Genomic DNA, 114,600 nt, shown 5'->3' on the forward strand with positions numbered 1-114,600 from the left:
GCACCGTCGTCGTGCTCGCGACCAATACGCTGCTGCGCGAAGTGAGCCGCGCGATCAACGCGACGCCTGTATCGAACGCGGATCTCGTGCGCGAATATGTGCTGACGGTCGTGTGCCGCGAACAGGATGAGATTCACATTCGCACGCTGCTGTCGAACTCGATGTACTCGCAGCCTTTGTCGTTTCAGAGCCTGACGAGCCAGGACTTCGAGGACGACCCGATGCGTATCGAAGTGACGGCGACGTTGCGCATGCACCCGAAGGACCAGGGGAAGCTCGAGCTGATGGCAAGCCGCATCAGCATGGAGAAGGGCGTGTCGAGCATCAGTTGGTCCGCGAAAGAAGCCGAGCCGACGCCCGAGTGACACAGCGCATTGCAAGCCGTTGCGCGAAGCGCGGCAATGCGCTGTTCGCAAACGGGACCCTCGCGAGACATGCGATGCGCGTCCGGGTATCGTGAGCGGCACGGCAAGGTGACATGCCTGCTTATCAACGCGAAGCGCGATGGCTTCGCTTTTCTACTCAGGAGATCGCAATGGCCAAGGTTCTCGTTCTTTACTACTCGTCATACGGGCACATCGAAAAGATGGCCGAAGCAGTGGCAGAAGGCGCGCGCGGCGCGGGCGCGCAGGTCGACATCAAGCGCGTGCCGGAGACCGTCCCCGAAGAAGTCGCGAAGAATGCGCACTTCAAGCTCGATCAGCAGGCGCCCGTCGCGACGGTGGCCGACCTCGAGCACTACGATGCGATCGTCGTCGGCACGCCGACGCGTTATGGACGCATCTCGTCGCAAATGGCTGCGTTTCTCGACCAGACGGGCGGACTGTGGATGCGCGGCGCGCTGAACGGCAAAGTCGGCGCGGCGTTCGCATCGACGGCGACGCAGCACGGCGGGCAGGAGACGACGCTCTTCTCGGTCATCACGAACCTGATGCACCTCGGGCTGATCATCGTGGGCTTGCCGTACAGCCACCAGGGGATGATGAACATGACGGAGATCGTCGGCGGCGCGCCGTATGGCGCAACGACGATTGCATCGGGAGACGGCTCGCGCCAACCCAGCGCAATCGATCTCGAAGGCGCGCGGCATCAGGGCGCGATTGTCGCGAAGACGGCCGCGAAGCTGTTTGGCTGAGCGTCGTTCTTATTGCAGCCGATTGCAGCCGATTGCAGCCGATCGCAGCCGATTTGCAGCCGATTTGCAGCCGATCGTGAGTCGTTCGATTGCAAATGGATGGACGGACTGAACGCGCAGCGCACTGAATGCAGTTTGCCGTCAGTGCGCGAAAGCGCTCGCGTCTGCCTGCCGGAATAACGTTGCAGATTCGACCGGTTGAATTGCGCGTCACGCAGTCTCGCCAGGCGGCAACGTCAATTGCGCAATCTCAACCGCGTCGAGTCGCTCGAGCACGGCGGGCGCGAGCAACAGTTTCGCCTTGCGAACGCCTGCGCCCATCACGACCTGCTGACGTTCCATCACGTCGGCATCGACGAGAATGCGCCAGCTCGCGGGCAAACCGAATGCGGTAATGCCGCCGAACTCCATCGCGCTCTGTTCCGTCGCGACCTCGCGCTGCGCGAACGAAATGCGCTTCGCGCCGAGTGCCGCTTTCACTGCGCCGTTCACATCGAGGCGCAGCGAGCCGAGCGTCACAAGCGCGGCCAGATGCTCGCCGCCATCTTTCTTGTAGCGAACGACGATCGTGTTCGCGCAGTCTTCCATCGGAAAGCCGTAGCGGACGCTGAAGTCGGCGGTATCCGAGGCATCGTCGGTGACGGAGAACACGACGATGTCGCGGCTTGCGATCGATGCGGCGACGTGCGCGGGAAGATGCGCGCCGATCTGATCCGGCGCAATGACGTCGAGCTTCTGAAGCGGTTCGTGCGAAAGCATGATGGCGTGAGAACGATCGAGGACGAGGACAGGGCGCGCACATTGTACGATTCGCTGCCGCGTGCCGCCGATCCGCAATCACTGTGCCGCATCGTTGCTCATGCGGATTGAAAGCGATTACGGACCGCTGCGCGCGCAACGTTCCGAAGGGCAGGCCTCTTTCTTCGACCAAGAGAGAAGCCGTCGCATCACTCGAGGTCGTCGAGCAGTGTGGCGAGAATCATCTGCGACATGTTGCGCGGACGGCTCGAAGGACGGCTGAACGGTCCATACACAGCATCGCCGCGCACGATCTCCGCACCTGTCAACGCGCACACGCCGCGCGAGCGCGCAATGCGGCGCACCCACAACTGTTCGGTGTAGCGCCCGGCCGTCGAATCGCGCCACGTGATCGAAACCGACTTCGCGCCGAAACGTTCGACGAATGTGATGACGGCAGCGCTGTGCTCGTCCGATGCCGCCTGCGATCGCGCGCGCTCGGCATTCGCCGTGCGTCGTGCCGCGCGCGCCGCGCAGGCGCCGTTGTCGCATTTGTCGGACGATGCGGCCCTGGTGTCCTGCGAAGGCGACTTGCCTAGCCGCGAGATGGTCGCCGTCCACGGGTCGCACAGAGCGGGCTTCGCGGGCGCCGAGCCGCCGCTTGCCGCCTCGCGTCCTACGTCGGCATAAAGCGCCTGTGTGCGGCCCAGTTCGACTTCGGTACTGTTGTGCCGGTTTGCGTGGGCGGGGCGCCTGGGTTCGGCCGTAGTACCAGTTGCAGTTCCAATCCTGCTCACGTCGACTCCTCTTCAAAGCACGGCCCTTCGAAGCGGCCATATTGCAAAGACAGAACCCTTACGTTCTATTCCTGGCGGCCGCTTGCGCGCGGGCGAAAACGCATGCGCCGCGCGTCGTTGCGCCCTGGCGGCGAACGAACGGAGCGGCTGCACGCTGCAAGACAGCGTAGCGATAAGCTTGTCACGGCCGGCAAAAATGGCCGGTCATATGGCGAGGATGCTAACGGCTCGGCATCGTGGGATAAATGCCGCGAAAATGAACACTCAATTTATCTAATTCAAACAATGAGAGCGCTTTGACGTGCGGCAGCGTGCAATCGCTTGCCCGTCGTGCGATTCCGTCGATGCATATGCACACGGATCGTGCGTGAATCGGGCAGATGCGCGCCATAGCAGCTACGTCCAGCAGGGTCTTGCCTTGACTTCGAAATGCGGGCGTCCATACTCGATTCACGCCTTGGCGCTTCGCCACGAGCTCATCTCATCGCAAGGACACGACCGTTATGGACAAGACAGTGAAGGTTCCCGGCCCCGATCATCCCATCACGATTGCAAAGAGCGGATCGCGCGTCGTCGTGTCCGTGGCGGGGCGCAAGATCGCCGACAGCAACGATGCGCTTTCCTTTCACGAAGCGTCCTATCCCGAGGTGCTCTACATTCCGCGCAAGGATGTGGACATGTCGCTCCTCGAACGCAGCGATCATTCAACTTACTGTCCGTACAAGGGCGAGTGCAGCTACTACAGCATTCCCATCGGCGGCGAGCGTTCGGTGAATGCCGTGTGGACTTACGAGAGCCCCTACGATGCCGTTGCATCGATCAAGGAACATGTCGCGTTCTATCGCGATCGCGTGGACTCTTTCGAAGTCGGCGCGCAATAAAAGAAGTCGCGAATGGACCGCTATCGCCGCGGTTCATTCGCTTGCGGATCGAAAGGCGTCAGCGTTTGAACTGTGTTCGACAGCCCGGGCAAACGTGACATGGATGACAAGAATAAAGCGCGCCTGATCGACGCAGAGCGCGCCGATTCCATCGACTGCGATATCCGCGACATGCGCGATGCGTTTCAGGACGGTGTGCAGCGACGGCAAATCGCCGTCGAGCGTTTGCGTCGGCCGGGTCCTGCTGCGCGGGAAGGGGGCGTGGCTGCCGTCGCTGCGGGCGACGGCTAGCGAAAGCGGGAAAGCGAAAGGAGCGGCGAGGGCGTCAGCGGGCGCCCTCGCCGGATTGATGCAAGCGTTACTCGACGATCGAGTAGCGCGAGGGCTGCGCCGGCTTCACCTCGACGGGCTGTTGGATACGCGCGCTCGCGCCACGGATGAAGAAGACCGCGCACAACGCCACCAGGGTCCAGACGGAAAAAATAACGGTCAAAGCGCTCATTTCAGATCATTCCAGTAAAACAGGACTGCGGTTACGTACTGCCCGTCGGGCTGCGATAGCTGCCGGTCAATGCATGGTGTGACGCGCCTGGCCGTCGAACAGAAGCTCGTCGATCAGACGAGTGGTCAGTTCGAGCTGCTTTTCCAGCGACATGCGCGCCAGTTCCGCGCTCGCCTCGTCGCCGCGCGACACGGCGGCGTGCGTCTGGGTGGCAAGGCGCAGCACGGTGTCCGAGGCGAGTTGCAGGCCACGCATCAGGTCTTCCGGCGCGAACGCCGACCCGCTGTTGCATTCCGGCCCCGAGGCTTCCGGCGAGCCGGTCTCGAACTCAAGATTTCTGTTGTATCGGTAAGACATCTCAGGCTCCTCGGTGCACCAGCACGATTGAAGTGTGCGCCGTGGGACTCCTTTTCAATTCGTCGAACAGAGGCCGGTTTTCGACTCATTCCGGCATCACCGCGCCGACCTCGCATTCCGCTGACCAATCGGGCCGCGAGCAGGCAGATGATCGCGCTGCGATTATCCAGCTACGCGCACTCAACACTCTCTTTGCGCTTCGGACGAATAGTAAGCAACTGTTATCGCGCGGTCTGCAAGGGCTGGCCCTGGGTTGCGGCGCCGCCCGTTATTGCGCGGGTCATAGTGCATGGCTCGCGGGCCCGCTCCGTGGGCGTGCCGTAATGTGCGGTCACAACTGCTTGCGAACAGTTTGTGCAGCGTCTGCTCCAATGCCAGAAAGGAGAAGGAGAACGATGATGAAAAAATTACTGACGCTGGCAGCCGTCGTCACCGCGACGATCGGGCTGGGGGGCTGCGTCGTCGCGCCGCCCTATGGCTATGCGTATGCGCCGGACTACGGCTATGGCTACGCGCCGGGATATTACGCGGCACCGTCGGTTAGCGTCGGCGTCGGCTATAGCTGCTGCTGGGGCCACGGCGGATGGGGCCATGGCGGCGGCTGGCACCGGTAAGCGGCGTGCCGCATACGCCAATTGCGCCGATGCGCCGCGTGCGATCGCACTGGAGGAATGTGAAACGAATCGCGCATAAGTGAACGGTCCGCATCGGGCGTTCGGCGCCACTGTTGCATGCGCGCACATGACGGCGGCGCGGCTGCGTCTGAGGTACGATCACGGAGGCCGGGAACGCCCGACATACCCGGTTCTCCCCACGCAACGACTTCGCAACGCCACCAACGTTTTCACACTGAGCATGGACTACCGCGTTACCTACGAGCACAGCCTCGCCACCGCCCCCGACGACTTCATCGTGAATGTGCCGGCGCAACTGGTGTCGGATGTGCCGTCGAATGTTCCACGGGCGCTGCTGCCCGAAGTCATCGAGAAGCTGATTCTCGAACGCTCGCCGCGCATCGGCCGCATTCGCAATCTGAAGCTCATCTGACACCCCGCACTGACGCCGCGAACTGACGCCGCATCGGCCTCCAATTCGCCATTCCCACGCTCGCGGCCGGTTCCGACGTCGGCCGCGTCCGCTTGAAAACGGCTTGCTCGCCCTGCATGTCTGGCTCTCGCCAATCCGGAGCCTTTTCATGGGAAGCCGTCCCCGTTTTATCGACGATATGTCGGGCGCCGCGTTGAACGCCGCCGCCCCCGGATCGTCCGACGACGACGCACTCCTCGACGCCTATTCGCGCACCGTCATCGATGCGCTCGAACGGGTGCGGGCAGCCGTCGTCTTCATCACCGTCGAGCGCCGCGTGCCGGGCGCGCCCGAGCGCCACGCGCGCGCGGGCACCGGCTCCGGTTTCATCTTCACGCCCGACGGCTATCTGCTCACCAACAGCCACGTGGTGCACGGCGCGACGCATATCCGCGTGCAGCTCGCCGACGGCACCAGGTTCGACGCCGATCTCGTCGGCGACGATCCGCACAGCGATCTGGCCGTGCTGCGCATCGGCTCGCCGGAGCCGCTGCCGCATGTCACGCTCGGCGAATCGGGGAAATTGCGCGTCGGGCAGATTGCGATTGCCGTCGGCAATCCGCTCGGGCTCGAACAGACGGTCACGGCAGGCGTCGTGTCGGCGCTCGGCCGCTCGCTGCGTTCGAATTCAGGCCGCATGATTTACGACGTGATCCAGACGGACGCTGCGCTGAATCCCGGCAACTCGGGCGGTCCGCTGATCAATTCGGCGGGGCAGGTCATCGGCGTGAACACGGCGATCATTCCGGGCGCTCAGTCGATCAGCTTCGCGACGGCCATCGACACGGCCAAGTGGGTCATCATGCAGATCTTCGCGCATGGCCGCGTGCGACGCGCGTACATTGGCGTGGCCGGGACGACGATGGCATTGCCGCGCCGCGTGCAGCGCTATTTCGATCTGACCTCGGACAGCGGCGTGCGCGTGATGGAGATCGTCAAGGGCAGTCCCGCCGCGTCGGGCGGCCTGCGCACCGACGATACGATTGTCGCGATCGACGGGCAGATCGTCGATGGCGTCGATACGTTGCAGCGCGCGCTCGACGGCACGAAGATCGGCCGCGCGGTGAACGTGAGCGTGCTGCGCGGCACGCAGCGCGTCGAACTGACCGTGACGCCCGTCGAGCAGACGGCCTGAAAGCGGCCTGAAAAGCGGCCTGAAAAGCGGCCTAAAAGAGCTGTCGCTGGCCTGACGCGAGCGTTGTGAAATCGTCGCGCAGCAACGGCAGGATCGCATCGGCGACGGGCTGGAGCTGACGCGTCAGGTAGTGCTCGTAATCGATGTCCGAGCGCAGCGTTTCGAGCGGCTCGGGGCCGCCGCTCGTCATCACGTAGCTGATCCAGCCGCCGTTCTGATACTGCAACGGGCGGCCGCGCTGCCGGTTGAATTCGTCGGCGGTGCGCGCGGCGCGCACGTGCGGCGGCACGTTGCGTTCGTAATCGGAGAGCGGCCGGCGCAGCCGCTTGCGATAGACGAGCAGATCGTCGAACTCGCCCGCGAGCGTGCGCCGCACGTAATCGCGCACATAGTCGCGATACGGCTGCTGCTTGAAGATGCGCAGATACAGTTCCTGCTGGAAGCGCTGCGCGAGCGGCGTCCAGTCGGTGCGCACGGTTTCGAGCCCCTTGTAGACGACTTCCTCGCTGCCGTCGACGGCCACCGTCAGGCCCGCGTAGCGCTTCTTGCTGCCTTCTTCCGCGCCGCGCACGGTCGGCATGAAAAAGCGCTGGTAGTGCCGCTCGAATTGAAGTTCGAGTGCGCTTTCCAGTCCGAAGCGCTCGCGCACGTGATCGCGCCACCACGCGTTGATTTTGCCGACCAGCTCGCGCCCGATGCGCGCCGCGTCTTCTTCGTCATGCGCGTGCCTGAGCCAAACGAAGGTCGAATCGGTATCGCCGTAGATGACTTCGTAGCCGCTCGCTTCGATCAGCTCGCGCGTGCGATGCATGATCTCGTGGCCGCGCATCGTGATCGACGACGCGAGCCGCGGGTCGAAAAACCGGCAGCCCGTCGAGCCGAGCACGCCGTAGAACGCATTCATGATGATCTTTAGCGCTTGCGACAGCGGCTTGTTTTTCTCGCGCTTTGCGGCTTCGCGTCCTTCCCACACTTGCGCGACGATCGACGGCAGGCAGTGGCGCGTGCGCGAAAAGCGCGCGCCGAGAAAGCCGGGCACCGAATGCTCATCGTCGGGATGGCGCGCGCCGTCGACGAGGCCGACGGGATCGATCAGAAACGTGCGGATGATCGACGGATACAGGCTCTTGTAGTCGAGCACGAGCACCGAATCGTAGAGGCCGGGCTTCGAATCCATCACGAAGCCGCCGGGGCTCGCCGCGCCCGCGACGTCGCCGAGGTTCGGCGCGACGTAGCCGAGCCGGTGCATGCGCGGCATGTACAGATGCGTGAACGCGGCGACCGATCCGCCGCTGCGATCGGCGGGCAGTCCCGTGACGGTCGCGCGTTCGAGCAGGAAGGGCAGCAGTTCCGTCTTCTCGAAGATGCGCGTGACGAGCTCGCAGTCCTTCAGGTTGTAGCGGGCTAGCGCGGGCTTGTCTTCGTCGAAGCGGCGCTGGATTTCGTCCATCCGCTGGTACGGGTTGTCGATCGACTTGCCCTCGCCGAGCACTGCCTGCGCGACGTATTCGAGGCTGAACGACGGAAAGCTCCACGTCGCGGAGCGCAGCGCCTCGATGCCGTCGATGATCAGCCGCCCCGCCGCGCCCGCGAAGAAATGATTCTGCTTGAGGCCGTGCTCGCGCCATTCCATCACGGCGCCGCCGCGTCCGATACGCAGCGGCACGCCATGTTCTTCCGCTGTATCGCGCAGCACCTTCAGATCGAACCGCACGAGATTCCAGCCGATGATCGCATCGGGATCATGCCGCTCGAACCATTCGACGAGCCGCTCGATCAGTTGCGCGCGCGTGTCGCAATACTCGAGCGCGAAGTCGAGGTCCGACGCATCGGCATTCTTTGGCCCGAGCATGTACACCTGTCGCTGCCCGCAGCCTTCGAGCGCAATCGAATACAGCTCGGCGCGCGCGCTGGTTTCGATGTCGAGCGACACGAGCTTGAGCTTCGGACGATAGCCGCTCGCGGCCTTCATGTCGGCGTTCAGCAGCGGGCCGCCAGCGAGATTCGGCTCGCCGCCGAACAGCACGGGCGCGGTGATGAACCGCTCCATCATGTAGCGCTCGTGCGGAAACACGTCGGCTTCGTACACGTCGACGCCGCCTTGCTTCAGCCGCTTTTCGAGCGCGATGAGCTGCCGGTACTGCGGGCAATACAGCCCCAGCACCGGCCGATGGTTGAAATCGCACAGATCGAGTTCGCGCAATTCGACGTTCTTCTCACGATGCAAGACGGCTTGCGCGCGCTCGCGCTGCGCGGCGGGAATGAATGCAACGCACGGCTGCGGGCGCAGGCGGACGTGGCGCGGACCGTCGTCGGTGGCGAGCCAGAACTCGATTTCCGTCCCGGCGGCCGTATCGCGCCAATGACGGGTGAGGAGAAACCCCTGCTGAAGCTCGGACAAGCTGAAAACCCCTGCGCGGACACTTTTTGCCGTCATTCTACCCGCGACAGAAGGCGTGCGCCCCGGGCGCTTCCCTTGTGCGACGGGCGTTCAGGGTGAATTCGGACGGGCAATAGAAAATCTAAATTGATTTAATCGTAACAATCAAATTTATTAAATTCGGCGTCTTCTTCATACTTCAATCCAACGCAGCACCCAACTCAACTCAACCGAAGAGGACGCATCAGATGCCGATCATCAACACCCAGGTCAAACCGTTCAAGGCCACCGCATACCACAACGGCGATTTCGTGACCGTCACCGACGAGAGCTTCAAGGGCAAGTGGTCGGTCGTCGTGTTCTATCCGGCCGACTTCACGTTCGTGTGCCCGACCGAACTGGGCGATCTGGCCGATCGCTACGAAGAGTTCAAGAAAATTGGCGTTGAAATCTACAGCGTGTCGACGGATACGCATTTCACGCACAAGGCATGGCACGACACGTCGGACACGATCGAGAAGATCAAGTACCCGATGATCGCCGACCCGACGCTCGCGATCTCGCGCAACTTCGACGTGCTGATCGAAGAAGAAGGCCTTGCGCTGCGCGGCACGTTCGTGATCAACCCGGAAGGCGAGATCAAGCTGTGCGAAATCCACGACAACGGCATCGGCCGTGACGCAGGCGAGCTGCTGCGCAAGGTGCAGGCTGCGCAATACATCGCGGCGCATCCGGGCGAAGTCTGCCCCGCCAAGTGGACGCCGGGCGCCGAGACGCTGACGCCGTCGCTGGACCTCGTCGGCAAGATCTAAGCCGCCGATCCGCTAAAAGCCACACGCTCTTCGCTGTACCTCTGCTTTCAGCGGCGCCATTCATGAAGTGGCGCCGCGTGAAGCAGTCCGCAAGGTCACGCCTTGCGAACTGCTTTACTGCCGCGCGTCCGCTTCGTCGAAAAAGCGCGCAGCACACTCAAACACCTGTTCCATCTCGCCACGGACCCGAAAAACCATGCTCGACGCGAATCTGAAGACCCAACTCAAAGCCTACCTCGAGAAAGTCAGCCGTCCCATCGAGATCGTCGCTTCGGTCGACGACAGCGCGAAGTCGCAGGAACTGCTCGCGCTGCTGAACGACATCGCAACGCTGTCGGCGCGCGTGAACGTGATCGAGCGGCGCGGCGACGACGCGCGCAAGCCGTCGTTTTCGATCGGCGAGCCGGGTAAGGCCGCTGGCATCCGCTTCGCCGGCATTCCGATGGGCCATGAGTTCACGTCGCTCGTGCTCGCGCTGCTGCAAACGGGCGGCCATCCGATCAAGCTCGACGATGCCGTGATTCAGCAGATCCGCGAGCTCGACGGCGACTATGCGTTCGAGACGTATTTTTCGCTGTCGTGCCAGAACTGTCCGGAAGTCGTGCAGGCGCTCAACATCATGGCGCTGATCAACCCGCGCATCCGCCACACGGCGATCGACGGCGCGCTGTTCCAGAACGAAGTCGAGTCCCGTCAGATCATGGCCGTGCCGACGATGTTCCTGAACGGCGAAGTGTTCGGCCAGGGCCGCAGCGGCGTGAAGGAAATTCTCGCGAAGCTCGACACCAACGCCGGCGCGCGCACGGCGAAGGAACTGGAGAAGAAGCCGGTGTTCGACGTGCTGATCGTCGGTGGCGGTCCTGCGGGTGCGGCGGCTGCGATCTATTCGGCGCGCAAGGGCATCAAGACGGGTGTGGTGGCAGAACGCTTCGGCGGCCAGGTGCTCGATACGCTCGCGATCGAAAACTTCGTCTCGGTGCAGGAAACGGAAGGACCGAAGTTCGCCACCGCGCTCGAACAGCACGTGAAGAGCTATGACGTCGACGTCATGGACGTGCAGCGCGCCGAAGCGCTGATCCCTGGCCGCATCAACGAAGTGCGTCTTGCGAGCGGCGCCGTGCTGAAGGCGAAGACGATCGTGCTGGCGACGGGCGCGCGCTGGCGCGAGATCAACGTGCCGGGCGAGCGCGAGTATCGCAATCACGGTGTCGCGTATTGTCCGCACTGCGACGGCCCGCTCTTCAAGGGCAAGCGCGTCGCGGTGATCGGCGGCGGCAACTCGGGCGTCGAAGCGGCGATCGATCTGGCGGGCATCGTGAGCCAGGTGACGCTGATCGAATTCGGCGCAACGCTGCGCGCGGACGAAGTGCTGCAACGCAAGCTGCGCAGCCTCGCGAACGTGACGGTCGTCACGCAGGCGCAAACGACGCAGATCACGGGCGACGGCAAGAAGGTCAACGGCTTGACCTACACGGACCGCGCGTCGGGCGAATCAAAGCAAGTCGAGCTCGAAGGCGTGTTCGTGCAGATCGGTCTCGTGCCGAACACCGAATGGCTGAAAGGCACGCTCGAACTGTCGAAGCAAGGCGAGATCGTCGTCGATGCGAAGGGCGCCACTTCGGTGCCGGGCATATTTGCCGCAGGCGACGTGACGACGGTGCCGTTCAAGCAGATCGTGATCGCCGTGGGCGAAGGCGCGAAGGCATCGCTGGCGGCGTTCGATCACCTGATCCGTACGAGCGTCGACGATGCGGAAGACGCGCAGGCGGCGGAACTGGCCGAGGCTTGATCGACGGTCCCCGAATCGATGCAGGTGGACGGGCTAGCTTCGGCTAGCCCGTTTTTGTTTGCGCGTGCCCGACGCGCCAACGCGCTCGTTGGAAAGACTGGCGTCGACAGCTGCGAAATCATGTCGCACGGTCGTTGCGGGGGTGGACACTATCATCATTGATGTTCCCGACCTGCACACATCGAGTCGACCATGGCCAAGAAATTTCCACTGCATCCGATGCATCCTGAACGGATCTGCTGGGGATGCGATCATTACTGCCCCAACGATTCGATGCAGTGCGGCAATGGGTCCGGCAGAACACAACACCCGATCGAACTGCTCGGCGACGACTGGTACACAGTGGGCGACTGGGGAATCGATGTTCCTGAAAAGGCGAACGAATCGCATAGCGTGCCGCAGTAGATTCTTGGTCGTCGAAGCGGTTGCAAAACCGATCTCCTCCTGCATGAGCCAGCGCGCTCAGTACCCAAGCGGAGCAACCTCACGCTTCGTGAATGCACGCCATCACCTATTCGTCTTTTCCCTTGAGCGCCGTTGACATAAAGGCGCTTCGCCATTCGATCGATTGACCAATCTTGACAGTAACAGCCAATCCTCTGTGCTACCGTTTTTGATTATCTGTTCGGAATGCGAATCGAACAGTGCATACATCAAGATTGCAATTTCACCGGAAATTCATGGAGGAGAAAGCTGTTGAAGAATCTCGCAAAACTGACGTTGATCGGCCTCTCGCTGACCACTTTGACGCTGACAGGCTGCGGCAAGAAAGAGCCGCAGTCTCAGGCTGCCGCTCAAGGCGCCGGAACCGGAGCGGCTGACGAAGATGTGGTGAAGATCGGCCATGTCGGGCCGCTGACAGGCGGCAGCAGTCATCTCGGCAAGGACAACGAGAACGGCGCGCGTCTTGCCGTGGAAGAGATCAACCAGACGGGGCTCGTGATCGGCGGGCGCAAGGTACGTCTGGAACTCGACGGCGAGGACGACGCAGCCGATCCGAAGACGGGAACGCAGATCGCGCAGAAGTTCGTCGACGAGCATGTCGTCGCGGTGATCGGCCACCTGAACTCCGGCGTCTCGATTCCCGCCTCGCGCATCTACAACGATGCGAATATCGTCGAGATTTCACCGTCGTCGACCAACCCGGACTATACGAAACAGGGCTACAAGAGCGCGTATCGCGTGGTCGCGACGGATGCGCAACAGGGGCCCGCGCTCGGCGACTATGCGCTCAAGGCGCTGAATGCGAAGTCGATAGCCATCGTCGACGATGCGACGGCGTACGGCAAGGGTCTCGCCGACGAGTTTGCGAAAGCGGCGCAGGCGGGCGGCGGCCGCATCGTCGCGCGCGAGGCCACGACCGACAAGGCCACCGATTTCCGCGCCATTCTCACCACGATCAAAAGCGCTCATCCCGACGTCATCATGTTCGGCGGCATGGATTCGACCGTCGGCCCGTTCATCCGCCAGGCGGCCGCGCTTGGCTTGACCGCCAAGGTGCTGAGCGGCGATGGCGCGTGCACGGAGAAAGTGGCGGAACTCGCGGGCGACGCGGTGAACAATCTCGTTTGTTCCGAAGCGAGTCTCGCTGTGTCGCGCATGCCGAAGGGCGCTGAGTTCGAAAAGCGCTTCGAGGCGCGCTTCAATGGGCCGATTCTCTTCAATGCGCCGTTCGCCTACGACGCCGTGTACGTTGTCGCAGACGCGATGAAGCGTGCCAATACGACGGATGCCGCGAAAGTGCTGAACGCGATCCCTGCCACCGACTACAACGGCGTCATCGGCCACATCGCATTCGATGCGCATGGTGACATGAAGGAAGGCGCGATTACGCTGTATCACTATCAGAATCGGAAGAAGACACTTCTCGATGTCGTGAAGTTCGGCGGCGCGTCGGCCTGAGTCGGCTCAAGAAGATCGGTGCAACGGGCGCGGCTTCTGTCTGGCACGAGCCGCGCTGTCCGTTGCCGGCCTTTGGCTCGCGCCGGCCGCTTCCGTGCCGATTCCGGATGGATTGACGCCACCCAGCATCAGTTGTTCGGTGGACCAGCGATAGTACATTTCCGGGCGACGACGCGCGCCCGTTTTGTGGCCCGCTCGGCGTTTGTGCCGCGCCGTGCGCGCAGGCATCGGTTTCGGCGCATAAACCTGGGTGGCGTGCTTCGCTGATACGCCAGTGAGACTTTCCAACGGCAGCACGACGATCGTCGACTCGGGACGGGATTGAACCGCTGACACGTCGGCGGCATACAGTGCGAGCACGCATGCCATCAGCGCGAGCCGGCGGACTAGCGTGACGAGGTGGACGCGTGCGCGCCATTCGTGACGCCTTTCGATATGCCGCCTCGCGCGAGCGTGGTCGCAAGACTTCTGGCAGATCAAGATTCCGATCCGTCGGCAGACGTCAATTTGTCTCCTGTCTTCCCGATCCTTTCGATCTGCACGCGCCGCGATCGCGCGTGTGTCAGTCCTAGTGCCTTCGCCGCGGCGTAAGAGAGATCGATGACGCGGCCATTCACGAACGGACCGCGATCGTTGATGCGCACGACGACCGACTTTTCCGTTGCCAGCAGGGTGACGCGCACGTACGAACCGAACGGTAGCGTGCGATGAGCGGCCGTCATCGACAGATGGTCGTAGCGTTCTCCGTTTGCGGTGCGGCGTCCGTGAAACTTCGATGCATACCACGACGCATCGCCCGATTGCAGCGCACCGGCCGTAGATTTGAACGCGATGTCCATGGGCGGCGCGAGCGGCTCGCTTGCTGAAATATCGACGGAAGCGGCGGTAGACATGCGCTGCGCCGAATCGGAGACGGTTACGCTCGCATTGGATGAAGGGTGCTCAGATGGGTCTTGCGCGCAAGCGGCACACATACCCGATATAAATAGCATTCCGAAGTAGCGGATAAACGGCACGATCAACCCTGAATCGTCACGAGGAACGGAATCTAACGGTCTCGAAAAGTTCGCGTTGACGAAGTGCCGGCGTCGCGCTGAATTCTTGACAGATGTTTACCGTCATCGCGACGGGAACGAATGAGTGATGGAGAGCAGGCGTCAGGAAACGCCTGCCGGAACCGCTGTCGGTCACTTGCCCATCACGGCTTCGAGCGATTCGCCCGTCACGACGATCTCCGTGCGCCGATTGCGTGCGCGGCCTTCGGGCGTGTCGTTGTCCGAGACGGGACGGTCGAACGCGTAGCCCTTCAATGAAACGCGCGAAGCGCCTATGCCGCGGCGCTCAAGTTCATCCGCAACCGTCTTTGCGCGCGCTTCCGACAATTGCTGGTTGTATTCGCGCGTGCCGACGTTATCCGTATGGCCTTCGACGATCATCGGCTTTTTCGTGCGGTTCAGCACGATGACGACGCGTGCGATGGCGGGTTCGGAATCGCGGCGCAAGCTCGACTCGTTGAAGTTGAACAGGACTTTCTCGGGCAGACGCACCTGCACGCCGTCCTTGACCTGCGTCACTTCGATGCCGGCTTTCCGGTTGAGCGCTTCTTCATTTTGACGATCGAGTCCCGAGCAGGCGGCCAGCAGCGAAGGGACAAGGCGCAGGTGACGAGAGGCAACAGTTTTCTCATGATCGTGGTGTCTTTGCGGAGGTTGGGAACGGACAGGCGCTTTTGCGAGCGACAGTCGGGTCATCGCGCGACCACTGCGATGCGAAGGCAAGCGCTTCGAACCTCGATTCTTTATCCGAAAAGACAAAATTGTGATCAGTTATCCATAGTTTTTTCGAAATTTGACAAGAAGGTGTCGCATGCATGAGCCGGATTGCAAACAAGCGTGAAGCTTGCGACTAACGAGGCGATCACGAGACTGAGACGAGTCAAGAAATATCTCTACGTCGCTGAGCAAACGGCCCGCCGCGACGGGAGAAGGCGCGCGCGGCGCATCGGCCGTGTGGCATCAGGTCGCACGCCTAACACCACATTCCCGGTCGTGTCCTTGATGGAGATCACGATTTAAAAAACGGCGCGTCTCTAGAATCGCCGAGCACATAAGACCTTGTGCACTTTGCCTTGCAAACCCCACACGTGCATAGCGTGGTTCAACGATCATTGGGCAAATATGTTAGCCAAAAGAACCTTCAGAGGTTGCCTCATACCGGTCAGCATCGGTCTGACTGCGTTTCTCACGGGATGTCAACTTGAAGTGCTTGACCCGAAAGGCAGCGTCGGGGTCGCCGAAAAGTCGCTGATAGCGACGGCGACCTGGACGATGCTGATCGTCGTCATTCCCGTCATTCTGTTGACGTTATTGTTCGCGTGGCGCTATCGGGCGTCGAACCGGAACGCGGCCTACGCGCCGAAGTGGTCGCATTCCACGGCGATCGAAGTGGTCGTGTGGACGATACCCGCGCTGATCATTCTGTTCCTCGGCATCCTCACGTGGAGAACCACGCACGAGCTCGATCCGTACAAGCCGCTCGAATCGAACGTCAAGCCGATCGACGTCGAAGTGGTCGCGCTCGACTGGAAGTGGCTCTTCATCTATCCCGACCTCGGCATTGCGTCGGTGAACCAGCTGGCGATGCCCGTCGGCACGCCCGTCAACTTCCACATCACGTCCGACTCGGTGATGAACTCGTTCTTCATCCCGCAACTCGGCACGCAGGTGTACGCGATGGCGGGCATGCAGACGCGCGTGCATCTGATCGCGGACGCGCCGGGTGACTACGCGGGCGTGTCGGCGAATTTCAGCGGCAAGGGCTTCTCGGACATGAAGTTCCGCACGCTCGCCGTGAGCCAGGCCGATTTCAACGGTTGGGTGCAGAAGGTCAAGGCGTCGCCGGACCGGCTCGACATGGACCACTACGGCGTCGTCGCGAAGCCGAGCGAGAAGGAGCCGGTGCGCTATTTCTCGTCGGTGGACCCGAAGCTGTTCCACAACGTCATTGCGAAATACAACAGTGGCCATGTCGTCGATTTCCGTGACGCCAACTGCGGCACGAACGCTTCGAAGGAGTAACGCATGTTCGGCAATCTGACTTTAGAGGCGATTCCGTTCGATCAGCCGATCATCATGGGCGCGGGCGCGCTCATGGGGTTGATCGTTCTGGCCGTTGCCGTGTTTCTGACGCGCGCGCACAAGTGGCGCTGGCTGTGGACCGAATGGCTCACGAGCGTCGATCACAAGAGAATCGGCGTGATGTACATCGTCGTGGCCGTGCTGATGCTGCTGCGCGGCTTCGCTGACGCCGTGATGATGCGTCTGCAGCTTGCGCTCGCGAGCGGCGGCGCGGCGGGCTATCTGCCGCCGCATCACTACGACCAGATCTTCACCGCGCACGGCGTCATCATGATCTTCTTCATGGCGATGGCGTTGATGGTGGGCCTGTTCAACATCGTCGTGCCGTTGCAGATCGGCGCGCGCGACGTCGCGTTCCCGTTCCTGAACTCGCTGAGCTTCTGGATGACGGCGATCAGCGCGATCCTGATGAACATTTCGCTCGTGATCGGCGAGTTCGCGCAGGTCGGCTGGCTCGCGTATCCGCCGCTCTCGGAATTGCAGTTCAGTCCGGGCGCGGGCGTCGACTATTACATCTGGGCGCTGGAACTGTCCGGTGTCGGCACGCTGATCACGGCGATCAACTTCTTCGTGACGATCGTCAAGATGCGCGCGCCCGGCATGACGCTGATGAAGATGCCGGTGTTCACATGGACGGCGCTGTGCTCGAACGTGCTGATCATGGCGACGTTCCCGATCCTGACGGTTGCGCTGGCGCTGCTTGGCCTCGACCGCTACATGGACATGCACTTCTTCACGAACGAAGCCGGCGGCAACGCAATGCTGTATCTGAACCTGATCTGGGCCTGGGGACACCCGGAGGTCTACATCCTGGTTCTGCCCGCGTTCGGCATCTATTCGGAAGTGATCTCGACGTTCGCGAAGAAGCCGCTGTTCGGCTACAAGACGATGGTATACGCGTCGTGCGCGATCATGGTGCTGGCGTTCCTCGTGTGGGCGCACCACTTCTTCACGATGGGCTCGGGCGCTGACGTCAACGCGTTCTTCGGCATCGCGACGATGATCATCGCCATTCCGACGGGCGTGAAGATCTTCAACTGGCTGTTCACGATGTATCGCGGTCGCCTTCAGTTCACGGCACCCGTGCTGTGGACGATCGGCTTCATGGTGACGTTCACGATCGGCGGCATGACGGGCGTGATGCTGGCGATTCCGGGCGCGGACTTCGTGCTGCACAACAGCCTGTTCCTCGTCGCGCACTTCCACAACACGATTATCGGCGGCGTGGTGTTCGGTTATCTGGCCGGCTTCAGCTACTGGTTCCCGAAGGTATTCGGTTTCAAGCTGAACGACCGGCTCGGCAAGTGCGCGTTCTGGTGCTGGTTCGTCGGTTTCTTCGTGGCCTTCATGCCGCTTTACGTGCTCGGCTTCATGGGCGCGACGCGCCGTCTGAACCACTACGACAATCCCGCATGGCAGCCGTACATGATCGTCGCGGCATGCGGCGTCGCGCTGATTGCCACGGGCGTCGTGTTCCAGGTCACGCAGGTGGTGGTCAGCATCATCAACCGCAACAAGCCGGAATATCGCGACGTCACTGGCGATCCGTGGGGTGCGCGCACGCTCGAATGGTCGATCTCGTCGCCGCCGCCCGTCTATAACTTCGCGACGATTCCCGTCGTCGAGGAACTGGATGCGTTCGCGCACATGAAGGAAACGGGCCGGGGCCTCGGCGTGCAGGCGGACTATCAGGACATCCATATGCCGTCCAACACGGGCGCTGGCTTCTTCATCGGCATGTTCAGCCTCGCGCTCGGTTTTGCCGCCGTGTGGCATATCTGGTGGCTCGCAATCGTGTCGCTGGTGGCGATCGCGGCGACCGTGATCGGCCGCAGCTTCAGCCGCGACGAGGGCTACTACATTCCGGCCGACGTGGTGCGGTCAATCGAAAACAAAGGCCGCGCGCCGCTTCCGAAGCATGCTGAAGCGCCGCTGGCACTCGCGGAGGTCGAGTGATGCTGCAAAAAGTCTCTGCCGCAACCTTGAACGAAGTCGACGGCCACGGCCATCACGGCGAATCGCATTCGGTGTTCGGCTTCTGGCTGTACCTGATGACCGACTGCGTGCTGTTCGCGTCGCTGTTTGCGGTGTTCGCCGTCATGGCGCACCAGTTCAACGCCGGGCCGACGGGCAAGGATCTGTTCGACCTTCCCGGCGTCGCTCTCGAAACGGCTGCGCTGCTGTTGAGCAGCATCACCTACGGCTTCGCGATGGTCGCTGCTCGCCGCGACAAACCGCGTGCCGTGCTGATGTGGCTCGCCGTCACGTTCGTGCTCGGCCTCGTGTTCCTGAAGCTGGAACTGACCGAGTTCTCGCATCTGATCGCGGAAGGCGCCGGTCCGTCGCGCAGCGCGTTCCTGTCGTCGTTCTTCGCGCTGGTCGGCACGCATGGCCTGCACGTCGCGACGGGGCTGATCTGGATGGCCGTGCTCGCCATTCAGGTGGCGCGCGCGCCGCAACTGACGCAGCGCGAGATCACGCGTTTGACGTGCCTGAGCCTCTTCTGGCACTTCCTCGACGTCGTGTGGATCGGCGTGTTTACCTTTGTCTATCTCGGGAGCGTGGTCTAAATGGCTCACTCGAATTCACACGCGCTTCATGCGGAAGCGGGCCACGGCGGTATCGGCAGCTATGTGATCGGTTTCGTTCTGGCCGTGGCGTTGACGGCTGCCGCGTTCGGCGTCGTGATGCAAGGCTGGTTGCCTGCCAGTTCGGCGCCGCTCGCGCTGGCCGCGCTTGCCGTCGTGCAGATCGTCGTGCATCTGGTGTTTTTCCTGCACATGAGCGTATCGACGTCGGGGCAGCGCTGGAATACGCTCGCGCTCGCTTACACGGTGCTTGCCGCAATGTTCCTGGTGTTCGGGACGGTGTGGGTGATGAACAACGTCAGCATGAACATGATGTCGCGCTAATGGCGCTGACGATGTATCAGCGCATCGCGTCGTGAGGCGCGATGAAGACGGAACCAAAGCCGAAGGACAGCGATGTTCTTCGGCTTTTTCGTTGGCCCGGGCCGATGTGTGCCGCTATCGCGCGTCACGCAAGCGAAGCGGAAGCGACTGCGCCGTAATGCCGTATCAGGCTACGCAAGTCGACGTGCGAGTCGTGAAAATGAAAGCGGGCAGGGCGCGCAAAACGGAAAGCTCACACAGAGCCAGAACGAAAAAAAGCGGCAAGCATCCGATGCTTGCCGCTTCCTTGTACTTCATATATTCGTTGGTAGGCTCGATTGGACTCGAACCAACGACCCCCACCATGTCAAGGTGGTGCTCTAACCAGCTGAGCTACGAGCCTAGCGAAGGCGCGAATTATAGAGACACGCTTTCGATCGCGCAAGCCCTCGGCATAATTTTGTGCCGAGGGCCGTGTTCGCGCGGGTAAAGCGCCGATGAACGCGGCGCAGTCCGAATACCGGGTGCTCCCCAGAACGGCGCGAGACGGCTACGATTGACGATGACGCACATCGGAGGCGAGCCGGTTCATGAAAGGATTTCGTCCGCATTTTCGGCACTTCATTCGCGACCACACGCATACCGTATGGCGCGATCTGGCATGGACGTCGTTGCCATTCGTGCTGCTGTTCGCGGTAGCCGTGTGGCTCGTCGTGTGGCTCGTCGATCCGGCGCCGCCGCGCACGATCACGATCAGCGCCGGCCCGCACGACAGCTCGTTCATGCAGATCGCGCAGGAGTATCGAAAGATCCTCGCGCGCAACGGCGTGACGCTCAATGTGCTGGCATCGGACGGCTCGGTGCAGAACCTCAACCGGTTGCTCGACCCGAAACAGAAGGTGGACATCGCGCTCGTGCAGGGCGGCGTGTCTGGCGGACGGGATACGACGTCGCTGATGTCGCTCGGAAGCGTCACGTATGTGCCGATCATCGTGTTCTATCGGGGCCGGGGTTTGACGCAACTGTCGGATCTGGAGGGCAAGCGCATCGCGATCGGCCGCGAGGGCAGCGGGACGCGGATGCTGTCGCTGAATCTGCTCGAAGCGAACGGCGTCTATGCGGGTGGCGATACGACGCTGCTGCCGCTCGACGGGCTCGATGCCGCGAAGGCGCTCGTCTCGAATCAGGTCGACGCCGCGCTGCTGAGCGGCGACTCGGCCACGCGCGTGCTGATGTTGCGGCTACTCGGCATCCCCGGCATCTCGGTGATGGACTTCGGCGAGGCGAATGCCTACACGCGGATCTTCCCCTATCTCGACGAACTCGACTTGCCGCCCGGCGTGCTCGATCTGCGCCGGCGGATTCCGCCCGAGACCGTGCATCTGATCAGCCCGACCGTCGAGCTCGTCGCGCGCGACAACCTTCATCCGGCGATCTCCGATCTGCTGATCGAAGCGGCGCAGGAAGTGCACGGGATGGCGGGCCTGTTGCAGAAGGCGGGGCAGTTTCCGAATCCGACGGTGCGTGAGTTCCGCATCAGCGAGGACGCGACGCGCTACTACAAGTCGGGCAAGAGCTTCCTGTACCGGACGCTGCCGTTTTGGCTCGCGACCGTGGTCGACCGCCTGCTGGTGCTGCTGCTGCCGATCGCCGTGCTGCTGTTCCCCGCGTTGCGGCTGATTCCGGCGCTGTTCACCTGGCGCGTGCGCTCGCGCATCTATCGCTACTACGGCTCGCTGATCGCGATCGAGCGCGAGGCGATGCGCGACTCGTCCGCCGAGGAGCGCAGCAAGCTGCTGATGGAGCTGGATCAGATCGACGCTTCGTTGAACACGTTGCGGCTGCCGCTCGCCTACGCTGACGGCTTCTACGTGCTGCGCGAGCATGTGCGGTTCGTGCGGCAGCGGTTGGAGGGCGTTCCGGAGCGGGTGCGCGCGCATCAATAGCGGCGGGTGCCGAGTGCTTGCTCCGACGTGAAAAGTCGTGGCGCGTCAAGCAGATGCGTGCGGAGTCCGGGTGTTGTCCACAGGGTTGTCAACGAAATCTGTGGGTAAGTGAGAGGCGGACAAAAGACTTGCTGATCCGCTTCGAATGAGCCTGTAGTGCAGACGCGCATCCCGGAGGAGTTCGGTTGACCGAGCCAGATGCAACGGAATCCGAAGTACATCCGATGCGACCTTGCGCAACCTGATCCCACTGCACCATTCGCTTTTCTCGCGCAAAAAACCTGTCCCGATGCGATCTCGACAGGCTTTTTTGCGCATCGGGCGCGGGTCCGTTCACGAACTCAAACGTTCACGCAACGCGACGCGATGCATAACGACGACTCAATAGGCACGGCCGACGCGGCGCAGCGCAACCGCCCATCGTTTCGTCCATTCAAGCCGTGCGACGACTTACGGACGGCCGTACATCGCGTTCCAGTCCGCAGCCGGAACACCGGGGCGACCCGATTGCGACACGCCGTTCGCGATGCCGCCGTAACCGCTGGCCGCGCCGTTTTGCGCGTTCACGCGCGCCTGTGCGGCGAGCAGTTCATCCGGGTAGTGCGCTTCCGAACCCGAGCCCGGACGATAGCCGGCCTTCTCCAGTTGAACCAGTTCCGCGCGGACCTGGGCGCGGGTGACAGGCTGGTTCGCCTGAGCGAACGACATGGCGGGAACAGCGAGAACAACGGCGACGGCAACAGCCTTGGCCAGCGACTTCATGACAACCTCCAACCTTGCTATGACTTTGCGAACAGCCCTGTTCGCAATCAGTGTGGAAGGAAGTTTATGTAAGAGGACGCTTAAGATTAAGGCCGTCTGGTGAAAGTGATTCTTCCAAAAATCAGGGTTAACACCTACCAGCCCGCTGCAATATGGTTCAGCGCTGTTCCAGCTTCAACTTGTTCCCGTAGCCGGTCAGTTCCAGATAGCCGCGCCCGGCCGGCTGACCATCACGACTAACGGTGACGGCGCCTTCCCAATACAGCGCGCCCGTCGATTCACGCGAATCGAGCTCCTGATCGTCGAGCAGCGGCGTCAGTTGCCAACGCGTGTTACCTGTCCGTACGACGGTCGCGACGGGATACAGCGTATTCGTGCGCGGCGAGCGCCACTGGCGGACGGGCGTGAAATCGACGGCGCCGGGACCGTATTGCGTGATGCGTCCGTCGGCGGTACGCAGCGCGGCATGCGCCCAGACCGCGTGTCCGTCGACGCCGCGCACCTTGAACGCCATCAGCGCAGCGCCGTCCGACAGATTCGCGCCGAGCCAGTCCCAGCCCGCTGCGTCGGCGGCGAGCAGCGCGCTCGACCATTCGTGATCGAGCCACGCGTTGCCCGTCACGGGCGTGGACGTCGATGCCGACGCCCCGTTGGCGCCACTGGCGGCGGGGCGAGTGACGCTGCCCGCCACTCGCAGTTGCGGCTCGCTGTAGTAGTAGCTCGCCTGCTCCCGCTGCGGCCCTTTGCGCGAGTAGCCGTTTGCGCCCTGAACGAGCGGCGCCTGCGTCGGCGTGAACGTGAGATGCAGCGCGAAGCCGGCGGCGTCGGCCGTGACGTCGTAGTGACCGTCCGGCGCGCGCACCATGCGCCACGTATCGAGCCGCACGTCGGTGTTATCCGGCTTCGCATACGCAAGGCCGAAACCTTGCCGCGCGATCTTCTGATCATGCACGAGGCGGCCGAGCGATGGGTCGCTGAGCGCGGCATGCGCGATGATCAGCTGCGTCGGCGCGAAGGCGCTCGGATCGCTTGCGGGATGGCCCGTCGCCGAGCGGAAAAACGTGATCTGAAAGCCGAGCGGCTGATGGTCGGGTGTCTCGAGCCAGCCCGTCGCGTACCACCATTCGGTGCGAAACGCGGGATGCGCGCCCGTGTCCTGCGGCAACACGACGGGCCTGTCGGGTGTCACCTTCGCGAACGGGGAATCGGCGGGCGGTTCGCCCGCAAGCGCAGCCGACGACGCGCACAACGCGCAAGCGAACACAAACGACAGAAGACGCACGCCACGCATCACCAGTCCTCCCTGACGGCGCGCACGGCATCGACTGACACGGCTCGCCGGCCCGCCGCCACCGCCGTCGTACACGACGACGCGAGCATCACGACGGCCAGCGCCGACAGCAACGTCCACGGCACATGCAGCGACATGCTCCAGTGAAACGACTGCGGATTGACGACGAACACGAGTATCAGACTGATCGCGAAACCGAGCGCGCAGCCCATCGCGATGCCGAGCGCCGTGAGCAATCCGCCTTCCGTCGCGAGCAGCGCGAGAATCTGTCCGCGCGTTACGCCGACGTGGCGCAGCATGCCGAACTCACGCGAGCGCGAGAGCGTCTGTGCGGAAAAGGTCGCCGCGACGCCGAACAGCCCGATCACGATGGCGACGGCTTCCAGCAGATACGTGACGGCGAAGCTGCGATCGAAGATCGTCAACGTGCGCGCGCGGATCTCGCCGGGCTGTGCGAAGTCGAGCGCGCTTGCGAACGGCAGCGCGCGCAACGCGGCGATCGCTTGCGCGGCGCTTACGCCGTCAGCGAGCGTGAGGGCGGCGTCGGTGGCGCTGGTGTCGCCCGTCAGCCGCCGATAGTCGGCGAGACGGATTTCGAGTGCACCCGTTTGCCGCACGTAATCACGCCAGATGCCCGCGACGACGAACACCGGGCCATGCATGCCAGGTGCGCTTGATGTTCCGAATGTGCCGATCGGAAGCGTCAGCCGTTGACCTACGTGATAGCCATACAGATCGACCATCGCTTCCGACGCCCAGACGGGGGTTTCCCCCTCTCTCAACGCGGACGGCGGAAGTATGTCGCCTGTGATCTGCAGGTTCGCGCCCGGATCGGCGGCGTCGATTTCGCGCGCGAGCAATGCAACGGCGGGCCGCGACGGATCGAGCGTCAATTGCGACGTGCGCGCGAACGCCGCGTGTCGGACGCCGCGCGTCGCGGCGAGCATCGCCTGCTGCTGCGGATTCAATCCGCCCGTATCGCCGTTCGGCGCGACGCGCACGTAGACATCGGCGGAAAGCAGATGCGCGAGCCATTCCTCAACCGACACGCGAAAGCTCGACACCATGATCGCCATCGCGACGATCAGCGTGAAGCTCGACAGCACGCCGCCCATCGCAATCGACGCCTGCCCCGGCGCGTTCGCGAGCCGCGCGAGCGCGAGTGCCGTGACGGGCGCGCGCTGACGCCCATCGCGCGCGCGGCTCAACGCGCGGAACAGCAGCGACGTGACGCGCGGCATCAGAGCAATGCCGCCGATCAGCAGGAACGCGACGGCGAGATAGCCCGCGATGGGCATATCGAAGACGGGCGGCGCTTGCGTCAGTGTCACGCCGAGCGCGAGGCAGCCGAGCGCCGGCCACGGCGTCGAGAGCTTGCCGAGCGCGGCTTCTTCGCCGCCCGCCTTCAGCGCCGGCGCGGGATGCGCGCGCGCCGCTTCGAGCGCGGGCACGAGACTGCCGAGCAGCGCGACGCCGATGCCGAGCGCAAGAAAGATCGCGCTGGCGATGGGCTCGAAACCGACGCTTGGCTGCACGCCCGGAAAATAGCCGCCGCCCAGATCGCTGCCGAAAAAGCGCAGCACGGCATAAGCGAGCGCGAAGCCGAGCGCGATGCCGCCGGTCGCGCCCAACGTACCGAGCAATGCGCCTTCCAGCAGAATCTGCCGCAATAGCTGCGCGCGCGTGATGCCGAGCACACGCAGCATCGCGAATTGCGCGCGCCGGCGCACGACGCCGAGCGCCTGCGTCGAGAACACGAGAAACGCGCCCGTGAAAAGCGCGACGAGCGCGAGCACGTTCATGTTGATCCGGTAGGCGCGCGAGAGCCGGTCGGTGCGGCTTTCGACATCGCGCGTCGCCGTTACCACGAAGCGGCTGCCGAGCCGTTCCTGCAACGCATGCCGGAAACGTTCGCGATCGACGCCGCGCTCCAGTTGCAGATCGACGCGCGACAGCTTGCCGAGCCGCCCGAAGCGCCACTGCGCGGCGGCGATATCCATCACGCCGATGCGCTGCCCGGCCCGCGCGCGGACGATGCCGCCCGCGACGCGCAGGCGCACATTCGATGTGCCGCTGCGCAGCGTCACGGTATCGCCGATGCGCACGCCGAGCCACTGCTGCGCGGCGGGCGAGAGGAAGATTGCGTCGTCGGCGAGCGAGTCGAACGGATGATCGCCGTCCGTCACGCCTATTAGATCGGGCGCGATGCGGCTTGCGCGGAATACGTCGATGCCGAGCACTTTCAGCGGCGCGGTGCGGCTCGGCACTGTCACGTCGAGTTCGAGCACAGGACTCGCGAGCGCGACACCTGCCTGTGTCGCAAGCTGCGGATACGCGCGTTCGTCGAACGTGGGCTGCGCGCCGCGCACTTGCAGGTCCGCTTCGCCTGACAGGCTGCGCGCCGCCGCCGAAAACTCGTTGAACGCGGCACTGTTGATCAGCTGGACCGCGTAGCCGAGCGCGACGCCCAGCGCGATCGTCGCAATCGCAATCAGCGCGCGGCCTTTGTGGCTATGCCATTCGGCGGCGAGCAGCCAGCGCGAGAGCGTGCGCAGACCGTGGATCGTGCGTCGCGTGTTGCCTTCGGATGCAGTGTCACTCATCGGACGGACGCAGCGCGTGTGACGAGCGGACGTGCGTTGCGTGCAGCTTGCCGTCGCTCAAAACGAGGACGCGGTCCGCGAAGGCCGCGGCCGCCTCCGAATGCGTGACCATCATCGTCGCCGCGCCGTTTGCTTTCGTTTCCTCGCGCAAGAGCGCCAGGACTTCGTGCGCGGTGTCGGGGTCGAGATTGCCCGTCGGCTCGTCGGCGAGAATCAGCGTGGGCCGATGCACCAGCGCACGCGCGATCGCGACGCGCTGCAATTCGCCACCCGAAAGCTGGCGCGGCAGGTCGTCGCCGCGTCCTTCGAGTCCGACGGCCGCGAGCATTTCGTTCGCGCGCGCCGGCGCGATGCCGTTGAGCAGCAGCGGCAGCGCGACGTTTTGCGCGAGCGTCAGATGCGGTAGCACATGAAACGCCTGAAACACGAAGCCGAGCTTCTGACGGCGTAGGCGCGTGGCCGCGTCGTCGTCGAGCGTGGAGATGGGCGTGCCGTCGATCAGCACGTCGCCGCTATCCGCGCGGTCGAGGCCCGCGATCAGATTCAGCAATGTCGACTTGCCGACGCCCGAGTCGCCCATGATCGCGACGAACTCGCTTGCGCCGAGCGCGAAGTCGAGGCGATCGAGCACGACGCGCTTCACGTCGTATGCCTTGCTCAGTGCGCGGCATTCGAGCGCGGGCAGGACGGCGCTGTCGGCAGGCTGCATGAAACTCCTTGCTTGCGGGGCGGCGGCTTTGACTTCGGCTTTGGATGTGGCCTTTTTAGCATGCCGCTGCGATCCGCGCATGCTGTTAGCCGCGCGGGGCACGCAAGCAACCGACGAGCGCGGCCGACGAGCGCGGCCGACGACACCGCCCCGCAACGCAAGACGCTCATCGCGACCTTGGCGCAAAGATATCGGCGCCCAGCGAAGAGCAACGCTCGATCAATCGCGCCAGCATGCCGCGCGATGTCACGAGATGGGTGGTCAGCGAAAGGCGTGCAGCCGCATCGCCATCCGTGCTGACCCAGACACGCTCGCCGCGCTGCAAGCGGAACGTATCGCCGATCTGCAACCAGTGGTCATACGGCGACGCCGCGCGCGTCAGCCACACGCGCGCCCCTTGCACCAAAAGTTCGGTGTTCGCCTCGACGCGCCATGACATCGTTGCGCCGGGTTGTACTTCGAAGTGGACGACGACTCTCGGTAATCGCTCTTCCTGCAAGCGTGAAAAGCAGCGCGAATCGTCATCGGTGAACTGCTGGCAAACCTTGTCCATCACGCACTCCGTCAAATGAGCCGGAGGACGGAAGGCGCCGCTAAAACAAAAGGCCCCTTCCGTTTACCGGCGGGGCCTTGGGATCGTTCAACTGATTGCTGCTGCGGAAATCTAACGCACGCACGCTCCCATAGGCCCGCCGCGATGGCGTTCCATTGGGTTATTAATAATCGCGTAGGCGATGGTGGTGAGCGTCAGCATGCATTCGAGTTTGTCGTGACGTCGATGCATTGTCAACCGGTTTTCTCGCGCGCGTCGCATCATCATGGAATGGCTCTCGAACTCGAAACGAAAACACGGCGCACGCGCAGGTAGAGCAATGCACAGCCTGTGATGACGAGCGGCCACAACAGATACCAGCCCGTCGCACAACACAGTCCCGCCACCGCAACCAGCGCGACGCGCGCGCAGCGATGCGCCCAGCTGCCGCGCGGCAAGAGCCGCAACGCGGCCGCCGTGCCGAGCGCATACACGGTGACGAACGAGCCTGTCGTGAGCAGCACGAGCGGCTTCGGACCGACACCTGCGGCGACCACAACCGCGAGCGCGAACGTGGCAAGCGCTGCGATCACGAACAGGCTGCGGCGCGGCACATCGCCGGCGCGGCTGCCTTGCGCGAGCCATTCCGGCAGCGCGCCGTCGCGCCCGAGCGCAGCGCCGAGTTTTGCGGCACCCGCGAAATAGGCGTTCATCGTGCCGAGCGTGAGCAGCAGCGCGGCGACTGCGGCGAGTATCTGCACCTTGCCGCCGAGCCCTCGCGCGAGCAGTTCGGCAAGCGGCGCGCTCGATGTGCCCGCGTTCGGCCCGAGCACCATCACGCTCGCCGTCGCGACGCCCATGTACAGCACGCCGACCACGACGACGGCAATGCCCGCCGCCATCGGCAGATCGTGCGCGGGACGGCGAAACTCGGCGGCGAGATGTGTGATGGCCTCCCAGCCCGCGAAGCTCCAGACCAGCAGCGCCGCCGCAGGAAAAACCGCGAGCCAGCCGCGCGGCGCAAATGGATGCAGATTGGTCATTTGCGCATGCGGCGCCGATGCGATCACGGCCGCAAGCAGCAGCGCGACGAGCAACGCGGCGAGCACGAGTTGCAGTCTTCCCGACACCGTAAGCCCGAGCGCGTTGGCGAGCGTCACGGTCAACATCAACGCGGCGGCCGTGCCGATTACCGTCCATTCGCCGCCACCGAACGCAGCCGCCACATACGCGCCGCCGAACATCGCCGCGGCCGGTGCGCCCGCAGGCACCGCAAAGTAAAAGCACCAGCCGACGATGGCCGCGATGCGCGGCCCGAACGCGTTGCGCACGTACGTCGATACGCCGCCCGCGTCCGGATAGCGCGCGCCGAGCGCGGCAAACGTGGCCGCGAGCGGCACCGACAGCACGACGAGCGCGAGCCAGGCAACGAGCGACGCGGGGCCCGCGGCCTCGGCGGCGAGTGCGGGCAGCGCGATCACGCCCGTGCCGAGCACGGCGCCCACATAGAGCGCGGCGCCCTGCATCACGCTCAGACTTCCGGCGCGCGGCGAGCCACTCATGCGTGAACCTCGGCTGGCTCGTTTGCGCCGCGCGATTGCAGCGTTGGCGCGCTGCGACGGTCGTGAAGATCGGCGCGTTCGGCGCGATCCCTGCGCATCGTGCGCCATTCCGTGACTTCACGAGGACGCACGAGCAGATCGGCGAGCGCCTCGTGATACGCACGCCGATACGGCCGGTGAATCTGCTCATCGCCCGCGTCTTCGCGGCTTTCCCATGTCTCGTAGAGCATCAGACGGCAGGGCGAATCGGGGTCGCGATGCAGCACGGCTTCATGAAAATCCGGCTCGTCGCGCATCGCGTCGAGCACGCCGTTCAGCAGCGTCAGAAAGTGTTCGAGCTTGTCGGGCCGCACCTGAAAACGGACCACATACGTCATGCGCATACCACGTATCCTCGTTGAATCACCGGTGATGAATACCTTTATACTCTCCAATAGCTGACAACCGATGTCATGAATTAGGAAGGGTTACAAAATTGGCGACCAGCCGTCTCGTATCGATGCTGTTGATGCTGCAGGTCAAGGGTCGTGTGACCGCGCAGGCGCTTGCCGACGAGTTCGACGTGTCGATCCGCACCGTCTATCGCGACATCGACCAGTTGAGCGCGGCGGGCGTGCCCGTGTATGCGGATCGCGGGCCGGGCGGCGGCTTCGCGCTGCTCGACGGCTATCGCGCGAAGCTGACGGGCATTACGAAGGCCGAAGCCGAAACGCTGTCGATCGCCGGCCTGACGGGCGCGGCATCCGATCTCGGTCTGTCCGGGCAGTTACGTGCCGCGCAGCTCAAGCTCGTCACCGCGTTGCCCGATGCCGCGCCCGACACCTCGCGCATCGGCTCGCGTCTGCATATCGATCCCGTCGGCTGGTATCAGCGGCCATCGCCGACGCCGTGGCTCACGATGCTCGCCGGCGCCGTGTGGGAGCAGAAGCGCATCTCGATGCAGTACCGCACGTGGAGCGGCCGCGACGAAAACGAAGGCGTGCGCGTGCGCGATCCGCTCGGGCTCGTGCTGAAGGGCGGCGAATGGTATCTGGTCGCGCGCGTGCGTACGCAGTTGCGCACCTATCGCGTGTCGAGCATCACGCAGTTGACGGTGCATGACGAAACGTTCGAACGTCCTGACGGTTTCGACTTGCGCGACGAATGGACGTCCACTGTCGCGGCGTTCGAGAAGGGCTTGCTCAAGCACACGGCGCGCTTGCGGTTGTCGCCGGAAGGCATCACGCGTCTGCACCGGCTCGGCGCGGCGGCTGTCGAACAGGCGCAGATCATGCCGCCTTCGGAACAGAACGGCTGGCAGGAAGTGACGCTGCCCGTCGAACAGTTCGGCTATGCGGCCGAGCAATTGCTCGGTTTTGCAGGCCATGTGGAAGTGCTCGATCCGCCGGAATTGCGCGAGCGTTTGCGCAAGCTCGGCGAGCGGATCGCAACGCTCAACGCGGGATGATTGCGCGAACGCGAAGGCACGTCGACGGCACCTCAAGGGCACAATGTACGCGGGCACACGCACACAGGCACACGCACACAGGCACACGCACGCCCCCACTCACACGCCGCCACGCACGCACACAACGCGCAAGCCCAGGCAAGCATCAAACCCGATGCGGCCCGACGATCCCCAGTTTCGCAATCCGCCGATACAGCGTCGCGCGCGACATGCCCAGCGCTTCGGCTGCCGCATTCGGCCGCCAATGATGCCGCGTGAGCGCATCGATAATCCTTGCGCGCTCGTCGTCGATAGACGCGAGCGCGGGGCGTGCCGCTGCTTCATCGGGCGCGAGCAGCGCCGCCACATCCGGCGACACATGCCGCAGTTCGACGCGCGTCGCATCGCACACCGCGCACGCATAGCGCAGCACGTTGCGCAACTGGCGGATATTGCCCGGCCACGCGAAACGCGCGAGGCGCCCCGCGAGGCGCGCATCCAGCGTGAGCACATGTCCCGCGCTTTGCGCTTCCTCGTCGAAGACGGCACGCACGACATCGAGAATATCTGCGCGCTCGCGCAGCGGCGGCATATGCAGCGTTGCGCCGCTCAAACGGTAGTACAGGTCTTCGCGGAATGTGCCTTCGTCGACCATGCGCGCCAGATCGCGGTGCGTCGCGCAGATCACGTCGATATCGACGCGCACGGGCGCGTCGCCGCCTAGCGGCAGCACTTCGCCTTCGGCGAGCACGCGCAGCAGACGTGTCTGCAGATTGAGCGGCATGTCGCCGATTTCATCGAGGAACAGCGTGCCGCCATTCGCCTGCGCGATCTTGCCTCGCGCGCCTCTGCTGCGCGCGCCCGTGAACGCGCCGGGCGCGTAGCCGAACAGTTCGCTCTCGATCAGCGAATCGGGAATTGCGCCGCAATTCACGGCGACGAACGGCTTCGCGCGCCGCGCGCCCGACGCATGCAGCGCCTGCGCGAACACTTCCTTGCCGACGCCCGTTTCGCCGAGAATCAGAACCGGCAGATGCTTGCCGGCGATCCGCAGCGCGACTTCCGCGTTGCGCGCGATGCGCGAATCGCTGCTGTGCAGGAAGCGGCTGATCGCGTCGAGGCTCGTATCCGTGAGCGCATCGGATGATGCGCCGATAGCGGTCGTGGCGGCAGAAGCCACAGGCGCGATACGCGAAGACCGCTTCAACGGCGCGCGAATGCGCGCGTAGAGCAGCGCGCCCGTCGCGCGCAGACGCAGCGGCACGATGGTATCCGTGCGCGCCACGTCGTGCAGATGCACGGCCGACGTATCGAAGATCTCGTCGACATGACGCGGCCCGGCGAGCCCCGCGATGCACTCCTGCGCCTTGCGGTTCGATGCGGCGATGTTGCCGCATTCGTCGAACGCGATCAGCACTTCGGGTTGCGCCTCGACGAAGTTGCGGCTCTGGTGTCCGAAGATCACCCAATGCTGCGCCGTCTGATTGAGGAAGTAGCCGTCTTCGATCAGCGCCGCGCTTTGCCGCACGAGCTGAAACACGAGGCGCTGGCTGTCGCGGTTGTCGGGCGACTGCACGGCCGACGCATCGAGCACGCCGATCAGTTCGCCCGACGGCGAGAAGATCGGCGACGCGCTGCACGTGAGCGTCGTGAAGGCCGCGCGGAAATGATCGGTCTTGTGCACGGTGATGGGCGCGAGATCCGTCAGCACGTTGGCGACGCCGCACGTGCCTTCTTCGCGCTCCGACCAGCACGAGCCGATATAGAGGCCCGCATGCTTGAAATCGCCGCGCCGGTCGCGGTCGATCCGGTACTCGATCGTGACGCCGTGCGCATCGGTCAGCATCACGCAGTAGTCGGCCACGCGGATCATGTCGTGCAGGCGCGTGAGGCACTGGCCCGATGCGCGCAAGAACGCTTCTTCCTTGCCCTGGACTTCGCGCAGCTCGGCGGACGTCAGCACGCGCGGGCCGATCACCGAGCCCGGATCGAGCCGGTATTGCTCATACGAACGCTGCCACGACGAGACGAGGCGCGATGAATTGGCAGGCGCGGGCAGGCGTCCTTCGATCGCGCCGCGCACGCGGTCGATGTGCTGCGTTTGAGAGACATAAGGCATGGTTGGCTCCCGGCGAGCGGCAGGCGCTCTGGACAGTCCCCACGGTTTCTGTCGAATGATGTCGATCGTGCTGACCGGAGTTTCTTGTAGCACATCCCGCCCGCGCGATCACATTGCATCGCAACACACGAGACGGCTGAGACAAACGTCTCAACCGTGCGTGAGACAGTCGTGAGACGCGCATCGTTCGATGGCGCAACGCATGCGCGGCCCATCGCGACGACATGCGCATCGCGAGAGGCGCGATGTGCGTCATGTGCGCTGCGTCATGCGACGGCTGTCGCGTCTGCGCCTGCATCGTGTCGATTGCCTGAAACCCTCGCCGCACAAGGCTTTCAGCGCTTCGCGCGAACGCATCGAGACGTTGGCATGCGTGTTGCAGTAATGCCCGTCACACGAAGCGGTCTTTGCGCACCTTCGCGCACGACACGCAAGCCGCTATCGACAAGCACATCAGGAGACAAGCCCGTGGCATCGCCCACCACTGTCGGCGTGATTGCGAACCCCGCGTCGGGTCGCGACATTCGCCGCCTCACGACCCATGCGTCCGTATTCCCGACGGCCGAGAAGGCCAACATGGTCGTGCGTCTGCTCGCGGGACTCGGCGCGCTGGGCGTCGATCGCGTGCTCACGTTGCGCGATCGCACGGGTGTCGCGTCGCTGCTGCTGCGCGCGCTCGACACGCACGCGGCGACAGGTTCAGCCGAGCGCTGGCCCGAAGTCGAGTTCGTCGATCTGCCCATCACCGAGTCCGTCGCCGATACGCATGCGGGCACGGCTTACATGGTGCGCGCAGGGGTCGAGCTGATCGCCGTGCTGGGCGGCGATGGAACGCATCGCGCAGTGGCCGCGCATAGCGGCGGCGTGCCGCTGCTGACGCTTTCGACGGGCACCAACAACGCGTTTCCCGACATGCGCGAAGCGACGGTAGCGGGTCTTGCGGGCGCGCTCGTCGCGTCGGGCGTCGTGCCGCCCGATGTCGCGTTGACGCGTAACAAGCGGCTCGTCGTGCGCTGCGTCGCGGGTCCGAATCGTGGCCGCGAAGAGATCGCGCTCGTCGACGTGTGCGTGAGCCGTCAGCGTTTCGTCGGTGCGCGCGCCGTGTCCGAGCCATCGGATATCGAGTCGCTCTTTCTCACGTTTGCTTCGCCCGACGGCATCGGTTTGTCATCGATCGGCGGCGCGTGGGCGCCTGTCGAGCGCACCGCGCCGCACGGCTTGCACCTGACGTTCGCGCGGCCCGACGAGCATGGCGCGTTCAACGGCGATGGCGTGCCCATCTTCGCGCCGATCGCGCCGGGCCGCATCGATCAGGTGACGATGCGCAGCTGCGAGCGCTTCGAGGTCGGCGACTGGCTGCCCGTCGATGCGTGCCGCGGCACGCTTGCGTTCGACGGCGAGCGCGAAATCGAAATAGAACGCGACGACCGCTATGAAATCTCGCTCGACTGGAGCGGCCCGTTGACCGTCGACGTGAGCCGCACGCTGCGCTTCGCGGCGTCGCGCCAGTTGATGCGCGAGATGGCGGGCGCATCGATGCATGCCATCGCGCGAGCGCATGCATACATGCAGTCGTAAGCACAGTCACAAGCGCACGCGAAACAAAGGGAGTTCATTCAATCAAGCGGAGCCCACTCCGCGACCGCTGCAGTCACGATCGACATCATCAAGGAGACACACCATGTCTGTTTCGAGTCAGTTGAGCAGGGAGAAACTGCTGGAAGCGTATCGGTCGATGCGCACCATTCGCGAGTTCGAAGAGCGCCTGCACGTCGAGTTCGCGACGGGCGAGATACCCGGCTTCGTGCACCTGTACGCCGGCGAAGAGGCGTCGGCCGTGGGCACGATGCTGCATCTGAACGACCGCGACTATGTGGCGACGACGCACCGCGGCCACGGTCACTGCATCGCGAAGGGCGTCGACGTGCACGGGATGATGGCCGAGATCTACGGCCGGCAGACGGGCGTGTGCAAAGGCAAGGGCGGCTCGATGCACATCGCCGATCTGTCGAAGGGGATGCTCGGCGCGAACGGCATCGTCGGCGCGGGCGGCCCGCTCGTCTGCGGCGCGGCGCTCGCGGCGAAGCTGAAGAAGACGGGCGGCGTGGGCGTGTGCTTCTTCGGCGATGGCGCATCGAACCAGGGCGTGATCTTCGAATCGATGAACCTCGCGAGCGTGTGGCGTCTGCCGGCGATCTTCGTCGCGGAGAACAACGGCTATGCGGAGGCGACGTCGTCGACATGGTCGGTGTCGTCGGACAACATCGCGGACCGCGCGAGCGGCTTCGGCATGCCGGGCGTGATCGTCGACGGATTCGATTTCTTCGCGGTGCATGAAGCGCTGGGCGAAGCGATCGAACGCGCGCGCGGAGGCGGCGGACCGACGCTCATCGAAGTGAAGCTGTCGCGCTACTTCGGCCACTTCGAAGGCGATGCGCAGACCTATCGCGCGCCGGGCGAAGTGCAGAAGTTGCGTGACGAAAAGGATTGCCTGAAGCGTTTCGAAGAGCGCGTCGTGCGCGCGGAGATGTTGACGTCCGACGATCTGCGCAAGATCGACGCGGACGTGAAAGCGCTGATCGACGATTCCGTCGTGAAGGCGAAGTCAGCGCCGCTGCCGACGGAAGCCGACCTGCTGACCGACGTGTACGTGTCGTATCCGTAACTCATCGCGATCACCCTCTTCAAACGAATCTGGAGACAGACATGGCACGCAAGATCACATTTTCTCAGGCGATCAACGAAGCACTGAGTCAGGAGATGGCGCGCGACGAAAGCGTCATCGTGATGGGCGAAGACAACGCAGGCGGCGCGGGTGCGCCCGGCGAGCAGGACGCATGGGGCGGCGTGCTCGGCGTCACGAAAGGGCTCTTCCACAAGTATCCGGGCCGCGTGCTCGACACGCCGATCTCCGAAGGCGGCTTCATCGGCGCGGCTGTGGGCGCGGCGGCGGCGGGCATGCGTCCCGTCGCCGAATTGATGTTCATCGACTTCATGGGCGTGTGCTTCGATCAGATCTTCAATCAGGCCGCGAAATTCCGCTATATGTTCGGCGGCAATGCCGTGACGCCCGTCGTGATCCGCACGATGCAGGGCGCGGGCCTGCGCGCGGCCGCGCAGCACTCGCAGATGCTGACGTCGCTGTTCACGCACGTGCCGGGGCTCAAGGTCGTGTGCCCGTCGACGCCTTATGACGCGAAGGGCCTGATGATCCAGGCGATCCGCGACAACGATCCCGTCATTTTCTGCGAGCACAAGCTGCTGTACAGCCGCGAAGGCGATGTGCCCGAAGAGCTGTATTCGATTCCGTTCGGCGAAGCGAATGTCGTGCGTGAAGGCGACGACGCGACCATCGTCACGTATGGCCGCATGGTGCACTACGCAACGGACGCCGCCGACAGGCTCGCGAAAGACGGCATCAAGGCCGAGGTGATCGATCTGCGCACGACGTCCCCGCTCGACGAGGACACGATTCTGGAGAGCGCGGAACGCACGGGCCGCGTCGTCGTGGTGGACGAAGCGAATCCGCGTTGCTCGGTGGCGACCGACATCGCAGCGCTCGTTGCGCAGAAAGCGTTCCATTCGCTGAAGGCGCCCATCGGGATCGTGACGGCACCGCATACGCCCGCGCCATTCTCGGGCGTGCTCGAGGATCTCTACATTCCGTCGGCGGACAAGATCGCCGCCGCCGTCAAAGAGACGCAGCATTGACGCGGCATCAACATGCACCAAGCGAGGAACTGAGCAATGTCGATTCACATGATCACGATGCCCAAGTGGGGCCTGTCGATGGAGCAGGGGCAGGTCAACGGCTGGCTGAAATCGCAAGGCGACAAGGTGGCGAAGGGCGATGAAGTACTCGACGTGGAGAGCGACAAGATCGCGTCGGGTGTCGAATGCGCGTTCGACGGCACGTTGCGCCGGCAGATCGCGCAGGAGGGCGACACGCTGCCCGTCGGGGCGCTGCTGGGCGTGGTATCCGATGCCGACGATTCGGACGCCGACATCGATGCAGCCGTCGAAGCATTTCAGCGCGACTTCGTGCCGCTTGCCGCCGATTCTGCGGATGCAGGCCCGCAGCCCGAGAAAGCGCAAATCGGCGGACGCACGGTCCGTTACCTGAAGATCGGCGAAGGCGGCACGCCCGCCGTGCTGATCCACGGCTTCGGCGGCGATCTGAACAACTGGCTCTTCAATCACGCCGACCTTGCCGCGCATCGCACGGTGTATGCGCTCGATCTGCCGGGACATGGCGAATCGACGAAAGCCGTCGAGTCGGGCAGCGCGGACGAACTCGCCGACAGCGTGATCGCGTTTCTCGACGATCGCGGCATCGAGCGCGCGCATCTCGTCGGGCACTCAATGGGCAGTCTCGTCGCGATGACGGTGGCCGACAGGGCGCCGCAGCGTGTGGCGTCGCTTGCGCTGATCTCGGGCGCTGGGCTGGGCAGCGAGATCAATCGCGAGTACATCGACGGATTCGTCGCGGGCAACAGCCGCAATACGCTGAAGCCGCATCTGACGAAGCTTTTCGCCGATGGCTCGCTCGTCACGCGACAACTCGTCGAGGACATCGTGAAGTACAAGCGGCTCGAAGGCGTGAGCGAGACGTTGCAGAAGATCGCGTCGTCGTCGTTCAGCGAAGGCGTGCAGCAGCGCAGCTATCGCGAGCGTATCGACAGTCTCGCGCCGCGCACGCTCGTGATCTGGGGCGAGCTGGACCAGATCATTCCGGCGAGCTACGCGCAGGGATTGCCCGGCGATATCCGCGTGCATGTGCTGCAAGGCAAGGGGCACATGGTGCAGATGGAGTCGGCTTCCGAAGTGAACCGCCTGCTCAACGACTTCTTCGGAGCGTGACGATGGATGGCGCGCCGCAGACGTCCGCGCACGACAGCGTGACTGCGCTTGGGCAGCACGGCAAGCGTGCGCGCGAGAAGCTCGCGCGCATTCCCGTGAAGGTCGTGCCGCCCGAGCGCCGTGACGCGTTGCCGAAGCCGTCATGGCTGCGCGCGCGGCCGATGATGAGCGAGACGGTGGCGGGCATGGCGTCGATACTGCGCGAGCATCGTCTGCATTCGGTGTGCGAGGAGGCGATGTGCCCGAATATCGGCGAATGCTTCGGACAGCGCACGGCGACGTTCATGATCATGGGCGGTATCTGCACGCGCCGTTGCGCGTTCTGCGACGTCGCGCACGGCCGTCCGTTGCCGCTCGACGACGAAGAACCGGCGCGGCTCGCCGATGCCGTGGCCGCATTGGGGCTGCGCTATGTGGTGATCACGTCGGTGGATCGCGACGATCTGCGCGACGGCGGCGCGGCGCATTTCGCGCGCTGTGTCGCGCTGTTGCGAGAGCGCGTGCCGGGCATACGCGTCGAAGTGTTGACGCCGGACTTCCGGGGACGTGTCGATCGCGCGCTCGATGCGTTATCCGCTGCGTGGCCGGATGTGTTCAATCACAACGTCGAGACGGTGCCTTCGCTGTATCGGGCGGCGCGGGCGGGCGCGGATTATCGCGGCTCGCTGGCGTTGCTGAGGCGCGTGAAGAAGGCGAATGCATCCGTCGTCACGAAGTCGGGCTTGATGGCGGGCCTCGGCGAACGCGACGATGAGTTGCTGGACACGATGCGCGACATCCGGGAGCACGAAGTCGATGTGCTGACGATCGGGCAATATCTCGCGCCATCGAAATTCCATATGCCCGTCAGGCGGTATGTTTCGCCGCATACGTTCGATGCATTCAGAGCGGAGGGGCTGAGGATGGGGTTCAGGGAAGTGGTGTCCGGACCGCTCGTGCGCTCTTCGTATCATGCGGGTGAGACGGCGGGGGTGGGGTGATGAGGTTGTGATGAAACGAAACAGGCCGGTTGCATGACAGGCAACCGGCCTGTTCGTTTACGCGTGCTACTCAGGGAATCACACGCCCCCCATGCACATATACTTGATCACGACATACTCGTCGATCCCATAGTGCGAGCCTTCGCGGCCCAGGCCCGACTGCTTGACGCCGCCGAACGGCGCGACTTCATTCGAGATTGCGCCCGTATTGATCCCGACCATCCCGAACTCCAGCGCTTCCGCGACGCGCCAGATGCGGCCGATATCGCGGCTATAGAAGTACGACGCGAGGCCGAATTCGGTGCTGTTCGCCATCTCGATCACTTCGGCGTCCGACGTGAAGCGGAACAGCGGCGCGAGCGGCCCGAACGTTTCGTCGCGGGCCACTTTCATGTCCGGCGTCACATCGGCGAGCACGGTCGGCTCAAAGAAGCCGTGACCGAGCGCATGACGCTTGCCGCCCGTCACGACGCGCGCGCCTTTCCCGAGCGCATCTTCGATATGCGATTCGACCTTGAGCACCGCTGCTTCGTTGATGAGCGGCCCTTGCTGCACACCTTGCTCGGTGCCGTATCCGACCTTGAGTTTCGCGACGGCTGCGCTCAGCTTCTCCGCGAACGCATCGTAGACGCTGTCGTGCACATAGAAGCGGTTCGTGCACACACAGGTCTGGCCGCTGTTGCGGTACTTCGATGCGATTGCGCCGTCGACGGCCGCATCGAGATCGGCATCGTCGAACACGATGAACGGCGCGTTGCCGCCGAGTTCGAGCGATACCTTCTTGACGGTCGGCGCGCACTGCGCCATCAGCAGACGCCCGACGCCCGTCGATCCCGTGAACGACAGCTTGCGCACGATGGCGTTGCTGGTCATCTCGCCGCCGATCGGTTTCGGATCGCCGGTGACGACGCTGAAGATGCCGGCCGGCACGCCCGCGCGCTCGGCGAGCACGGCAAGCGCGAGCGCCGACAGCGGCGTGGCTTCGGCAGGCTTGACGATGATCGGGCAGCCGGCCGCGAGCGCCGGGCCGACCTTGCGCGTAATCATCGCCGCCGGGAAATTCCACGGCGTAATCGCAGCGCACACGCCGACGGGCTCTTTCGTCACGACGATGCGCTTGTCGCTGGCTACCGTCGGGATCGTGTCGCCGTAAACCCGCTTCGCTTCTTCGCCGAACCATTCGAGGAATGAGGCCGCGTAGCCGATTTCGCCCCTTGCTTCGGCGAGCGGCTTGCCTTGCTCCGTCGTCAAAATCAACGCGAGATCGTCGGCGTTCGCGAGCATCAGGTCGTTCCACTTGCGCAGGATTTCCGCACGCTGCTTGCCTGTCTTCGCCTTCCATGCGGGCCACGCCTTGTTCGCCGCTTCGATCGCGCGGCGCGTCTCCTGCGCGCCCATGCGCGGGACGTGCGCGATGAGCTCGCCCGTCGCCGGGTTCAGTACTTCGAACGTTTCGCCGTTGTCGGCGCCTTGCCATTCGCCGTCGATATACGCGTTGCCTTGCAGCAGAGACGGGTCTTTCAGTTTGCTACGCAGATCGGTCATCTCGGTTTGTCCTTTGCTTGTCGGCGACTTCAGGCAGCGACGCCCACGGTCTCTTTCAGCGCATCTTCGAGAATGGCGAGCGCCTCGTCGAAGAGGGCATCCTGAATCGTCAGCGGGAACAGGAAGCGGATGACGTTCGAATAGACGCCGCACACCAGCAGCAGAAGCCCGCGTTCGAGCGCGCGCGTCTGCACGCGCTTCGTGAAATCGGCATCGGGCTCCGACGTGCCTGGCTTGCAGAACTCGACGGCCACCATCCCGCCGGGCCCGCGCACGTCGGCCATCTGCGGCACTTCTGCCTGCAGCGCTGTGAGGCGGCCCTTGAGCCGGTCGCCGAGTTCGACGGCGCGCTCGCAAAGTTTTTCTTCATCGATGATCGACAGCACGGCATGCGCCGCAGCCACCGCCAAAGGATTGCCCGCATACGTGCCGCCCAGTCCGCCGGGCGCGGCTGCATCCATCACATCCGCGCGGCCGACCACGCCCGACAACGGCATGCCGCCCGCGAGACTCTTGGCCATCGTCATCAGATCGGGCACGACGTCGTAGTGATGCATCGCGAACAGCTTGCCCGTGCGCGCAAAACCCGTTTGCACTTCATCGGCGATCAGCAGAATGCCGTGCTCGTTGCACAGCTTGCGCAGCGCGCGCACGAACTCGGCGGGCGCCGGATAGAAGCCGCCTTCGCCTTGCACCGGCTCGAAGATGATCGCCGCGACGCGCTTCGGATCGATATCGGCCTTGAACAGATGCTCGATCGCCTTCAGCGAGTCGGCCGTGGTCACGCCATGCAGCGGATTCGGGAACGGCGCATGGAAAACATCGGCGGGGAACGGGCCGAAGCTCAGCTTGTACGGCGCGACCTTGCCCGTCAGCGCCATGCCCATCATCGTGCGGCCATGAAAGGCACCCGTGAACGCGATCACGCCCGAACGGCCCGTCGCCGCGCGCGCGATCTTGATCGCGTTTTCGACGGCCTCGGCGCCCGTCGTGAAGAACGCCGTCTTCTTCGGATAGTCGCCCGGCGCGCGCTCGTTGATCTTCTCGGCCAGCTCGACATACGACGCATACGGCACGATCTGATACGCCGTGTGCGTGAACTGGTCCAGTTGCGCGCGCACGGCCTCGACGATCTTCGGATGGCGATGGCCCGTGTTGCACACGGCAATGCCCGCCGCGAAGTCGATCACGCGACGGCCCTCGATGTCCCACAACTCCGCGTTCTCCGCGCGCGCAGCGTAGAAATCGCACATCACGCCCACGCCGCGCGGCGTGGCGGCGTCCTTGCGGCTCTTCAGTTCGGCATTCTTCACGGAGATCTCCTGGTTGGGTTCGTTCGCGCGCTCGCGTTCGTCGCGGCACATGCAGCGACTATACTTATATTTGGCTCTAGGTTTCAGAGCCATTTCAATAAAAAACCAGGAGCCAATTCATGCGCGCGAGCGTACTGTCCGACTGGCTGGCCCAGCGTCTCGACCGTGGCAACGGTCAGCCCGTGTACCGGCAGCTGCATCGGCTGCTGCAACAGGCGATCCTCACGCGCGAGTTGCCGGCGGGTAGCAAGGTGCCGTCGTCGCGGCTGCTCGCGAGCGAACTGGGCATCGCGCGCAACACGGTCACGCAGGTCTACGAGCAACTGGCGCTGGAAGGTTATGTGTCGTCCGCGACGGGGCGCGGCACGTTCGTCGCCGATACGTCGCCGGATGAAATCGTCGGATCGCCCGATGCGCAGGCCATGCCGATGCGTTCGAGCGCATTGGAGCAGTTGCAGCAGGCGCTGCCGCCTGCCCGGTCGAAAGCGCTGCTGCCCGCCCAGCCCGTCACGCGGGCGCTGTCGCAGCGCGGCTCGCGGCTGATCGCGGGCGCGGGCGTGTCGAAGCGTCAATGGGGCGCGTTCATGCCCGGCGTGCCTGATGTCACGCGCTTTCCCGCGCGCGTGTGGAGCCGCCTGCACAACAAGTACTGGCGGCGTCTGCGGCCCGATCTGCTCACTTACGCGCCGGGCGGCGGCCTGTCCCTGCTGCGCCACGCGCTCGCGGACTATCTGCGCACGTCGCGCTCGGTGCGCTGCACGCCCGAGCAGATCGTCATCACGACGGGCATTCACCAGTCCGTCGATCTGGCCGTGCGTCTGCTGACCGATCCCGGCGACGTGATCTGGACGGAAGATCCGTGCTATTGGGGCGTGCGCAGCGTGATGCACGTGTCGGGATTGAAATCGCGGCCGATTGCCGTCGACGAGGAAGGCATCAACCCGTCGCCCGACGATCTCGCGCATCCACCGAAGCTGATGCTCGTGACGCCGTCGCACCAGTACCCGCTCGGCATGGTGATGAGTCTCGCGCGTCGGCGGATGCTGCTCGAATACGCGCGGCAGCACCAGTGCTGGATCATCGAAGACGACTACGACAGCGAATTCCGCTACGGCAACCGGCCGCTTGCTTCGTTGCAGGGACTCGACACGACGGGGCAGGTGATCTATGTCGGCAGCTTCGGCAAGACGCTGTTTCCGGGGCTTCGGATCGGCTATCTCGTCGCGCCCGAAGCGCTGGCCGAGAGCTTCGCGACGGCGAGCGCCGAGCTCTATCGCGAAGGGCAGTTGCTGCAGCAGGCGATGCTCGCGGAGTTCATCAGCGAAGGGCATTTCACGTCGCACATCCGCAAGATGCGCACGCTCTATGGCCAGCGGCGTTCCGCGTTGCTGGACGCCGCCGCGAGTCGCTATGGCGACGCGTTGCCCGCCGTCGGCGGAGATGCGGGCCTGCATCTGGTGATGCAGCTTCCCGAAGGCACCGACGATCGCGCCGTCGCCGCGGCCGCGCTCGAACGCAATATCGTCGTGCGTCCGCTGTCGGGGTATTACGCGCAGGCGTCGCGCGCGCAGTCGGGGCTGTTGATCGGCTATGCGTGCGTGCCCGACGACGAGATCGCGCCCGCATTCGACACGCTCGCGCAAGCCATCGACGCGACCTTGCCGCTCTTCGCGTGAGTGCGCGTGCGTGTGCGCGAGTGCGCGTGAAAGTCGCGTCAGTAAAGCCGCTATAACCGGATCAGCACCGCGCCGAGCGTGACGAGCGTGCACGCGAAGATACGGCGTGCCGTCAGCCGCTCGTGCATGAACGAAAAGCCGATCAGCACCGCGAAAATCGAACTGAGCTCGCGCAACGCGGACACCATCGCGATGGGCAGATAGCGGTATGCCTCGATGATCAGGCAATACGCGCTCAGCGCGATCACGCCCGAGAGCATCCCTTTGACCATCGTCTCACGCGACGTGAAGAGTCCCTTCGCGCCGCCGCGCCAATACCAGACGAGCAGGAACTGCGGCACGTTCCACAGCAGATAGACCCACATGATGTAGCTCATGCCGTTGCCCGCGACGCGCGCGCCGATGCCATCGACGACCGAGTACGACGCAATGAAGAGGCCCGTCAGCAGCGCGTAGGGCACGCTCTCGCCGGAAAAGCGCATGTCGCGGCGAAACGCGAGCGACACGATGCCGAGCGACACCAGCGCGATGCCCGTCGCCGCCAGCGGCTTCAGCGACTCGTGCGCGAACACGAGCGCGCCGGCGAACACGAGCAGCGGCGAGAGCCCGCGCGCAATCGGATAGATCTGTCCGAAATCGCCGCTGCGATACGCGCGGATCAGCGCGAGGCAATAGCCGAATTCGAGCACGACAGACGCCGCGATGTACGGCCACGCGCCCCGTGCGGGCAACGGCAGCACGGCCACGCAGATCGCGCTGACGATGAGATACGGAATCGACATCATGCCGAGCAGCCAGATGCGGTCTTCGGCGAGGCGCAGGAACGCGTTCCAGCTCGCGTGGAGCATCGCGGACAACAGGACGAGCAGAACGATGAGGGTGTCCATCGAAGGAAAGAGGGGACAGCAAAAGAGTGATTATTCCGCAGACCGGCGATTTGCTGTGGCTTTTTGTGCGAACAGGAGGGGATTTGTGGAAATCGCGCGGGCGGCGTGCTAGTGAGCCAAAGCCGACGCCCAGACCCGCGCCGAACGGCGAGAACCAAAGAAAACGCGGCGCTTGCGCGGGCCCCGATCGAGGCCTGCGCAAGCGCCGCTTCCAATCGACGCGCCTCGAACGCTCAGATCACGCGCTCGCGGAGCTTCGCCGACAGCAGGTCGATCACCGTCACGACGACGATCACCATCAGCATCACGGCTGCCGTCTGCGAGTAGTTGAACGAGCGGATCGACTCATACAGCACGACGCCGATGCCGCCCGCGCCGACCATGCCGACCACCATCGCCGAGCGCACGTTCGATTCGAAGCGGTACAGCGCATACGAAATCCACAGCGGCAGCACCTGCGGCAGCACGCCATAGATGATCTCGTCGAGGCTCGTTGCGCCCGTCGCGCGCACGCCTTCGGCGGGACGCGGATCGATTGCTTCGACGGCCTCGGCGAAGAGCTTCGCGAGCACGCCCGTCGTGTGCACCCACAACGCCAGCACGCCGGCGAATGGCCCGAGTCCGACCGCCACGATGAACAGCATCGCGAACACCATTTCGTTGATCGCGCGGCACGCGTCCATGATGCGGCGCACGGGCTGCACGACCCACGCGGGCGCCATGTTGTGCGCGGACAGCAGGCCGAACGGCACCGCGCACACGAGCGACAGCGCGGTGCCCCACACCGCGACGGCGAGCGTCACCATCATTTCGTGCAGATACGTGCGCCAGTCGCTGAAGTCAGGCGGAAAGAAGTCCCGCGCGAACTGGCCCATGTTGCCCGAATCGGACAGCAGATCGAGCGGGCGCATATCGGCGGGATGCCACGACAGGCCCAGCACGGCGATCACGGCAATCCAGCCGACGAGCGATGTCCAGCTGCGCTTGCCCGCCGCCGCAGCCGTCGCCTTCGACGGCTGCGAGGACGAAGTGGTCGAGCGGTCGGCGCTCAGGTCGGCTGCGTTCATTGCTTTTGTGCTGCGCTGAGTGCGGACAGCCTGGCGTCGATCGCGGCCATCTGCGTCTTGCGGTCTGCGTCGGACAGCGACGTGTCGGCTTCGATCTTCTGCTTCTGCTGAAACAGCGCGACCTGGCGAACGGGCGCGAGCTGCGCGTCCGTCGACGGCGCAAAGCCGCTATAGCCGAAGATGTTCGCCAGCACGGCCTTTTCATGCGCGTCGGTCTTGCCGTAGCCGTAGAAGAACTTGCGCACCTTTTCCTTCGTCGCCTCCGGCAGATCCTTGCGATACACGAGCGGGTCCGACGGAATCAGCGGCGATTTCCACAGCACGCGCACTTGCGCGAACTGCTCGGGGTGGTGCTTTTTCAGCGAGTCGATCTGCTCGGTGTTGTTCGTCGCGATGTCGACCTTGTTGTTCACGACGGCGAGCAGATTCGCTTCGTGGCTCGCGGGCATCACCGTCTTGAACCCCGTGCGCACGTTCACGTTGTTCTTCGCGAACAGGTAGTAGCCGGGGATCAGCGTGCCCGACGTCGAGTTCGGATCGCCGAAGCCGAGCGTCACGTCCTTCGTGTTCTTGAACACGTCGTCGAGCGTCTTGAAGCGGCTGTTCACGTTCGTGATCAGCAGCGAGTAGTAGCCGGCTTCGCCGTTCGCGTAAGTCGTCTTCGCGAACACTTCGCCATTCGAGCGATCGACGGCTTCCATCGCCGATGCATTGCCGAGATACGCGACCTGCACCTTGTTGAAACGCATGCCTTCGATGATGCCCGCGTAGTCGGTCGCGAAGAACGCCTTGACGTTCAGCCCCGTCTGCTTGTTCATGTCGTCGATGAGCGGCTGCCAGCGTTGCTTGAGCACCGACGACGAATCGGTCGAGATGATGCCGAGGTTCAGATCTTCGGCTTGAGCGGCGAAGCTGGCGAAAGCCGACACGGCCGCGACGCCGACGAGCAGAGAGCGCAAAAATTTCATGAGTTTCTGATCCAGGTGAGTGAGTCGGATACTGCGTTGCTGTTGAAAAGAAAGCGGTCAGGCGGAACGCGCCGCATCGAACGGTATGACGCGCGCGCGTGACGACGTGCCTGGCGTGCTGTCGGCGGCAGGGTTGTCTTCGAGCAACTCGCGCGCGTCGTCGCCATAGAGCTTTTGCAGGAGCGCGGGCGTGAGCGCGGACGAAAGCCCGTCATAGACGACCTTGCCGCGCCGCATCGCGATCGTGCGCTTACAGTACTGCATCGCGATATCGACCTGATGCAGCGACACCAGCACCGTCAGCTGATGTTCGACGTTCAGCGTGCGCAGCATGTCCATCACGCGGCGCGACGACTCGGGGTCGAGCGATGCGATCGGCTCGTCGGCGAGGATGATGCGTGCCTGCTGCACGAGCGTGCGCGCCAGCGCAGCGCGTTGCTGCTGGCCGCCCGACAGATTCGACGCGCGTTCGCGCGCATGCTCGCCGATGCCGACCTCATTGAGCGCCGACATCGACAGCTCGCGTTCGCCGCGCGGAAACGCGCCCGTGAGCCTGCGCCACAACGGCAGCCGCGCGAGCGCGCCGATCAGCACGTTCGCTTCGACGCTCAGCCTGTTCACAAGATTGAACTGCTGAAACACGAAGCCGATGTCGCGGCGAATGCTGCGCACTTCGCGCACGATGCGGCCGTTCTGCTGGATCGGGCGGCCGAGTATCGAGACTTGCGAAGGCTGCGCATCCGATGCCGTGAAGCCGGCGATGTGACGCAGCAACGTCGACTTGCCCGAGCCGGACGCGCCGATCAGCGCAACCATTTCGCCTTGTTCGACCCGCAGGTCGATTTCGTCGAGCGCCTTGCGACCATTGCTGAAAGTCTTGCTCAGACGTTCGATGCGGATTGCGTCCATGTGTGTCCTGTCGATGACTCCGGTGCATTGCCGGAATGTGGGACATTCTAGAAAGCGTGTATGACGGTTGAGTGAAGGCGTCGCAACATCTAGACGACTATATCTTTCCGACGAAACCCCAGGACGGCGCGAAAGCGCTGCAATGTGTCACTCATATGACATGCGCGTCGCGATCGGTCGCCTGTCATCCATTGGCAAGCTCTAACCGCTATAGTTGGGGCATCAGCGCGTGAGCCGTCTCCAATAACCTTCGGGGTCTATGAACAGGCCCTAACCACAACGGGCGCCGCCCATGCCACACGCTCTCAGCTTTCTGCCCGACACGTTCACGGAGTACGAAGATCTGAAGGCGATACTCGACGTCGGCAGCGGCAGCTTCGAGATTCATACCGTTTGCGAAACGCACGCGCACGGCAGGACCTTTTCCGTGCACACCGCGAGCATCGGCTCGCGCGATCCGCGGGCGCCCGCGATCGGCTTTTTCGGCGGCATCCACGGGCTCGAACGGATCGGCACGCAACTCGTGCTCGACTACATGCGCGCGCTGCTCGGGCGGCTCGAATGGGACGAACTGCTCGTGCGCCAGCTTCAATCGATCCGCCTTATCTTCATGCCGATCGTCAATCCGGGCGGCATGTGGGCCGCGACGCGCGCGAATCCGAACGGCGTCGATCTGATGCGCAACGCGCCGCAGGACGCCGAGGAGCGCGTGCCGTGGCTCGCGGGCGGGCAGCGGGTCGGTTCGTGGCTGCCGTGGTATCGCGGGCGGCGCGGGTCGCCGATGGAGGTGGAGGCGGCGGCGCTGCTGCGCGTCGTCGAAGAAGACCTGACGGCGCGGCCGCTGTCGTTCGCGCTCGATTGCCATTCGGGCTACGGCTGGACCGACAGCATCTGGTTTCCGTACGCGAAGACGCGCCGCGCGATGGCGCATCTGCCGGAGATGTACGCGCTCAAGACGATGTTCGAGCGCGCGCATCCGCATCACGGCTACATCTTCGAGCCGCAAAGCCATCAATATCTGCTGCACGGCGACCTGTGGGATTGGGCCTACGACCGCACGCCGCCGCCCAACATCTTTCTGCCGATGACGCTCGAACTCGGCTCGTGGCTGTGGATCAAGAAGAATCCGCGGCAGATCTTTTCGCGGCAGGGGATGTTCAATCCCGTGAAGGCGCATCGCACCGCGCGTGTGTTGCGGCGTCACGCGAATCTGCTCGATTTCCTGACGCGCGCCGCGTATGCGCCGCAGCGCTGGCTGCCGCAAGGCCACCGCCGCGACGAGCTGCTCGATCACGCGATCGATCACTGGTACAGGTTCGAGCGCAAATGAACACGTGGATTCTGCTGCGTGGCCTGACACGCGAAGCGAGACACTGGGGCGCGCTGCCCGATGCGTTGCGCGAGGGGTTGGACGGCATCGCGGGCGATGCGTGGGCGGAGGGAAGCCCGCGCGAGCGCGTGCTCACGATCGACCTGCCCGGCAACGGCGAATACGCGAGTCTGCACGCGCCGCTGCGCGTGGCGGAAATGGTCGATTTCGTGCGCGGCGCCGCGCGCGAACGCGGCGCGCCGGGGCCGTACTGCGTGCTCGCGATGTCGTTGGGCGGCATGGTCGCGACCTGCTGGGCGCAGCGGCATCCCGGCGAAATCGCGCGGCTCGTGTTGATCAACACCAGCATGCGGCCGTTCAGCCGCTTCGACGAAAGGTTGCGTCCACGTGCATGGCCGGGGCTCCTACGCGCCGCTCAGCATTGGGAAGCGCCGTCCATTGCCGAGGCAGTGATCCATCGTCTGACGTGCAACAACGGCAAGACGCGCGCCGCCGACCTGAAGACGTGGATCGACATCCGCGCGAGCGCGCCCGTGAGCCGCGCGAACGCGCTGCGTCAGCTGCTCGCGGCGGCGCGCTTCAGCGCGGGAAAGCGGCGGCCCGAGTGCGCGACGCTCGTGCTGTCGTCGCGCGAGGATGGTCTCGTCGATCCCGCGTGCTCGGCATCGCTGGCTGCCGCGTGGGGCGCGGATCACTGGATGCATCCGTGGGCCGGTCACGACCTGCCGCACGATGACCCCGCCTGGACCGTCGAGCGCATTTGCGCGTGGCTCGCGCAGACAGCGGGGCGCGAAAATTAAGAGAATTCGACTAGCCGGTCAATGCGGCCACGAAATCCTCAATACGGTTTTTAAACCTATTCGACGATACGTATTCGATCCGCGCTTTAAAGCGAATCTAAAAGCCTAATGCATCGCCGTCGACGACGCCAATAAGAAGAACCCCAGGCCATGTTCGTCAGGTAACGGAACGAAGCGTTTTTATCCGTATCCAAAGCGCGTTTGCAGCGCTTTTATGCCCTGGAGTCGACACGCTTCTGTCATAGCCGCAAGCAAGCATGTTCGATGCCGTTCGATGTGCGCGCGCACAATCGGTTTCGACCCGACGGGTGCATAATGCGCTTCTATCGATGCAGTCGATTGTCGCCCATCGCGGAGGACGTCATGCAGGCGAAGAACGAAGAAGCCGTTGTACATCTGCTCAACGATGTCGTCGAGTTTGCAAGAGGGCGATTGCCCGAACCGGCGTTCACAGCCGTCGAGCCACTGCTGCGCCGCTACTACGACTTCGCGGATGCAGACGATCTGCAAAGCCGCGGCATTGCCGATCTTTACGGCGCCGCGATGGCGCACTGGCAAACCGCGCAACGCTTCGTGCCGGGCAGCGAACGCCTGCGCGTCTATAACCCGATACTCGAACAGCACGGCTGGCACTCCGATCACACGGTGATCGAGATCGTCAACGACGACATGCCGTTCCTCGTCGATTCCGTCGCGATGGCTGTCAACCGCCTGGGCCTTTCGCTGCATTCGGTGCTGCATCCGGTGTTTCGCATCTGGCGCGGCAGCGACGGCGGCATCGAACGCGTTGCGCCAGGGGGCGCCTCTTCTTCCGACGACGGCCAGTCGCAACTCGCGTCGTTCATTCATTTCGAAGTGGATCGCTGCGGCGATGCCGCGAAGCTCGACGCATTGCGCAACGACATCGCGAAGGTGCTCGGCGATGTGCGCGCCGCCGTAGAGGACTGGCCGAAGATCGTCGAGATCGCGCGCGCGACGATCAAGGACATGGCCGTGCGCGAAACGAGCCCGGAAGGCGTCGAAGCCCGCGCGTTTCTCGAATGGATGGTCGCGGACCACTTCACGTTTCTCGGTCAGCGCGACTATGAACTCGTCACGGACGACGGCCAGTACGGCTTGCGCGGCGTGGCGGGCTCGGGCTTGGGCATTCTGCGCGAGTCGATGCGGCCGCAGGGCGGCCCCGATGTGACGCCGTTGCCGCCTGCCGCCGCCGACATCATCTCGGGCGCCCTCCCTATCTTTCTGACCAAGGCCAATTCGCGCGCGACGGTGCATCGTCCCGGCTATCTCGACTATGTCGGCGTGAAGCTTGTCGGGCCGGACGGCAGGATTTCCGGCGAACGCCGGTTCATCGGGCTCTATACGTCGACGGCTTATACCGCGTCGGCGTCGGAGATTCCGATCGTGCGCCGCAAATGCGCGAACATCGTGCGGCGCGCGGGCTTTCTGCCGAAAGGGCATCTCGGCAAATCGCTCGTGACCGTGCTGGAGACGTACCCGCGCGACGAACTCTTCCAGGCCGACGAGAACCAGCTCTACGACACCGCGATGGGCGTGCTGCGTTTGCAGGAGCATCAGCGCACGCGGATGTTCGTGCGGCGCGACCGCTTCGACCGGTTCGTGTCGTGCCTCGTGTTCGTGCCGCGCGACAAGTACAACACCGATCTGCGCCGGCGCATCGCGAGGCTGCTGATGGCGGCGTTCAACGGCACCAACGCCGAGTTCACGCCGCTGCTATCCGAGTCGACGCTCGCGCGCATTCACTTCGTCGTGCATGCGGAGCCGGGCGCGATGCCCGACGTCGATACGCGCGAACTCGAAGCGCGGCTCATCCAGGTGGCGCGCCGCTGGCAAGACGATCTCGCGGACGCATTGCTCGACGCGTTCGGCGAAGAGCAGGGCAATCGGCTGTTGCAGCAGTACGGCGATTCGTTTCCGGCCGGCTACCGCGACGACTATCCGGCGCGCACGGCCGTGCGCGATATCGAGCTGATCGAGCGCGTGCAGGGCACCGAGCATCTCGCGATGAACCTGTACCGTCCCATCGAATCGGGACCGCGTGCGTTCCGCTTCAAGGTATATCGCGTCGGCGAGCCGATCGCGCTGTCGCGCAGCCTGCCGATGCTCGAGCATCTCGGTGTGCGCGTCGATGAAGAGCGGCCCTATCTGATCCAGGTGCAGGGCGCCGCGCCCGCGTGGATTCACGACTTCGGCCTCGAACTCGCCGACGACACCGAGTTCGACATCGAGCGCGCGAAGGATCTGTTCGAAGATGCATTCGCGCGCGTATGGACGGGCGACATCGAGAACGACAACTTCAATCGCCTCGTGCTGCGCGCGCAATTGAGCGCGCGCGAAGTGACGATCTTGCGCGCGTATGCGAAGTACTTGCGGCAGGTCGGCTCGACGTTCAGCGATGCGTATATCGAGCGCGCGTTGACGGGCAATCCGGCCATCGCGCGCATGCTGGTCGAGCTGTTCGTCGCGCGCTCGGAGCCGGCGACGGGCGCCACGCGCGACGCGCGCATCGACAAGATGCTGCAAACAATCGAAGCCGCGCTGGACCAGGTGCCGAATCTCGACGAGGACCGCATCTTGCGCCAGTTCCTCGGCGTGATCAACGCGACGCAGCGCACGAACTACTATCGGCGTGATGCGATCGGAAAGCCGCGTCCGTATCTGTCGTTCAAGTTCGATCCGGCGAAGGTGCCGGGCCTGCCCGAGCCCAAGCCGATGTTCGAAATCTGGGTGTACTCGCCGCGTGTCGAAGGCGTGCATCTGCGCGGCGGACGCGTCGCGCGCGGCGGCTTGCGATGGTCGGATCGGCGCGAAGATTTCCGCACCGAAGTGCTCGGCCTGATGAAGGCGCAAATGGTGAAGAACGTCGTAATCGTGCCCGTCGGATCGAAGGGCGGCTTCGTCGTGAAGAACCCGCCGCCGCCGACGGATCGCGAAGCGTGGATGCGCGAAGGCGTCGCGTGCTATCAGACCTTCCTGCGCGGCCTGCTCGATCTCACCGACAATCTGTCGGCCGGCGCGGTCGTGCCGCCGCCCGATATCGTCCGGCACGATCCCGACGATCCGTATCTCGTCGTCGCCGCCGACAAGGGCACGGCCACCTTCTCCGATTACGCGAACGCGATTTCGCAGGAGTACGGCTTCTGGCTCGACGATGCGTTCGCGTCGGGCGGCTCGGTCGGCTACGACCACAAGAAGATGGGCATCACCGCGCGCGGCGCGTGGGAATCGGTGAAGCGCCATTTCCGCGAAATGGGCGTCGATACGCAATCGACCGATTTCACCGTGGTCGGCGTCGGCGACATGTCGGGCGACGTGTTCGGCAACGGCATGCTGCTGTCGCCGCATATCCGTCTCATTGCCGCGTTCGATCACCGGCACATCTTTCTTGATCCGAATCCCGATCCCGCTGCGAGCTTCGCCGAACGCACGCGTCTGTTCGCACTCGAACGCTCGAGTTGGGCCGACTATGACCCGTCGCTGATCTCGGCGGGCGGCGGCGTGTTCGCGCGCAGCGCGAAGACGATTCCGCTTTCGGCCGCCGTGCAATCGATGCTCGGCATCACGGTCGCCGCGCTCGCGCCGACGGAACTGATACGCGCGATCCTTCATGCGCCCGTCGATCTGCTGTACAACGGCGGCATCGGCACCTATGTGAAGGCGAGCCGCGAAACGCATGCGCAGGTCGGCGACAAGACCAACGACGCCGTGCGCGTGAACGGTTGCGATCTGCGCTGCAAGGTGGTTGCGGAAGGCGGCAATCTCGGCCTCACGCAACTCGGGCGCATTGAATTCGCGCAGCACGGCGGCCGCGTGAATACGGATGCGATCGACAATTCGGCGGGCGTCGATTGCTCCGACCATGAGGTGAACATCAAGATTCTGCTGGGCCTCGTGGTCGCGGACGGCGAGATGACGGAGAAGCAGCGCAATGCGCTGCTCGCGGAAATGACGGAGGAAGTCGGCCTGCTCGTGTTGCAGGACAACTACTACCAGACCCAGGCGCTGTCGATTGCAGGGCGCTACGCGGCCGAGATGCTCGATGCCGAAACGCGGATGATGCGTTACCTCGAACGCATGGGCCGTCTGAATCGCGTGATCGAATTCCTGCCCACCGACGATGAAATCAACGAACGTCATGCGGCGAAACAGGGTTTGACGTCGCCGGAGCGCGCGGTGCTGCTCGCGTACAGCAAGATGTGGCTCTACGATGCGCTGCTCGAATCCGATGTGCCCGAAGATCCCCTCGTCGCGGACATGCTCGTCGATTACTTTCCGAAGCCGCTGCGTCAGCGCTTCGGCGAGCCGATGCGGCGCCATCCGTTGCGCCGCGAAATTCTCGCGACGCATCTGACGAATGCGCTGATCAACCGCGTCGGCCCCGCGTTCGTGCTGCGGATGATGGAAGAAGCCGATGTAAGTCCCGGCGACATCGTGCGCGCGTGCATCGTCGCGCGCGACATCTTCGATCTGAACGACGTGTGGCGCAACATCGACGCGCTCGACAACCGCGTTGCAGACGACGTGCAGGCGCGCATGTTCGTCGAGATCACGAAGCTGCTGGAGCGCGCGGCACTGTGGATTCTGCGTCATCTGAAGTCCGGCGACGTGAAGGATACGAACGTGACCGACCTGATAGCGCGTTGCCGCGATGCCGCGCAACGGCTCGCGCCGCAACTGCCGATGCTGTTGCCCGCGGCGGATATTGAAGCGTTGTCCGAGCGACAGCGCGTGCTCGTCGATGCGGGCGTCGATAGCGAGCTTGCGGTGCGCGTGGCGAGCGGCGACATTCCCGCTGCGTTGCTCGACATCGCCGAAGTCGCATCGACGACGCAGCGCAGTATCGAGCTCGTGGCAGGCGTGTATTTCGCGTTGGGCACGCAGCTGAACTATGGCTGGATCGGCGAACGCGCAGCGGAACTGCCGACGCCGGCGAACTGGGACGTGATTGCGCGCGCGGGCGCGCTGGCCGAACTCGGGCGCCTGAAGCGCGCGCTGACGACGGGCGCGCTCGCCGAAACGCCCGACGCGAACGACGCGCAGGCCGTCGTCGATGCATGGCGCAGCAAGCGCGAAGCGGTGCTCGGACGCTATGCGCAATTGCTGACGGAGTTGCGCGCGGCAGGCGGCGCGAGCCTGTCGATGCTGCTGGTCGTGGTCGGCGCGATGGCGACGCTCGAACGCCACTGAAAAAGGGAAGGGCGGCGCGCCCGGAACGACGGCGCGCGCCGCCGCTCATGCTGTGGCGGCCTGCGCCCGCGCGCCCTGTTCGACAGCGATGCAGCGGATTGCCCGATAATAGTCGTCATCGACAATCCTTCGCTAAACGATCATGACCGAATCCGCTGCTACTTCCAACGTTGCGTCCGATGTACCGCGTCTGACGAGCCTGTCGCATGGCGGCGGCTGTGGGTGCAAGATCGCACCCGGCGTGCTGTCCGACCTGCTGAAGCGCAACATGCCGATGCCGTCGTTTCCCGACCTGCTGGTGGGCACGGAAACGGCCGACGACGCGGCCGTCTACCGCCTGAACGACGAGCAGGCGATCATCGCGACCACTGATTTCTTCATGCCGATCGTCGACGATCCGTACGATTTCGGCCGCATTGCCGCCACCAACGCGCTCTCGGACGTCTACGCGATGGGTGGCAAGCCGATCCTCGCGCTTGCGCTCGTCGGCATGCCGATCAACGTGTTGCCGCACGACGTGATCGCGGCCGTGCTGCGTGGCGGCGAGGACGTCTGCGCGCAGGCGGGCATTCCCGTTGCGGGTGGCCATTCGATCGATTCCGTCGAGCCGATCTACGGTCTTGCCGCGCTCGGCGTCGTGCATCCGAAGCGCGTGAAGCGCAACGCGTCGGCGCAGCCCGGCGACGTGCTCGTGCTCGGCAAGCCGCTCGGCGTGGGCGTGCTGTCGGCGGCGCTCAAGAAGAATCAGCTCGACGAAGCGGGCTATGCCGCGATGATCGCCGCGACGACGAAGCTCAATCGCCCTGGCGCCGAACTCGCCGCGCTCGACGGCGTTCACGCAATGACGGACGTGACGGGCTTCGGCCTGCTCGGCCATGCGCTCGAACTCGCGCGCGGCGCGAAGCTGACGGCACGGGTGCGCTACGCCGATCTGCCGTGGATCGCGGGCGTCGATGCGCTCGCGGCGGCGGGCACGTTCACGGGCGCATCGGGCCGCAACTGGGCTTCGTACGGCGAGGACGTGCGTCTCGCCGACAGCCTGCCCGCTACGGCACGCACGTTACTCACCGATCCGCAGACGTCGGGCGGGCTGCTCGTATCGTGCTCGCGGTCCGTCGTCGACGACGTGCTCGCGATCTTCCGTGCCGACGGTTTCGATCATGCAGCCGTGATCGGCGAACTGCACGGCGGCGCGTCGCGCATTGAAATCGTCTGATCCTGCGTCGCTCCCCTCGCATCACGACAACTCGAAGAGCCCATGAAAGAAGAATCACCGAAGGCCATTTTTTACGCGCTCGCGGCGAACATCGGCATCGCGCTGTGCAAGTTCGCGGCAGCCGCATTCACGGGTTCGGGCTCGATGTTCGCCGAAGCGATTCACTCGACGGCCGATTGCGGCAATCAGGTGCTGCTGCTGTTCGGCCTGAAGCAGGCGCGCCGGCCCGCCAGCATGTTGCATCCGCTCGGCGCGGGACGCGCGATCTACTTCTATTCGCTGATCGTCGCGTTGCTGCTGTTCTTCGTCGGCGGTGCGTTTTCTGTTTATGAAGGCGCGCACCGGCTCGTTGCGCGCGAACCGCTGTCGCATGCGTATATCGCGCTCGGCGTGCTGGGTGTGTCGGTCGTGCTCGAAGCGTTTTCGCTGATGGGCGCGCTCAAGGAAATCCGCAAGACGAATCCCAACAAGTCGATGTGGCGATGGTTTCGCGAGACGCGCGAGTCGGAACTGCTGGTCGTCACGGGCGAGGACGTGGCCGCGCTGCTCGGTCTCGCGATCGCCTTCGCCGCTGTGCTTGCCACGATGATGACGAGCAATCCCGTGTATGACGCGTGGGGCTCGATCGGCGTCGGCGTGCTGCTGATGGTGATCGCGTATCTCGTTGCGCGCGAAGTGAAGTCGATGATCATCGGCGAATCCGCGAGCCCGGAAGTGCGGCGCGCGATCGAAGCGCATCTGCGCACGCGCAAGGAGATTCGCAGCATCATCAATCTGATCACGTTGCAATGGGGCAAGCACGTGGTGGTCGCGGTGCAGGCGGAGATGATCGACTACGAAAGCGGCCGCGCAATGGTCGACGCGATCAATATCGTCGAAGCAGATCTTCAGGAGAAGTTTCCACAGGTGCGGTGGGTCTTTTTCGAACCGGATGTGCCGAGAGTGCGCACCGAGGCTTCTCTCGATTAAAAGCGCTATGCTTTTTTGTATTTGCCTTTCTTTTATGCGTAACAGCTATTCAATTCGCTAATTCGAAAATCGGCTAATGGAAAACAATTGAATGCCTTCTATACTTAGCTTCGCCCTTTTCCGCGAGGGCATGCATTCCATTCCCAATCGACGAATACGCATACAGGAAGGACTTGTCATGGTGACTCGCACGGCTGGAGCTTTAACTGTATTGGCATTGGCCGCATGCTCGGCCATTTCGCCTCTCGCGAACGCGCAGGACGACGGCTTCTCTCAAGACAATGGCGAGTCGAAGGGCCGTCCCGTCAAGGTGATGATCATCTCGATGTTCGGGCCGGAAGGACAGGTGTGGCTCGACAAGCTGGGCCCGTGGCAAGACATTTCCGTTGCGGGTCTCTCGCCCGACTATCCCGCCATTCATTGCAACAGGCAGGACATCTGCGTGATGACGACGGGCATGGGTCACGCGAATGCCGCTGCATCGACGATGGCGCTCGCGTTCTCATCGCGTTTCGATTTGCGGCACACGTATTTCATGGTGGCGGGCATTGCGGGTATCGATCCCATTCAGGGCACGGTCGGCTCGGCGGCATGGGCCAGGTACCTTGTCGATTTCGGCATTCAATGGGAAATAGACGGGCGCGAAATTCCTCCAGGCTGGAATACCGGTTATCTCGGCATCAATACGAAAAGCCCGACAGACAAACCGCCACTCGACTACAGAACGGAAGTGTTCCAGTTGAATCCGCGACTCGCCGATACCGCTTTTGCGCTGTCGCGTAGCGTGGTGCTTTCGGACAATCCGCAGGCACAGGCGGCGCGCGCCAAATACAATTACGCGCCCGCCAATCGTCCGCCCACTGTCATTCAGTGCGACACGCTTGCGGGCGATACGTGGTGGTCCGGCACGAAGCTCGGCGAACGCGCGCGCGAGTGGACGAAGATTCTCACGGACGGCAAGGGCGTCTACTGCACGACGCAGCAGGAAGACAATGCAACGTATGAAGCGCTGAAACGCGCGGCGAGCGCGCATCGTGTCGATCTGAATCGCGTGGCCGTGTTGCGCGCCGGCTCGGATTTCGATCGTCCGTACGATGGCCAGACGAGCGCGGACAATCTGCTCAACTACGCTGCGCAAGGCGGCTTCAATATTGCGCTCGAGAACCTGTATCGCGCAGGTAATCCGCTCGTGCAGGATATCGTTTCGCATTGGAGCGAATGGCGCGATGGCGTGCCGCAACGCTAGCGCCAAGACAGCGCGTTCGCATTTAGAATGCGCAAAGCGCTCAATCGTATAAAAGCGATTGAGCGCTTTGCTATTGCACAGTGCTTTTGTGCAGGCCTGGCGTGCACGCGATGCGACTCAATGGGCGCGATAAGGCGTCCACACGGGGATGTCCGTGTTCCAGTCATCGAGTTCTGACGGGCTCATGATCGGCTCCTGCAATTAAAACGAAGATTGGGCTTATTGGCCGCGAGCGACGCGCACGCTGCGCTGTTCCCGTTCGTCGTCCTGCACGGCTAGACGCTCCGCTTGCGTGCGGCCGACGAGGCCTTGTTCCGGATACGAGGTCTTGTTCAACGAGGGCAGCGTGCCGTCGCGATACGCGTCCGTCAGTTCGGCGCGAACTTCACTGCGCGACTTCTGCGCCGAGGCGCTCTCCGAATGCTGCCACCACTGATCGTTGTACGAACCCGCGCGGCCGATGCCGCCACCGCCTTGAGCGAATGCCGGTGCGCTGACGAGCAGCGAGAGAACAAGACCTGCCAGTAGATTGCGCTTCATGATTCACTCCTGTCGGATCGATTGCTGCGCCTCGATCGGCGCTGCGACAGGGTGAAATGTAGGCTTTGAGGTGCGGGCGATAAACCCGACTTTCGTGAAATGAATTGTCGTGATTTCGGAACAATCGCGGCGCGAAGCCGCGATCTTCCTTTTAGACAAAGGCCGCGCGGATCAGGCGACCCACTCCGACATGACGGGCGTATTGAAGTCCGGCGCGGATTCTTTCTGTTCGAACGTGCGCTGCGAGCACGTCTTGTCGAGGCTCGCGCGGCCGCTCAATAGCGGACAGCGGTCGAACAACTCAGCAATCCAGTCGACGAATACACGCACCTTCGACGACAGATGCCGGCTATGCGGATACACGACGGAAATCGGCATCGGCAGCGGTTTCAGATCGGGCAGCACTTCGACCAGCTGGCCCGAGCGCAGATGCGGCAGCACCATGAAGAGCGGCGGCTGGATCAGGCCGAAACCTTCGAGGCCGCACGTCACGTAAGCGTCCGCATCATTCACGGACACGAGGCCCTTCATTTTCACTTCGATTTCTTTGCCGTCGACGAGGAACGACCAGTCCATAATGCGGCCCGTGCGGCTCGAAAAATAATTGACGGCCTTGTGGTGTTCGAGATCTTCGAGCGTATTCGGAACGCCCGCGCGCTCGATATACGCCGGCGCCGCGCACGACACGCCTTCGAATAACCCTATTCGCCGTGCGACCAAAGACGAATCCTGCAGCGCGCCGACACGCACCACGCAATCGACGCCTTCCTGCAACAGATCGACAGGGCGATCCGACAAGCCGAGTTGCAGATCGATATCCGGGTACTTCGTGTGGAATTCGCACAGTGCGGGAATGACGAGCAAACGTCCGATCGATCCCGGCATATCGATGCGCAGCTTGCCACTCGGCTTTTTATTGCCGCTCTGGAAACTCGCTTCCGTCTCTTCGACGTCGGCAAGAATGCGCACGCAGCGCTCGTAATACGCGGCGCCGTCGGGCGTCAGCGACAGACGGCGCGTCGTACGGTGCAACAGGCGCGTGCCGAGAAAGGCTTCGAGATTCTGGATGATCGTCGTGACGGAAGCGCGTGGCAGATCGAGCGTTTCCGCAGCCCGGGTGAAGCTGTTCGTATCGACGACCCGGGTGAACACTTGCATGGCCTGGAGCCGGTCCATTGCAAACCTCCGAAAGAGCCGGAGCACTGGTGAAGCATCCGCTTTAGTTGGCTTGTGGCGCCGAATAAAGCCTTTTGATTGTTCAGGTGCACCGAATTGTGTTGCCGGATTATAGGCATTTATTTGGAAGTCTGCTGACGCCACAATTCGCACCATTCGATAGTTTCGCGCATTGCGCTGTTCGACATGGATGCATTCAACCCGCGCCACACCTTTGTCCCGCCGGCCACGAGCCTGGCGGAAAACGCCGCGTCGCTCGATGTCACCGACGTGCGGATAGAAGGCTACGCGCAGGACATCACATTGCGCCTTTACCGGCGGGCCGCAGCGAAGACCGGCTTGCCGATCCTGCTCTATTTCCACGGCGGAGGTTTCGTGCGCGGTTCGCTCGAAGAAGCCGATTACGCCGCGCGTTATTTCGCGCAGCACACGCCCGCGCTCGTCGTGTCGGTCGGCTATTCGCTTGCGCCGCAGTTTCCGTTTCCCGCCGCGCCCGAAGATGCGCATCGCGCGGCGCTGTGGGTGCAGACACGCGCACGAGCGTTCGGCGGCAACACGAAAAAGATCGGCGTCGCGGGTCACGATGCGGGCGGCTCGCTTGCGAATTGCCTTGCGTTCATCGGACGCGATCGCGGCGATGTGCGCATCGATGCGCAGGCGCTGTTCGGCCCGATGCTCGACCCGAGTCTCACGCGTCTTGGCGACGAAAAGCGCTTGAGTTCGGACATCACCGCGAGCGAATGCGCGGCGTGTTATCGCGCGTATCTGCCGCAAGCGGCGCAGCGCATGCACCCGTACGCGGCGCCGCTCGAATCGGTGCGGCTCAAGGGCTTGCCCGCGACGCTGATCGCGACTGCGCAAAACGATGTGCTGCACGTCGAAGCGGAGAAGTACGCGAGCAACCTGATCGAAGCGGGCGTGCAGACGCAGGTGGTGCGCTATCCCAGCGTGTCGCACGCGGCGCTCGCCAATCATTCCGCGGCGCTGCTCGAGGCCGTTCGATTCTTCCAGTGGCGCTTCGACGAGCGCTCACTCCGATAAACAAACTTCTCAACTAAATTCCGGAGTCTGACATGTCTGTTTTTCCTCTCTCGCGTTCGAAGCTGGCGCTAGCCACGCTGGCCGTCATCGTGATCGCAGGGCTCGGCACGTTCGGCGCGATTCGCGTCGATGCCCGTTCGCCCGCGCAATCCGCGCCGACAATCGTCCCCGAAGTCGATGTCGCCACTGTTGTGCAGAAGACCATCACCGACTGGCAAACCTATTCGGGCCGTCTTCAGGCCGTCGAAAGAGTCGACGTGCGGCCGCTCGTGTCGGGCACGATCGTGTCCGTGAACTTCCAGGACGGCGCGCTCGTGAAGAAGGGCGACGTGCTGTTCGTGATCGATCCGCGCCCGTATCAGGCGGAAGTCGATCGCGCGGCGGCGCAGCTTGCGGCCGCGCAGTCGCGCGCGGGCTACGCGCAAAGCGACTGGGAGCGCGCGCAGCGCTTGATCGGCGATAGCGCGATTGCAAAGCGCGATTACGACGAGAAGCAGAACGGTGCGCGCGAAGCGAACGCGAACGTCAAGGCGGCGCAAGCCGCGCTCGAAGCCGCGCAGATCAATCTCGGCTATACGAAGATCGTCGCGCCCGTCGCGGGCCGCGTATCGCGTGCGGAAATCACGGTCGGCAACGTCGTGAACGCGGGCGCAAACGCCGCGCCGCTGACGACGCTCGTGTCCGTGTCGCCGATCTACGCGGAGTTCGACGCCGACGAGCAGACGTATCTGCGCTACATCAGCCAGGTGAAGAACGACAGCAAGGTGCCCGTCGAACTGGGCCTTGCGAACGAGACGGGCTACTCGCGCAAGGGCACGATCGAATCCGTCGACAACCGGCTGGATACGTCGTCGGGCACGATCCGCGTGCGCGCGCGTTTCGACAACGGCGACGGCTCGCTGGTGCCGGGCCTGTATGCGCGCGTGAAAGTGGGCGGCAGCGCGCCGCATTCCGCGCTGCTGATCGACGATGCCGCCGTCGGCACGGACCAGGACAAGAAGTTCGTGTTCGTCGTCGACAAGGACGAGCACGTTGCGTATCGCGAAGTGCAGCTCGGCGATCTGCAAGGCAACCTGCGCGTCGTGAAGAGCGGCTTGCAGCCAGGCGATCGCATCGTCGTGAACGGCACGCAGCGTGTGCGTCCAGGTGCGCAGATTCGCGCGCACATGGTGGCGATGGGCAGCGGAGACGCGGACAGCGCGGCCAGTGCCGACGACGCGAAGGCAGAAAAAGACGCGCAGCTCGACGCAACGAAGCAGAAGCACACCGAACCGCAAGCGCAATCGAATACGCAAACGCAGGCGCAATCGCAGCCGCAATCGCAGCCGCAATCGCAGCCGCAATCGCAGCCGAGCGCGAAGACGCGCAAGGCGTCGTGAGCGCCAGCCAGTCGACGCAATCCTTCGATGCATGCGTAGCAAGCCGTAAGCGCTCCAACATCAAGAGCTTCACATGAACATATCCAAATTCTTCATCGACCGCCCCATCTTTGCTGGTGTTCTATCGGTCGTGATCCTGCTCGCGGGTATGATCGCGCTGTTCCAGCTGCCGATCTCCGAGTACCCGGAAGTGGTGCCGCCTTCCGTGGTGGTGCATGCGCAGTATCCGGGCGCGAACCCGAAGGTGATCGCCGAAGCCGTTGCGTCGCCGCTCGAAGAGCAGATCAACGGCGTCGAAAACATGCTGTACATGCAGTCGCAGGCGAATAGCGACGGCAATCTCACGCTGACGGTCACGTTCAAGCTCGGCACGAACCCCGATCTCGCGACGCAGCTCGTGCAAAACCGCGTGAACCAGGCGTTGCCGCGTCTGCCGGAAGACGTGCAGCGTCTCGGCGTGACGACGATCAAGAGCTCGCCGACGCTGACGATGGTCGTCCACCTGATCTCGCCGAACGACCGCTACGACATGACGTATCTGCGCAACTACGCGCTGCTCAACGTGAAGGATCGCCTCGAGCGGATCAAGGGCGTGGGCGAGGTGCAACTGTGGGGCGCCGGCGACTACTCGATGCGCGTGTGGCTCGATCCTCAGAAGGTCGCGCAACGCAACCTGACAGCAATGGAAGTCGTCAACGCAATTCGCGAGCAGAACATCCAGGTCGCGGCGGGCGTCATCGGCGCGTCGCCTTCGGTGCCGGGCACGCCGCTGCAACTGTCCGTCAATGCGCGCGGCCGTCTGAGGACGGAAGGCGAGTTCGGCGACATCGTCGTGAAGACGGCGCCCGATGGTGCCGTCACGTATCTGCGCGATATCGCGCGCATCGAACTCGCCGCTTCGGAATATGGCTTGCGCTCGCTGCTCGACAACAAGCCGGCCGTTGCGATGGCGATCAATCAGTCGCCGGGCGCGAACTCGCTGCAGATTTCCGACGAAGTCCGCGCGACGATGAAGGAACTCAGCGCGGATTTCCCGGCCGGCGTCGAGTATCGGATCGTCTATGACCCGACGCAGTTCGTGCGTTCGAGTATCGAAGCCGTCGTGCATACGCTGCTCGAAGCAATCGCGCTTGTCGTGATCGTCGTGATCGTGTTCCTGCAAACATGGCGCGCGTCGATCATTCCGCTGATCGCGGTGCCCGTCTCTATCGTCGGAACGTTCTCGCTGCTGCTCGCATTCGGCTTCTCGATCAACGCGCTGTCGCTGTTCGGGATGGTGCTCGCGATCGGTATCGTGGTCGACGATGCGATCGTGGTCGTGGAGAACGTCGAGCGCAACATCGAGCGCGGGCTCAGTGCGCGCGATGCAACCTATAAGGCGATGCAGGAAGTGAGCGGGCCGATCATCGCGATCGCGCTCACGCTCGTTGCCGTGTTCGTGCCGCTCGCGTTCATGAGCGGCCTGACGGGCCAGTTCTACAAGCAGTTCGCGATGACCATCGCGATTTCGACGGTGATCTCGGCGTTCAACTCGCTGACGCTGTCGCCGGCGTTGTCGGCGATGCTGCTGCGCGGCCACGGCGCGAAGGAGGACATTCTCACGCGCGTGATGAACCGCGTGCTCGGACGCTTCTTCAACGCGTTCAACAAGGTCTTCCATCGCGGCTCGGATAGCTACGGTCGCGGCGTGAACGGCGTATTGAAGCGCAAGGGCGCGATGCTCGTCGTCTATGCGGTGCTGCTCGGACTGACAGTGCTCGTGTCGCGCATCGTGCCCGGCGGCTTCGTGCCCGCGCAGGACAAGGAGTATCTGATCGCATTCGCGCAGTTGCCGAACGGCGCTTCGCTCGACCGCACGGAGAAGGTGATTCGCGACATGAGCGCGATCGCGCTGAAGCAACCGGGCGTGGAAAACGCGGTGGCGTTCCCTGGCCTGTCGGTGAACGGCTTCACGAACAGTTCGAGCGCGGGCATCGTGTTCGTCGCGCTCAAGCCTTTCGATCAGCGCAAGGGCAAGGCGCTCTCGGCGGGCGCGATTGCGGGTGCATTGAACCAGCAATACGGCGCGATCAAGGACTCGTTCGTCGCGGTGTTCCCGCCGCCGCCCGTGCTCGGTCTCGGTACGCTGGGCGGCTTCAAGATGCAGCTCGAGGACCATGGCGCGCTCGGTTACGCGGAGCTGAACAAGGCGACGGAAGCATTCATCAAGAAGGCGTCGGCGACGCCCGAACTCGGCCCGACGTTTTCGAGCTATCAGATCAACGTGCCGCAACTCAACGTCGATCTCGACCGCGTGAAAGCGAAGCAACTGGGCGTGCCCGTCACGGATGTGTTCAACACGATGCAGGTGTATCTCGGCTCGCTGTATGTGAACGACTTCAACCGTTTCGGCCGCGTGTACCAGGTGCGCGTGCAAGCGGATGCGCCGTTCCGTCAACGCGCCGACGACATCCTGCAACTGAAGACGCGCAACGTGAATGGCGACATGGTGCCGTTGTCGTCGCTCGTCACGGTGACGCCGACGTATGGCCCTGAAATGGTCGTGCGCTACAACGGCTATACGGCCGCCGACATCAACGGCGGTCCGGCGCCCGGCTTCTCGTCGGGCGAAGCGCAGGCGGCCGCCGAGCGCATCGCGGCGCAAGTGCTGCCGAAGGGCGTGAAGTTCGAATGGACCGACCTCACGTATCAGCAGATTCTCGCGGGCAATGCAGGGCTGTGGGTGTTCCCGATCAGCGTGTTGCTGGTGTTCCTCGTGCTTGCCGCGCTGTACGAGAGCCTGACGCTGCCGCTCGCGGTGATCCTGATCGTGCCGATGAGCGTGCTGTCCGCGCTCGCCGGCGTGTGGCTCACGCAGGGCGATAACAACATCTTCACGCAGATCGGCTTGATGGTTCTGGTGGGGCTTGCATCGAAGAACGCGATTCTGATCGTCGAGTTCGCGCGTGAACTGGAGCACGACGGACGCACGCCGATGGCGGCCGCGATCGAAGCGAGCCGCATGCGTCTGCGTCCGATTCTGATGACGTCGATCGCGTTCATCATGGGCGTGGTGCCGCTGGTCCTGTCGAGCGGGGCGGGTTCCGAAATGCGTCACGCGATGGGCGTGGCCGTGTTCTTCGGGATGCTCGGCGTGACGCTCTTCGGCCTGATGCTGACGCCCGTGTTCTACGTGGTGCTGCGTACGCTCGCGGGCGGCAAGATTCACGTCGCGCAAAAGGACTCGCCGCATCTCGTCGCGCATACGACGGATGCATGATGGAGAAAATGATAATGACAAGGTTTGAACAGATGCGCGGCGCGGGCCGCGCGGCGGCGAGCGCGTTGCTGATGCTGCTGTTGGCGGCGTGCTCGGTCGAGCCGACGTATCACCGGCCCGACGCGCCGACTCCCGCTGCGTTCAAGGAAGCGCCCGTATCGGCAGCGACGACGGATGGCGCATCGGCTCCCGCTGCGGCATTGCCCGCCAGCGAAGCCGGCACGTGGAAGCCCGCGGAGCCGAATGAAGAAGCGCAGCGCGGCGAATGGTGGGCGATCTTCGGCGATACGACGCTGAACGATCTGGAGAAGCAGGCGGCCGATGCCAACCAGGACCTGAAGGCGGCCGCTGCGCGCGTGCAGCAGTCGAGAGCGCTGACGCAGGCGGCGCGCGCCGACTGGTTCCCGTCCGTCGACGCGGGCTTCGGGCCGACGCGCGAACGTCTGTCGCCCGCTTCGCAGAATCTGCCGAACGACGCGCACGTGCCGACGCAAACGCTCTGGCGCGCGCAGGCGACGGCATCGTATGAGGTCGATCTGTTCGGCCGCGTGAGTTCGAACGTGAACGCGGCGCGCGCTGACCAGGCGCAAAGCGAAGCGCTGTTCCGCTCGGTGCAGCTCGCGTTGCAGGCGGACGTTGCGCAGAACTACTTCCAGCTGCGCGAGTTCGATACGCAGCTGAGCCTGTATCGTCAGACGGTGTCGCTGCGCGAGGATGCGCTGAAGCTCGTCGAGCGCCGCTTCAAGGAAGGCGACATCAACGAGCTGGATGTGTCGCGCGCGCGCAACGAACTGGCGACGGCGCGCGCCGATGCCGTCGGCGTCGCGCGTCAGCGCGCGGCTTCCGAGCACAGCCTCGCGATCCTGCTCGGCAAGCCGCCTGCCGACTTCTCGTTCCCCGAGACGCCGCTTGCGCCCGTGATGGCGCGCGTGCCGGCCGGCTTGCCGTCCGCGTTGCTAGAGCGCCGTCCCGACATCGCGGCGGCCGAGCGCGCGATGGCTGCGGCGAACGCGCGTGTCGGTCTCGCGAAATCGGCGTTCTTCCCGAAGCTCGATATCACGGGTGCGTTCGGCTTCGAGTCGGCGACGCTCGGCGATCTGTTCCAGTGGTCGAGCCGCGCGTTCCTGCTCGGGCCGTTCGCGGGCACGGCGCTGACCGTGCCGATCTTCGACGGCGGCCGGCGCAAGGCGAATCTCGCGAACGCGCGCGCGAAGTATGACGAGGACGTCGCGTCGTATCGTCAGCAGGTGCTCGTTGCGTTCCGCGAGGTCGAGGACAATCTGTCGGATCTGCGTCTGCTCGGCGATCAGACGCGCGAGCAGACGAATGCGGTCAACGCATCGCAGCGCGCCGCGCATCTTTCGCAGACGCAGTATCAGGAAGGGCAGGTCAGCTATCTCGACGTGATCGACTCGCAACGGCAAGTGCTGCAATCGCAGTTGCAGTTGAGCCATCTGTCGGGCACGCAAGCGGTCGCGACGGTGAACCTGATACGCGCGCTCGGCGGCGGATGGGGCGACGTGAAGACGGATGTCGGCAGCACGGATGCCAACGAGCAAGTCGCGAAGCAGTAAGCGGCGCCTGTTGTTTGATCGATGAAGCGGACCGTTTTGCGGTCCGCTTTTTTTTGTCTGCTCGCGGATGCGCGGCCCGTCGACCCTGATGGGGCGCTGCCGCGGGTTTCTTTGTACACTTGGAGCCGTTTCGCGGCATGGCTTGTTCCCGCCACGCCAGTCATGCCGCAGGTCATTCACCGCGAGGTTATCGGCTTTGCAGTTCAAACTTCCTGCTACAGCAACCGCACCGTTCTGCCCGTCCGAAGTGCAGGGCACCGTCGCCGTCTCGCAGTCCGCGCCGTTGTGGAAAAAGCTCTTCCAGTTTGCGGGCCCTGGGCTGCTGGTGTCGATCGGCTACATGGACCCGGGCAACTGGGCCACGGATATCGAAGCCGGTTCGCGCTACGGCTACAGCCTGCTGTTCGTGGTCGTGCTGTCGAGCCTGTCCGCGATGGTGCTGCAATGCCTGAGCATGCGCCTCGGCATCGTGACGGGTCGCAATCTCGCGGAGCTTTCGCGCACGCGTTACTCGCCTGGCGTCGCGCGCATTCAATGGCTGCTTGCCGAGCTGTCGATCGTCGCGTGCGATCTCGCCGAAGTGCTCGGCGGCGCGCTCGCGTTTCATCTGCTGTTCAAATGCTCGCTGACGGTCGGCGTAATCCTCACCGCGTTCGATACGCTGATCGTGCTCGGTCTCAAGGGCAAGAACTTCCGCGATCTCGAAGCGATCATGCTCGCGCTGATCGCGACGATCGGCGTCGGCTACGTGATCCAGCTGGCGCTCGTCAAGCCGCACTGGCCGTCCGTGGTCGCGGGGCTGGCGCCGTCGTGGCAGGCGCTCAGCGAGCGCGAGCCGCTTTATCTCGCGATCGGCATTCTCGGCGCGACGGTGATGCCGCATAACCTGTATCTGCATTCGTCCGTCGTGCAGACGCGCGCCGTCAAACGCGATCGCGAAGGGCTCGCCGGGGCGATCTCGCTGTCGCGGCTCGACACCATCGTCGCGCTCTTTCTCGCGCTGCTGATCAACGCGGCGATCCTGATCCTCGCGGGCGCCGCGTTTCATTCGACGGGGCACACGGCCGTCACTGAAATCGAGGACGCTTACCGGCTGCTCGCGCCTATCGTCGGCACGGGTTTCGCGGCCGTGCTGTTCGCGATCACGCTGCTTGCGTCGGGGCAAAGCTCGACGTTCACGGGCACGGTCGCGGGGCAGGTGATCATGGAAGGCTTTCTGCAACTGAAGATTCCGTGTTATCAGCGGCGTTTCATCACGCGCGCGCTGGCGCTGATTCCCGCGCTCGTCGGCGTGCAGATGCTCGGCAACGGCGCGGTCGGCCAGCTGCTCGTTGCGAGCCAGGTCGTGTTGAGCCTGCAATTGCCGTTTGCGCTGTATCCGCTGATCCGCATGACCGACGACCGCGCGCTGATGGGCGAATTCGCGAACCGGCTGCCGACGCGCATCGTCGCATGGGCGCTCTTCGTGGTGATCAGCGCGGCCAACCTGTGGCTCGTGGTGCAGACGTTCGGCCTCGCTGGATGAGGGAAGGTTGACGACACGAAAGCCGACGACGCGATAGCGGGGGGACGCAAAAGCCGAAGGCATAAAAAAGCCGGTCTCGAGAGACCGGCTTCAACGTGATGCGTAGCTTCGGATGGACTGTGTAACGCGTGTCGCTAGGCCGCCAATGCGGCTTCCTCTACGACCTGTTCTTCGGACGGAGCGATCTCGACGATCTGCGGCGCGGGCGCGGCTTCGCGCAGCGCCTCGCGCTTCGCCGCAGCGGCCTTCTTCGTCTTGCCCGCGCGCGACGGCGGCTGGCACGCGCCGCATACGACGTTGTGTTGCAGGTCGTGCTTGTGCGCGACGAACTTGCCGGTGCAACGGCAGCAGCGCGTGAGTTGCAGCATGTCGGCGTCGAAGAAACGCACGAGCGTCCATGCGCGCGTCAGGTCGAGGACGGGCTCCGTCTCGCTATGACGGCAGTGTTCCAGATACAGACGATAACCCTTGGTCAGCGCGTCCAGATGCGAGCAGCGCGCTTCGTTCTTCAGGAACAGGTACGTGTTGTAGAAGAGCGAAGCATGAATATTCGCGAGCCACGTCATGTACCAGTCGGCCGAGAACGGCAGCATGCCCTTCGGCGGCGATACACCCTTGACCTCGCGATACAGGCGGATCATCCGGTCGCGCGATAGCGTCAGCTCGCTTTCGAGCACCTGCATGCGCGCGCCCAGTTCGATGAGCGCGATCGCGCGGAATACTTCCTGCGCGTCTTCGGTGAGGCTCTTTTTCAGCATCACAGTCCTCTGCGGGTTAAGCGAACTGCTCTGCGGGCTGCCCCGCCAGCAGGATCGCGGCATGCGTCGATGCCACTTCTGCGTTGCGGGACGTGTGCGTCAACGCCGACAGCATCGTGTGGTCGTTGAAGCGGAAGAAGCACAAAAGCTGATCGGAACTGGCCAGCTTGACGATCTGCGCGAGCGACAGCCCGGCAAGAATATCGGCCAGCTCCGACGACAAGCCAAGACGGAACATCCCGACTGCCTTGTCCTCGCGCAACATGCGTTGCGCGAGCATGATGTAAGACAAATTGATCTCGCGGATAGAATCCAGCGTCTCGCTGCTACGGTCCATTTTCTCTGTTTCCGAAGCCCCGAATTACTTATGCCGGCTTTTATGCCGTTTTGGTCTTGTGCCCCGCCGGACACTGAAGATCTCCGGCGTCAAGTTGAGTGCAGATACAGCAGCCAATCTTTGATACAAGCCGTTACATCTCGTAACAGCTTGGGCGGAATTGTATGAACAGGTTTTACAAAAATCAATCCCTGTCTCAAAAAAAAGATACGACAAAACAACGGTAATTCCGGTAACTCTTTCATGTCGTCGTCATAATCGGCTGATAGCGCGAAAACGTCTGCCGGGGACCGACCGGAAACCCTTGTCCAGCAAGGTCTGAAGCAATTTATTCCGATTTGCGCGCGCGCCGCCCGTTATCCGCGATTATGCGGGACCGATATGAATTCGAGAAAGCGGAGAGAAAGAAATTACGCAACCGGCAGGTAAAAAATACGTTGCCGGATAGCGATTCGGGATAACCCGAGATGTAACAAAAAAGAGCAGAGGGCAGTTACAAATCCCCGGGAGTTTGTAACTGATCCGGACGACGCTGTTACAGAATCTGGCGAGAATTTGCGTGAGGTCAGCAGCCGGTCGGACGGACGCGTTCGACTTCGAGTCCGAAAAGGGGGCGCAGGCGCGTGCCGACCACGTTGCCCGCAAACGCGGCGGCGAGCCACAGCCAGCCATGCAAGCTGCCTGACACGATGCCGCTGAAGTAAGCGCCGATGTTACAACCATAGGCCAGCCGGGCCCCGTAGCCGAGCAACAGGCCGCCGGCGACGGCCGCGACGAGCGAACGTGCGGGCAGCCGCCAGACGGGCGCGTAGCGGCCCGCCAGAGCCGCCGCGGCCATTGCGCCGAGAATGATCCCCGCATCCATCACGCTCGTCACATCGCGGGTGACGGGCGCCGCGAGCGCTGCTGCGTTTGCATGGGCGTTCCAGTAAGGCCAGTTGGCGACATCGATGCCCGCCACGGAAAAGAGCTTCGCGCCCCACAGCGCGAATGCCGACGTCACGCCCCACGGACGGCCCGACAGCGCGAGCGTCGCGAAGTTGAGCAGCGCGAGCGCGATCGCGCCCGCGAACAACGGCCACGGCCCGTGCAGCCACGGCGATGCGCTCGCGGTGCGCAGCGGCTCGTCGACGAGGCGTCCATGGCGGCGCCGCTCGATCGCGACGGTCAGCGCGGCGATCGCCGCGAAGATCGCCAGGTTGATCGCGATGGCCCAGCCCGCGCCGAGCGTCGTCACGAGGGATGTGGGCTTCAGCGACGGCAGCGCAGTCCAGAAAGGCATATGCGCGGTCGCGACGACGGAGCCGACGACGAACGCGGCGAGCGTCACGAGCATCCGCGTGCTGCCGCCGCCGACCGTGTACAGCGTGCCCGACGCGCACCCGCCGCCGAGCTGCATGCCGATGCCGAACATGAACGCGCCGACCACGACGGATGTGCCCGCGGGCGACACCAGGCCCGTGACGGGATGGCCGAACAGCGACCCCGCCGACAGCGCCGGGAAGAACAGCAGCACGCCGATGGCGAGCATCAGCATCTGCGCGCGCAGGCCTGCGCCGCGACCGTCGGCGATGAACACGCGCCACGCCGACGTGAAGCCGAACGCCGCGTGATACAGCGACACGCCGAGCAGCGCGCCGACCACATAGAGGGCAGCCTGCCGGCCGCTGACAGTATGCGCGAGATAGACCGCGCCGAGCGCGATCAGGACGAGGGAGAAGGCGAGCGGCTTCGGATTGATGTCGAAGCGGCGCGGAAGCGGTGTAGCGAGATCGGACATGAGAAACGTTGGACGAGCGTGTGAGTCGTATAGTGCGGTGCAGTGCGTGAGCGCCGTGTCGGGCGGGCATGGCGCCGCGACCCGCGTTGATGGTAATGCGACCTCGTCGGCGTGCTTGTGACCGAAGCGCAACCGAAGGCCAGTGGAAAAACATATCACGTTATGCCAGATGATGCTGAGCGCGCCTCGCACCCCGACAACGGCTCTCATACAGGCACGCGAGCGCCCGCAGCGGCGCGAACGCACGCCGGCGCACTCAAGTTGCGTCGTGAAAGATGATGCCGAGCGTGTGCCGATGGCCCGCGTGCAGCCGGCTCACGCCATGCCGCATGTTCACGCGATACGCGCCGCGCGTGCCCTGCACGGGCCGGTGATGCACCGCGAACAGCACGGCATCGCCCTTGCGCAGCGGCACGACTTCGACGCGCGACTGCATCCGCGGACGCTGCTCCGTCAGCACGAACTCGCCGCCCGTGAAGTCCTTGCCGGGCTCGGACAGCAGGATCGCGAGCTGGATCGGAAAGACGTGCTCGCCGTACAGGTCCTGATGCAGGCAGTTGAAGTCGCCTGCCGCGTACTGGAGGATCAGCGGCGTCGGGCGCAACTGGCCCGCTTCGTGGCAGCGTCGCAGGAAGGCGGCGTGCGTCGGCGGATAGCGCACGTCGATGCCCAGCGTCTGGTTCCATCCGTTCGCGATGGGCGCAAGACGCGGATAGATCGCCGTGCGCAACGCGCCGACGACATCGGGCAACGGATAGCCGTAGTACCTGTATTCGCCGCGCCCGAAGCCGTGCCGCGCCATCACGACGCGGCTGCGGTACAGGTCGTCGCGCATGTAGAGCGCGCTGAGCGCGTCGCACTCGTCGGCGCGCAGCAAGCCTTGCAGCATCGCGCAGCCGTGCGCGTCGAGCCCGGCTGCGGCGCGTGTCCAGTCAATTGCCTCGACTCGCGGCGCGATCGACTGCGCCGTGGCGATCGCGGGGGCCGGGCTGGGCGCGTCGTTGCGCGTGTCCTTGTGTGCGGGCTTGCGCGCGTCGCCGCCCGGCGACGTGTCGAGGTCGAACAGCGCGGCTTGGGTGTCGAATGAGGCTTCCTGCATGAGCGGCTCCTTGACGGCATTTGCCATAAGCTTTTGCCATATCCATGCCGCCCAGTCTACGCACCGAGGCGTAGGCGAACACTCCGGGTCTTGCTCTGTTATTCGCCTGCGCCGTTCGCCAGCGTCAATCGCCTGTCGGCGGCGTTGGCGCGTCGATGTACCGCACCATCAGATCGGCGTCGTGATACGCGCCGTCGACGCACAGCGAATCCGGTTCGCGTCCATACGTGCGAAAGCCGAGCGATGCGTACAGCGCGCGGGCGGACGCGTTCGCGCTCGTGACGAGCAGCGCGATCTGCCGCAGCCCGTCGATCTGCGCGGCGCGCGCGAGCAGCTCCGTCAACAGCGCGCGTCCGATGCCCTGTCCCGCCGCCTCGTCCGTGACGTACATGCCGATCACGAAGCCCTTGTGCAGTTCCTTCTGCCGCGTCTCGCGCATCAGTCCGACGGTGCCGACAAGCGCGCCATCCGTCGACGAAAACGCGCCCAGCAGGAAGTTGCCGGGCGCCGCATGCGTGCCGGCGAGCATAGCGTCGTGCTGCGATGGGCCGCGCTCGACGGCTTCGTCGTAGCTTTGCCCGAACGCGGCGGGATGCGCTTTCAGCCCGCGCAGACGCAGCGCGAAAAATGCGTCGCGATCGGCGGGGCCCAGTTGGCGGATCGTGACCTCCGAAGCCATGCGCGGCCCTCAGGGAGTCGCAGTGACGGACGACGCGCGCGCTTGCGCGAGCTTGCGCAGCGCTTCGCCCGTTTGCGGATCGGCGGGGAAGAACGCCTCGATCGCGAGTTCCGACAGCGTCACGTCGACGGGCGTGCCGAACACGGTCGTCGTGCTGAAAAACGACAGCACGCCGAGTTCCGTGCGCAGGCGCAGCGGCACGGCGATCTGCTCGAGCGTGCAGGCGTGACTCTCGTCGGCGGGCTCGGCGTTCGGCGGCGTCGGGTAGGCGGCGAGTTCGTCGTAGAGCGCGGCGAGCGTCGAGTCGGCGCTCACGTCGATCTGCCGCTGCAGCCGCGACAGCAGATGCGCGCGCCATGCATGCCAGTTGGCGATCTGCGACGCGATGCCGTCCGGATGCATCGAAAGGCGCAGCGCGTTGACGGGCGCTTCGAGCAGCGCGGGTTTCGCGCTCGTCAACAACGGCGCGAGCGCGTTGTTCGCGGCGACGATCGTCCAGTGCCGGTCGACGGCCGCGGCCGGGAAGGGCTCGTGACCCTTGAGCACGAGATCGACGGCTTCGCGCGCGGCGCCCAGTTGCGGATCGCTCAACTGACGCTCGCGATAGAGCGGCGCGTAACCGGCCGCGACGAGCAGCGCATTGCGCGAACGCAGCGGCACGTCGAGCCGCTCGGCGAGATGCATGACCATTTCGCGGCTCGGCAGCGCGCGGCCGGATTCGACGAAGCTCAGATGGCGCGTCGAAATGTCGGCTTCGGAGGCGAGCAGCAACTGGCTCATCCGGCGGCGCTGACGCCATTCGCGCAGCATGTCGCCGACGGTGCGGCTCATCGGGGGAGCGCCCGACGGCGCGCGGAAGGGGGCGGTGATCGTGTCCATGCCGACGATGATAGCCAAAGCGCGCCGCGATTCCATTACTTCTGAGGTAATGTGCAACCGCGCATGAGCGGCATGCGAGTCCGGTCCACGGCGCAAGATGGCGTGTCCTCTACCGCTGGCGCGCGCAAAGGCAGTCATACTGAACCCTTGCTACCGCTGCGGAGGCGAACATGTGGGACAAGATCGAGCACAACGGACGTGAAGTCTGGGTCCTCCCCGTCACGGCCTATGGGCCGCCCGTGCCGGAAACCTTGTGGCACTACGTCGGGTACGTTTGCCGGCATGGCGCGGATGCGCATCTCGAAGGACAAAGCCAGCGCTTTCAGGAACTCGTCGCGACGTTCCGCAGCGAAGAAGAGGCTCGCGAAGCCGGGTATGACGAGGGCAGGCGGCTCGCTGACGGCCTTTCCGGCGCGAAGGGCTAGCGCGCCGTCCGCAACGCTTCACATCTTTTCCATCGCACCCGCGTCCCTCAACGACGCTGGTGCCGACCGCTCATTACCTTCCGGGTAATCGACTCGCGTACGTTCATCGACGAATCTTCAGTCCGAGGCCGCCGCCAACCTGATGCAAGCGGCGCACGCCTCGACCCTCCACCGACTGAAGGAGTTTCTGATGAACGCGCATACCGCACTGATCGACCGTTACTTCGACGCCTGGAACGAAACCGACGCCGGCCGCCGCCGCGAGCTGATCGCCGCGACGTGGGCGAAGGACGCCGCTTACGCCGATCCCTTGCTGACGGGCGACGGACATGAAGGCATCGACGCGATGATTCGCGCCGTCCACGAGCGCTTTCCTCATCACACGTTTCGCCGGACGACGCAGGTCGACGGCTTCGCGAACCGTCTGCGTTTCTCGTGGGAACTGCTGACGCCGTCGGGTGCTTCGATCGTCAAGGGCTCGGACTTCGGCGTGGTCGATGCGGCCGGGCGGCTGCAAGCCGTGACGGGCTTTCTCGACGAAGCGCCTGGCGTTGCCTGAGTCATTACCGTTCGCCCGTCATACAGGAGAAAAATCATGCATGAGCCTGCCGTCACGTCGAACCCCGCTGCGTATGAACGCGTGCAGGACGCAATCGATACGGCATCGGGCGTCGTCGCCGGATTCGCGCTGCTCGCGGGCACCCGGGCGTTCACGTTCATCGCGGTCGTCGCATGGCGCGAGCCCGTGCTCGGCGGCGCGGGGCTCATGCTGCTCGCGCTCGTCGGCTGGATCAGATGGTGCTGGCGCGGCAGCGTGCAGACGGCGTAGGGTGTCACGTACAATCGACTCCTCCGTCTCCTCGCGCAGCAATGCGCTGCGCGCAAGCGCTGCATCATGAATCACGATATCGCCCAACGGCTCGCAGACGCGCAGCAGAAGTTCACGGCCGGCCAGTTCGATGGCGCCGCTGCGCTGCTGCACGACATTCTGTCGATCGAGCCCGACCACAACGAGGCGCTCGAAGCGCTCGGCTACGTCGCCGCGAAACAGGGCGATTACGCGCGCGCCGCAGACTACGCGATGCGCGCCGCGCAGCCCGCGTCGACGAACGCGCAGCAACTGCATTTCGCCGCGCATCTCTGCCAGATGGCCGGGCGTCACGCGGATGCCGTCGCGCTGTCCGATCGCGTTCTCGCCGCTTATCCCGATCACGCCGAAGCGCTGCATGGCGCTGCGATGTCGCTCGTGCAAACGGGCGATCACGAACGCGCGCTGCAATATCTCGCGCGGCTCACGCAACGCTATCCGCGATCTGCCGAGGCGCACTACAACCGCGGCACGCTGCTCGGCCAGATGGAGCGCCATGAAGAAGAACTCGCCGCGTATCGTCAGGCGATCGCGCTGAAGCCGAACTTCGTGCGCGCGCATGTGAACCTCGGTGTCGCGCTGCGCGACCTGCATCGCTTCGATGAAGCGTTGCAGCAGTTCAAGAAGGCCGTGTCGATCGACGCCAACGATGCGGGCGCGCGCACCAATCGCGCGCAGACCAATCTGCTGCTCGGAGAGTTCGAGCACGGCTGGCGCGAGTACGAATGGCGCTGGCTCGACGGCACGATGAGCCACGGCCTGCCCGGCGCGACGCTGTGGACGGGCAAGCAGCCGCTCGAACACAAGACCGTGCTCGTGCATTGCGAGCAGGGATACGGCGATACGCTGCAGTTCATCCGCTTCGTCGACCGCTTGAGCGCGAAAGGGGCGCGCGTCATCGTGCGCGTTCAGGATGCGTTGCTGCCGCTGTTGCACGGCTATCCGGGCGCAGCGGACGTGATCGGCGAAACCGCGCCGCTGCCCGCGTTCGACTATCACATTCCGATGCTGAGTCTCGCGTTTGCGCTGAAGATTCGCGAGGCCCATTTCGTCGGCGAGAGTCCGTACGTTCACGCGGACCAGCAATGGGTCGAGCAATGGGACGACGTGTTCAGGCAAGGCGGCACCCGACTGCGCGTCGGTATCGTGTGGTCGGGCAGCCGCACGCATCTGAATGACCGCAACCGTTCGATTCCGCTCGCGCAACTGTCGCCGCTGTTCGATGCGAACGCGCAGTTCGTCTCGCTGGTGAAGGACGTGCGCGATGTGGATCGCGCGGGCATCGATGCGCTCGTGCAGCGCGGCGTGCTGCGCGACGTGTCCGATCGCCTGACGACGTTCGCCGACACGGCCGCGCTCGTCACGCAACTCGATCTCGTGATTTCCGTCGATACGGCCGTCGCGCATCTCGCCGGCGCGCTCGGCAAGCCCGTATGGCTCGCGTTGCCGTTCACGCCCGACTGGCGCTGGCAACTGAATCGCGACGACAGTCCGTGGTATCCGCACATGCGCCTCTTCCGTCAGTCGAAGCGCAACGACTGGAGCGACGTCGTGCGCGATCTGCAAGCGGCGTTAGAAGACTGTTGAAATACCTTTCGCACCGGTCATCTGGGCGTGGTAAGCGTTGAGACAAAGAATCGCACAACACAGAGACTAAAGCGATGCGCGGAGCGGAGGGCGGCTATACCGAGTCGATGTTCACGATGTCGAGGCTGGATGACTTCGTTCCAGCTCATCACCCGTTGCGACCGATTCGGCTGAGGTTGAACGATGCACTTACTCGTATGGATGCGCTCTTCTCGCATATGTACGAGTGCGACACGAAGGGCGGTCGCCCAGGCGTTGCGCCGGAGAAAACTACGACGCGGCCGGCTTCGTGGCGACGTGCCGCGCACATGGCGTTACTCCGCATGTGGCGCAAAACGATAGCCGCGCGGATGGTTCGGCCATCGACGGGCGTACCGCGCGCTGGCCAGGCTACGCCGTCAGTCAGCGCAAGCGCAAATGTAGCAGGGCCTTCCGCTGGAGCAAGACCGTCGGCAGGATTCGGCAGGCAATGTATCGAGGGCGGGAGCGAGTCGACTAACTCTTCCCTCTCACCCTGGCGGCCAGCAACCAGACGCGTATGCGAACGCCTGCCTTCCGGGCGGTATGAAGATGCAGGCACGCGAAAAAACGACATTTGATGCACCGGAATTAACGAACTTCGGCATCAAATCGGACGTAACGATTCATCGCAACGGTTTTTCCCAATGGGATGGCGCGCCGCGACGAAAGGATATTTCAATAGCCTGCTAAGGGGGCACGCCTTCCCCAACATCAGTTTCGGATCAATCTGATAGGCACTCGATCCGCGCGCGGCGCATGGTACGCCGGGGAGGCGCGCAGCGCGCGCACTATTCGTTGATGGTTCGAGATAACCAGGAGGGAAAGCAATGCCTTGGACTTATAGTCAGAGCACAGGACGGTTGACTCGCAACGGCGTGACGGCGGGAACCGGCTATTCCGGCCACGGCGCGGGACGCAACAACGCGAACATGCAGCGCACGGGCGGCATTGGCCCGATTCCGCAAGGCACGTACACTATCGGCGCGCCGTTTCATCATAACCATGCGGGTGGTTACACGATGCGACTTACTCCGCAACACGGCACAAACACGTTCGGTCGCAGTGGTTTCATGATGCACGGCGATAGTACGCGCCAGCCCGGCCAAGCATCTGAAGGCTGCATTGTTCAGAATCACAGCGTTCGTCATCAAGTGTGGGCGAGCGGAGATCGGACGCTACAGGTTGTACCATGAAGCATTTGCTCGCTGGCGTTGTGCTGATTGTTCCAGCATTGTGTCTTGCCGCGCCCCCGCAGTGCGCCAGTTGGCCGATAAACATGGCCATTGTCCACCTTAAGAACGCGAATATTACGGACCCGACGAAGATCGACGAATCGAAGACGAGGGCTGTGCGCCTTGCGTCAGAGAAGATCGGCAGAGACCTGTACCGGCAAGTCTACGACATCACGTTTCACGAGAAAGCGGGCCGCGAAATCGAAGTCGTCACTTCGAACGAATCTTCATCGTCTGAATGCTCGATGAGCGGCGTTGACGTGTATGTTGTTTCTCAGAAGATTGGCGGCTCTTGATGGAGGCCGATCGCGGTTACTCTGCGGCGGAGGAGGGCGGCGACATGACGCCCTTCTTCAAAACCGCATCTCACCATTGCTGCACGGTGCGAAATTCTTCGGTCAGTTCGTCGGCTTCAGACGGCGTTGAGTGTCTTCCGGAAGTGCGATGGCTCCGGCAATCCACGCATCATTGCTGACTGGGCCGTTATCTGAACTGCCGACAGACACGGCGCTACCGTTTCCGCAGACGGCTTTGAAGTTCGCGGCCCGCCAGAAGCACCAGACTGAGCATCGAGAGAAGTGATGCGCGTTTGAAGCGCCTGCATCGCGTTTGCATGATCGGTTTTCACTTTGAACATAAGAGCTGCGTCCGCCGCGCGATCGGCGAACGCATCCCGCGCCTGTTCGAGTACAGCCGCTTTTTCCGCGGCTTCTTAGAAGCGCGGGCTTGAATGAAGCGTCATCGCGCATCGCACACATGAAAAAACGGAGCACCTCGCGAGTGCTCCGTTTTTCATTTTCGTTTATCGATTCATTCAGCTAAACGCGTTAGCCGAGCTTCACGTCGATGCGCCGGGGCTGCGCCTGCTCACGCCGCGGAATGACGAGCTTCAGCACGCCGTCCTTCAGATTCGCTTCGATCTTCGACGTGTCGAAGTCGTCGCTGATCGCGAAGCGCCGCGCGAAGAACGGCGCGCGCACTTCCGCATGCGAGAGCCGCACGTTCGCGGGCGCGGGCACCGCCGATTCGCCTTCGATCGTCAGACTGCCATCATGTACGCGCACGTCGAGCTTGTCCTTCGACACGCCGGGCAGATCGGCCCATAGCGTTACCGCCTTGCTGTCCTCGACGATATCGACGGGGGGCGTAAGTGTGATTCGGCGCTCCTGCTCGCGTGCGCCGTTGCGGGTCGCTGCGCTGTCATCGCGCTGGGTCACTTGAGTGTTGTCGCTCATGATTTCACCTCGTTTATTGAACCGTGATCGCGCGCGGCTTCGACGCTTCGCGCTTGCCGACCGTAATCAGCAGACAGCCATCGACATAGCGCGCCTGTACGTTGTCCGGGTCCGCGTGCTGCGGCAACTCGACGACGCGGCGGAACGTGCCGTTGAAGCGCTCCTGCGCATACGCGCGGGCGCCTTCGTCCGACGCGGCGCGCGCCGACGGGCGCTCGCCTGCGATCGTCAGCAGGCCCTTGTCGATCGACAGTTCGAGCTTCGACGGATCGATGCCGGGTGCGAACGCAACGATTTCGATAGCATCGTCGGTCACGCCGATATTGAGGCTCGGAAACGCACCCGCACGGCTCGAACGGATGCTGGACGGAAACGCGCCGAAGCGGCTCGACATGTGCCGCTGCAAGCGGTCGAGTTCGGCGAACAGGTCGGTTCCGAAGTAGTAGTCACTCATGGTCGCTCTCTCCTCTGAGCGGCAAGACATTCCCGGCTGAATGCCTGTCGTGCCGCGACGAACGAAGTGGATACGCGCAGTGCCCGTCACGTCGACGCGGCGTCTGCCTGGTGATCGATAAATAGGAAGCCTCCGCACAATTTCAAGCGCGATTTCTGCAAAAATCGGGCGCTTGAAAAGCGCAACGGACGGCCTCATTTGGTTGCGCCGTTGCTGGCTGCCAGATCGAAAGCGATCGGGATGCCAAAGGGCAAGAGTTGCATCGACTGACGATTTCCGTCCGGGCGTATTTCGTCGTCGCGTTTCGTCGCGACGCGCGGCCCGGATGAATGCAACGACGCGCGGCGTCGCCATGATTGCCGGGATCGAATGCATCGTGGCGCGAGTGCGGCCTCGTCAGTTGCCTTCGCTGTAATCCGCGTTGTTATCTCGTCTGTTACGCCGCCCGCGCGACGCGCGGATTTCTCACTATTCGGGCGCGTCGCTCGCCCTGGTGAAAACACCAACCTCTTCCGTCGACGGCAGCGAAAGCGCCGCCAGACGGCGCTTTCGCCGCATTGCGCGACATTTCACCAGCTTCATCATGCATGGAAACGATCATAACGGCGCTTGTTAGAATCCTATCAAGCGATGTACGATGGCTGCGAATAAACCATCAGCCGTTGCTGTGCATTGCACAAACCTGCGGACGTCTCATGCCTGAACTTTCCATGCCCTCGTCGGTGGTCGCGTTGCGGCGCGCAGCCCACGTTCATCCCGTGCGCAATCCCGGCGTCACTTTCGATCTTGCGTGGCTCGACGGGCTGCGCGTGAATCAGTCCGCCGTCGAGCGCCGAACGGCGACGCTCGGCGCGCGCCGCACCGTGAAGAAGGATGCGCAGGCCGCGTGGCTGCTGAAGGCCGTCACCTGCATCGACCTCACGACGCTCAGCGGCGACGACACGGAGGGCCGCGTGCGGCGTCTGTGCGCGAAAGCCAGGCAGCCGGTGCGCGACGACATTCTCGCGGCGCTCGGCCTGCCGCCGCGCACCATCACGACGGGCGCCGTGTGCGTGTATCACCGCTATGTCGCCGCTGCCGTCGATGCGCTCGCGGGCAGCGGCATTCCCGTGGCCGCCGTGTCGACGGGCTTTCCCGCCGGCCTCGTTCCGCATCCGCTGAAGCTGAAGGAGATCGAAGCATCGGTGGCCGACGGCGCGCAGGAAATCGATATCGTCGTCACGCGCGAGCATGTGCTGACGGGCAACTGGCAGGCGCTCTACGACGAAGTGCGCGACTTTCGCGCCGCGTGCGGCGAAGCGCATCTGAAGGCGATTCTCGCGACGGGCGATATCCAGACGCTGTCGAACGTTGCGCGTGCATCGATGGTCTGCATGATGGCGGGCGCCGATTTCATCAAGACGTCGACGGGCAAGGAAGGCGTGAACGCCACACTCGACGTGTCGCTCGTAATGGCGCGCATGATCCGCGAATACCACGCGCGCACGGGCATCCTGATCGGCTTCAAGCCCGCGGGCGGCGTGTCGAACGCGAAGACGGCGCTGTCGTATCAAATCGTGATGAAAGAAGAACTGGGCCGTCCGTGGCTCGAACCCGAACTGTTCCGGATCGGCGCATCGAGCTTGCTCGCCGATATCGAACGCCAGTTGGAGCATCACGCGACTGGCCGTTACTCCGCCTTCAACCGTCACCCTGTAGCCTGAGCAGACCGATCCCATGAGCGTAGCCGAGTATTTTTCTTCGATGGAGTACGGTCCCGCACTCGAGGACGATCAGCCCGCGCGCGTGTGGCTCGCGCAGCACGACGCGACGTTCGGTCATTTCATCGACGGCGGATGGCGCGCGCCCGCTGCGAGCGAGCGCTTCGCGACGCATGAGCCCGCGACGGGCGAATTGCTCGCGCACGTCGCGCAAGGCGACGCCGTCGACATCGACGCCGCCGTCGCCGCCGCGCGCGCCGCGCAGCCCGGGTGGTCCGCGCTCGGTGGCGCGGGACGCGCGCGTCATCTTTATGCGCTGTCGCGGATGGTGCAGCGTCACAGCCGCCTCTTCGCCGTGCTCGAAGCGCTCGACAACGGCAAGCCGATCCGCGAGACGCGCGACATCGATATTCCCCTTGTTTCAAGGCACTTTCTGCATCACGCGGGCTGGGCGCAACTGCAGGACAGCGAGTTCAAGGACTTCGCGCCGCTCGGCGTGATCGGCCAGATCGTGCCGTGGAATTTCCCGCTGCTGATGCTCGCGTGGAAGATCGCGCCCGCGATCGCGACGGGCAACTGCGTCGTGCTGAAGCCCGCCGAATACACGCCGCTCACGGCGCTGCTGTTCGCCGAGCTCGCGCATCGCGCGGGCTTGCCGAAGGGCGTGCTGAACATCGTCACGGGCGACGGGAGCACAGGCGCCGCGCTCGTCGATCATCCCGGCGTCGACAAGATCGCGTTCACGGGCTCGACGGAAGTGGGCCGGCTCATCCGTGCGGCGACGGCGGGCTCGGGCAAATCGCTGACGCTCGAACTGGGCGGCAAGTCGCCATTCATCGTGTTCGACGACGCGGACCTCGACGGCGCCGTCGAAGGCGTCGTCGACGCGATCTGGTTCAACCAGGGGCAGGTGTGCTGCGCGGGGTCGCGTCTGCTGGTGCAGGAAGGCGTCGAGGCGCGCTTCATCGACAAGCTCAAGCGCCGCATGGCGACGCTGCGAGTCGGGCCGTCGCTCGACAAGTGCATCGATATCGGCGCGATCGTCGACAAGGTTCAGCTCGAGCGCATCGAAGCGCTGGTCGAAGCGGGCCGTCGCGAAGGTTGCGCGATCTACCAGTCGCCGGAGGCCGATCACGGCGGCATGCCCGCCGATGGCTGCTTTTATCCGCCGACGCTGGTCACGGGCGTCGCGCCCGCGTCGACGCTCGCGCAGGAAGAAATCTTCGGCCCCGTGCTCGTGACGATGACGTTCCGCACGCCCGAGGAAGCCGTCGCGCTCGCGAACAACACACGCTACGGGCTCGCTGCGAGCATCTGGAGCGAGACGATCGGCCGCGCGCTCGATATCGCGCCGCGTCTCGCGTGCGGCGTCGTGTGGGTCAACGCGACGAATCTGTTCGACGCGGCGGTGGGCTTCGGCGGCTATCGCGAGTCGGGCTACGGACGCGAAGGCGGCCGCGAAGGCATCTACGAATACGTGAAGCCGAAGGCGTGGCTCGCGCTCGAGGAACGGCGGCCGGTGCAGCGCGTGACCGATGTGTCGTCGCAATCGCACGAAGGGTCACGTGACGCCGACGTGTTCGCGATCGACCGCACCGCGAAGCTCTTCATCGGCGGCAAGCAGGCGCGGCCCGACAGCGGCTATTCGCTGGCCGTCTACGGACACGATGGCGCCGTCGTCGGCGAAGTGGGCGACGGTAATCGCAAAGACATTCGCAACGCCGTCGCGGCGGCGCGCGGCGCGCAGAAGTGGGCGCAGGCGAGCGCGCACAACCGCGCGCAAGTGCTCTACTATCTCGCCGAAAACCTTGCGGTGCGCGCGCATGAATTCGCGCATCAGCTCGCCGTTCGCACAGGCGTTGGCGAAACGGCCGCGCGCCGTGAAGTGGACGCTTCGGTGACGCGCCTCTTCACGTATGCTGCGTGGGCCGACAAGTTCGACGGCGCGGTGCATGCGCCGCCGTTGCGCGGCGTCGCGCTCGCGATGAACGAGCCGCTTGGCGTGATCGGCATCGCATGCCCGGACGAGGCACCGTTGCTGTCGTTCATCTCGCTGGTGGCGCCCGCGCTCGCGACGGGCAATCGCGTCGTCGTCTTGCCGAGTTCGTCGAGTCCGCTTACAGTGACCGACTTCTATCAGGTCGTCGAGACGTCGGACGTGCCCGCGGGCGTCCTCAACATCGTGACGGGCGCACGCGGCCCGCTGCTGTCGGCGCTTGCGAAACACGACGACGTCGATGCGCTGTGGTGCTTCGGCTCCGCGAAAGATGCGGCGCTGGCCGAGCGCGAGTCGGTCGGCAACCTGAAGCGCACGTTCGTCGATCATGGCCGCGCGTTCGACTGGTTCGACGCATCGAGTGAAGGCCCGGCGTTCCTGCGGCAGGCAACACAAGTGAAGAACATCTGGATACCGTACGGCGACTGATCGCTTGCCAATCGTTTCCTGATCGCTAGACAAAGCGACAGCGCGCCAACCGAAAACGGAGGAGACAACGTGCTGAAGAATCTGGACCCGCTGTTGAACGCCGATGTGCTGCACGCGCTGCGCGCGATGGGCCACGGCGATGAAGTCGTGATCTGCGACGCTAATTTTCCGGGCGACTCCGTTGCGCGCGAATCCATAACGGGCAAGCTGCTGCGGCTCGACGGCGTCGATGCGCCGCGCGCGATTCGCGCCGTGCTTTCGGTGCTGCCGCTCGATACGTTCGTCGACGATCCGGCGCTGCGCATGGAAGTGGTCGGCGAGCCCGAGACGATTCCCGCCGTGCAGCGAGAAGCGCAAGCCGAAGTGAACAACGCGGAAGGACGCGACGTGCCGTTCGTCGGCATCGAGCGCTTTGCGTTCTATGCGCGCGCGAAGAAAGCGTACTGCGTGATCGCAACAGGCGAGCAGCGCGGCTACGGCTGCTTCGTGTTCAAGAAGGGCGTGCTGCTCGCGCCCGACGCTCCGAAGGAATAACGCCGATGGCCACGCAACAGAAAGAAGGCCGCGTCGTCATTCTCGGCATCTACGTGACCGATCTCACGTTTCGCGCGGACCGCATGCCGCTGATCGGCGAAACGATTGCGGGTTCCGCGTTCAAGATGGGGCCGGGCGGCAAGGGCTCGAATCAGGCCGTCGCAGCGGCGCGCGCGGGCGCCGATGTCGTCTTCTGCACGCGCATCGGCAACGACGCATTCGGCGCGATCGCCCGTTCGACGTGGGCCGCGGAAGGCATCACGGCGCGGGCGTCGGTGATCGAAGGCGCATCGACGGGCGCGGCCCACATCTTCGTCGACGACATCACCGGCAAGAACGCGATCATCGTCGTATCGGGCGCGGCGGGAACGATGAATGCGAGCGACGTCGACGCGATCGAAAAGGACATCGCATCGGCGCGCGTGTTCGTCACGCAGCTGGAGCAGCCCATCGCCGCCGCGCGGCGCGGACTCGAAGTCGCGCGCAGGCACGGTGTGACGACGGTGTTCAATCCCGCGCCCGCGCTGCCGCTCGACGACCACATCTTTCCGCTGTGCGACTACATCACGCCGAACGAAACGGAGACGGCCGCGCTGACGGGCATCGAGGTCAACAACGTCGACGACGCGCGCCGCGCCGCCGACGTGCTGCTCGAAAAGGGCGTGCGCAATGTGATCGTGACGCTCGGCGAAGCGGGCGCCTTGCTGCATTCGGCTGAACAGTCGGTGTTCGTGCCGGCGTTCCAGTGCGGGCGCGTGGTGGAAACGGCGGGCGCCGGCGACGGCTTTACGGGCGGCTTCGCGGCGGCGCTCGCGCGCGGCGCGGATGCCGTCGAGGCGACGCGCTTCGGCTGCGCGCTCGCGGGCATTTCGGTGACGCGCCCCGGCACCGCGCCGTCGATGCCGATGCTCGCGGAAGTCAACGCCGTGCTCGCGCAGTCGCGCGATCCGCTTTCAACGCATTGAGCGAGCGCACTGCTCGCGCGGTGCGCAGTCTGAAGGAGTTCGTTTCGACATGAAGTCCTCGCTTTTCACTGGCCTCTTTCGCGACCGGCAGCTGAATTTTCTGCTCGCCGTCAACGTGCTCGTCGTGCTCGTCGCGACGTGGGTATCGCAAGGCCAGTTCGTCTCGCTCGACAACCTTCAGTCGATGGGCGGGCAGTTGCCCGAACTCGGCCTGCTCGCGCTCGGCATCATGCTGTCGATGGTGTCGGGCAACGGCGGCATCGACCTGTCGGGCGTCGGGCTCGCGAACCTGTCGGGCATGGTCGCGGCGCTGATCGTGCCGAAGTTCATCAGCGGCGACGACTCGCCGATGCTCTACACGGGCGCGTTCTGCGCGATCGTCGTGTGCATGGGGCTGATCGGCGGCTTTCTGAACGGCGTCGTGATTGCGCGGCTGCGCCTCACGCCCATTCTCTGCACGCTCGGCACGCAGTTGCTCTTCACGGGCTGCGCGGTCGTGCTGAGCAACGGCGCGTCGGTGCACGTCGATTATGTCGAGCCGCTGTCGGATATCGGCAACGGCACCTGGTTCCAGGTGCCCATTTCGTTCGTGATCTTCATCGCGGCCGTCGTCGTGCTCGGCTGGCTGCTGCGGCGCAGTCCGTTCGGCTTGCGCCTGTACCTGATGGGCACGAACCCGAAGGCCGCGTTCTACACGGGCATTCCGCGCGCGCGGATGTTGATTCTCACGTACACGATGTGCGGCGTGCTCGCGTCGCTCGCGGGCCTGATCAGTGTCACGCATACGTCGAGCGCGAAGTGGGACTACGGCAATTCGTATCTGCTGATCGCGATCCTGATCGCCGTGATGGGCGGCGTGAATCCAGCGGGCGGCTATGGCCGCATCATCTGCGTGTTTTTCGCGGCCACGGTTTTGCAGTTTCTGTCGAGCCTCTTCAATCTGCTCGGCGTTTCGCAGTTTTTCGGCGATTGCGCGTGGGGTTTTCTGCTGCTGCTGTCGCTCGCGTTCGCGGGTGGCGAGCGGGTGCGCGCGATCTTCGGCTTCGCGCAGCCAAACCAGCGGCGTTAGCGCGGCATCAGCGGTTCAAGCGGACATCGGAGCCCTGGATATCCGCCCGCGTGCATACGCAGATGAAGGGGCGACTTCATATCGAACGATGAAAGACAAAGGAGACAAACGCATGAAACTGACTCGACTTAGCGCTGCACTCGCTGCCGGCGCGCTCGCGGTGGGCGTCATCGCTGCCGCGCAGGCCGCGACCAACGAAACGATCGTCACCGTCGTCAAGGTGACGGGCATCAACTGGTTCAACCGGATGGACGAGGGCGTCAAGCAGTTCGCGAAGGATAACCCCGGCGTGCAGGCGTATCAGACGGGCCCGGGCCGCGCCGACGCCGCGCAGCAGCTGAAGATCATCGAAGACCTGATCGCGAAGAAAGTGACGGCGATCGCGGTCGTGCCGTACGATCCGCCGACGCTCGAACCGGCGCTGAAGAAAGCGATGGATCGCGGCATCAAGGTCGTCACGCACGAAGCGGACAACGCGAAGAACACGATGGTCGACATCGAGGCATTCGACAACAGCGCGTACGGCGCGGGCCTGAACGAGCGTCTCGCATCGTGCATGCACGACGAAGGCAAGTGGGCCGTGCTGGTCGGCTCGCTCGGCAGCCGCTCGCAGGTGCAGTGGGCCGACGGCGGCATCAACAACGCAAAGGCCAAGTACCCGAAGATGAACCTCGTCGAGCCGAAGCTCGAAACGAACAATGACGGCGAGAAGGCCTATGAAGTCGCGAAGGAAGTGCTGCGCAAGCACCCTGATCTGAAGGGCTTCCAGGGCTCGTCGTCGCTGGATGTGATCGGCATCGGCCGTGCCGTCGAAGAAGCGGGCATGCAGGGCAAGATCTGCGTGTACGGCACGGGCCTGCCGACCGAAGCGGGCAAGTTCCTCGAAAGCGGCGCGGTGAACGGCATCGCGTTCTGGGACCCGAAGCTCGCGGGCATCGCGATGAACAAGGTCGCGCAGATGCTGGTCGACGGCAAGACCGTGCAGAACGGCGCCGATCTCGGCATTCCGGGCTATACGAAGGTGACGGTCGAGAAGGGGCCGGGCAAGGGCATCATCGTGCGCGGCCAGGGCTGGGTGAACGTCGACAAGTCGAACTACAAGCAGTACAACTTCTGAGCGCAGGATGACCGCGTGCCGACTGTCGATCGAGAGCCGGCACGCGGCGATATTCATCTGGAGCACGGCTTTCGGCATGAATCAAAACGTTTCCTCCACGCCGTTTTTGCAGGTGGTCGGCGTACATAAGCGGTTCACGGGCGTGCATGCGTTGCGCGGCGTGAGCCTTTCGTTCGAGCGCGGGCAGATCTATCACCTGCTCGGTGAAAACGGCTGCGGCAAGAGCACGCTCATCAAGATCATCTCTGGCGCGCAGCCGCCCGATGAAGGCGAGCTGATCATCGAAGGCGTGCATCATGCGCGGCTGTCGGCGCTCGAATCGCTGGCGGCGGGCATCGAGACGGTGTATCAGGACCTGTCGCTGCTGCCGAACATGAGCGTCGCGGAGAACGTTGCGCTCACATCAGAGCTTGCCGAGCACAACGGCCGTCTCACGCGCACGTTCGACCGCAAGGCGCTCGCGCGCACGGCGGCCAAAGCGCTCGAAGCCGTCGGCCTGCCCGGCGACGCTGAGTTCCAGTCGACGCTGATCGAACAGTTGCCGCTCGCGACGCGTCAACTCGTTGCAATTGCGCGCGCGATTGCGAGCGAAGCGAAGTTCGTCATCATGGATGAGCCGACTACGTCGCTCACGCAGAAGGAAGTGGACAACCTGATCGCCGTGCTCGGCAATCTGCGCGCGCAGGGCGTGACCGTGCTGTTCGTGAGCCACAAACTCGACGAATGCTATGCGATCGGCGGCGAAGTGATCGTGCTGCGCGATGGTCAGAAGATGGCGCAAGGACCCATCGGCGATTACACGAAAGCGCAGATCAGCGAATTGATGACGGGACGGCATTTGTCGAACGAGCGCTATCGCGATGGCGCAGTCGGCAACGAAGTCGTGCTCGATGTGCAGGGCCTGACGCGCGGCACGCAGTTCCGCGATGTGTCGTTCAAGCTGCATCGCGGCGAGATCCTGGGCGTCACGGGTCTGCTCGATTCGGGACGCAACGAACTTGCGCGTGCGCTAGCAGGCGTTGCGCCCGCAGAGAGCGGCAAGGTCACGCTCGACGGCAAGCCCGTCGTTTTGCGCACGCCGTCGGATGCGAAGAATCACCGGATCGGCTATGTGCCCGAAGACCGCCTGAACGAAGGGCTCTTTCTCGACAAGCCGATTCGCGATAACGTGATCACCGCGATGATCGCGAGCCTGCGCGACCGCTTCGGCCAGATCGACCGTATGCGCGCGCAACAACTTGCGGAACAGACGGTGAGGGACTTGCAGATCGCGACGCCCGGCGTCGACAAGCCGGTGCAGTCGCTGTCGGGCGGCAACCAGCAGCGCGTGCTGATCGGCCGCTGGCTCGCGATCGACCCGCGCGTGCTGATCCTACATGGGCCGACTGTCGGTGTGGATGTGGGCTCGAAGGACATCATCTATCGGATCATGCAGAAGCTGTCGCAACGGGGCATCGGCATCATTCTGATCAGCGATGACCTGCCCGAGCTGCTGCAGAATTGCGATCGCATTCTGATGATGAAGAAAGGCCGCGTGGCGAGCCAGTATCGCGCGGACCAATTGAACGAAGCCGAGTTGTATCACGCTCTGTTGTCAGAGGCTGCATGAGATGTCGTCTATCATGAACCGGACCATGACTACCCCCAACGTCGTCGAAATCGCGCCCGAGGTCAAGCCGCCGACATGGCGCGCGAAGCTCTCGCGCAACCCGGAGTGGTTTACCGTGGCGTTGATCGTCGCGATGTGCGTGATCGTCGGCGCGATCAACCCGCGCTTCTTCCAGTTCGCGACGCTGTTCGATCTGCTGCATTCGGCTACGACGATGTCGCTGTTCGCGCTCGGCACGCTTGTCGTGCTCGCGTCGGGCGGCATCGACGTGTCGTTCACGGCGATCGGCGCGCTGACGATGTATGCGATCACGAAGGCCGTATTCGCATGGTGGCCCGATGCGCCGTTCGCGCTGATCCTGATTGCGGGCGCTGTGGGGGGCATCGTGCTCGGCGTGATCAACGGCGTGCTCGTGCATCGACTGAAAGCGCCTTCGCTGATCGTGACGATCGGCACGCAGTACCTGTATCGCGGCATCCTGCTGACATTCATCGGCACGACGTTCTTCATGAACATTCCGCACAGCATGGATCGCTTCGGCCGCATTCCGCTCTTCTTCTATCACACGGTGGACGGCTTGCGCGCGGTGTTGCCCGCGTCGGTGCTCGCGCTCGTGATCGCGGCCGTCGTCACGTGGTGGCTGCTGAACCGCACGATGATGGGACGCGGCGTCTATGCGATGGGCGGCAGTCTTGCGATCGCCGAGCGCCTCGGCTACAACCTGCGCGCGATCCATCTGTTCGTGTTCGGCTATACGGGCATGCTCGCGGGCATCGCGGGCATTCTGCACGTGTCGAACAACCGGCTCGCGAATCCGTTCGATCTCGTCGGCACGGAGCTCGATGTGATCGCGGCCGTGATACTCGGCGGCGCGCGCATCACGGGCGGCACGGGCACCGTGGCGGGCACGCTGCTTGGCGTGGTGCTGGTGACGCTGATCAACAGCGTGCTGATTCTTGTTGGCGTGCCGAGCACGTGGCAGAAGGTGATCATTGGCGCGTTCATTCTGATCGCGGGGACGTTGTTCGCTTTGCAGCGGAAAGGGTAGTTTTTTCTGCGGCGCTTTTTGACTTTTTTCGCTGGCATCCGCAATTGCGTGGATATTTCAGCGTGCCGCTGGCATCCGCGATGCGCCTCGCGGCGCGGGCGTTGCCGCTGTGCGGGGCGGCACTTGCTTTGTTTGCAACGGCTTTTGTTTTGGTGCTTTTGCCTTTGCGCTGGCATCCGCGATGCGCCTCGCGGCGCGGGTGTCGCCCCTGTGCGGGGCGGCACTTGCTCTTGTTTGCCACGGCTTTTGTTTTGGTTTTTTTGCCTTTGCGCTGGCATCCGCGATGCGCCTCGCGGCGCGGGCGTTGCCGCTGTGCGGGGCGGCACCTACTTTTCTTTGCCGCCGCAAAGAAAAGTAGGCAAAAGAAAGCGGGCTAACACCGCCAATCCTTGACCTTTACCCACGGGCTCTCAACGTCCCCATCCTTCATGCGGCAGCGTGCGGTCTCGTGCGCGTTGCCAGCGTGCTGATCGAACGCGTCACCTGCATCTGCGCCCGAATTGCGGCACGCCACATCGAATATCCCCGGCCTCTTTGCGGCAAACTGTGTATAGGCATTCGCACCGCACAGGAAACCGTCGCTAAATTATGCACCTCGCGGCGCGGGTGTTGCCCCTGTACGGTACAGCAACCTCGTTCACTACCGACGTGCAGCGCTGAAACGTTCGATAGCCTTTGTTGTGCCAAGCGTGCATGAAGCGGGTAAGGCATTTAGCGAGAACGATGGCAGCGAGCATGAGTTAGCACACAGTCGTGCGAATCACGGGGCCGTTGACAGCCCGTGGGTAATACAGAGCACTGGCGGTGTGAGCGGCTTTCTTCTGCCTACTCTTCTTTGCCGCGGCAAAGAAAAGTAGGTGCCGCCCCGCACAGGGGCAACGCCCGCGCCGCGAGGCGCATACGCGGATGCCAGCGGCACGCTAAGACAACCACAACACCCGCGAAAAGGACAAATAAAAACAGCGTCGCAGACAAAAAGCTAACCCTTCCGAATCTCCTGCCCCTTCTCGGTGATGATCGACGTAAAGTCTTCGATCTTCGAAAACCGCACGGCCTTCACGACGCCGAACTTGCTGCTGTCCACGACGAGATGGCTTTCCACCGCGCTCGCCATCGCCGCCTGCTTCAGCGCGACTTCGTGAAAATTCCAGCACGTCACGCCGCGCGCCTCGTCGACGCCGCCCGCCGAGATGAACGCCCTGTTGATGCCCATGCGCCGCAGCACTTCGATGCTCTCTTCGCCAGAGAACGAATCCGAAGACGGCACATACACGCCGCCCAGCAGAATCATCCGCACGTTCGGCTTGCGCCGCAGAATCTCCGCGACGTTCAGCGAATAGCAGACGACCGTCACATGCATGTCGTTCGGAATCAGGCGGGCAAGCGTCGTGAGCGTCGTGCCGCAATCGATGAATAGCGTCTCGTTGTTGCCGATCAGCTTCGCCGCGACGGCCGACGCTTCCGCCTTGGCCTGCGCAAAGTGATCCTTTTCCTGTTCCAGCGAATAGCCGGCTGTGTTGGGCACGTCCGTCGCGCTGACGATATAGCCGCCCAGATACGTGAAATGATCCGGGCTCGCCGCAATGTCGCGCCGCACCGTCATTTCCGACACGCCGAGCAGCGTCGCCGCGTCGCGCAGGCGCATCACGTTCTGTTTGGCCAGCGCATCGGCGAGCATGCGCAGACGTTCGGTTTTCAGCATGGGGAAGGTCTCGCTAACGCAATAACGCAATGGATGTCGCAGGACGGCGGTGAAAAACGCGCGTTAGATTTTGTTCGATTTCCTGAGAGGATTATAACAAACGCATGCATGGACGCGTCGAGGAATTTGCCCGTCGACGGTCTGCGACGCGTCTGCATTTCTGCCGCTGCTCCGCGTACGCAAAGCCAGGAATTCAGGCAGACTCGGCCTAATCTGTCGCCTTGGAAAACCCAAACATTCCACTTATTCTGACTGCAGCGCCCGGGAACTGATGACGTGCCGGTCGGTCTGCTGCTTATTCAATTCAGGAGCCACACCCATGACGCGTCCCGTCGATTCCGGCGTAATTCTTCTTGCCCGGCTCATGCTTGCCGCACTTTTCCTGTGGAGCGGCGTGATGAAGCTGATCGGGTATGCCGGCTTCGTCGGCTATCTGCATTCGAAGGGCGTGCCGCTCGTGCAGATCGCCGCGCCGGTGGCGACGGCCGTCGAGGTGCTGGGCGGCATCTTTCTGGTGGTCGGCTTCAAGATTCGCGCGCTCGGGCTGTTCATGGCCGTGTACACGGTGGTGACGGCCATCCTCGGGCACGACTTCTGGAACATCACCGACGCAGCGGTGCAACGCGACATGGTCATCCATTTCTGGAAGAACGTCGGCATTGCGGGCGGCTTCCTGCTGTTGTGCGTGACGGGCGCGGGACGGATCAGCATCGACGGCGCGCGCGCGCCGAGGGGCGGCCTGAGCAGCAGCCTGTGATCGTTGCGCGCGCAGCGGCGCGAAGCATTGCGACGGGGCCGGTTCATGCCGCGGCGGGTTCGCGGCACCAGGTGGGAGCGGGCATTATTCCTGCATAGCAGCGGGTGCAGCATCCGGACAAGCCTGATCGACTTAAGGAGCACGCGATGATTCAAGCTTTCGACCATACGATCGGCGGCACGGTCATGCAGTTTTGCGCGAGTCTCGGAGAAGGGCCGATGCCTCACCGCGTGATCATCAGCCGGGCCGACACCGCGGAGACGCTGGTCGTTTTCGATGCGGCTGGACTGATCAGCGCAATCAAGGCGGATATGGAAGACCCCGACAAGCTGATCGCCAATGCGATCGGCAAGGCGCAGAGCGACGGGCTCATCGAAAAAGCGCTTGAAACAGGCGTGATCCAGCAGGCTACGCTTTAGCGCTTTGCCGCGTTTTTTTCTGTTTAGCGGATATCGCAACGCCCACGATGCACGTGCATCGTGGGCGTTGTGCTTTCACAGCGCTGTGCTCGGGCCGTGCAGCGGTCGCACGCGTGTCATTCGTTCGCGCTGGCGGGCCGCGCGCCGGCAGCAGCGTCGCGTGGCCGGCCGTGCGCGTGCGCATGGGGCTGCGGATGCACGAGGCACGCGAGCACGAGCGCGATCAGCAGCAGGCACGCGGAGATCAGCGTCGATGCCTTGAGGCCGCCGACGATATGCGCCGGGCCCGTGGTACTTGAAGCCGCTGCCGCGCTCGCGAGCGCGCCGAACAGCGCGACGCCGACCGCGCCTCCCGCCTGGCGCGCCGTGTTCAGAACTGCCGATGCCGTGCCTGCGCGCTTTGCGTCGACGCTGGCGAGCACGGCCGTCGTCAGCGCGGGCACCGCGAGACCCATGCCGGACGGGATCAGCAGGAAGGGCACGAGCAGCGTCCAGAGCGGCGACGCGGCATCGGCGAAATGCAGCAGCCCGTAGCCGAGCGCCGCCGTTATCGCGCCTGCGATCATCGGCACGCGCACGCCGAGCCGCCCGACCACCCAGCCGCTCGCGACGTTCGAAATCAGGAAGCCGCCCGTCAGCGGCAGGAATGCAAGGCCCGCCTCCAGCGCCGTCTCGCCGCGCGCGTGTTGCAGATAGAGACTCAGCACGAACACGACGCCGTAGTACGTCAGGTTCACGCAGATGCCGAACAGCACGGCCGCGCTGAACGTGCGGTTGCCGAAGAGCGCGAGCGGCAGCATCGGCGCATGGGCGTGCCGCTCGCTAATGATGAACGCGGCGGCCGCGATCAGCGCAAGCACGAAACTGCCGCCGACGAGCGGATGCATGAAGCCGAGCGGCCGCCATTCGATGACGGCGCCCGTGAATGCCGTCAACGCGACGATTGCGAGTATCTGACCCGATGGATCGATGCCGCGCATGGCCGGGCGGTCGTGCGCCACATCGCGCAATGACGGCGAAGCAGAGCGCGAAGCCGGCATCCAGGCGAACGTCGCCAAGAGCCCGAGCGCACAGATGGGGAGATTCACGAGAAAGATCGCGCGCCAACCGAACGCGGCGATCAGCAGCCCGCCGATCACGGGGCCTGCCGCAATCGCAACCGCGCCCGCCGCAGTCCACAAGCCGACCGCGCGGGCGCGCAGTTTCGGATCATGACCGCAGGCCTGGTTGAGCAATGCGAGCGAATTGGGCAGCATCGCGGCCGCGCCGATGCCTTGCACGGCGCGCGCGGCGACGAGCGTCGAGGCGTCGAATGCGAGCCCGCACGCCAGCGATGCCGCCGCAAAGAGACCAAGGCCGAACGCGAAGAGACGCCGTGCGCCGAAGCGGTCGCCGAGCACGCCCGCCGACAGCATCAGCACCGCGAACGCAAGCGTGTACGCATCGACGATCCATTGCAGTCCCGTGACGTTCGCGCGCAGGTCCGAGCCGATCTGCGCCAGCGCGATATTGACGATCGTCACGTCGAGCTGCGTGACGACGAAGCCGATGCTGACGGTCGCGACGATGCGCGCGAGCGTCGGTGTGAAACGTGGTGTGTAGGTCATTTGGCATGGGACGCGGAGCGAGCGATAGAGCGCCGACTCCCGTCTACAGAGAGTTCCATGCGTCGATGATAGGACTGCCGCGCCATGCGACGTTTCGGACCTGCTCGAAGTGTCGATTGTTTTGCCGATGCGGCCGGCAGACGATGCGCCGTCGGGCGCAAGTGGCGTGCCCACGCACGCCACTGCATGCGGCTTATCGCGCCGCGTCCCGCTTCACGAAGCACGCGGTCAGCGCGCCGATTGCGCACAGCGCGCCGACGTAGAGCGTGGGCGCCATCGGATTAGACTTCATCATCAGCGACACGACGATCGGCGTGAGGCCGCCGAACACCGCATACGCGACGTTGTACGAAAACGAAATGCCCGAGAAGCGCACGACGGGCGGAAACGCGTTGACCATCACGAACGGCACCGCGCCGATCACGCCGACAAACAGGCCCGCGATCGCATAGAGCGGCACGAGCATCGTGCTATCGACGGCGAGGTGCCGGAACAGCGCGTGGTACGCGAGGCCGAGCGCGATGCAGCCGACGAAAATCGTGCGGCCCGCGCCGAAGCGCCCCGCGAGCGAACCGGCGAGCACGCAGCCGATGGTCAGGCACAGCGTTGCGATGCTGTTCGCGAAGAGGGCCGTCGACGGCGCGATGTGAAACTGCTTTTGCAGCAGCGTCGGCGTCATCAGGATCACGACGACGATCGCGGCCGACAGCATCCACGTGAGCAGCATCGACACGATCACCGCGCGGCCATGATCGCGCAGCACGGCCTTCAGCGGGATTTCCCCCGCGAGCGACTTGCGCTGCTTCATCTCGGCGAACACGGGCGTCTCGTGCAGCCAGCGGCGCAGGTAAACCGAGAACAGGCCGAACACGCCGCCGAGCAGGAACGGAATGCGCCACCCGAAAGCGGCGATATCGGCGGGCGCGAAATGGCGGTTCACGGCCGACGCGACCAGCGATCCCAACAGGATTCCTGCCGTGAGGCCCGCCGTCAGCGTGCCGCACGCATAGCCGACGTGACGCTGCGGCACGTGCTCGGAGACGAACACCCATGCGCCCGGCACTTCGCCGCCGACGGCCGCGCCCTGCATCACGCGGAACGCGAGCAGCAGCACGGGCGCCATGATGCCGATGCTGGCGTAAGTGGGCAGCACGCCCATCAGCAGCGTCGGCAGCGACATCAGCAGCACGCTCAGCGTGAACATGCGCTTGCGCCCGAGCAGGTCGCCGAAATGCGCCATCACGATGCCGCCCAGCGGCCGCGCGAGATAGCCGGCGGCGAAGATGCCGAACGTCTGCAACTGGCGCAGCCAGTCGGGAATCGATTGCGGGAAGAACAGTTGTCCGATCGCCGGAGCGAAGAACACGAAGATGATGAAGTCGTAGAACTCGAGCGCGCCGCCGAGCGCGGCGAGGCTGAGCGTCTTGTAGTCGTGGCGGGTCAGGGGACGCGCGTGCGCGATGTCCCTGGCGTGTGGTCTACCCAGTTGCGTTGCTTGCATTGCCTGTCGTAATGAAATAGAGAAGCCGCGCATTGCGCGCGGAGTACGGCGATCGTCAGGCGGGGAGTGCGACGGTGCAGGGTAGCGCACGGGACACGGCACGCCGGCCCGGATAAGGCGGCGTGATGACGAATTTGGCCAGCGCGCGATTTTACAGCATGTAATTTGTCGCAGAATCTTTGCAAATTCGGACAAGTCTTATGGGCTTATTGGTGGTGCCTGATGAGAATCGCGATCCGTGATCAATTGTCGGGGGAACCACCATGCGTATCGCCATTCTTCAGCGTGACCCTGTGCAGGGCAAAATGCTGGAAAAGAACATCGTGCAGGCCGGACACAGCTGCATGCTTTACGACGACGGTCTCGCGCTGTCCAAAGTGCTGGCCCGTTCGACAGTCGATCTGCTCGTGCTCGACTGGCACGCGCTGCGTCTGTCGGGCACGGATGTACTGAAGGCCGTCCGCTCGGTCGGCGGCGAGCGGATGCCGGTGGTGTTCGCGTCGAAAGACGACTCGGAAGAAAGCGTCGTTCGCGCGTTCACGCTCGGCGCCGACGACTACGTCACATTGCCCACGCGTCACGCGGAATTCCGCGAGCGGATTTCCGCGCTGTTGCGCCGCGCCTATCCGGAGCGATACGGCAAGGACAGCTTCGATGTCGGGCATTATCACTTCGACACCCGTCGTCAGCTCGTCACGCTGCGCGGCACGCCCGTGCAACTGTCGGGCACGCAATACCGGCTGGCGTCGCTGTTCTTTTCAAACATCGGCCGCGTGCTGTCGCGCGATCATATCTTCGCGATGGTCTGGGGACGCGAGTTCCGCGAAGTGACGCGCACGATCGACAGCCATGTGTCGCGTCTGCGTTTGCTGCTGCAAATCGACCCGCACAACGATTTCCGTTTGCAGCCCGTGTACAAGAGCGGCTATCGGCTGCTGCATCTGCGCAGCGAAGAAGCCGTCGTGCAGCATGCCGAAGCGGCCTGATCGCACTCGGGCATCGCACCTCGTTCATGCGGCGGCTTCGGCCGCCGCTTTTTTTTGCGTGGCGTTTGCGCGATGCCCCCGCGTGTATCGGCTTCGCGCGCCCGTCGCGCAGTTGCAGACGCTCTCGCTTATAGCTTCGGAAGCGCCGGCCGCGTTTCGATCGAATAACGGATCAGCGCTTCGACGGCCTTGCGTTCATCGCCCGCGAGCGGCAGGCGCGGCGGGCGCACAGGCTCCGTGCCAAGACCGACGATCGCTTCCGCGAGCTTGATGTTCTGCACGAGCTTCGCCGAAACGTCGAGCGCCAGTAGCGGCGCGAACCAGCGATAGATCGCGCGTGCTTCCTCCAGCCGTCCCGCCTTCAGCAGCCGGTAGATTGCGACCGTCTCATGCGGGAACGCGCAGACGAGCCCAGCTACCCAGCCGTGCGCGCCCATCAGCATCGCTTCCATCGCAAGATTGTCGACGCCGCACAGAATCGCGTAGCGGTCGCCGACTGCATTGATCAGGTCCGTCACGCGCCGCACATCGCCGCACGACTCCTTGATGGCGACGATCTTCTTCTCGTCGGCGATTTCGGCGAACATCTCCGGCGTCATGTCGACGCCATAGGCGAGCGGATTGTTGTAGATCATCAGCGGCAGCGGGCTCGCGTCGGCGACCATGCGGAAGTGGTTCAGCGTCTCGCGTCGGTCGGACAGATAGCGTAGGCCGGGCAGCACCATATAGCCCGCTGCGCCGCGTTTCGCGCCCGCTTCCGCCTGACGGCAGCCGTCGAGCGTGCTGTTCTCGGCGATCGTCAGCAGCACGGGCACGCGGCCGCGCGATGCGTCGACGGCCACGTCGAGCACTTGCAGCTTTTCGTCGAGGGAAAGCGTGGACGCCTCGCCGAGAGATCCGCATACGATGATGCCGTCGACGCCCGCATCGATCTGCGCCTCGATGTTCTTGCGGGTCCCTGCGCTGTCTATGCTGAAATCCGCGTTGAATTTGGTGGTGACTGCGGGCAATACGCCTTCCCAGATGTGCGCCACGACTGCTCTCCTGAAAGTGATGAGTCGAATGCAGTGTAAGCAGCGAATATCCTGGTGTCTTGCGCGAATCGCGCGTCGCGCGTGACGATTTCAGCACAGTGTCTGTGCGATGGAGATCGGTAATTCAAGGCGCATTCGTTGCCTCGTGACTGTGATCCGCATTGCGCCGCGCAAGTGACGCATGCTCGCGATGTCGCCTCACGATGCGACGCAAGAACTTGCCGATGACCGTTCAACGGATCAGCCGGCAGCGCATCAAGCACGCAATCAGCGTTTCCATGATTATGCTGAAATCGTCACAATCCACGCGCAGCCGTTTCAAGACTGCGCGGTGCCGCATTCCTACCATGAGCGTCATGAAAACCCTGAACGTAATCGATTCGCACACGGGCGGTGAGCCAACCCGCCTCGTCGTGTCCGGTGGCCCCGATCTCGGCGGCGGCACGCTTGCGCAACGGCTCGATGTGTTTCGCGCGCGCTTCGACGACTGGCGCGCGCGCATCGTCACCGAGCCGCGCGGTTCCGATGTGGTCGTCGGCGCGCTGCTGTGCGAGCCTGATCGCAAAGAGTGCGCGGCGGGCGTGATCTTCTTCAACAACGTCGGCTATCTGGGCATGTGCGGACATGGGACGATCGGGCTCGTCGTGTCGCTCGCGCATATGGGGCGCATCGGGCCGGGACGGCATCTGATCGATACGCCCGTCGGCATGGTCGAGGCGACGCTCAACGACGATCTCGGCGTGTCGGTGCGCAACGTGCCTGCGTATCGGCATCGCAAGGATGTGACCGTCGACGTGCCGGGCTTCGGCGCGTTGACGGGCGACGTCGCGTGGGGCGGCAACTGGTTCTTCCTCGTCGCCGATCATGGCCGCGCGCTCGACGCGTCGAACATTCCCGAACTCACGCGCTTCAGCTCGGCGATCCGCGATGCGCTGCCCGCGTCGGGCATCACCGGGGCGAACGGCGCGCTGATCGACCATATCGAACTGTTCGGTCCGGGCTCGCGTGAAGGGATCGATAGCCGCAGTTTCGTGCTGTGCCCCGGCAACGCGTACGACCGCTCGCCGTGCGGGACGGGAACAAGCGCAAAGGTCGCGTGCCTCGCCGCCGACGGCAAGCTCGCGACTGGCGCGGTGTGGCGGCAGGAGAGCATCATCGGCAGCGTTTTCGAAGCGAGCTATGTAGAGGGTGGCACGCAGAACGAGATCCACACCGTCATTCCGACCATCACGGGGCACGCGCACATCATGGCCGAGAGCCGTCTGTGCTTCGACGAGCGCGATCCGTTCGCGTGGGGCATCCGCACGGTATGACGGCCGACGTGGTGATCGTCGGCGCGGGCATCGTCGGCGCGGCGTGCGCGGCGGAACTCGCGGCGCGCGGTCTGCGCGTGACGGTGCTCGACGCGCAGCGCATCGGCGGCGGCGCGACGGCGGCGGGCATGGGGCACATCGTCGTGATGAACGACTCGCCCGCTGAATTCGAGTTGAGCCGTTATTCACGAGAGCTTTGGCTCGATCTTGCGCCGCAGTTGCGCTCGCGCGATGCGTTCGCGCGTTGCGGCACGCTCTGGGTCGCCGCCGACGCGGAAGAACTCGACGCCGCGCGCGCGATGCAAGCGGCGTTCGCCGCGCAACAAGTGACGGCCGATCTGCTCGATGCGCGCGCGTTGTACGACTGCGAGCCATCGCTTGCGCCGGGCATGGCAGGCGGCCTTCTCGTCGGGGACGACAGCATCGTCTATGCGCCATCCGCCGCGCAATGGCTGCTCACGCAGTCGCCGGCGGCAGCGCTGATCGACGTGCGGCTCGATACGCGTGTGGCAGCGCTCGACGGTCATCAGGTCGCGCTTTCGAACGGCGAGTGTATCGAGTGTGCGCATGTCGTCGTCGCGAACGGATTGCAGGCGGCTGCGCTCGTACCGGGGCTGCCGTTGCAGCCGAAGAAGGGCCATCTGCTGATCACTGACCGCTACCCCGGTTTCATTCGACATCAACTGCTCGAACTCGGCTACATCAAGAGCGCGCATCACGCGACGGGCACGTCGGTCGCGTTCAATGCGCAGCCGCGCCCGACGGGGCAACTGCTGATCGGCTCGTCGCGCCAGTTCGACGCGACCGATCCGGCCGTCGAAATGCCGGTGCTCGCGCAGATGCTCAAGCGCGCCGCGCGCTATCTGCCCGAATTGCCCGCGCTCAACGGCCTGCGCGCATGGACGGGATTTCGCGCGGCATCGCCGGATGGCTTGCCGTTGATCGGCTCGGCGGGCAGTGCGGCGCCTGGCGTATGGCTCGCCGTCGGACACGAGGGGCTCGGCGTGACGACGTCGCTCGGCACGGCGCAACTGCTCGCCGCACAGATCACGCAGACGGCTGCCGCGATTGCCGCCGATCCATTCCTTCCCGCGCGCTTCGAGGCCTGTCATGTCTGATGCACGGCATCCGCGTGTACGCGTGCTGATCGATGGCGAGTCAGTCGATGTCGAACAGGGCGCGACCGTCGCCGCGGCGCTCGCGGTCTGCGGCGCGAGCATGAGCGGGACGCGCGCATCGGTGACGGGCGAGTTGCGCTCCGCGTTGTGCGGCATGGGCGTGTGCCATGAATGCCGCGTGACGGTCGACGGGCGTGAGCATGTGCTCGCGTGTCAGACGCTCTGCCGCGACGGCCAGATCATTCGGACTGCGAGGCCGCGATGAACGACGCGCACTTCGATGTCGTCGTCGTCGGTACGGGGCCTGCGGGTCTCGCTGCTGCGCGCGAGGCCGCGAACGCGGGTGCGCGCATCGCGGTGCTCGACGACAATCCGCGCGCGGGCGGGCAGGTGTGGCGCAATGGGCCGATGCATCCACCGTCAAAGGTGCTGACCGCTCATTTGCACGCGATAGAGGCGATGCGCGCGACCGATGCGAACGATGCGAACGATTCGAAAACGCGCGCGACGCTGTTGCAATCGACGCGCGTCGTCGCGCCGCTCGACGGACGCCGTCTGCTGATCGAATCGGCGGAACACGGCGGCGCGCGCATCGGCTACGAGCGGTTGATTCTCGCGACGGGCGCGCGCGAACGGCTGCTGCCGTTCGACGGCTGGACGCTGCCCGGCGTCACGGGCGCAGGCGGCTTGCAGGCGTTGATCAAAGGCGGCGTGCCGGTGCGCGGCGAGCGCATCGTGATCGCGGGCAGCGGTCCATTGTTGCTCGCGTCGCTGGCCACTGCGCGCGAGGCGGGCGCGCGGATCGTCGCCGTCGTGGAGCAGGCGTCGTGGGCTTCCGTGATGCGCTTTGGCGCGTCGCTCGCGGCCACGCCCGCGAAGCTCTGGCAGGCGGCGCAATTGACGCGTGGCTTCGCGGGGCTGCGCTATCTGACGTCGGGCGTCGTGCGCGCGGCGCAGGGTGACGGGCACGTCGAGCGCGCGATCATCGAGCGGGCCGATGGGCGCATCGTGTCGATCGATTGCGACCGCATCGCTTGTGGCTACGGGCTCGTGCCGAACACGTCTCTCGCTCAGGCGTTGGGCTGCGTGACGGACGGCGACGCAGCGATCATCGTCGACGATTCGCAGCGCACATCCGTCGATTGCGCATTCGCGGCGGGCGAATGCACGGGCGTCGGCGGCATGGAACTCGCGCACGTCGAAGGGCGGCTCGCGGGACTGCATGCGTCGGGTGTCGTGAACCGGACGCTCGTCGACGCGCTTGTGAAGGAGCGCGAGCGTTGGCGTCGTTTTGCGCGGCGCGTCGAGGCGGCATTCGCGTTGCGCGATTTTGCGCGCGCGATGCCCAGCGACGAGATACTGCTGTGCCGCTGCGAAGACGTGTCGATTGGAGACGTCCGCATGCATGCGAGCTGGCGCGATGCGAAGTTGCACACGCGCTGCGGCATGGGCGCGTGCCAGGGGCGCGTGTGCGGCGCGGCGGCGCACACGCTGTTCGGGTGGCAGGTCGCGCAGACGCGTCCGCCCATCAGTCCCGCGCGGATCGGCACGTTGATGCTGGCCGCCGACACCCATACGTTGGCCGACTGACAAGCCGCGAGCGTCGAGCGCGTTGAGCGGCAAACCCCGCATGCACATATAAGGCACGCGTCAGACAAAAAAGTCGCCAGCAAACCCGCAAAGCGAATTTCTTCGCGCACATCGCGCCGCCCTATAATCGACCAGCCCCGCGAGCGTTTGCCGGGGCCGACATCTACCGTTCACCGCAGTTCATGCACGGAACCCGCACGATGAACACGCTCGCTCATACGCTCGACGCGCTCGATCCGGGCGACGCGTCGCTCGCCGGGATGCTTTCGCATTTCGCGTTGCTCGGACCCGTCTTCGACGCGATGCCCGACATCGTATTCTTCGTGAAGGACGCGCAGGCGCGCTATGCGCTCGTCAATCGCACGCTCGTGTCGCGCTGCGGATTCAAGGAGAAAGAGGCGCTGCTCGGCAAGACGGCGGAAGAGGTGTTCCCGAGCCGCTTCGGCCGCATCTATACGGCGCAGGACAAAGCCGTGATTCATGTCGGCAGCCAGATGGTCGATCAGCTGGAACTGCATCTGTATCTGGGCCGGCAGCCTGGCTGGTGCCTGACCTGCAAGCAGCCGTTGCGCGATGCGGCGGGACGCGTGGTCGGTCTGGCCGGCATCTCGCGCGACCTGCGCGCCGACGAAAGCAGCCACCCCGCGTACAGCCGGCTCGCGACGGTCGTCCAGTATCTGCAAGAGAACTACGTGCAGCCGCTGAACCTGAAGCATCTGGCGGCGATGGCGGATATGTCGGTGGCGCAGCTCGAACGGTACTTCCACAAGGTGTTTCATCTGACGCCGCGTCAAGTGCTGCTGAAGACGCGCCTCGATGCGGCGACGTCGCTGCTCGTCTCGCACGACAAGGTGACGGATGTCGCCGCGTTGTGCGGCTACACCGATCACAGCGCATTCACGCGTCAGTTCAAGGCGACGGTCGGCGTGACGCCGACCGAATACCGGATGCTGTTGCACGGCACTTCACGCAACTAGCGGTCAATCGCGCCGACGCCCGCCACGAACGGCGGCGCGCGCATCCAGTCGAGCGCACTCAGAAAAATCCAGCAAACGATGCCTGTTCGCCGTCAAAAGCTCCGCTACTACGTGTACGTGGTGGCGCTCGACGATACCGTCTGGAACGAGGCGCGCTTTCGGCGCGCGAATCCCGACTATCGTTTCGAACGTCCGTGCGTGTATGTGGGGATGACGGGGCTGGACCCGGATCTGCGCTTCGACCGCCACAAGGCGGGCATACAGTCGAACCGCTATGTGCGCGATTACGGCATGCGGCTGATGCCGGAATTGTATGAAGTGTTCAACCCGATGCCATATGAAGGCGCGCGCGACATGGAAGTCGAACTGGCGATCGGATTGCGTGAAGCCGGTTATGCCGTGTGGCAGGCGTGATCACGCGGCGCTAGAGAGACCAGAGACGCTGAAGGCGCGGCGCGCTGCCGCAGACGTTCAGCGGACGCCGAGTCCGCGCAGGATCGCGTTGCCTTCGGGCGTCAGACGGATATGCGATTCGCCCGCATCGGTGGAGACGGTCTCGACCAGACCCGCTTCCTGCAGCATCGGAAGCTCCGGTTTCGCGAACGCGGCGACGGGCGCGTGCAGCAACAGCAGCAGCGTCGCGATTTCGTGCGGGCTCAGAAGCCGGCGCAGAAGCGTCGGTTTTTTCGGCGCATTCGTCGTGATGGCGGCGTGCGCCGGCGCGGCCGATGATCCGGCTGCGCTGCGCTTCGTCAGGTCGTTACGGTCGTTGAAGTAATCCATCCAGGGCACCTTGTGCGGAACGCGGGTCAGTGTCGAAGACGAATCGTGACGGCCAAGACTTAAACGATTCTTAAAGTCCCCGGCCGCGGGCCTTTACCGGGTGGGCGAAGTTGTTTCATCGGGTTACATTGCGGCGGCCGCTTAGTGCGGCCAAACGCGGCCAATCAGCGCCGAAAGCCGCCTTCAGGGCGCGCATTCCCTGCTCGCGCCTTCGATCCACAGATTCGACGTGTTGCGCTTGCCCGCGTAATAGCGGAACGTCGTGCCGCCGTTATCGGTGCGGACCTTGACGATGTTCGAATCGCCGAAATCGAGCATCTGGCCTTGCGGAATGGGCGTGGCCTTGACAGGCGTGTCGTGCTTTGCTGCGGCCTGCGTCATGCATCGGATGACGTCGTCGGTCGAGCGGTCCGTCATCGTGTCTTTCATCGGATCGCCGGCATCCGGGTTGTGCGACGCCTGATATGCCGCGCAGGCGGCGAGAAACAGCGGAACGGACAGGGTGACGGCTAGCTTCCTCATAACTCTCCTTCGCGTTGGCGGCTGCGCATCGGTGCGGCGTGACTGCCGCGCCCGTCGGCGAAATGCCGCGAAACATCCGGGAAATTATATCGACGCAAGCCACATGCCCGGCTGTCGGTCGGCTGTAGCGGCGATGCCGGTCCGGTCCGAAAGCGCCCGTCATATCCGCCGGAAGCGCCGTTTCGAGCGTTTTTCAGCTGCTCGAATGGCTGTTTTTCGCACCACTTGGTTACTACTATTCGTAGATGGCTTCACGAGAAGTGCATGAAAAATAAGGGCTTGTGTGATGAAATTTAAAACTAACTAGATCGTACAAATTTAGTAGAAACCCCAAAAGACGCGCGCCGGATACAGGCGCAAACTTCGGTTCACGTCGCGGAACAACGTCGTTGAGGCGGTTTGTGTTTTCCGCACGGAGAGTCAATTTTGTGGAGCGGTCAGTCATGAGCTTTGCGTCGGTGCTGGTCCTGAACGGACCCAATCTCAACCTGCTCGGCACGCGGGAGCCGACTATCTACGGCGCGGAAACGCTCGACGATGTCGCGCGCCGGTGCCGCGAGGCGGGCGAACGGCTCGATCTCTCGATCGATTTCCGTCAGTCGAACGCCGAGCATCAGCTGATCGACTGGCTCCACGAAGCGCGCGACACGCAGCAGGGCATCGTGATCAATCCCGCCGCTTATACGCATACGTCGGTCGCGATCGCGGATGCGTTGTCGGCGATCGCGAAGCCCGTGATCGAAGTGCATATCTCCAACATCCACAAGCGCGAGTCGTTCCGGCATCACTCGTATGTGTCGGCCGTCGCGGAAGCCGTGATTTGCGGCTGCGGCACGCAAGGCTATGTGCTCGCGCTGGAGCGCATGGCGGAAATCCTGAAGTCGAAGAAGGTGAAGTAATGAGCACGCAATCGTATCTTGTGGGTCTGATCGGCTCGGGCATCGGCGGATCGCTGAGCCCTGCCATGCATGAAGAAGAGGGCCGTCAGCTCGGCCTGCAATACGTCTACCGGCGCATCGATCTCGAAGCGCTGAAGCTCGACGCGTCCGCGCTGCCTGAGCTGATCGTCGCCGCCGAGCGGATGGGCTTCAACGGCTTCAACGTTACGTACCCATGCAAGCAGCAGATCATTCCGCTGCTCGACGAACTTTCCGACGACGCTCGCGCGCTCGGCGCCGTCAACACGGTGCTGTTGCGCGACGGCAAGCGCATCGGCCACAACACCGACTGGTCCGGCTTCGCGCGCGCGTTTCAGCGCGGGCTGCCGGGCGCGAGTCTCGATCGCGTCGTGCAACTGGGCGCGGGCGGCGCGGGCGCGGCCGTCGCGCACGCGGCGTTGATGATGGGCACGCGCGCGCTGACGGTGTTCGACGTCGATAGCGCGCGCGCGAAGTCGCTCGCCGCCGAATTGCAGGAGCGCTTCCCGGCAGCCACGGTGAGCGCGGGCGAGTTCCTTCCAGGCGCGATGGAGCAGGCCACGGGCCTGATTCACGCGACGCCGACGGGCATGGCGAAGCTGCCCGGCATGCCGTTGCCCGCCGAGCTGCTGCATCGCGCGCTGTGGGTCGCCGACATCGTTTATTTCCCGATCCGCACGGCGCTGCTGCAAGCCGCTGAAGAAGTGGGCTGCCGCACGTTGAGCGGCGGCGGCATGGCCGTCTATCAGGCCGTCGACGCCTTTCGCATTTTCACGGGCCGCGAGCCGGACCCGGAACGGGTGTACGCGCACCTGCAGTCGCTGCTGAACCGCTGACCCCCGCGACGACGAACTATCACGCACTACTACGCACCACGACAGGTCCTGCCCCAAGGACACGGAGACAACCATGCCGCAATCGATTCAACATCCCGACGCATCGGCCGCCTCGCCGAAGAGCGTGGCCACCGCGCGCCGCTCGAAGGCGCGCTACGGCATCCTCGCGCTGCTCGCGATCGGCACGATGATCAACTACCTGGACCGCACGGTGCTCGGCATCGCCGCTCCGCAGCTGACGAAGGAACTCGGGATCAGCGCCGCGCTGATGGGCGTGATGTTCTCGGCGTTCTCGTGGAGCTATGTCGCGTCGCAGATTCCGGGCGGGCTGTTTCTCGACCGCTTCGGTAGCAAGATCACGTACTACCTGTCGATGACGCTCTGGTCGTGCTTCACGCTCGCGCAGGGTTTCGTGCACAACGTCGGCGCGCTGCTCGCGTGCCGCCTCGGCTTGGGCGTCACGGAAGCGCCGTGCTTTCCGACCAACAGCCGCATCGTCGCGACGTGGTTTCCGCAAAGCGAGCGCGCGATGGCGACGGGCACGTACACCGTCGGCGAATACATCGGCCTCGCGTTCTTCAGCCCGTTTCTGTTCGCGCTGATGGGCGCATTCGGCTGGCGCTCGCTCTTCTGGGTCGTCGGCGGCGTGGGTGTGGTGTTTGGTCTGGTGTGGTGGCGCTTCTATCGCGAACCGCGCGAACATCCGGGCGCGAACGCGGCCGAGCTGGAGTACATCGAAGCGGGCGGCGGCCTGACGCATCGCAAGGCATCGAAGGAAGCCACGGCTGCTACCGGTAATAACGGCGGCTTTAGCTGGCGTACGATTGGGCAGTTGCTGAAGCATCGTCAACTGACGGGCATCTGCCTCGGCCAGTTCGCGGGCAACTCGACGCTCGTGTTCTTCCTGACCTGGTTCCCGACTTACCTCGCCACCGAGCGTCACATGGGCTGGCTGAAGATCGGCTTCTTCGCGATCATGCCGTTCATCGCGGCTTCGATCGGCGTGATGTTCGGCGGCACTTTCTCGGACTGGCTGCTGCGCCGTGGCGTGTCGGCGAACGTGGCGCGCAAGCTCCCCATCATCGCGGGTCTTCTGCTTGCGTCGACGATCATTCTCGCGAACTACGTCGAGAGCAACGTGACGGTGATCGTGATTTTGTCGGTGGCGTTCTTTGCGCAGGGCATGGCGGCGCTCGGCTGGACGCTGGTGTCGGATATCGCACCCGATGGCCTGCTCGGCGTGACGGGCGGGATCTTCAACTTCGCTGCGAACCTTGCGGGCATCGTGACGCCGCTCGTGGTTGGCTTCATCGTGTCGGCGACGGGTTCTTTCGTGGGCGCGCTGGTGTTTATCGGTGTGATCGCACTGGTTGGGGCGTTGTCGTATATTTTTATCGTTGGGGATATTAAGCGGATCGTGTTGCACGATTGATGTTTATTGTCTGCGACGCTGATGGTTGCTTTTGACTTGCCGTTGGCATCCGCGCCGGTAGGCGCATCGCGGATGCCAGCGCAAAGGCAAAAGCACCACGATAAAAAGCCGTCGCAGACGAAAAAAACAAAAAACCCTAAGCGTTCCGCTTAACAAACCTCAACGTCGCATCGACGATCATCGCCCGATGCCGCGCCCGCAGCCTCGCATGCGAGGGATCGCGCCCGAACGCCGTGCCGAACGTATGCCGGTTCGCGATCCGGTGAAAGCAGAGCGAGCTGATCAGCAAGTGCAGATCGATCGCATCGATGTCGTCGCGGAAGTCGCCCGACGCGACGCCGCGCGCGAGCAGATCTTCAATCGTGCGAATCACACTGGCGTTGCGGCTCTTGAAGGTCTTCACCTGCTCGATGTACTTCGCGCCGTGAATGTTCTCTATCGTCACGAGGCGCACGAAGTCGCGATGCTTGTCGTGATAGTCGAACGTGAATTCGACAAGGCTGCGCAAGCCTTCGACGGGGCTCATATCGCTTACGTGCAGATCCTGCTCCAGCGAACGGATGTCGCCATACACCTTTTCGAGCACGGCCTCGTACAACCCTTCCTTGCTGCCGAAGTAGTAGTAGAGCATGCGCTTCGTGGTGTTGGTGCGCTCGGCGATCGCGTCGACGCGCGCGCCCGTGAGTCCCATCGACGAAAACTCCTGCGTGGCTACCTCGAGGATATTGCGCTTCGTCTCTTCGGGATCGTATTTGCGCCGTGGTTCGGAGATTTCTTTGGGGGTGTCGACTGGCTCGGGCGCAATAGCTCGGCTTCCCTTTTTCATTGTGTATTCCGGCGGCGATGACGGATCATTCTAGCATGTCGAAAATGCCGTCCGGCGCGGCCTGGCGGCATGTGCAACATCATCGCGACGCATGTGCGCGAGCCCCGCCACGCCTCTCGTCACGCGCGCCGCGGACGGTCCGCGAGCGCATCGCGCGTCTGCATCGCTGTGTAGGTCAATTGCGCGGCGGCGAGGCCCAGCGCGCCGAACGTGCGCGTGAGGCCGAACGTCGCGAACGCTTCGGGCACGGGGCGCTCGCCCGCGATGGCGGCCGCGAGCAGCTCGCCGGAAACGGTCGTCGGCGCCATGCCGTGTCCGCCGAAGCCGACGGCATACCAGACGCCGTCCGCGCTCTGGCCGATCTGCGGCATCTTGTGCCGCGCATAGCTCATCAGGCCGCCCCACGCGTGTTCGATGCGAACGTCGCGCAGTTGCGGATAGACCCTCAGCAAATCGCGGCGCAAAAGGCGCGCGATCTCGTCGGGCTCGCGCTCGAGAATCGAAATGCGTCCGCCCCACAGGATCCGCGTGTCGGGCAGCGGCCGGTAGTAGTCGAACGCGAAGCGCGTGTCATAGACGGCGGAGCGGCAGTCGATCGCCTCGGACAGACGCGCGCCGAGCGGCTCGGTGGCCATCACGTAAGTCGCGATCGGGAGAACGGCCCGCTCGACGCGACGATAGACGTTGCGCGCATAGCCGCCGCCCGCCATCACGACATGCCGCGCGTCGATCGACGCTTGCGCCGTCTCGACGACGAAGCCCGCGCCCTGCCTGCGCAGGGCTGTCACGGGCGACTTCTCGTAGATGCGCACGCCCGCCTGTTCCGCCGCGCGCGCGACGCCCAGCACATACTTCAACGGATGAAAGTGGAACGCGTTGCGCTCGAAAAGGCCGCCGTGATAGCGCGAGGTCTTCAGCCGACCGGCGAGCTCGGCGGCGCCCAGCGCCTCCCATTCGACGCCGAACGATTGCTTCATCAGACGGCGCTGGCTTTCGAGCCGCGCCGCATCGTCGAACCAGTTCGCGAGGATCACGCCCGCATCCGTCGCATCGCACGCGATCGCATAACGCCGGATGCGCGCGCGCATCAACTCGACGGCATCGGTCGTCAGCGCGTAGAGCTCGCGCGCCCGCGCCGGACCGAGGGTTTTCAGCAGGTCCGCGCAATCGAGGCTGTAGCCGCCGAACACGAAGCCGCCGTTGCGGCCCGATGCGCCATAGCCGACCTGGTTCGCCTCGACCACGACGACATCGCGCACGCCACGCTCCGCGAGCCCGAGCGCAGTCGACAGGCCCGCCAGCCCGCCGCCGACGATGCACACGTTCGCGCTCAGTCTGCCAGCCGATGCGGGGCGCGCGGGCCGCTCGACAGTTGCTTCGTAGTAGCTCTGCATAGGGCGTTGAGAGTCAGGTGCGCGGCTATGTTACTCAAATTCGTCGGCGCGTCATATTCGGTATACCGAAGCGCTCGTGCGAGCGGTTTTGCGTCGGCGCAAGCAGCGGACGTTGCGCCGGCATCGGCACGCCAGGCTCGCGCCCGATGCTTCGTGAATCCCGCGTCACCGTTGCCGCGCGTGGAAAACGGCGGCTTCGTTGCGCGTCCATGACAGCTATGTTGCGCGGCGTACCCAGTTCACCAAGTCGTCGCATTTCCGACCCCTCGCAAGAGCGCTTTACGCGGTAGACTGACATTAGTCGAGGTTATTGTGGTCAGGCATCTGCAAGGAGACGCCGCCATGAACCGGCCACTACGGTTTCCGCTACGCGCAATCGGCACCACGTCCGTCTGGAAGTGGTTCAAGTGGCTCTTTTTCGCCGCGTTTCTCGTGGCCGTCGCGATCGGCGTGCGCTTCGTCCAGATCGAAATGGACACGTCGAGATTGCAGGCGCGCTACCTCTCCGAGCTCACCCGCGACGTCGGTTTTACCGTTGCGGAAGGCCCGAGCGACAACATCCGTTTTCCCACTGACGGGCCCTACGACATCCGCCTCGGCTACGCGCTGCTGCCAGCGTTCGAACGCCGCCTGAAAGAGCGCGGTTTCTCGGTTGCGTCGCAGGCGCGCGATTCGGAACGCATGGCTTCGCTCTCGGACGACGGCCTTTTCATTCCTTACGAAGAAAAGGATCAGGCGGGGCTGATGCTCTACGACTCGACGGGCGCGCATCTGTTCGGCTCGTCGTATCCGGCGCGCGTCTATGACGATTTCGCATCGGTGCCGCCTGTCATCGTGTCGGCGCTACTTTTCATCGAAGACCGGCACTTGCTCGACGCCGACCAGCCGAACCGCAATCCCGCGATCGACTGGACGCGCTTCAGCCGCGCGCTGATGGATCAGGGCATGCGGTTCTTCAACCGTCATCAGGCGCAGCCCGGCGGCAGCACGCTCGCCACGCAGATCGAGAAATTCCGCCATTCGCCGGGCGGCCGCACGGCGACGCCACGGGAAAAGCTGCGGCAGATCGCATCGGCGTCCGTGCGCGCGTATCTCGACGGTCCGCGCACGATGCGCGCGCGCGAGCAGATCGTCGTGCGCTATCTGAACTCGGTGCCGCTCGCCGCGCAGCCGGGCATCGGCGAGATCAACGGGATCGGCGACGGGCTCGCCGCCTGGTACGGCCGCGATTTCGACGAAGTGAACCGCGTGCTGAAAGCGCCGTCGACGCCCGACAATCTCGCCGAACAGGGCCTCGCGTTCCGTCAGGTGCTGTCGCTGATGATCGCGCAGCGCGGGCCGTCGCACTTCCTGCTGCGCAACAACGCCGAACTCAATGCGCTGACGGAAAGCTATCTGCGCCTCCTGGCCGCGAACGGGGTGATCGGCGCGCAACTGCGCGACGCGGCGCTCTCGCAGCAACTCGTGCTCACGCGCGGCAAGCTCGCGACGCCCGAAGATTCGTACGTCGCGCGCAAGGCGGTCACGTCCTTGCGCACGCATCTGATGTCGTCGCTCGGCGTGTCGAATCTGTATGACCTCGACCGCCTCGATGTGCGCGTCACGTCGACGATGAACAACAAGGTGCAGCAGGACATCAGCGACCGGCTCGCCGACGCGACGACACGCGACGGCGCGCAGGCAGCGGGACTGTACGGTTTCAACATGCTCCAGCCGAAGGACGATCCGTCGAAGATCGCGTTCAGTTTCACGCTGTTCGAGAAGCGTGACGGCGAGAACCTGCTGCGCGTGCAGACGGACAGCGTCAACCGTCCGTTCGACATCAACTCGGGCGCGCGCCTGAATCTGGGCTCGACCGCGAAGCTGCGCACGCTGATCACGTACCTGCAGATCGTAACGGAACTGAACCAGCGTTACGGTCAGATGAGCGTCGAAGAATTGCGCGCCGTGAAGCCAGAACGCGAAGACGCGCTGACGCGCTGGGCCGTCGACTACCTGATGCACACGAAGGACCGCTCGCTCTCCGCGATGCTCGACGCGTCCGTCGAGCGCAAATACTCGGCGAACGCGGGCGAACTGTTCTACACGGGCGGCGGCGCGCAGACATTCACGAATTTCGAGGCCGACGAAAACTCGCGCATCCTCACCGTGCGCCAGGCCTTCCAGCATTCGGTGAATCTCGTGTTCGTGCGGTTGATGCGCGACATCGTCCACTACGAAACGATCAGGACGTCCGGCCCGTCGTCGCAATGGCTCGACGATCCCGAGACGCGCAAGATGTACCTGACGCGTTTCGCCGATCAGGAAAGCCGTGTGTACATGAATCGTTTTTACACAAAGTATCGCGGCAAGACGCAGGACGAGATGCTCGCGATCTTGCTGCGCGGCGTGCGCAAGTCGCCGCCGAAGCTCGCGACCGTGCTGCGCAGCGCGCGGCCCGATGCACCGCAGGCATGGTTCGACGAACAGATGCGCGCGCAACTGAAGAACACGCCGAAGGCCAATCCGCCCGACGACGCGCTCGCGCAGCTCTACGAGAAATACGGCATCGACAAGTTCAACCTGAACGACCGCGCGTACATTTCGAGCGTGCATCCGCTGGAGTTGTGGCTGGTCGACTATCTGCGCGCGCATCCCGATGCGAGCGCGAACGACGTGATGGACGCGAGCCGCGACGTGCGCGCCGACGCGTACAAGTGGCTCTTCAAGACGCGCTATCACGCGACGCAGGACCGCCGCATCCGCCGCATGGTCGAGCAGCATGCGTACGACGCGATCGGCAAGTCGTGGCAGGCGCTCGGCTATCCGTTCGCGCATCTGACGCCGTCGTATGCGGCTGCCATCGGCGCGTCGGGCGACAGGCCGGCGGCGCTTGCGCAACTGATCGGCGTGATCGCGAACCAGGGCGAGCAGGCGCCGACGCACAGCATCGCGGATCTCGAGTTCGCGAAGGGCACGCCATATGAAACGCGCTTCGTGCACGCGGCGCCGCAGGCGAACGAAGGCGTATCGGCAGATATCGCGCGCGTCGTGCAGGGCATGTTGCGCGATGTCGTCACGGGGGGCACGGCGAGGCGTCTCGCGGGCGGCATGACGTTCCCGCACGGCAAGACGATGGAGGTCTACGGCAAGACGGGCACGGGCGACCAACGCCTCAATATCTACGCGAAGGGCCGCAGGCTGATCGAGTCGCGCAAGGTCAACCGCACGGCGACCTTCGTGTTCGCGATCGGCGACCGCTTCTTCGGCACGCTGACGGCCGTTGTGCACGAACCGTATGCGAAGCGCTACGACTTCACGAGCGCGCTCGCCGTGCAACTGCTTAAGTCGATGGCGCCCGCGTTGCAGCCGTTGCTCGACGAGCCTGCATCGAAGGACAAGACGGTGCCGAAAGTCGCGGGCAGCGCGTCGCCGGATGAGGGCGCCGCGCCGCTTGTTCAATAGCCGACGTCGGTGGCCGGCTTCAGAAAGAGTTCGTGCATCGGCGCGAAGTGCGCGTAGAGCGGCAGGATCGCGCCGCCCATCGCGCGCGCGTCCGAGCCGATCGTGCCTTCCAGCAGTTGCGGACGCACGATGCCTTCCCATTCGAACCGGTCGAGCACGCGCTCCGTGCGCCGGATGATTTCGCGCACCAGTTGCCGGTCCACTTCGCCGTCTATCACGACCGCTTCGAGGTCGAGCAGCGCCGCCGCATTCGTCAACGCGCCGGCGATCGCGGGGCACGCGGTGTCGAGCCATTGCTCCGTCAGGCGCCACAGGTCCGCCGATAAAGCGCGATGATCGTGCGCGGCCGTTGCGGGCGCGCCTGCATCGACGAACAGCTTTTCGAGCACGAAGCCCGATGCCGCATGCAGCAGTTGCCGCGCGGGTTGACGTCCGCTGCCGCCCATGATCGGAATCGAGCCGACGGCGCCTGCGTTGTCGTGCGGACCGCCGTGCAGGCGTCCGTCGATCACGAGCCCGCCGCCGATGAACGTGCCGACGAACAGATAGAGAAAGTTGTGGATGCCACGGCCTTGGCCCATCACGAGCTCGGCCGCGCAGGCGGCCGTCGTGTCTTTCGCGAACTCGACGGGCAGGCCCGTCATCGACGCGATGCGCGCGCGGATGTCGATGTCGTTCCATGCGTCGAGCGCCTCGGGCGGCGCGCCGAGAAAATCGCGCCAGCCGCCGAGCCACAGCGGCGCCGCGACGCCCATGCCGACCACCTTCTCGCGCCGCGCGCCGAGCGCGTCGTTCACGCGCGCGAGCTTGCTTTCGAGCGCGGGAAAGAGCGTGCGCGGATCGGGATACGCGTACTCCTGCACTTCGCGGCAGCACACGCGCCCGAGAAAATCCATCGCGAGCACGTCGAGACTGCGCCGCCCGACCTTCACGCCGATCGTATACGCGCCTTCCGCGCGCAACGCGATGGGCACCGACGGCTGCCCGATGCGTCCGCGCACGCGCGCCTGTTTTTCGAGCAGGCCGTCGTCGATAAGACGCTCGACGATCATCGACACGGTCTGCATCGACAGACGCGTGAGCCGGCCCACGTCGGCCTTCGGCAGCGGCCCATGCAAGCGGATCGCCTGCAACACGATCCGCTCGTTGAACTGCCGCATGCCGACCTGGTTCGATCCGACCGTGCGTTTTAGCGGTGAACGGGTGCCCGTATCCATCGACGGTATCTGGTTACTCGTGCTCATTCGTCATGCGATCGCGCGCACGTCGGCCTGCTTCGCGCCCGTCATGATCGCGACGGCATCCGACATGTGGATGTCGTTCTTGTTGACGAGCGCCGCGCGCCGCCCGAGCCGCTGGATGTGGATGCGATCCGCGATCTCGAACACGTGCGGCATGTTGTGGCTGATCAGGATTACGGGCAGGCCGCGCTCGCGCACGCGACGAATCAGTTCGAGCACCATGTTGCCTTCTTTCACGCCGAGCGCCGCGGTCGGTTCGTCGAGAATCACGACGTGCCGCGCGAACGCCGCGCTGCGCGCCACCGCGACGCCCTGGCGCTGGCCGCCCGAGAGCGTCTCGACGGCCTGGCGCATCGAACGGATGCCGATCTGCAGGTCCTTCATCGCGTTGGTCGCTTCGTCGAGCATGCGGCGCTTGTC

General features: G+C 64.1%; 103 protein-coding genes, 1 tRNA gene and 2 pseudogenes (2 of these 106 running past the window's edge). 63 read left to right on the forward strand and 43 right to left on the reverse strand.

Going from position 1 to position 114,600, the window contains the following annotated elements:
• Positions 1-365: the 3' portion of an MgtC/SapB family protein gene (locus AABE10_RS20070; protein ID WP_342935001.1), read on the forward strand. It extends 343 nt beyond the left edge of the window; only the last 365 of its 708 coding nucleotides appear in the window; its start codon lies beyond the left edge, outside the window; the stop codon is at positions 363-365.
• A gap of 170 nt (positions 366-535) precedes the next feature.
• Positions 536-1,135 (forward strand): NAD(P)H:quinone oxidoreductase, encoded by a 600-nt coding sequence (gene wrbA, locus AABE10_RS20075; RefSeq protein ID WP_342935002.1) that lies wholly within the window; start codon positions 536-538, stop codon positions 1,133-1,135.
• A 210-nt stretch (positions 1,136-1,345) separates the two neighbouring features.
• Here the strand turns inward: wrbA and AABE10_RS20080 are convergent, their stop codons facing one another.
• Both AABE10_RS20080 and AABE10_RS20085 read right to left on the reverse strand, forming a co-directional pair.
• On the reverse strand, positions 1,346-1,894 hold the full coding sequence (locus AABE10_RS20080) for a YbaK/EbsC family protein (protein ID WP_342935003.1): 549 nt from the start codon (positions 1,892-1,894) through the stop codon (positions 1,346-1,348).
• A 188-nt stretch (positions 1,895-2,082) separates the two neighbouring features.
• Positions 2,083-2,670: a DUF3331 domain-containing protein gene (locus AABE10_RS20085; protein ID WP_342935004.1), complete on the reverse strand. Its 588-nt coding sequence runs from the start codon at positions 2,668-2,670 to the stop codon at positions 2,083-2,085.
• Positions 2,671-3,173: 503 nt separating this feature from the next.
• Here AABE10_RS20085 and AABE10_RS20090 point away from each other — a divergent pair.
• Positions 3,174-3,551: a DUF427 domain-containing protein gene (locus AABE10_RS20090; RefSeq protein WP_342935005.1), complete on the forward strand. Its 378-nt coding sequence runs from the start codon at positions 3,174-3,176 to the stop codon at positions 3,549-3,551.
• Between the two features lie 72 nt (positions 3,552-3,623).
• Entirely contained in the window at positions 3,624-3,842 is a 219-nt protein-coding gene (locus AABE10_RS20095) for a hypothetical protein (protein WP_342935006.1), read from the forward strand.
• 67 nt (positions 3,843-3,909) lie between these two features.
• Here AABE10_RS20095 and AABE10_RS20100 read toward each other — a convergent pair whose 3' ends face one another.
• The gene (locus AABE10_RS20100) at positions 3,910-4,053 is read right to left on the reverse strand and encodes a hypothetical protein (protein WP_342935007.1); all 144 of its coding nucleotides are present in this window, start codon (positions 4,051-4,053) and stop codon (positions 3,910-3,912) included.
• Positions 4,054-4,119: 66 nt separating this feature from the next.
• Complete coding sequence (locus AABE10_RS20105; protein ID WP_342935008.1) at positions 4,120-4,410, reverse strand: hypothetical protein; 291 nt, start codon at positions 4,408-4,410, stop codon at positions 4,120-4,122.
• A gap of 398 nt (positions 4,411-4,808) precedes the next feature.
• Between AABE10_RS20105 and AABE10_RS20110 the strand changes: the two genes are divergently transcribed.
• The 3 genes from AABE10_RS20110 (at position 4,809) to AABE10_RS20120 (ending at position 6,631) form a co-directional block, all read left to right on the forward strand.
• On the forward strand, positions 4,809-5,024 hold the full coding sequence (locus tag AABE10_RS20110) for a hypothetical protein (protein WP_342935009.1): 216 nt from the start codon (positions 4,809-4,811) through the stop codon (positions 5,022-5,024).
• Positions 5,025-5,265: 241 nt separating this feature from the next.
• On the forward strand, positions 5,266-5,457 hold the full coding sequence (locus tag AABE10_RS20115; RefSeq protein WP_342935010.1) for a hypothetical protein: 192 nt from the start codon (positions 5,266-5,268) through the stop codon (positions 5,455-5,457).
• A gap of 148 nt (positions 5,458-5,605) precedes the next feature.
• Positions 5,606-6,631, forward strand: coding sequence for a S1C family serine protease (locus AABE10_RS20120; RefSeq protein WP_342935011.1), 1,026 nt, complete (start codon positions 5,606-5,608; stop codon positions 6,629-6,631).
• 31 nt (positions 6,632-6,662) lie between these two features.
• Here AABE10_RS20120 and AABE10_RS20125 read toward each other — a convergent pair whose 3' ends face one another.
• Positions 6,663-9,032, reverse strand: coding sequence for a DNA polymerase II (locus AABE10_RS20125; RefSeq protein WP_342935012.1), 2,370 nt, complete (start codon positions 9,030-9,032; stop codon positions 6,663-6,665).
• 227 nt (positions 9,033-9,259) lie between these two features.
• Between AABE10_RS20125 and ahpC the strand changes: the two genes are divergently transcribed.
• From ahpC to AABE10_RS20145, 4 genes are all read left to right on the forward strand, one after another.
• Positions 9,260-9,823, forward strand: coding sequence for an alkyl hydroperoxide reductase subunit C (gene ahpC, locus AABE10_RS20130; RefSeq protein ID WP_152755769.1), 564 nt, complete (start codon positions 9,260-9,262; stop codon positions 9,821-9,823).
• A 196-nt stretch (positions 9,824-10,019) separates the two neighbouring features.
• The gene (gene ahpF, locus AABE10_RS20135; protein WP_342935013.1) at positions 10,020-11,612 is read left to right on the forward strand and encodes an alkyl hydroperoxide reductase subunit F; all 1,593 of its coding nucleotides are present in this window, start codon (positions 10,020-10,022) and stop codon (positions 11,610-11,612) included.
• A gap of 192 nt (positions 11,613-11,804) precedes the next feature.
• On the forward strand, positions 11,805-12,017 hold the full coding sequence (locus tag AABE10_RS20140; RefSeq protein WP_342935014.1) for a DUF3079 domain-containing protein: 213 nt from the start codon (positions 11,805-11,807) through the stop codon (positions 12,015-12,017).
• Between the two features lie 288 nt (positions 12,018-12,305).
• Complete coding sequence (locus AABE10_RS20145; protein ID WP_428983366.1) at positions 12,306-13,514, forward strand: branched-chain amino acid ABC transporter substrate-binding protein; 1,209 nt, start codon at positions 12,306-12,308, stop codon at positions 13,512-13,514.
• A gap of 6 nt (positions 13,515-13,520) precedes the next feature.
• Here AABE10_RS20145 and AABE10_RS20150 read toward each other — a convergent pair whose 3' ends face one another.
• From AABE10_RS20150 to AABE10_RS20160, 3 genes are all read right to left on the reverse strand, one after another.
• On the reverse strand, positions 13,521-13,883 hold the full coding sequence (locus AABE10_RS20150; RefSeq protein ID WP_342935015.1) for a hypothetical protein: 363 nt from the start codon (positions 13,881-13,883) through the stop codon (positions 13,521-13,523).
• Positions 13,884-13,990: 107 nt separating this feature from the next.
• Entirely contained in the window at positions 13,991-14,407 is a 417-nt protein-coding gene (locus tag AABE10_RS20155; RefSeq protein ID WP_428983359.1) for a septal ring lytic transglycosylase RlpA family protein, read from the reverse strand.
• Positions 14,408-14,701: 294 nt separating this feature from the next.
• Entirely contained in the window at positions 14,702-15,265 is a 564-nt protein-coding gene (locus AABE10_RS20160) for an OmpA family protein (RefSeq protein WP_342935016.1), read from the reverse strand.
• Between the two features lie 426 nt (positions 15,266-15,691).
• Here AABE10_RS20160 and cyoA point away from each other — a divergent pair, with 426 nt between their 5' ends.
• The 4 genes from cyoA to cyoD are packed head-to-tail and all read left to right on the forward strand — an operon-like array spanning position 15,692 to position 19,563.
• The gene (gene cyoA, locus AABE10_RS20165; RefSeq protein ID WP_342935017.1) at positions 15,692-16,591 is read left to right on the forward strand and encodes a ubiquinol oxidase subunit II; all 900 of its coding nucleotides are present in this window, start codon (positions 15,692-15,694) and stop codon (positions 16,589-16,591) included.
• Positions 16,592-16,594: 3 nt separating this feature from the next.
• On the forward strand, positions 16,595-18,607 hold the full coding sequence (gene cyoB / locus AABE10_RS20170; protein WP_342935018.1) for a cytochrome o ubiquinol oxidase subunit I: 2,013 nt from the start codon (positions 16,595-16,597) through the stop codon (positions 18,605-18,607).
• On the forward strand, positions 18,607-19,221 hold the full coding sequence (gene cyoC, locus AABE10_RS20175) for a cytochrome o ubiquinol oxidase subunit III (RefSeq protein ID WP_342935019.1): 615 nt from the start codon (positions 18,607-18,609) through the stop codon (positions 19,219-19,221). Before cyoB ends, cyoC begins: the two co-directional genes overlap by 1 nt.
• Positions 19,222-19,563: a cytochrome o ubiquinol oxidase subunit IV gene (cyoD, locus tag AABE10_RS20180; RefSeq protein ID WP_342935020.1), complete on the forward strand. Its 342-nt coding sequence runs from the start codon at positions 19,222-19,224 to the stop codon at positions 19,561-19,563. It abuts the gene before it with no gap.
• 305 nt (positions 19,564-19,868) lie between these two features.
• Here cyoD and AABE10_RS20185 read toward each other — a convergent pair.
• Positions 19,869-19,945: transfer RNA gene (locus AABE10_RS20185), tRNA-Val, on the reverse strand.
• Positions 19,946-20,132: 187 nt separating this feature from the next.
• Here AABE10_RS20185 and AABE10_RS20190 point away from each other — a divergent pair.
• Positions 20,133-21,488, forward strand: coding sequence for a TAXI family TRAP transporter solute-binding subunit (locus tag AABE10_RS20190; protein WP_342935021.1), 1,356 nt, complete (start codon positions 20,133-20,135; stop codon positions 21,486-21,488).
• 450 nt (positions 21,489-21,938) lie between these two features.
• Here the strand turns inward: AABE10_RS20190 and AABE10_RS20195 are convergent, their stop codons facing one another.
• The 7 genes from AABE10_RS20195 to AABE10_RS20225 all read right to left on the reverse strand — a co-directional run bounded on the left by AABE10_RS20195 (position 21,939) and on the right by AABE10_RS20225 (position 29,330).
• Entirely contained in the window at positions 21,939-22,250 is a 312-nt protein-coding gene (locus AABE10_RS20195; protein ID WP_342935022.1) for a DUF4148 domain-containing protein, read from the reverse strand.
• A gap of 157 nt (positions 22,251-22,407) precedes the next feature.
• A complete protein-coding gene (locus AABE10_RS20200; RefSeq protein WP_342935023.1) occupies positions 22,408-23,541 on the reverse strand; it encodes a carotenoid 1,2-hydratase in 1,134 nt (377 codons plus the stop codon).
• Positions 23,541-26,144: an FtsX-like permease family protein gene (locus AABE10_RS20205; RefSeq protein WP_342935024.1), complete on the reverse strand. Its 2,604-nt coding sequence runs from the start codon at positions 26,142-26,144 to the stop codon at positions 23,541-23,543. The genes AABE10_RS20200 and AABE10_RS20205 overlap by 1 nt, the downstream gene beginning before the upstream one ends.
• The gene (locus AABE10_RS20210; RefSeq protein WP_342935025.1) at positions 26,137-26,853 is read right to left on the reverse strand and encodes an ABC transporter ATP-binding protein; all 717 of its coding nucleotides are present in this window, start codon (positions 26,851-26,853) and stop codon (positions 26,137-26,139) included. Before AABE10_RS20210 ends, AABE10_RS20205 begins: the two co-directional genes overlap by 8 nt.
• Positions 26,854-27,019: 166 nt before the next feature.
• Entirely contained in the window at positions 27,020-27,406 is a 387-nt protein-coding gene (locus tag AABE10_RS20215) for a DUF2917 domain-containing protein (RefSeq protein WP_342935026.1), read from the reverse strand.
• Between the two features lie 263 nt (positions 27,407-27,669).
• A complete protein-coding gene (locus AABE10_RS20220) occupies positions 27,670-28,947 on the reverse strand; it encodes an APC family permease (protein ID WP_342935027.1) in 1,278 nt (425 codons plus the stop codon).
• Positions 28,944-29,330: a putative quinol monooxygenase gene (locus AABE10_RS20225; protein ID WP_342935028.1), complete on the reverse strand. Its 387-nt coding sequence runs from the start codon at positions 29,328-29,330 to the stop codon at positions 28,944-28,946. The genes AABE10_RS20220 and AABE10_RS20225 overlap by 4 nt, the downstream gene beginning before the upstream one ends.
• A gap of 92 nt (positions 29,331-29,422) precedes the next feature.
• Here AABE10_RS20225 and AABE10_RS20230 point away from each other — a divergent pair, with 92 nt between their 5' ends.
• Positions 29,423-30,394, forward strand: a complete 972-nt coding sequence (locus AABE10_RS20230; protein WP_342935029.1) for a YafY family protein — start codon at positions 29,423-29,425, stop codon at positions 30,392-30,394.
• Positions 30,395-30,539: 145 nt separating this feature from the next.
• Here the strand turns inward: AABE10_RS20230 and AABE10_RS20235 are convergent, their stop codons facing one another.
• The gene (locus AABE10_RS20235; protein WP_342935030.1) at positions 30,540-32,492 is read right to left on the reverse strand and encodes a sigma-54-dependent Fis family transcriptional regulator; all 1,953 of its coding nucleotides are present in this window, start codon (positions 32,490-32,492) and stop codon (positions 30,540-30,542) included.
• Positions 32,493-32,960: 468 nt separating this feature from the next.
• Between AABE10_RS20235 and AABE10_RS20240 the strand changes: the two genes are divergently transcribed.
• The 5 genes from AABE10_RS20240 (at position 32,961) to lipA (ending at position 38,332) form a co-directional block, all read left to right on the forward strand.
• Positions 32,961-34,070: an ATP-NAD kinase family protein gene (locus AABE10_RS20240; RefSeq protein WP_342935031.1), complete on the forward strand. Its 1,110-nt coding sequence runs from the start codon at positions 32,961-32,963 to the stop codon at positions 34,068-34,070.
• A gap of 103 nt (positions 34,071-34,173) precedes the next feature.
• The gene (locus AABE10_RS20245) at positions 34,174-35,157 is read left to right on the forward strand and encodes a thiamine pyrophosphate-dependent dehydrogenase E1 component subunit alpha (protein WP_342935032.1); all 984 of its coding nucleotides are present in this window, start codon (positions 34,174-34,176) and stop codon (positions 35,155-35,157) included.
• Between the two features lie 41 nt (positions 35,158-35,198).
• Positions 35,199-36,203 (forward strand): alpha-ketoacid dehydrogenase subunit beta, encoded by a 1,005-nt coding sequence (locus AABE10_RS20250; protein ID WP_342935033.1) that lies wholly within the window; start codon positions 35,199-35,201, stop codon positions 36,201-36,203.
• A gap of 36 nt (positions 36,204-36,239) precedes the next feature.
• Complete coding sequence (locus tag AABE10_RS20255) at positions 36,240-37,352, forward strand: acetoin dehydrogenase dihydrolipoyllysine-residue acetyltransferase subunit (protein WP_342935034.1); 1,113 nt, start codon at positions 36,240-36,242, stop codon at positions 37,350-37,352.
• Positions 37,353-37,354: 2 nt separating this feature from the next.
• On the forward strand, positions 37,355-38,332 hold the full coding sequence (lipA, locus tag AABE10_RS20260) for a lipoyl synthase (protein WP_342935035.1): 978 nt from the start codon (positions 37,355-37,357) through the stop codon (positions 38,330-38,332).
• Between the two features lie 78 nt (positions 38,333-38,410).
• Here the strand turns inward: lipA and AABE10_RS20265 are convergent, their stop codons facing one another.
• Both AABE10_RS20265 and AABE10_RS20270 read right to left on the reverse strand, forming a co-directional pair.
• Positions 38,411-39,877, reverse strand: a complete 1,467-nt coding sequence (locus tag AABE10_RS20265) for an NAD-dependent succinate-semialdehyde dehydrogenase (protein ID WP_342935036.1) — start codon at positions 39,875-39,877, stop codon at positions 38,411-38,413.
• Positions 39,878-39,906: 29 nt separating this feature from the next.
• The gene (locus AABE10_RS20270; protein ID WP_342935037.1) at positions 39,907-41,190 is read right to left on the reverse strand and encodes a 4-aminobutyrate--2-oxoglutarate transaminase; all 1,284 of its coding nucleotides are present in this window, start codon (positions 41,188-41,190) and stop codon (positions 39,907-39,909) included.
• Positions 41,191-41,309: 119 nt separating this feature from the next.
• Between AABE10_RS20270 and AABE10_RS20275 the strand changes: the two genes are divergently transcribed.
• Positions 41,310-42,866, forward strand: a complete 1,557-nt coding sequence (locus AABE10_RS20275) for a PLP-dependent aminotransferase family protein (protein WP_342935038.1) — start codon at positions 41,310-41,312, stop codon at positions 42,864-42,866.
• 50 nt (positions 42,867-42,916) lie between these two features.
• On the opposite strand, the gene AABE10_RS20280 is transcribed toward AABE10_RS20275, so the two are convergent.
• The 4 genes from AABE10_RS20280 to phnC all read right to left on the reverse strand — a co-directional run bounded on the left by AABE10_RS20280 (position 42,917) and on the right by phnC (position 46,697).
• The gene (locus tag AABE10_RS20280; protein WP_342935039.1) at positions 42,917-43,753 is read right to left on the reverse strand and encodes a DMT family transporter; all 837 of its coding nucleotides are present in this window, start codon (positions 43,751-43,753) and stop codon (positions 42,917-42,919) included.
• A gap of 233 nt (positions 43,754-43,986) precedes the next feature.
• Positions 43,987-44,820: a phosphonate ABC transporter, permease protein PhnE gene (gene phnE / locus AABE10_RS20285; protein ID WP_342935040.1), complete on the reverse strand. Its 834-nt coding sequence runs from the start codon at positions 44,818-44,820 to the stop codon at positions 43,987-43,989.
• Positions 44,817-45,788, reverse strand: coding sequence for a phosphonate ABC transporter substrate-binding protein (gene phnD / locus AABE10_RS20290; RefSeq protein WP_342935041.1), 972 nt, complete (start codon positions 45,786-45,788; stop codon positions 44,817-44,819). The genes phnE and phnD overlap by 4 nt, the downstream gene beginning before the upstream one ends.
• A gap of 57 nt (positions 45,789-45,845) precedes the next feature.
• Positions 45,846-46,697 carry a phosphonate ABC transporter ATP-binding protein gene (gene phnC / locus AABE10_RS20295; protein WP_342935042.1) on the reverse strand — a complete coding sequence of 284 codons (852 nt, stop codon included), beginning with the start codon at positions 46,695-46,697 and terminating at the stop codon, positions 45,846-45,848.
• Between the two features lie 292 nt (positions 46,698-46,989).
• Between phnC and AABE10_RS20300 the strand changes: the two genes are divergently transcribed.
• From AABE10_RS20300 to AABE10_RS20325, 6 genes are all read left to right on the forward strand, one after another.
• Positions 46,990-48,027 carry a M14 family zinc carboxypeptidase gene (locus AABE10_RS20300; protein ID WP_342935043.1) on the forward strand — a complete coding sequence of 346 codons (1,038 nt, stop codon included), beginning with the start codon at positions 46,990-46,992 and terminating at the stop codon, positions 48,025-48,027.
• Positions 48,024-48,827, forward strand: coding sequence for an alpha/beta hydrolase (locus AABE10_RS20305; protein ID WP_342935044.1), 804 nt, complete (start codon positions 48,024-48,026; stop codon positions 48,825-48,827). Before AABE10_RS20300 ends, AABE10_RS20305 begins: the two co-directional genes overlap by 4 nt.
• 363 nt (positions 48,828-49,190) lie before the next feature.
• On the forward strand, positions 49,191-54,035 hold the full coding sequence (locus AABE10_RS20310) for an NAD-glutamate dehydrogenase (RefSeq protein WP_342935045.1): 4,845 nt from the start codon (positions 49,191-49,193) through the stop codon (positions 54,033-54,035).
• Positions 54,036-54,177: 142 nt separating this feature from the next.
• Complete coding sequence (gene selD, locus AABE10_RS20315) at positions 54,178-55,251, forward strand: selenide, water dikinase SelD (protein WP_342935046.1); 1,074 nt, start codon at positions 54,178-54,180, stop codon at positions 55,249-55,251.
• A gap of 42 nt (positions 55,252-55,293) precedes the next feature.
• Positions 55,294-56,220, forward strand: coding sequence for a cation diffusion facilitator family transporter (locus AABE10_RS20320; protein ID WP_342935047.1), 927 nt, complete (start codon positions 55,294-55,296; stop codon positions 56,218-56,220).
• A 178-nt stretch (positions 56,221-56,398) separates the two neighbouring features.
• Complete coding sequence (locus tag AABE10_RS20325; RefSeq protein ID WP_342935048.1) at positions 56,399-57,466, forward strand: purine nucleoside permease; 1,068 nt, start codon at positions 56,399-56,401, stop codon at positions 57,464-57,466.
• Positions 57,467-57,685: 219 nt separating this feature from the next.
• Here AABE10_RS20325 and AABE10_RS20330 read toward each other — a convergent pair whose 3' ends face one another.
• On the reverse strand, positions 57,686-58,006 hold the full coding sequence (locus tag AABE10_RS20330; protein WP_342935049.1) for a DUF4148 domain-containing protein: 321 nt from the start codon (positions 58,004-58,006) through the stop codon (positions 57,686-57,688).
• A gap of 171 nt (positions 58,007-58,177) precedes the next feature.
• On the reverse strand, positions 58,178-59,182 hold the full coding sequence (locus tag AABE10_RS20335; RefSeq protein WP_342935050.1) for a LysR family transcriptional regulator: 1,005 nt from the start codon (positions 59,180-59,182) through the stop codon (positions 58,178-58,180).
• 186 nt (positions 59,183-59,368) lie between these two features.
• Between AABE10_RS20335 and AABE10_RS20340 the strand changes: the two genes are divergently transcribed.
• From AABE10_RS20340 to AABE10_RS20360, 5 genes are all read left to right on the forward strand, one after another.
• Entirely contained in the window at positions 59,369-60,223 is an 855-nt protein-coding gene (locus AABE10_RS20340) for an alpha/beta hydrolase (protein ID WP_342935051.1), read from the forward strand.
• A 32-nt stretch (positions 60,224-60,255) separates the two neighbouring features.
• Positions 60,256-61,602 (forward strand): efflux RND transporter periplasmic adaptor subunit, encoded by a 1,347-nt coding sequence (locus tag AABE10_RS20345; protein ID WP_342935052.1) that lies wholly within the window; start codon positions 60,256-60,258, stop codon positions 61,600-61,602.
• A gap of 73 nt (positions 61,603-61,675) precedes the next feature.
• Positions 61,676-64,861 (forward strand): efflux RND transporter permease subunit, encoded by a 3,186-nt coding sequence (locus AABE10_RS20350; protein WP_342935053.1) that lies wholly within the window; start codon positions 61,676-61,678, stop codon positions 64,859-64,861.
• A 14-nt stretch (positions 64,862-64,875) separates the two neighbouring features.
• Complete coding sequence (locus AABE10_RS20355; RefSeq protein ID WP_342935054.1) at positions 64,876-66,435, forward strand: efflux transporter outer membrane subunit; 1,560 nt, start codon at positions 64,876-64,878, stop codon at positions 66,433-66,435.
• 196 nt (positions 66,436-66,631) lie between these two features.
• Positions 66,632-67,960: an Nramp family divalent metal transporter gene (locus AABE10_RS20360; protein WP_342935055.1), complete on the forward strand. Its 1,329-nt coding sequence runs from the start codon at positions 66,632-66,634 to the stop codon at positions 67,958-67,960.
• A 134-nt stretch (positions 67,961-68,094) separates the two neighbouring features.
• Here the strand turns inward: AABE10_RS20360 and flhC are convergent, their stop codons facing one another.
• The 6 genes from flhC to AABE10_RS20390 form a co-directional block, all read right to left on the reverse strand.
• A complete protein-coding gene (gene flhC / locus AABE10_RS20365; protein WP_342935056.1) occupies positions 68,095-68,718 on the reverse strand; it encodes a flagellar transcriptional regulator FlhC in 624 nt (207 codons plus the stop codon).
• 16 nt (positions 68,719-68,734) lie between these two features.
• Complete coding sequence (gene flhD, locus AABE10_RS20370; protein WP_152755859.1) at positions 68,735-69,055, reverse strand: flagellar transcriptional regulator FlhD; 321 nt, start codon at positions 69,053-69,055, stop codon at positions 68,735-68,737.
• A gap of 565 nt (positions 69,056-69,620) precedes the next feature.
• Complete coding sequence (locus AABE10_RS20375) at positions 69,621-70,835, reverse strand: YeeE/YedE family protein (protein ID WP_342935057.1); 1,215 nt, start codon at positions 70,833-70,835, stop codon at positions 69,621-69,623.
• Between the two features lie 256 nt (positions 70,836-71,091).
• Complete coding sequence (locus AABE10_RS20380; RefSeq protein WP_342935058.1) at positions 71,092-71,934, reverse strand: 2OG-Fe(II) oxygenase; 843 nt, start codon at positions 71,932-71,934, stop codon at positions 71,092-71,094.
• Between the two features lie 124 nt (positions 71,935-72,058).
• The gene (locus AABE10_RS20385; protein ID WP_342935059.1) at positions 72,059-72,613 is read right to left on the reverse strand and encodes a GNAT family N-acetyltransferase; all 555 of its coding nucleotides are present in this window, start codon (positions 72,611-72,613) and stop codon (positions 72,059-72,061) included.
• 9 nt (positions 72,614-72,622) lie between these two features.
• A complete protein-coding gene (locus AABE10_RS20390) occupies positions 72,623-73,528 on the reverse strand; it encodes a helix-turn-helix transcriptional regulator (protein ID WP_342935060.1) in 906 nt (301 codons plus the stop codon).
• A 134-nt stretch (positions 73,529-73,662) separates the two neighbouring features.
• On the opposite strand from AABE10_RS20390, the gene AABE10_RS20395 reads away from it, so the two are divergent.
• The 8 genes and pseudogenes from AABE10_RS20395 to AABE10_RS20425 all read left to right on the forward strand — a co-directional run bounded on the left by AABE10_RS20395 (position 73,663) and on the right by AABE10_RS20425 (position 77,921).
• Entirely contained in the window at positions 73,663-73,917 is a 255-nt protein-coding gene (locus AABE10_RS20395; RefSeq protein ID WP_342935061.1) for a hypothetical protein, read from the forward strand.
• A 190-nt stretch (positions 73,918-74,107) separates the two neighbouring features.
• Positions 74,108-74,476, forward strand: a complete 369-nt coding sequence (locus tag AABE10_RS20400; RefSeq protein ID WP_342935062.1) for a nuclear transport factor 2 family protein — start codon at positions 74,108-74,110, stop codon at positions 74,474-74,476.
• Positions 74,477-74,512: 36 nt separating this feature from the next.
• The gene (locus tag AABE10_RS20405) at positions 74,513-74,746 is read left to right on the forward strand and encodes a hypothetical protein (RefSeq protein WP_342935063.1); all 234 of its coding nucleotides are present in this window, start codon (positions 74,513-74,515) and stop codon (positions 74,744-74,746) included.
• Between the two features lie 66 nt (positions 74,747-74,812).
• Complete coding sequence (locus tag AABE10_RS20410) at positions 74,813-76,372, forward strand: tetratricopeptide repeat protein (protein WP_342935064.1); 1,560 nt, start codon at positions 74,813-74,815, stop codon at positions 76,370-76,372.
• Between the two features lie 74 nt (positions 76,373-76,446).
• A pseudogene (locus AABE10_RS36460) lies at positions 76,447-76,641 on the forward strand (IS5/IS1182 family transposase); the annotation flags it as partial.
• Positions 76,632-76,940 (forward strand): annotated as a pseudogene (locus AABE10_RS36465) (IS5/IS1182 family transposase); the annotation flags it as partial. The pseudogenes AABE10_RS36460 and AABE10_RS36465, both read left to right, overlap by 10 nt.
• Positions 76,941-77,220: 280 nt before the next feature.
• Positions 77,221-77,586 (forward strand): tlde1 domain-containing protein, encoded by a 366-nt coding sequence (locus tag AABE10_RS20420; RefSeq protein ID WP_342935065.1) that lies wholly within the window; start codon positions 77,221-77,223, stop codon positions 77,584-77,586.
• Positions 77,583-77,921, forward strand: coding sequence for a hypothetical protein (locus AABE10_RS20425; RefSeq protein WP_342935066.1), 339 nt, complete (start codon positions 77,583-77,585; stop codon positions 77,919-77,921). The genes AABE10_RS20420 and AABE10_RS20425 overlap by 4 nt, the downstream gene beginning before the upstream one ends.
• A gap of 531 nt (positions 77,922-78,452) precedes the next feature.
• Here AABE10_RS20425 and AABE10_RS20430 read toward each other — a convergent pair.
• Positions 78,453-78,860, reverse strand: a complete 408-nt coding sequence (locus tag AABE10_RS20430) for an Hsp20/alpha crystallin family protein (RefSeq protein WP_342935067.1) — start codon at positions 78,858-78,860, stop codon at positions 78,453-78,455.
• Between the two features lie 13 nt (positions 78,861-78,873).
• Entirely contained in the window at positions 78,874-79,314 is a 441-nt protein-coding gene (locus tag AABE10_RS20435) for an Hsp20/alpha crystallin family protein (protein WP_342935068.1), read from the reverse strand.
• A gap of 695 nt (positions 79,315-80,009) precedes the next feature.
• Here AABE10_RS20435 and deoC point away from each other — a divergent pair.
• The 8 genes from deoC to AABE10_RS20475 all read left to right on the forward strand — a co-directional run bounded on the left by deoC (position 80,010) and on the right by AABE10_RS20475 (position 89,781).
• Positions 80,010-81,017, forward strand: a complete 1,008-nt coding sequence (deoC, locus tag AABE10_RS20440; protein ID WP_342935069.1) for a deoxyribose-phosphate aldolase — start codon at positions 80,010-80,012, stop codon at positions 81,015-81,017.
• Between the two features lie 13 nt (positions 81,018-81,030).
• Positions 81,031-83,439, forward strand: a complete 2,409-nt coding sequence (locus AABE10_RS20445) for an aldehyde dehydrogenase family protein (RefSeq protein ID WP_342935070.1) — start codon at positions 81,031-81,033, stop codon at positions 83,437-83,439.
• Between the two features lie 69 nt (positions 83,440-83,508).
• A complete protein-coding gene (locus AABE10_RS20450) occupies positions 83,509-83,973 on the forward strand; it encodes an RbsD/FucU family protein (protein WP_342935071.1) in 465 nt (154 codons plus the stop codon).
• Between the two features lie 5 nt (positions 83,974-83,978).
• Complete coding sequence (gene rbsK / locus AABE10_RS20455) at positions 83,979-84,938, forward strand: ribokinase (protein WP_342935072.1); 960 nt, start codon at positions 83,979-83,981, stop codon at positions 84,936-84,938.
• A 49-nt stretch (positions 84,939-84,987) separates the two neighbouring features.
• The gene (locus tag AABE10_RS20460; protein WP_342935073.1) at positions 84,988-86,007 is read left to right on the forward strand and encodes an ABC transporter permease; all 1,020 of its coding nucleotides are present in this window, start codon (positions 84,988-84,990) and stop codon (positions 86,005-86,007) included.
• A gap of 112 nt (positions 86,008-86,119) precedes the next feature.
• Positions 86,120-87,124, forward strand: a complete 1,005-nt coding sequence (locus tag AABE10_RS20465; RefSeq protein WP_342935074.1) for an autoinducer 2 ABC transporter substrate-binding protein — start codon at positions 86,120-86,122, stop codon at positions 87,122-87,124.
• Between the two features lie 76 nt (positions 87,125-87,200).
• Entirely contained in the window at positions 87,201-88,733 is a 1,533-nt protein-coding gene (locus AABE10_RS20470; protein ID WP_342935075.1) for a sugar ABC transporter ATP-binding protein, read from the forward strand.
• A 1-nt stretch (position 88,734) separates the two neighbouring features.
• Positions 88,735-89,781 (forward strand): ABC transporter permease, encoded by a 1,047-nt coding sequence (locus AABE10_RS20475; RefSeq protein ID WP_342935076.1) that lies wholly within the window; start codon positions 88,735-88,737, stop codon positions 89,779-89,781.
• 979 nt (positions 89,782-90,760) lie between these two features.
• Here AABE10_RS20475 and AABE10_RS20480 read toward each other — a convergent pair.
• Complete coding sequence (locus AABE10_RS20480; RefSeq protein WP_342935077.1) at positions 90,761-91,483, reverse strand: DeoR/GlpR family DNA-binding transcription regulator; 723 nt, start codon at positions 91,481-91,483, stop codon at positions 90,761-90,763.
• A 319-nt stretch (positions 91,484-91,802) separates the two neighbouring features.
• On the opposite strand from AABE10_RS20480, the gene AABE10_RS20485 reads away from it, so the two are divergent.
• Positions 91,803-92,240 carry a DoxX family protein gene (locus tag AABE10_RS20485; protein ID WP_342935078.1) on the forward strand — a complete coding sequence of 146 codons (438 nt, stop codon included), beginning with the start codon at positions 91,803-91,805 and terminating at the stop codon, positions 92,238-92,240.
• A gap of 146 nt (positions 92,241-92,386) precedes the next feature.
• Positions 92,387-92,659, forward strand: a complete 273-nt coding sequence (locus AABE10_RS20490) for a hypothetical protein (RefSeq protein ID WP_342935079.1) — start codon at positions 92,387-92,389, stop codon at positions 92,657-92,659.
• A gap of 116 nt (positions 92,660-92,775) precedes the next feature.
• Here the strand turns inward: AABE10_RS20490 and AABE10_RS20495 are convergent, their stop codons facing one another.
• Together AABE10_RS20495 and AABE10_RS20500 are read right to left on the reverse strand one after the other, a co-directional pair.
• Complete coding sequence (locus AABE10_RS20495) at positions 92,776-94,266, reverse strand: MFS transporter (protein WP_342935080.1); 1,491 nt, start codon at positions 94,264-94,266, stop codon at positions 92,776-92,778.
• Between the two features lie 193 nt (positions 94,267-94,459).
• Positions 94,460-95,767, reverse strand: a complete 1,308-nt coding sequence (locus AABE10_RS20500; RefSeq protein ID WP_342935081.1) for an MFS transporter — start codon at positions 95,765-95,767, stop codon at positions 94,460-94,462.
• A gap of 263 nt (positions 95,768-96,030) precedes the next feature.
• Here AABE10_RS20500 and AABE10_RS20505 point away from each other — a divergent pair, with 263 nt between their 5' ends.
• Complete coding sequence (locus AABE10_RS20505; RefSeq protein ID WP_342935082.1) at positions 96,031-96,753, forward strand: response regulator transcription factor; 723 nt, start codon at positions 96,031-96,033, stop codon at positions 96,751-96,753.
• Positions 96,754-96,881: 128 nt separating this feature from the next.
• On the opposite strand, the gene AABE10_RS20510 is transcribed toward AABE10_RS20505, so the two are convergent.
• On the reverse strand, positions 96,882-97,787 hold the full coding sequence (locus AABE10_RS20510) for a dihydrodipicolinate synthase family protein (RefSeq protein ID WP_342935083.1): 906 nt from the start codon (positions 97,785-97,787) through the stop codon (positions 96,882-96,884).
• A gap of 347 nt (positions 97,788-98,134) precedes the next feature.
• Between AABE10_RS20510 and AABE10_RS20515 the strand changes: the two genes are divergently transcribed.
• The 6 genes from AABE10_RS20515 (at position 98,135) to AABE10_RS20540 (ending at position 103,199) form a co-directional block, all read left to right on the forward strand.
• Positions 98,135-99,100, forward strand: a complete 966-nt coding sequence (locus AABE10_RS20515; RefSeq protein ID WP_342935084.1) for a 4-hydroxyproline epimerase — start codon at positions 98,135-98,137, stop codon at positions 99,098-99,100.
• Positions 99,097-100,218 carry an FAD-dependent oxidoreductase gene (locus tag AABE10_RS20520; protein ID WP_342935268.1) on the forward strand — a complete coding sequence of 374 codons (1,122 nt, stop codon included), beginning with the start codon at positions 99,097-99,099 and terminating at the stop codon, positions 100,216-100,218. Before AABE10_RS20515 ends, AABE10_RS20520 begins: the two co-directional genes overlap by 4 nt.
• Positions 100,211-100,483: a 2Fe-2S iron-sulfur cluster-binding protein gene (locus tag AABE10_RS20525; RefSeq protein WP_342935085.1), complete on the forward strand. Its 273-nt coding sequence runs from the start codon at positions 100,211-100,213 to the stop codon at positions 100,481-100,483. Before AABE10_RS20520 ends, AABE10_RS20525 begins: the two co-directional genes overlap by 8 nt.
• Positions 100,480-101,808, forward strand: coding sequence for an FAD-dependent oxidoreductase (locus AABE10_RS20530; RefSeq protein ID WP_342935086.1), 1,329 nt, complete (start codon positions 100,480-100,482; stop codon positions 101,806-101,808). The genes AABE10_RS20525 and AABE10_RS20530 overlap by 4 nt, the downstream gene beginning before the upstream one ends.
• 200 nt (positions 101,809-102,008) lie before the next feature.
• Positions 102,009-102,785 (forward strand): AraC family transcriptional regulator, encoded by a 777-nt coding sequence (locus tag AABE10_RS20535; RefSeq protein ID WP_342935087.1) that lies wholly within the window; start codon positions 102,009-102,011, stop codon positions 102,783-102,785.
• Positions 102,786-102,863: 78 nt separating this feature from the next.
• Positions 102,864-103,199, forward strand: a complete 336-nt coding sequence (locus AABE10_RS20540) for a hypothetical protein (protein WP_342935088.1) — start codon at positions 102,864-102,866, stop codon at positions 103,197-103,199.
• A gap of 57 nt (positions 103,200-103,256) precedes the next feature.
• Here the strand turns inward: AABE10_RS20540 and AABE10_RS20545 are convergent, their stop codons facing one another.
• The gene (locus tag AABE10_RS20545) at positions 103,257-103,568 is read right to left on the reverse strand and encodes a hypothetical protein (protein ID WP_342935089.1); all 312 of its coding nucleotides are present in this window, start codon (positions 103,566-103,568) and stop codon (positions 103,257-103,259) included.
• Between the two features lie 183 nt (positions 103,569-103,751).
• Positions 103,752-104,090, reverse strand: coding sequence for a hypothetical protein (locus AABE10_RS20550; protein WP_342935090.1), 339 nt, complete (start codon positions 104,088-104,090; stop codon positions 103,752-103,754).
• 443 nt (positions 104,091-104,533) lie between these two features.
• On the opposite strand from AABE10_RS20550, the gene aroQ reads away from it, so the two are divergent.
• From aroQ to AABE10_RS20565, 3 genes are all read left to right on the forward strand, one after another.
• Entirely contained in the window at positions 104,534-104,989 is a 456-nt protein-coding gene (gene aroQ, locus AABE10_RS20555; protein ID WP_342935091.1) for a type II 3-dehydroquinate dehydratase, read from the forward strand.
• The gene (locus tag AABE10_RS20560; protein WP_342935092.1) at positions 104,989-105,843 is read left to right on the forward strand and encodes a shikimate dehydrogenase; all 855 of its coding nucleotides are present in this window, start codon (positions 104,989-104,991) and stop codon (positions 105,841-105,843) included. The genes aroQ and AABE10_RS20560 overlap by 1 nt, the downstream gene beginning before the upstream one ends.
• Before the next feature lie 73 nt (positions 105,844-105,916).
• A complete protein-coding gene (locus tag AABE10_RS20565) occupies positions 105,917-107,275 on the forward strand; it encodes an MFS transporter (RefSeq protein ID WP_342935093.1) in 1,359 nt (452 codons plus the stop codon).
• Positions 107,276-107,411: 136 nt separating this feature from the next.
• Here AABE10_RS20565 and AABE10_RS20570 read toward each other — a convergent pair whose 3' ends face one another.
• On the reverse strand, positions 107,412-108,101 hold the full coding sequence (locus AABE10_RS20570) for a TetR family transcriptional regulator (RefSeq protein WP_342935094.1): 690 nt from the start codon (positions 108,099-108,101) through the stop codon (positions 107,412-107,414).
• Positions 108,102-108,220: 119 nt separating this feature from the next.
• Positions 108,221-109,495 carry an FAD-binding oxidoreductase gene (locus AABE10_RS20575; RefSeq protein ID WP_342935095.1) on the reverse strand — a complete coding sequence of 425 codons (1,275 nt, stop codon included), beginning with the start codon at positions 109,493-109,495 and terminating at the stop codon, positions 108,221-108,223.
• A gap of 342 nt (positions 109,496-109,837) precedes the next feature.
• Between AABE10_RS20575 and AABE10_RS20580 the strand changes: the two genes are divergently transcribed.
• Positions 109,838-112,939 (forward strand): transglycosylase domain-containing protein, encoded by a 3,102-nt coding sequence (locus tag AABE10_RS20580; protein WP_342935096.1) that lies wholly within the window; start codon positions 109,838-109,840, stop codon positions 112,937-112,939.
• Here the strand turns inward: AABE10_RS20580 and AABE10_RS20585 are convergent.
• Entirely contained in the window at positions 112,933-114,156 is a 1,224-nt protein-coding gene (locus tag AABE10_RS20585; protein ID WP_342935269.1) for an ROK family transcriptional regulator, read from the reverse strand. The two genes, AABE10_RS20580 and AABE10_RS20585, sit on opposite strands and share 7 nt — an antisense overlap.
• A gap of 30 nt (positions 114,157-114,186) precedes the next feature.
• A protein-coding gene (locus tag AABE10_RS20590) for an ATP-binding cassette domain-containing protein (protein ID WP_342935097.1) crosses the window boundary here: on the reverse strand, positions 114,187-114,600 show its 3' portion. 408 nt of this gene lie beyond the right edge of the window; 414 of the gene's 822 nt are visible here — the last part of the coding sequence; its start codon lies off the right edge, out of view; it ends in the stop codon at positions 114,187-114,189.

The organism is Paraburkholderia diazotrophica, from assembly GCF_038900755.1.
Taxonomy (GTDB): Bacteria; Pseudomonadota; Gammaproteobacteria; order Burkholderiales; family Burkholderiaceae; genus Paraburkholderia; species Paraburkholderia diazotrophica_A.

Excerpts from the sequence above, each read along its gene's own strand:
- AABE10_RS20100 (WP_342935007.1), bottom strand. The coding sequence starts at position 4,053 with ATGAGCGCTTTGACCGTTATTTTTTCCGTCTGGACCCTGGTGGCGTTG.
- AABE10_RS20485 (WP_342935078.1), top strand. The coding sequence starts at position 91,803 with ATGACGCGTCCCGTCGATTCCGGCGTAATTCTTCTTGCCCGGCTCATG.
- AABE10_RS20535 (WP_342935087.1), top strand. The coding sequence starts at position 102,009 with ATGAACACGCTCGCTCATACGCTCGACGCGCTCGATCCGGGCGACGCG.
- AABE10_RS20570 (WP_342935094.1), bottom strand. The coding sequence starts at position 108,101 with ATGAAAAAGGGAAGCCGAGCTATTGCGCCCGAGCCAGTCGACACCCCC.
- phnC (WP_342935042.1), bottom strand. The coding sequence starts at position 46,697 with ATGGACGCAATCCGCATCGAACGTCTGAGCAAGACTTTCAGCAATGGT.
- cyoC (WP_342935019.1), top strand. The coding sequence starts at position 18,607 with ATGCTGCAAAAAGTCTCTGCCGCAACCTTGAACGAAGTCGACGGCCAC.
- AABE10_RS20110 (WP_342935009.1), top strand. The coding sequence starts at position 4,809 with ATGAAAAAATTACTGACGCTGGCAGCCGTCGTCACCGCGACGATCGGG.
- AABE10_RS20120 (WP_342935011.1), top strand. The coding sequence starts at position 5,606 with ATGGGAAGCCGTCCCCGTTTTATCGACGATATGTCGGGCGCCGCGTTG.
- AABE10_RS20335 (WP_342935050.1), bottom strand. The coding sequence starts at position 59,182 with ATGGACCGGCTCCAGGCCATGCAAGTGTTCACCCGGGTCGTCGATACG.
- AABE10_RS20140 (WP_342935014.1), top strand. The coding sequence starts at position 11,805 with ATGGCCAAGAAATTTCCACTGCATCCGATGCATCCTGAACGGATCTGC.
- AABE10_RS20305 (WP_342935044.1), top strand. The coding sequence starts at position 48,024 with ATGAACACGTGGATTCTGCTGCGTGGCCTGACACGCGAAGCGAGACAC.
- AABE10_RS20105 (WP_342935008.1), bottom strand. The coding sequence starts at position 4,410 with ATGTCTTACCGATACAACAGAAATCTTGAGTTCGAGACCGGCTCGCCG.
- AABE10_RS20395 (WP_342935061.1), top strand. The coding sequence starts at position 73,663 with ATGTGGGACAAGATCGAGCACAACGGACGTGAAGTCTGGGTCCTCCCC.
- AABE10_RS20265 (WP_342935036.1), bottom strand. The coding sequence starts at position 39,877 with ATGACCGATCTGCGTAGCAAACTGAAAGACCCGTCTCTGCTGCAAGGC.
- AABE10_RS20420 (WP_342935065.1), top strand. The coding sequence starts at position 77,221 with ATGCCTTGGACTTATAGTCAGAGCACAGGACGGTTGACTCGCAACGGC.
- AABE10_RS20525 (WP_342935085.1), top strand. The coding sequence starts at position 100,211 with ATGTCTGATGCACGGCATCCGCGTGTACGCGTGCTGATCGATGGCGAG.
- selD (WP_342935046.1), top strand. The coding sequence starts at position 54,178 with ATGACCGAATCCGCTGCTACTTCCAACGTTGCGTCCGATGTACCGCGT.
- AABE10_RS20405 (WP_342935063.1), top strand. The coding sequence starts at position 74,513 with ATGCATGAGCCTGCCGTCACGTCGAACCCCGCTGCGTATGAACGCGTG.
- AABE10_RS20115 (WP_342935010.1), top strand. The coding sequence starts at position 5,266 with ATGGACTACCGCGTTACCTACGAGCACAGCCTCGCCACCGCCCCCGAC.
- AABE10_RS20225 (WP_342935028.1), bottom strand. The coding sequence starts at position 29,330 with ATGCGCATGACGTATGTGGTCCGTTTTCAGGTGCGGCCCGACAAGCTC.
- AABE10_RS20380 (WP_342935058.1), bottom strand. The coding sequence starts at position 71,934 with ATGCAGGAAGCCTCATTCGACACCCAAGCCGCGCTGTTCGACCTCGAC.
- AABE10_RS20355 (WP_342935054.1), top strand. The coding sequence starts at position 64,876 with ATGACAAGGTTTGAACAGATGCGCGGCGCGGGCCGCGCGGCGGCGAGC.
- AABE10_RS20300 (WP_342935043.1), top strand. The coding sequence starts at position 46,990 with ATGCCACACGCTCTCAGCTTTCTGCCCGACACGTTCACGGAGTACGAA.
- AABE10_RS20310 (WP_342935045.1), top strand. The coding sequence starts at position 49,191 with ATGCAGGCGAAGAACGAAGAAGCCGTTGTACATCTGCTCAACGATGTC.
- AABE10_RS20585 (WP_342935269.1), bottom strand. The coding sequence starts at position 114,156 with ATGGATACGGGCACCCGTTCACCGCTAAAACGCACGGTCGGATCGAAC.
- cyoB (WP_342935018.1), top strand. The coding sequence starts at position 16,595 with ATGTTCGGCAATCTGACTTTAGAGGCGATTCCGTTCGATCAGCCGATC.
- AABE10_RS20550 (WP_342935090.1), bottom strand. The coding sequence starts at position 104,090 with ATGAGGAAGCTAGCCGTCACCCTGTCCGTTCCGCTGTTTCTCGCCGCC.
- cyoA (WP_342935017.1), top strand. The coding sequence starts at position 15,692 with ATGTTAGCCAAAAGAACCTTCAGAGGTTGCCTCATACCGGTCAGCATC.
- AABE10_RS20080 (WP_342935003.1), bottom strand. The coding sequence starts at position 1,894 with ATGCTTTCGCACGAACCGCTTCAGAAGCTCGACGTCATTGCGCCGGAT.
- AABE10_RS20495 (WP_342935080.1), bottom strand. The coding sequence starts at position 94,266 with ATGACCTACACACCACGTTTCACACCGACGCTCGCGCGCATCGTCGCG.
- AABE10_RS20435 (WP_342935068.1), bottom strand. The coding sequence starts at position 79,314 with ATGAGTGACTACTACTTCGGAACCGACCTGTTCGCCGAACTCGACCGC.
- ahpF (WP_342935013.1), top strand. The coding sequence starts at position 10,020 with ATGCTCGACGCGAATCTGAAGACCCAACTCAAAGCCTACCTCGAGAAA.
- AABE10_RS20155 (WP_428983359.1), bottom strand. The coding sequence starts at position 14,407 with ATGTCTACCGCCGCTTCCGTCGATATTTCAGCAAGCGAGCCGCTCGCG.
- AABE10_RS20465 (WP_342935074.1), top strand. The coding sequence starts at position 86,120 with ATGAAACTGACTCGACTTAGCGCTGCACTCGCTGCCGGCGCGCTCGCG.
- cyoD (WP_342935020.1), top strand. The coding sequence starts at position 19,222 with ATGGCTCACTCGAATTCACACGCGCTTCATGCGGAAGCGGGCCACGGC.
- AABE10_RS20400 (WP_342935062.1), top strand. The coding sequence starts at position 74,108 with ATGAACGCGCATACCGCACTGATCGACCGTTACTTCGACGCCTGGAAC.
- phnE (WP_342935040.1), bottom strand. The coding sequence starts at position 44,820 with ATGAACGCAGCCGACCTGAGCGCCGACCGCTCGACCACTTCGTCCTCG.
- AABE10_RS20345 (WP_342935052.1), top strand. The coding sequence starts at position 60,256 with ATGTCTGTTTTTCCTCTCTCGCGTTCGAAGCTGGCGCTAGCCACGCTG.
- deoC (WP_342935069.1), top strand. The coding sequence starts at position 80,010 with ATGCCTGAACTTTCCATGCCCTCGTCGGTGGTCGCGTTGCGGCGCGCA.
- AABE10_RS20150 (WP_342935015.1), bottom strand. The coding sequence starts at position 13,883 with ATGGCATGCGTGCTCGCACTGTATGCCGCCGACGTGTCAGCGGTTCAA.
- wrbA (WP_342935002.1), top strand. The coding sequence starts at position 536 with ATGGCCAAGGTTCTCGTTCTTTACTACTCGTCATACGGGCACATCGAA.
- AABE10_RS20490 (WP_342935079.1), top strand. The coding sequence starts at position 92,387 with ATGATTCAAGCTTTCGACCATACGATCGGCGGCACGGTCATGCAGTTT.
- AABE10_RS20515 (WP_342935084.1), top strand. The coding sequence starts at position 98,135 with ATGAGCGTCATGAAAACCCTGAACGTAATCGATTCGCACACGGGCGGT.
- AABE10_RS20560 (WP_342935092.1), top strand. The coding sequence starts at position 104,989 with ATGAGCACGCAATCGTATCTTGTGGGTCTGATCGGCTCGGGCATCGGC.
- AABE10_RS20195 (WP_342935022.1), bottom strand. The coding sequence starts at position 22,250 with ATGAAGTCGCTGGCCAAGGCTGTTGCCGTCGCCGTTGTTCTCGCTGTT.
- AABE10_RS20390 (WP_342935060.1), bottom strand. The coding sequence starts at position 73,528 with ATGGAATCGCGGCGCGCTTTGGCTATCATCGTCGGCATGGACACGATC.
- AABE10_RS20470 (WP_342935075.1), top strand. The coding sequence starts at position 87,201 with ATGAATCAAAACGTTTCCTCCACGCCGTTTTTGCAGGTGGTCGGCGTA.
- lipA (WP_342935035.1), top strand. The coding sequence starts at position 37,355 with ATGGATGGCGCGCCGCAGACGTCCGCGCACGACAGCGTGACTGCGCTT.
- AABE10_RS20245 (WP_342935032.1), top strand. The coding sequence starts at position 34,174 with ATGTCTGTTTCGAGTCAGTTGAGCAGGGAGAAACTGCTGGAAGCGTAT.
- AABE10_RS20340 (WP_342935051.1), top strand. The coding sequence starts at position 59,369 with ATGGATGCATTCAACCCGCGCCACACCTTTGTCCCGCCGGCCACGAGC.
- AABE10_RS20425 (WP_342935066.1), top strand. The coding sequence starts at position 77,583 with ATGAAGCATTTGCTCGCTGGCGTTGTGCTGATTGTTCCAGCATTGTGT.
- AABE10_RS20430 (WP_342935067.1), bottom strand. The coding sequence starts at position 78,860 with ATGAGCGACAACACTCAAGTGACCCAGCGCGATGACAGCGCAGCGACC.
- AABE10_RS20190 (WP_342935021.1), top strand. The coding sequence starts at position 20,133 with ATGAAAGGATTTCGTCCGCATTTTCGGCACTTCATTCGCGACCACACG.
- AABE10_RS20205 (WP_342935024.1), bottom strand. The coding sequence starts at position 26,144 with ATGAGTGACACTGCATCCGAAGGCAACACGCGACGCACGATCCACGGT.
- flhD (WP_152755859.1), bottom strand. The coding sequence starts at position 69,055 with ATGGACCGTAGCAGCGAGACGCTGGATTCTATCCGCGAGATCAATTTG.
- AABE10_RS20255 (WP_342935034.1), top strand. The coding sequence starts at position 36,240 with ATGTCGATTCACATGATCACGATGCCCAAGTGGGGCCTGTCGATGGAG.
- AABE10_RS20375 (WP_342935057.1), bottom strand. The coding sequence starts at position 70,835 with ATGTCCGATCTCGCTACACCGCTTCCGCGCCGCTTCGACATCAATCCG.
- AABE10_RS20500 (WP_342935081.1), bottom strand. The coding sequence starts at position 95,767 with ATGCAAGCAACGCAACTGGGTAGACCACACGCCAGGGACATCGCGCAC.
- AABE10_RS20545 (WP_342935089.1), bottom strand. The coding sequence starts at position 103,568 with ATGGATTACTTCAACGACCGTAACGACCTGACGAAGCGCAGCGCAGCC.
- phnD (WP_342935041.1), bottom strand. The coding sequence starts at position 45,788 with ATGAAATTTTTGCGCTCTCTGCTCGTCGGCGTCGCGGCCGTGTCGGCT.
- ahpC (WP_152755769.1), top strand. The coding sequence starts at position 9,260 with ATGCCGATCATCAACACCCAGGTCAAACCGTTCAAGGCCACCGCATAC.
- AABE10_RS20325 (WP_342935048.1), top strand. The coding sequence starts at position 56,399 with ATGGTGACTCGCACGGCTGGAGCTTTAACTGTATTGGCATTGGCCGCA.
- rbsK (WP_342935072.1), top strand. The coding sequence starts at position 83,979 with ATGGCCACGCAACAGAAAGAAGGCCGCGTCGTCATTCTCGGCATCTAC.
- AABE10_RS20160 (WP_342935016.1), bottom strand. The coding sequence starts at position 15,265 with ATGACCCGACTGTCGCTCGCAAAAGCGCCTGTCCGTTCCCAACCTCCG.
- AABE10_RS20250 (WP_342935033.1), top strand. The coding sequence starts at position 35,199 with ATGGCACGCAAGATCACATTTTCTCAGGCGATCAACGAAGCACTGAGT.
- AABE10_RS20565 (WP_342935093.1), top strand. The coding sequence starts at position 105,917 with ATGCCGCAATCGATTCAACATCCCGACGCATCGGCCGCCTCGCCGAAG.
- AABE10_RS20385 (WP_342935059.1), bottom strand. The coding sequence starts at position 72,613 with ATGGCTTCGGAGGTCACGATCCGCCAACTGGGCCCCGCCGATCGCGAC.
- AABE10_RS20520 (WP_342935268.1), top strand. The coding sequence starts at position 99,097 with ATGACGGCCGACGTGGTGATCGTCGGCGCGGGCATCGTCGGCGCGGCG.
- AABE10_RS20350 (WP_342935053.1), top strand. The coding sequence starts at position 61,676 with ATGAACATATCCAAATTCTTCATCGACCGCCCCATCTTTGCTGGTGTT.
- AABE10_RS20530 (WP_342935086.1), top strand. The coding sequence starts at position 100,480 with ATGAACGACGCGCACTTCGATGTCGTCGTCGTCGGTACGGGGCCTGCG.
- AABE10_RS20330 (WP_342935049.1), bottom strand. The coding sequence starts at position 58,006 with ATGAAGCGCAATCTACTGGCAGGTCTTGTTCTCTCGCTGCTCGTCAGC.
- AABE10_RS20275 (WP_342935038.1), top strand. The coding sequence starts at position 41,310 with ATGCGCGCGAGCGTACTGTCCGACTGGCTGGCCCAGCGTCTCGACCGT.
- AABE10_RS20540 (WP_342935088.1), top strand. The coding sequence starts at position 102,864 with ATGCCTGTTCGCCGTCAAAAGCTCCGCTACTACGTGTACGTGGTGGCG.
- AABE10_RS20445 (WP_342935070.1), top strand. The coding sequence starts at position 81,031 with ATGAGCGTAGCCGAGTATTTTTCTTCGATGGAGTACGGTCCCGCACTC.
- AABE10_RS20575 (WP_342935095.1), bottom strand. The coding sequence starts at position 109,495 with ATGCAGAGCTACTACGAAGCAACTGTCGAGCGGCCCGCGCGCCCCGCA.
- AABE10_RS20580 (WP_342935096.1), top strand. The coding sequence starts at position 109,838 with ATGAACCGGCCACTACGGTTTCCGCTACGCGCAATCGGCACCACGTCC.
- AABE10_RS20215 (WP_342935026.1), bottom strand. The coding sequence starts at position 27,406 with ATGGACAAGGTTTGCCAGCAGTTCACCGATGACGATTCGCGCTGCTTT.
- AABE10_RS20220 (WP_342935027.1), bottom strand. The coding sequence starts at position 28,947 with ATGAGTGGCTCGCCGCGCGCCGGAAGTCTGAGCGTGATGCAGGGCGCC.
- AABE10_RS20505 (WP_342935082.1), top strand. The coding sequence starts at position 96,031 with ATGCGTATCGCCATTCTTCAGCGTGACCCTGTGCAGGGCAAAATGCTG.
- AABE10_RS20320 (WP_342935047.1), top strand. The coding sequence starts at position 55,294 with ATGAAAGAAGAATCACCGAAGGCCATTTTTTACGCGCTCGCGGCGAAC.
- aroQ (WP_342935091.1), top strand. The coding sequence starts at position 104,534 with ATGAGCTTTGCGTCGGTGCTGGTCCTGAACGGACCCAATCTCAACCTG.
- AABE10_RS20090 (WP_342935005.1), top strand. The coding sequence starts at position 3,174 with ATGGACAAGACAGTGAAGGTTCCCGGCCCCGATCATCCCATCACGATT.
- AABE10_RS20460 (WP_342935073.1), top strand. The coding sequence starts at position 84,988 with ATGAAGTCCTCGCTTTTCACTGGCCTCTTTCGCGACCGGCAGCTGAAT.
- AABE10_RS20200 (WP_342935023.1), bottom strand. The coding sequence starts at position 23,541 with ATGCGTGGCGTGCGTCTTCTGTCGTTTGTGTTCGCTTGCGCGTTGTGC.
- AABE10_RS20210 (WP_342935025.1), bottom strand. The coding sequence starts at position 26,853 with ATGCAGCCTGCCGACAGCGCCGTCCTGCCCGCGCTCGAATGCCGCGCA.
- AABE10_RS20410 (WP_342935064.1), top strand. The coding sequence starts at position 74,813 with ATGAATCACGATATCGCCCAACGGCTCGCAGACGCGCAGCAGAAGTTC.
- AABE10_RS20475 (WP_342935076.1), top strand. The coding sequence starts at position 88,735 with ATGTCGTCTATCATGAACCGGACCATGACTACCCCCAACGTCGTCGAA.
- AABE10_RS20480 (WP_342935077.1), bottom strand. The coding sequence starts at position 91,483 with ATGCTGAAAACCGAACGTCTGCGCATGCTCGCCGATGCGCTGGCCAAA.
- flhC (WP_342935056.1), bottom strand. The coding sequence starts at position 68,718 with ATGCTGAAAAAGAGCCTCACCGAAGACGCGCAGGAAGTATTCCGCGCG.
- AABE10_RS20280 (WP_342935039.1), bottom strand. The coding sequence starts at position 43,753 with ATGGACACCCTCATCGTTCTGCTCGTCCTGTTGTCCGCGATGCTCCAC.
- AABE10_RS20235 (WP_342935030.1), bottom strand. The coding sequence starts at position 32,492 with ATGCCTTATGTCTCTCAAACGCAGCACATCGACCGCGTGCGCGGCGCG.